Annotated in this window: 101 protein-coding genes, 1 tRNA gene, 1 other RNA gene and 1 riboswitch (1 of these 104 only partly in view); of the genes, 70 read left to right on the top strand and 33 right to left on the bottom strand. The window is 65.4% G+C overall.

Features of this window, described 5'->3' with window-relative positions:
- The 5 genes in view from AC56LG_RS01990 to AC56LG_RS01970 are tightly spaced (at most 19 nt apart) and all read left to right on the top strand, a layout consistent with a single transcriptional unit that may run on beyond the window.
- Positions 1 to 258, top strand: the 3' portion of a protein-coding gene (locus tag AC56LG_RS01990) for a hypothetical protein (protein ID WP_497164456.1). 204 nt of this gene lie to the left of the window's left edge; only the last 258 of its 462 coding nucleotides appear in the window; the start codon falls outside the window, past its left edge; its stop codon occupies positions 256 to 258.
- A 6-nt stretch (positions 259 to 264) separates the two neighbouring features.
- Positions 265 to 1,863, top strand: coding sequence for an ExeA family protein (locus AC56LG_RS01985; RefSeq protein WP_497164455.1), 1,599 nt, complete (start codon positions 265 to 267; stop codon positions 1,861 to 1,863).
- A complete protein-coding gene (locus AC56LG_RS01980) occupies positions 1,864 to 2,694 on the top strand; it encodes a general secretion pathway protein GspB (RefSeq protein WP_497164454.1) in 831 nt (276 codons plus the stop codon).
- Positions 2,695 to 2,698: 4 nt separating this feature from the next.
- Positions 2,699 to 3,250, top strand: coding sequence for a molybdopterin-guanine dinucleotide biosynthesis protein B (gene mobB, locus AC56LG_RS01975; RefSeq protein WP_497164453.1), 552 nt, complete (start codon positions 2,699 to 2,701; stop codon positions 3,248 to 3,250).
- Positions 3,251 to 3,269: 19 nt separating this feature from the next.
- Positions 3,270 to 3,470: a YjfB family protein gene (locus AC56LG_RS01970; RefSeq protein ID WP_192054423.1), complete on the top strand. Its 201-nt coding sequence runs from the start codon at positions 3,270 to 3,272 to the stop codon at positions 3,468 to 3,470.
- Positions 3,471 to 3,779: 309 nt separating this feature from the next.
- On the opposite strand, the gene AC56LG_RS01965 is transcribed toward AC56LG_RS01970, so the two are convergent.
- The 3 genes from AC56LG_RS01965 to fumC form a co-directional block, all read right to left on the bottom strand.
- The gene (locus tag AC56LG_RS01965; RefSeq protein WP_497164452.1) at positions 3,780 to 4,064 is read right to left on the bottom strand and encodes a DUF883 family protein; all 285 of its coding nucleotides are present in this window, start codon (positions 4,062 to 4,064) and stop codon (positions 3,780 to 3,782) included.
- Between the two features lie 106 nt (positions 4,065 to 4,170).
- A complete protein-coding gene (locus tag AC56LG_RS01960) occupies positions 4,171 to 4,383 on the bottom strand; it encodes an RNA-binding S4 domain-containing protein (RefSeq protein ID WP_192054427.1) in 213 nt (70 codons plus the stop codon).
- Positions 4,384 to 4,466: 83 nt separating this feature from the next.
- The gene (gene fumC / locus AC56LG_RS01955) at positions 4,467 to 5,861 is read right to left on the bottom strand and encodes a class II fumarate hydratase (RefSeq protein WP_497164451.1); all 1,395 of its coding nucleotides are present in this window, start codon (positions 5,859 to 5,861) and stop codon (positions 4,467 to 4,469) included.
- A 90-nt stretch (positions 5,862 to 5,951) separates the two neighbouring features.
- Between fumC and AC56LG_RS01950 the strand changes: the two genes are divergently transcribed.
- Positions 5,952 to 7,229: a FimV/HubP-related protein gene (locus AC56LG_RS01950; RefSeq protein WP_497164450.1), complete on the top strand. Its 1,278-nt coding sequence runs from the start codon at positions 5,952 to 5,954 to the stop codon at positions 7,227 to 7,229.
- Positions 7,230 to 7,539: 310 nt separating this feature from the next.
- Here AC56LG_RS01950 and AC56LG_RS01945 read toward each other — a convergent pair whose 3' ends face one another.
- Positions 7,540 to 8,544 (bottom strand): tetratricopeptide repeat protein, encoded by a 1,005-nt coding sequence (locus AC56LG_RS01945; protein ID WP_497164449.1) that lies wholly within the window; start codon positions 8,542 to 8,544, stop codon positions 7,540 to 7,542.
- A 254-nt stretch (positions 8,545 to 8,798) separates the two neighbouring features.
- A complete protein-coding gene (locus AC56LG_RS01940; RefSeq protein WP_497164448.1) occupies positions 8,799 to 9,080 on the bottom strand; it encodes a flagellar protein FliT in 282 nt (93 codons plus the stop codon).
- Positions 9,081 to 9,406: 326 nt separating this feature from the next.
- Here AC56LG_RS01940 and AC56LG_RS01935 point away from each other — a divergent pair, with 326 nt between their 5' ends.
- Genes AC56LG_RS01935 through AC56LG_RS01920 form a run of 4 tightly spaced genes read left to right on the top strand, consistent with a single transcriptional unit; the run spans position 9,407 to position 15,029 of the window.
- Positions 9,407 to 12,061: a M1 family metallopeptidase gene (locus AC56LG_RS01935; protein WP_497164447.1), complete on the top strand. Its 2,655-nt coding sequence runs from the start codon at positions 9,407 to 9,409 to the stop codon at positions 12,059 to 12,061.
- A 34-nt stretch (positions 12,062 to 12,095) separates the two neighbouring features.
- Positions 12,096 to 14,156, top strand: coding sequence for a M13 family metallopeptidase (locus AC56LG_RS01930; RefSeq protein ID WP_497164446.1), 2,061 nt, complete (start codon positions 12,096 to 12,098; stop codon positions 14,154 to 14,156).
- 4 nt (positions 14,157 to 14,160) lie between these two features.
- On the top strand, positions 14,161 to 14,859 hold the full coding sequence (locus AC56LG_RS01925) for a class I SAM-dependent methyltransferase (protein WP_497164445.1): 699 nt from the start codon (positions 14,161 to 14,163) through the stop codon (positions 14,857 to 14,859).
- On the top strand, positions 14,856 to 15,029 hold the full coding sequence (locus AC56LG_RS01920; protein WP_497164444.1) for a CsbD family protein: 174 nt from the start codon (positions 14,856 to 14,858) through the stop codon (positions 15,027 to 15,029). Before AC56LG_RS01925 ends, AC56LG_RS01920 begins: the two co-directional genes overlap by 4 nt.
- 167 nt (positions 15,030 to 15,196) lie before the next feature.
- Here AC56LG_RS01920 and AC56LG_RS01915 read toward each other — a convergent pair whose 3' ends face one another.
- A complete protein-coding gene (locus AC56LG_RS01915) occupies positions 15,197 to 16,315 on the bottom strand; it encodes an AI-2E family transporter (protein WP_497164443.1) in 1,119 nt (372 codons plus the stop codon).
- A 194-nt stretch (positions 16,316 to 16,509) separates the two neighbouring features.
- On the opposite strand from AC56LG_RS01915, the gene AC56LG_RS01910 reads away from it, so the two are divergent.
- Positions 16,510 to 16,689, top strand: coding sequence for a CsbD family protein (locus AC56LG_RS01910; protein ID WP_192054448.1), 180 nt, complete (start codon positions 16,510 to 16,512; stop codon positions 16,687 to 16,689).
- 91 nt (positions 16,690 to 16,780) lie between these two features.
- Here the strand turns inward: AC56LG_RS01910 and AC56LG_RS01905 are convergent, their stop codons facing one another.
- Positions 16,781 to 17,974 (bottom strand): right-handed parallel beta-helix repeat-containing protein, encoded by a 1,194-nt coding sequence (locus tag AC56LG_RS01905; protein ID WP_497164442.1) that lies wholly within the window; start codon positions 17,972 to 17,974, stop codon positions 16,781 to 16,783.
- Positions 17,975 to 18,318: 344 nt separating this feature from the next.
- A complete protein-coding gene (locus AC56LG_RS01900) occupies positions 18,319 to 20,538 on the bottom strand; it encodes a S9 family peptidase (RefSeq protein WP_497164441.1) in 2,220 nt (739 codons plus the stop codon).
- Positions 20,539 to 20,685: 147 nt separating this feature from the next.
- Here AC56LG_RS01900 and AC56LG_RS01895 point away from each other — a divergent pair, with 147 nt between their 5' ends.
- On the top strand, positions 20,686 to 21,231 hold the full coding sequence (locus AC56LG_RS01895) for a hypothetical protein (protein ID WP_497164440.1): 546 nt from the start codon (positions 20,686 to 20,688) through the stop codon (positions 21,229 to 21,231).
- On the opposite strand, the gene AC56LG_RS01890 is transcribed toward AC56LG_RS01895, so the two are convergent.
- Positions 21,215 to 22,630, bottom strand: a complete 1,416-nt coding sequence (locus AC56LG_RS01890) for an MATE family efflux transporter (RefSeq protein ID WP_497164439.1) — start codon at positions 22,628 to 22,630, stop codon at positions 21,215 to 21,217. The genes AC56LG_RS01895 and AC56LG_RS01890 overlap by 17 nt on opposite strands.
- Before the next feature lie 150 nt (positions 22,631 to 22,780).
- On the opposite strand from AC56LG_RS01890, the gene AC56LG_RS01885 reads away from it, so the two are divergent.
- The 3 genes from AC56LG_RS01885 to AC56LG_RS01875 all read left to right on the top strand — a co-directional run bounded on the left by AC56LG_RS01885 (position 22,781) and on the right by AC56LG_RS01875 (position 24,748).
- Positions 22,781 to 23,689: a DnaJ C-terminal domain-containing protein gene (locus AC56LG_RS01885; protein ID WP_497164438.1), complete on the top strand. Its 909-nt coding sequence runs from the start codon at positions 22,781 to 22,783 to the stop codon at positions 23,687 to 23,689.
- 10 nt (positions 23,690 to 23,699) lie between these two features.
- Positions 23,700 to 24,023 carry a MerR family transcriptional regulator gene (locus AC56LG_RS01880; protein ID WP_497164437.1) on the top strand — a complete coding sequence of 108 codons (324 nt, stop codon included), beginning with the start codon at positions 23,700 to 23,702 and terminating at the stop codon, positions 24,021 to 24,023.
- A gap of 98 nt (positions 24,024 to 24,121) precedes the next feature.
- Complete coding sequence (locus AC56LG_RS01875; RefSeq protein ID WP_497164436.1) at positions 24,122 to 24,748, top strand: type 1 glutamine amidotransferase domain-containing protein; 627 nt, start codon at positions 24,122 to 24,124, stop codon at positions 24,746 to 24,748.
- 200 nt (positions 24,749 to 24,948) lie between these two features.
- Here AC56LG_RS01875 and AC56LG_RS01870 read toward each other — a convergent pair whose 3' ends face one another.
- From AC56LG_RS01870 to ompA, 7 genes are all read right to left on the bottom strand, one after another.
- Entirely contained in the window at positions 24,949 to 25,296 is a 348-nt protein-coding gene (locus AC56LG_RS01870; protein ID WP_497164435.1) for an MmcQ/YjbR family DNA-binding protein, read from the bottom strand.
- 19 nt (positions 25,297 to 25,315) lie between these two features.
- Complete coding sequence (locus AC56LG_RS01865) at positions 25,316 to 25,669, bottom strand: hypothetical protein (RefSeq protein ID WP_497164434.1); 354 nt, start codon at positions 25,667 to 25,669, stop codon at positions 25,316 to 25,318.
- A 287-nt stretch (positions 25,670 to 25,956) separates the two neighbouring features.
- Positions 25,957 to 26,315: a transfer-messenger RNA gene (gene ssrA, locus AC56LG_RS01860) on the bottom strand.
- A gap of 218 nt (positions 26,316 to 26,533) precedes the next feature.
- The gene (locus AC56LG_RS01855) at positions 26,534 to 27,175 is read right to left on the bottom strand and encodes a glycine zipper 2TM domain-containing protein (protein ID WP_497164433.1); all 642 of its coding nucleotides are present in this window, start codon (positions 27,173 to 27,175) and stop codon (positions 26,534 to 26,536) included.
- Positions 27,176 to 27,277: 102 nt separating this feature from the next.
- Positions 27,278 to 27,979: an HAD family hydrolase gene (locus AC56LG_RS01850; RefSeq protein WP_497164432.1), complete on the bottom strand. Its 702-nt coding sequence runs from the start codon at positions 27,977 to 27,979 to the stop codon at positions 27,278 to 27,280.
- 27 nt (positions 27,980 to 28,006) lie between these two features.
- Positions 28,007 to 28,708, bottom strand: coding sequence for a bifunctional 2-polyprenyl-6-hydroxyphenol methylase/3-demethylubiquinol 3-O-methyltransferase UbiG (ubiG, locus tag AC56LG_RS01845; protein ID WP_497164431.1), 702 nt, complete (start codon positions 28,706 to 28,708; stop codon positions 28,007 to 28,009).
- Between the two features lie 96 nt (positions 28,709 to 28,804).
- Entirely contained in the window at positions 28,805 to 29,515 is a 711-nt protein-coding gene (gene ompA / locus AC56LG_RS01840; protein ID WP_497164430.1) for an outer membrane protein OmpA, read from the bottom strand.
- Between the two features lie 408 nt (positions 29,516 to 29,923).
- Between ompA and gyrA the strand changes: the two genes are divergently transcribed.
- The 16 genes from gyrA to cysM all read left to right on the top strand — a co-directional run bounded on the left by gyrA (position 29,924) and on the right by cysM (position 47,646).
- Positions 29,924 to 32,542, top strand: a complete 2,619-nt coding sequence (gene gyrA, locus AC56LG_RS01835; RefSeq protein ID WP_497164429.1) for a DNA gyrase subunit A — start codon at positions 29,924 to 29,926, stop codon at positions 32,540 to 32,542.
- A gap of 63 nt (positions 32,543 to 32,605) precedes the next feature.
- Positions 32,606 to 33,163, top strand: a complete 558-nt coding sequence (locus AC56LG_RS01830; protein ID WP_497164428.1) for a DUF2059 domain-containing protein — start codon at positions 32,606 to 32,608, stop codon at positions 33,161 to 33,163.
- Between the two features lie 15 nt (positions 33,164 to 33,178).
- Positions 33,179 to 34,267: a 3-phosphoserine/phosphohydroxythreonine transaminase gene (gene serC, locus AC56LG_RS01825; RefSeq protein WP_497164427.1), complete on the top strand. Its 1,089-nt coding sequence runs from the start codon at positions 33,179 to 33,181 to the stop codon at positions 34,265 to 34,267.
- A gap of 185 nt (positions 34,268 to 34,452) precedes the next feature.
- Entirely contained in the window at positions 34,453 to 35,523 is a 1,071-nt protein-coding gene (gene pheA, locus AC56LG_RS01820) for a prephenate dehydratase (RefSeq protein ID WP_497164426.1), read from the top strand.
- Positions 35,524 to 35,546: 23 nt separating this feature from the next.
- Entirely contained in the window at positions 35,547 to 36,662 is a 1,116-nt protein-coding gene (gene hisC / locus AC56LG_RS01815) for a histidinol-phosphate transaminase (protein WP_497164425.1), read from the top strand.
- A complete protein-coding gene (locus AC56LG_RS01810; RefSeq protein WP_497164424.1) occupies positions 36,663 to 37,568 on the top strand; it encodes a prephenate dehydrogenase in 906 nt (301 codons plus the stop codon). It begins immediately after the preceding gene.
- Positions 37,565 to 38,902 carry a 3-phosphoshikimate 1-carboxyvinyltransferase gene (gene aroA, locus AC56LG_RS01805; protein ID WP_497164423.1) on the top strand — a complete coding sequence of 446 codons (1,338 nt, stop codon included), beginning with the start codon at positions 37,565 to 37,567 and terminating at the stop codon, positions 38,900 to 38,902. The genes AC56LG_RS01810 and aroA overlap by 4 nt, the downstream gene beginning before the upstream one ends.
- A gap of 27 nt (positions 38,903 to 38,929) precedes the next feature.
- Positions 38,930 to 39,592 (top strand): (d)CMP kinase, encoded by a 663-nt coding sequence (gene cmk / locus AC56LG_RS01800; RefSeq protein WP_497164422.1) that lies wholly within the window; start codon positions 38,930 to 38,932, stop codon positions 39,590 to 39,592.
- Positions 39,593 to 39,710: 118 nt separating this feature from the next.
- Positions 39,711 to 41,420, top strand: a complete 1,710-nt coding sequence (rpsA, locus tag AC56LG_RS01795; protein ID WP_497164421.1) for a 30S ribosomal protein S1 — start codon at positions 39,711 to 39,713, stop codon at positions 41,418 to 41,420.
- 32 nt (positions 41,421 to 41,452) lie between these two features.
- Positions 41,453 to 41,758, top strand: coding sequence for an integration host factor subunit beta (locus tag AC56LG_RS01790; protein WP_056344442.1), 306 nt, complete (start codon positions 41,453 to 41,455; stop codon positions 41,756 to 41,758).
- Between the two features lie 192 nt (positions 41,759 to 41,950).
- Complete coding sequence (locus tag AC56LG_RS01785) at positions 41,951 to 42,268, top strand: LapA family protein (protein ID WP_497164420.1); 318 nt, start codon at positions 41,951 to 41,953, stop codon at positions 42,266 to 42,268.
- Between the two features lie 28 nt (positions 42,269 to 42,296).
- Entirely contained in the window at positions 42,297 to 43,472 is a 1,176-nt protein-coding gene (gene lapB / locus AC56LG_RS01780) for a lipopolysaccharide assembly protein LapB (protein ID WP_497164419.1), read from the top strand.
- A gap of 6 nt (positions 43,473 to 43,478) precedes the next feature.
- Positions 43,479 to 44,456: a D-glycero-beta-D-manno-heptose-7-phosphate kinase gene (gene rfaE1, locus AC56LG_RS01775; RefSeq protein ID WP_497164418.1), complete on the top strand. Its 978-nt coding sequence runs from the start codon at positions 43,479 to 43,481 to the stop codon at positions 44,454 to 44,456.
- A gap of 252 nt (positions 44,457 to 44,708) precedes the next feature.
- A complete protein-coding gene (locus AC56LG_RS01770) occupies positions 44,709 to 45,077 on the top strand; it encodes a ComEA family DNA-binding protein (RefSeq protein WP_497164417.1) in 369 nt (122 codons plus the stop codon).
- 102 nt (positions 45,078 to 45,179) lie between these two features.
- The gene (locus tag AC56LG_RS01765; protein WP_497164416.1) at positions 45,180 to 46,568 is read left to right on the top strand and encodes a M28 family peptidase; all 1,389 of its coding nucleotides are present in this window, start codon (positions 45,180 to 45,182) and stop codon (positions 46,566 to 46,568) included.
- A 175-nt stretch (positions 46,569 to 46,743) separates the two neighbouring features.
- Positions 46,744 to 47,646 (top strand): cysteine synthase CysM, encoded by a 903-nt coding sequence (gene cysM, locus AC56LG_RS01760; protein WP_497164415.1) that lies wholly within the window; start codon positions 46,744 to 46,746, stop codon positions 47,644 to 47,646.
- Between the two features lie 108 nt (positions 47,647 to 47,754).
- Here cysM and AC56LG_RS01755 read toward each other — a convergent pair whose 3' ends face one another.
- From AC56LG_RS01755 to AC56LG_RS01735, 5 genes are all read right to left on the bottom strand, one after another.
- The gene (locus AC56LG_RS01755; protein WP_136219512.1) at positions 47,755 to 48,099 is read right to left on the bottom strand and encodes a hypothetical protein; all 345 of its coding nucleotides are present in this window, start codon (positions 48,097 to 48,099) and stop codon (positions 47,755 to 47,757) included.
- A gap of 453 nt (positions 48,100 to 48,552) precedes the next feature.
- Entirely contained in the window at positions 48,553 to 49,764 is a 1,212-nt protein-coding gene (gene mltB, locus AC56LG_RS01750; protein WP_497164414.1) for a lytic murein transglycosylase B, read from the bottom strand.
- Positions 49,761 to 51,773 carry a transglutaminase TgpA family protein gene (locus tag AC56LG_RS01745; RefSeq protein WP_497164413.1) on the bottom strand — a complete coding sequence of 671 codons (2,013 nt, stop codon included), beginning with the start codon at positions 51,771 to 51,773 and terminating at the stop codon, positions 49,761 to 49,763. Before AC56LG_RS01745 ends, mltB begins: the two co-directional genes overlap by 4 nt.
- Positions 51,770 to 52,777, bottom strand: coding sequence for a DUF58 domain-containing protein (locus AC56LG_RS01740; protein ID WP_497164412.1), 1,008 nt, complete (start codon positions 52,775 to 52,777; stop codon positions 51,770 to 51,772). Before AC56LG_RS01740 ends, AC56LG_RS01745 begins: the two co-directional genes overlap by 4 nt.
- A 10-nt stretch (positions 52,778 to 52,787) precedes the next feature.
- Positions 52,788 to 53,708: an AAA family ATPase gene (locus AC56LG_RS01735; protein ID WP_497164411.1), complete on the bottom strand. Its 921-nt coding sequence runs from the start codon at positions 53,706 to 53,708 to the stop codon at positions 52,788 to 52,790.
- Between the two features lie 160 nt (positions 53,709 to 53,868).
- Between AC56LG_RS01735 and AC56LG_RS01730 the strand changes: the two genes are divergently transcribed.
- The 4 genes from AC56LG_RS01730 (at position 53,869) to AC56LG_RS01715 (ending at position 58,224) form a co-directional block, all read left to right on the top strand.
- Positions 53,869 to 54,801 (top strand): histone deacetylase family protein, encoded by a 933-nt coding sequence (locus tag AC56LG_RS01730; protein WP_497164410.1) that lies wholly within the window; start codon positions 53,869 to 53,871, stop codon positions 54,799 to 54,801.
- A gap of 249 nt (positions 54,802 to 55,050) precedes the next feature.
- Positions 55,051 to 55,890: a hypothetical protein gene (locus AC56LG_RS01725; protein ID WP_497164409.1), complete on the top strand. Its 840-nt coding sequence runs from the start codon at positions 55,051 to 55,053 to the stop codon at positions 55,888 to 55,890.
- The gene (locus AC56LG_RS01720) at positions 55,880 to 57,157 is read left to right on the top strand and encodes a choice-of-anchor X domain-containing protein (protein ID WP_497164408.1); all 1,278 of its coding nucleotides are present in this window, start codon (positions 55,880 to 55,882) and stop codon (positions 57,155 to 57,157) included. The genes AC56LG_RS01725 and AC56LG_RS01720 overlap by 11 nt, the downstream gene beginning before the upstream one ends.
- Positions 57,158 to 57,339: 182 nt before the next feature.
- A complete protein-coding gene (locus AC56LG_RS01715) occupies positions 57,340 to 58,224 on the top strand; it encodes a hypothetical protein (RefSeq protein ID WP_497164407.1) in 885 nt (294 codons plus the stop codon).
- A gap of 67 nt (positions 58,225 to 58,291) precedes the next feature.
- Here AC56LG_RS01715 and AC56LG_RS01710 read toward each other — a convergent pair whose 3' ends face one another.
- Positions 58,292 to 58,549 carry a hypothetical protein gene (locus tag AC56LG_RS01710; protein ID WP_497164406.1) on the bottom strand — a complete coding sequence of 86 codons (258 nt, stop codon included), beginning with the start codon at positions 58,547 to 58,549 and terminating at the stop codon, positions 58,292 to 58,294.
- A 229-nt stretch (positions 58,550 to 58,778) separates the two neighbouring features.
- Between AC56LG_RS01710 and ylqF the strand changes: the two genes are divergently transcribed.
- The 7 genes from ylqF to AC56LG_RS01675 all read left to right on the top strand — a co-directional run bounded on the left by ylqF (position 58,779) and on the right by AC56LG_RS01675 (position 66,011).
- Entirely contained in the window at positions 58,779 to 59,699 is a 921-nt protein-coding gene (gene ylqF, locus AC56LG_RS01705) for a ribosome biogenesis GTPase YlqF (RefSeq protein WP_497165008.1), read from the top strand.
- Positions 59,700 to 59,847: 148 nt separating this feature from the next.
- Positions 59,848 to 60,074: riboswitch (cobalamin riboswitch) on the top strand.
- A gap of 136 nt (positions 60,075 to 60,210) precedes the next feature.
- Entirely contained in the window at positions 60,211 to 62,169 is a 1,959-nt protein-coding gene (locus tag AC56LG_RS01700) for a TonB-dependent receptor (protein ID WP_497164405.1), read from the top strand.
- Between the two features lie 14 nt (positions 62,170 to 62,183).
- Positions 62,184 to 63,221, top strand: coding sequence for a FecCD family ABC transporter permease (locus AC56LG_RS01695; protein WP_497164404.1), 1,038 nt, complete (start codon positions 62,184 to 62,186; stop codon positions 63,219 to 63,221).
- The gene (locus AC56LG_RS01690) at positions 63,218 to 64,030 is read left to right on the top strand and encodes an ABC transporter ATP-binding protein (protein WP_497164403.1); all 813 of its coding nucleotides are present in this window, start codon (positions 63,218 to 63,220) and stop codon (positions 64,028 to 64,030) included. Before AC56LG_RS01695 ends, AC56LG_RS01690 begins: the two co-directional genes overlap by 4 nt.
- On the top strand, positions 64,027 to 64,899 hold the full coding sequence (locus tag AC56LG_RS01685) for a cobalamin-binding protein (protein ID WP_497164402.1): 873 nt from the start codon (positions 64,027 to 64,029) through the stop codon (positions 64,897 to 64,899). Before AC56LG_RS01690 ends, AC56LG_RS01685 begins: the two co-directional genes overlap by 4 nt.
- Positions 64,900 to 65,034: 135 nt before the next feature.
- A complete protein-coding gene (locus AC56LG_RS01680; protein WP_497164401.1) occupies positions 65,035 to 65,700 on the top strand; it encodes a thiol:disulfide interchange protein DsbA/DsbL in 666 nt (221 codons plus the stop codon).
- Positions 65,697 to 66,011: a hypothetical protein gene (locus tag AC56LG_RS01675; protein ID WP_497164400.1), complete on the top strand. Its 315-nt coding sequence runs from the start codon at positions 65,697 to 65,699 to the stop codon at positions 66,009 to 66,011. The genes AC56LG_RS01680 and AC56LG_RS01675 overlap by 4 nt, the downstream gene beginning before the upstream one ends.
- Before the next feature lie 214 nt (positions 66,012 to 66,225).
- On the opposite strand, the gene AC56LG_RS01670 is transcribed toward AC56LG_RS01675, so the two are convergent.
- On the bottom strand, positions 66,226 to 67,530 hold the full coding sequence (locus tag AC56LG_RS01670) for an ATP-binding protein (RefSeq protein ID WP_497164399.1): 1,305 nt from the start codon (positions 67,528 to 67,530) through the stop codon (positions 66,226 to 66,228).
- A 370-nt stretch (positions 67,531 to 67,900) separates the two neighbouring features.
- Between AC56LG_RS01670 and AC56LG_RS01665 the strand changes: the two genes are divergently transcribed.
- Both AC56LG_RS01665 and AC56LG_RS01660 read left to right on the top strand, forming a co-directional pair.
- Complete coding sequence (locus AC56LG_RS01665) at positions 67,901 to 68,755, top strand: MipA/OmpV family protein (protein WP_497164398.1); 855 nt, start codon at positions 67,901 to 67,903, stop codon at positions 68,753 to 68,755.
- A gap of 2 nt (positions 68,756 to 68,757) precedes the next feature.
- Complete coding sequence (locus AC56LG_RS01660) at positions 68,758 to 69,456, top strand: hypothetical protein (protein WP_497164397.1); 699 nt, start codon at positions 68,758 to 68,760, stop codon at positions 69,454 to 69,456.
- 7 nt (positions 69,457 to 69,463) lie between these two features.
- Here the strand turns inward: AC56LG_RS01660 and AC56LG_RS01655 are convergent, their stop codons facing one another.
- The 5 genes from AC56LG_RS01655 to xseA form a co-directional block, all read right to left on the bottom strand.
- Positions 69,464 to 70,162 carry a response regulator gene (locus AC56LG_RS01655; RefSeq protein WP_497164396.1) on the bottom strand — a complete coding sequence of 233 codons (699 nt, stop codon included), beginning with the start codon at positions 70,160 to 70,162 and terminating at the stop codon, positions 69,464 to 69,466.
- Positions 70,163 to 70,334: 172 nt separating this feature from the next.
- Positions 70,335 to 71,798: an aminotransferase class V-fold PLP-dependent enzyme gene (locus AC56LG_RS01650; protein WP_497164395.1), complete on the bottom strand. Its 1,464-nt coding sequence runs from the start codon at positions 71,796 to 71,798 to the stop codon at positions 70,335 to 70,337.
- A gap of 32 nt (positions 71,799 to 71,830) precedes the next feature.
- A complete protein-coding gene (locus AC56LG_RS01645) occupies positions 71,831 to 72,298 on the bottom strand; it encodes a Rid family detoxifying hydrolase (RefSeq protein ID WP_497164394.1) in 468 nt (155 codons plus the stop codon).
- Positions 72,299 to 72,575: 277 nt separating this feature from the next.
- On the bottom strand, positions 72,576 to 73,154 hold the full coding sequence (locus tag AC56LG_RS01640) for a superoxide dismutase (RefSeq protein ID WP_497164393.1): 579 nt from the start codon (positions 73,152 to 73,154) through the stop codon (positions 72,576 to 72,578).
- Positions 73,155 to 73,262: 108 nt separating this feature from the next.
- Entirely contained in the window at positions 73,263 to 74,624 is a 1,362-nt protein-coding gene (gene xseA, locus AC56LG_RS01635) for an exodeoxyribonuclease VII large subunit (RefSeq protein ID WP_497164392.1), read from the bottom strand.
- Between the two features lie 1,216 nt (positions 74,625 to 75,840).
- On the opposite strand from xseA, the gene AC56LG_RS01630 reads away from it, so the two are divergent.
- The 7 genes from AC56LG_RS01630 to AC56LG_RS01600 all read left to right on the top strand — a co-directional run bounded on the left by AC56LG_RS01630 (position 75,841) and on the right by AC56LG_RS01600 (position 82,172).
- The gene (locus tag AC56LG_RS01630) at positions 75,841 to 76,449 is read left to right on the top strand and encodes a MotA/TolQ/ExbB proton channel family protein (RefSeq protein WP_497164391.1); all 609 of its coding nucleotides are present in this window, start codon (positions 75,841 to 75,843) and stop codon (positions 76,447 to 76,449) included.
- Positions 76,449 to 76,889 carry an ExbD/TolR family protein gene (locus tag AC56LG_RS01625; RefSeq protein ID WP_497165007.1) on the top strand — a complete coding sequence of 147 codons (441 nt, stop codon included), beginning with the start codon at positions 76,449 to 76,451 and terminating at the stop codon, positions 76,887 to 76,889. The genes AC56LG_RS01630 and AC56LG_RS01625 overlap by 1 nt, the downstream gene beginning before the upstream one ends.
- A 44-nt stretch (positions 76,890 to 76,933) precedes the next feature.
- Entirely contained in the window at positions 76,934 to 77,968 is a 1,035-nt protein-coding gene (lpxK, locus tag AC56LG_RS01620) for a tetraacyldisaccharide 4'-kinase (RefSeq protein WP_497164390.1), read from the top strand.
- A complete protein-coding gene (locus AC56LG_RS01615; RefSeq protein ID WP_192055511.1) occupies positions 77,949 to 78,119 on the top strand; it encodes a Trm112 family protein in 171 nt (56 codons plus the stop codon). The genes lpxK and AC56LG_RS01615 overlap by 20 nt, the downstream gene beginning before the upstream one ends.
- A 10-nt stretch (positions 78,120 to 78,129) precedes the next feature.
- Complete coding sequence (kdsB, locus tag AC56LG_RS01610; RefSeq protein ID WP_497164389.1) at positions 78,130 to 78,894, top strand: 3-deoxy-manno-octulosonate cytidylyltransferase; 765 nt, start codon at positions 78,130 to 78,132, stop codon at positions 78,892 to 78,894.
- Positions 78,895 to 79,075: 181 nt separating this feature from the next.
- The gene (gene adk / locus AC56LG_RS01605) at positions 79,076 to 79,732 is read left to right on the top strand and encodes an adenylate kinase (RefSeq protein ID WP_192055507.1); all 657 of its coding nucleotides are present in this window, start codon (positions 79,076 to 79,078) and stop codon (positions 79,730 to 79,732) included.
- A 274-nt stretch (positions 79,733 to 80,006) separates the two neighbouring features.
- Entirely contained in the window at positions 80,007 to 82,172 is a 2,166-nt protein-coding gene (locus AC56LG_RS01600; RefSeq protein ID WP_497164388.1) for a sodium-translocating pyrophosphatase, read from the top strand.
- Positions 82,173 to 82,481: 309 nt separating this feature from the next.
- Here the strand turns inward: AC56LG_RS01600 and AC56LG_RS01595 are convergent, their stop codons facing one another.
- Positions 82,482 to 83,009 carry a DsbA family protein gene (locus AC56LG_RS01595; RefSeq protein WP_497164387.1) on the bottom strand — a complete coding sequence of 176 codons (528 nt, stop codon included), beginning with the start codon at positions 83,007 to 83,009 and terminating at the stop codon, positions 82,482 to 82,484.
- Positions 83,010 to 83,113: 104 nt separating this feature from the next.
- Complete coding sequence (locus AC56LG_RS01590; RefSeq protein WP_497164386.1) at positions 83,114 to 84,412, bottom strand: acetyl-CoA hydrolase/transferase family protein; 1,299 nt, start codon at positions 84,410 to 84,412, stop codon at positions 83,114 to 83,116.
- Between the two features lie 176 nt (positions 84,413 to 84,588).
- Between AC56LG_RS01590 and AC56LG_RS01585 the strand changes: the two genes are divergently transcribed.
- The 5 genes from AC56LG_RS01585 (at position 84,589) to AC56LG_RS01565 (ending at position 93,401) form a co-directional block, all read left to right on the top strand.
- Positions 84,589 to 85,191: a hypothetical protein gene (locus AC56LG_RS01585; protein WP_497164385.1), complete on the top strand. Its 603-nt coding sequence runs from the start codon at positions 84,589 to 84,591 to the stop codon at positions 85,189 to 85,191.
- Between the two features lie 376 nt (positions 85,192 to 85,567).
- Positions 85,568 to 86,326 carry a 3-hydroxyacyl-CoA dehydrogenase gene (locus tag AC56LG_RS01580; RefSeq protein ID WP_497164384.1) on the top strand — a complete coding sequence of 253 codons (759 nt, stop codon included), beginning with the start codon at positions 85,568 to 85,570 and terminating at the stop codon, positions 86,324 to 86,326.
- A 206-nt stretch (positions 86,327 to 86,532) separates the two neighbouring features.
- Positions 86,533 to 88,320, top strand: coding sequence for a gamma-glutamyltransferase (ggt, locus tag AC56LG_RS01575; protein ID WP_497164383.1), 1,788 nt, complete (start codon positions 86,533 to 86,535; stop codon positions 88,318 to 88,320).
- Between the two features lie 59 nt (positions 88,321 to 88,379).
- A complete protein-coding gene (locus AC56LG_RS01570) occupies positions 88,380 to 92,657 on the top strand; it encodes a hybrid sensor histidine kinase/response regulator (RefSeq protein ID WP_497164382.1) in 4,278 nt (1,425 codons plus the stop codon).
- Positions 92,658 to 92,711: 54 nt separating this feature from the next.
- The gene (locus AC56LG_RS01565) at positions 92,712 to 93,401 is read left to right on the top strand and encodes a response regulator (RefSeq protein ID WP_497164381.1); all 690 of its coding nucleotides are present in this window, start codon (positions 92,712 to 92,714) and stop codon (positions 93,399 to 93,401) included.
- Positions 93,402 to 93,411: 10 nt separating this feature from the next.
- Here the strand turns inward: AC56LG_RS01565 and AC56LG_RS01560 are convergent, their stop codons facing one another.
- From AC56LG_RS01560 to AC56LG_RS01550, 3 genes are all read right to left on the bottom strand, one after another.
- Positions 93,412 to 94,050 carry a DedA family protein gene (locus AC56LG_RS01560; RefSeq protein WP_497164380.1) on the bottom strand — a complete coding sequence of 213 codons (639 nt, stop codon included), beginning with the start codon at positions 94,048 to 94,050 and terminating at the stop codon, positions 93,412 to 93,414.
- Between the two features lie 95 nt (positions 94,051 to 94,145).
- Entirely contained in the window at positions 94,146 to 96,794 is a 2,649-nt protein-coding gene (locus tag AC56LG_RS01555; protein ID WP_497164379.1) for a PKD domain-containing protein, read from the bottom strand.
- A gap of 371 nt (positions 96,795 to 97,165) precedes the next feature.
- Positions 97,166 to 97,240: transfer RNA gene (locus AC56LG_RS01550), tRNA-Arg, on the bottom strand.
- A 234-nt stretch (positions 97,241 to 97,474) separates the two neighbouring features.
- Here AC56LG_RS01550 and AC56LG_RS01545 point away from each other — a divergent pair.
- The 14 genes from AC56LG_RS01545 (at position 97,475) to AC56LG_RS01480 (ending at position 114,515) form a co-directional block, all read left to right on the top strand.
- Positions 97,475 to 99,385, top strand: coding sequence for an ATP-binding cassette domain-containing protein (locus AC56LG_RS01545; protein ID WP_497164378.1), 1,911 nt, complete (start codon positions 97,475 to 97,477; stop codon positions 99,383 to 99,385).
- A 297-nt stretch (positions 99,386 to 99,682) separates the two neighbouring features.
- Positions 99,683 to 100,879, top strand: coding sequence for an XrtB/PEP-CTERM-associated polysaccharide biosynthesis outer membrane protein EpsL (epsL, locus tag AC56LG_RS01540; RefSeq protein WP_497164377.1), 1,197 nt, complete (start codon positions 99,683 to 99,685; stop codon positions 100,877 to 100,879).
- A 14-nt stretch (positions 100,880 to 100,893) separates the two neighbouring features.
- On the top strand, positions 100,894 to 102,276 hold the full coding sequence (locus AC56LG_RS01535) for an undecaprenyl-phosphate glucose phosphotransferase (protein ID WP_497164376.1): 1,383 nt from the start codon (positions 100,894 to 100,896) through the stop codon (positions 102,274 to 102,276).
- A gap of 248 nt (positions 102,277 to 102,524) precedes the next feature.
- Positions 102,525 to 103,499, top strand: coding sequence for a GDP-L-fucose synthase (gene fcl, locus AC56LG_RS01530; RefSeq protein WP_497164375.1), 975 nt, complete (start codon positions 102,525 to 102,527; stop codon positions 103,497 to 103,499).
- Positions 103,500 to 103,552: 53 nt separating this feature from the next.
- The gene (locus AC56LG_RS01525) at positions 103,553 to 104,605 is read left to right on the top strand and encodes an EpsD family peptidyl-prolyl cis-trans isomerase (RefSeq protein WP_497164374.1); all 1,053 of its coding nucleotides are present in this window, start codon (positions 103,553 to 103,555) and stop codon (positions 104,603 to 104,605) included.
- A gap of 32 nt (positions 104,606 to 104,637) precedes the next feature.
- Positions 104,638 to 105,426, top strand: coding sequence for a polysaccharide export protein EpsE (epsE, locus tag AC56LG_RS01520; protein ID WP_497164373.1), 789 nt, complete (start codon positions 104,638 to 104,640; stop codon positions 105,424 to 105,426).
- Positions 105,427 to 105,457: 31 nt separating this feature from the next.
- Positions 105,458 to 106,867 carry a chain length determinant protein EpsF gene (epsF, locus tag AC56LG_RS01515; RefSeq protein WP_497164372.1) on the top strand — a complete coding sequence of 470 codons (1,410 nt, stop codon included), beginning with the start codon at positions 105,458 to 105,460 and terminating at the stop codon, positions 106,865 to 106,867.
- 13 nt (positions 106,868 to 106,880) lie between these two features.
- Complete coding sequence (epsG, locus tag AC56LG_RS01510; RefSeq protein WP_497164371.1) at positions 106,881 to 107,774, top strand: chain length determinant protein tyrosine kinase EpsG; 894 nt, start codon at positions 106,881 to 106,883, stop codon at positions 107,772 to 107,774.
- Positions 107,774 to 108,790, top strand: coding sequence for an exosortase B (xrtB, locus tag AC56LG_RS01505; protein WP_497164370.1), 1,017 nt, complete (start codon positions 107,774 to 107,776; stop codon positions 108,788 to 108,790). Before epsG ends, xrtB begins: the two co-directional genes overlap by 1 nt.
- Positions 108,787 to 109,473: an exosortase-associated protein EpsI, B-type gene (gene epsI, locus AC56LG_RS01500; protein ID WP_497164369.1), complete on the top strand. Its 687-nt coding sequence runs from the start codon at positions 108,787 to 108,789 to the stop codon at positions 109,471 to 109,473. Before xrtB ends, epsI begins: the two co-directional genes overlap by 4 nt.
- A 17-nt stretch (positions 109,474 to 109,490) precedes the next feature.
- Complete coding sequence (locus AC56LG_RS01495; RefSeq protein ID WP_497164368.1) at positions 109,491 to 111,002, top strand: O-antigen ligase family protein; 1,512 nt, start codon at positions 109,491 to 109,493, stop codon at positions 111,000 to 111,002.
- Positions 111,003 to 111,035: 33 nt separating this feature from the next.
- The gene (locus AC56LG_RS01490) at positions 111,036 to 112,541 is read left to right on the top strand and encodes an oligosaccharide flippase family protein (RefSeq protein ID WP_497164367.1); all 1,506 of its coding nucleotides are present in this window, start codon (positions 111,036 to 111,038) and stop codon (positions 112,539 to 112,541) included.
- Between the two features lie 2 nt (positions 112,542 to 112,543).
- Positions 112,544 to 113,752, top strand: a complete 1,209-nt coding sequence (locus AC56LG_RS01485; RefSeq protein ID WP_497164366.1) for a glycosyltransferase family 4 protein — start codon at positions 112,544 to 112,546, stop codon at positions 113,750 to 113,752.
- The gene (locus AC56LG_RS01480; protein WP_497164365.1) at positions 113,742 to 114,515 is read left to right on the top strand and encodes a glycosyltransferase family 2 protein; all 774 of its coding nucleotides are present in this window, start codon (positions 113,742 to 113,744) and stop codon (positions 114,513 to 114,515) included. The genes AC56LG_RS01485 and AC56LG_RS01480 overlap by 11 nt, the downstream gene beginning before the upstream one ends.
- Positions 114,516 to 114,571 lie beyond the last annotated feature (56 nt).

Here is a 114,571-nt window from a genome sequence, read left to right as displayed (position 1 = left end):
ACCCTGTGGGGCAAGCAGGTACTTGAACTGATGGTCAGCGACGACACCGATCCGATGGTCTTCATCGCCGCCGTGATCGACAGCAAGCCGGACGAACTGGAAGCGGCGATCCATGCGGCGGTGGGTGTGCGCCACAAAGCAGTTGATGCGTCGCAGACGCCGTTGCGGGTGTCGAATCCGGGCAGCGTCATCGCTTATCACAACGATAAATCCAAAATATACTGCGCGAGGTACAAACCTCTTCCGCCAGGTCCTTAGCTCCGCATGTACACCAATTATTTCAACCTGAAGCAGGCGCCGTTCTCGATCGCCCCCGACCCGCGCTACCTGTTCATGAGCGAGCGCCACCGCGAGGCGCTGGCGCACCTGCTGTACGGCATCAACAGCGGCGGCGGCTTCGTGCTGCTGACCGGAGAAATCGGCGCCGGCAAGACCACGGTTTGCCGCTGCTTCATCGAACAGGTGCCCGACAATTGCCGCCTGGCGTATATCTTCAACCCCAAGCTGACCGTCGGCGAACTGCTGCAATCGGTGTGCGAAGAGTTCCGCATCGCAGCGCCCGGCGGGGAAGGGGGCGTCAAGGGCTATGTCGATGCGATCAACGCGTACTTGCTGGAATCGCATGCGCTGGGGCGTAACAACGTGCTCGTCATCGACGAAGCCCAGAACCTGGCGCCCGACGTGCTGGAGCAATTGCGCCTGCTGACCAACCTGGAAACGAGCGAGCGCAAGCTGCTGCAGATCATCCTGATCGGCCAGCCGGAACTGCGCACCATGCTGGCGCGCCCGGAACTGGAGCAACTGGCGCAGCGCGTGATCGCGCGCTACCACCTCGGGCCGCTGAGCACGCCCGAGACGGGCGCCTACATGGCGCACCGGATGGCGGTGGCGGGCAGCCAGGGCGCGCCGGTGTTTCCGGCCGCGATCGTGGCGCAGGTGCACCGCCTCACCGGCGGCGTGCCGCGCCGCATCAACCTGCTGTGCGACCGTGCGCTGCTGGGCGCCTATGTCGAGAACAGCCGCGAGGTGACGCGCACCATCCTGGCCAGGGCGGCCGAGGAAGTGTTTGCCGGAGAAGCGGCGGCGCCGGCGCGTCCGGCGCGCTGGCCGCTGGTGGCCGGGGCGCTGCTGGCCGGCGCCGCCCTCAGCGCGGCGGCTGCCTGGCAGGTGCTGCCGCATCGGGCCGCGCCTGTGGAAGCGCGCGCGGTCGCGGCAAAGGGAACGATCGCACCCGCCGCGGCGCCGGCTGCCGCCTTGCCGCGCGCGCACGCCGACGAAGCATCGGCCTTGCGCGCCCTGGGCACGCTCTGGGGCGCCGCCTTGCCGGCCGGCGAGCCGTGCCAGGTCGCGTTCCGGTTTGATCTGCGCTGCCATGCGGGCCGCGGCGGCATCTATGAATTGCGCCAGCTCGACCGTCCAGCCGTCATCACGCTGCGCGACGGGCGCACCACCAGTTATGCGGTGCTGGTCGGGATGGACGAGCGTAGCGTGACTTTGCTGGGTAGCGGGAAGGATGCAGGAAAACGCCAACGCGTCGATCTTGCAGCGCTGGCGCCGCGTTTCACCGGCGAATACACGACCTTCTGGAAAATGCCGCGCGCCTTCCGCGACCACCTGGCGCCGGGCGACCAGGGCGCGGACGTCGACTGGCTGGCCGCGCGCCTGGCCCAGCTCGGGGGCGCCGCCGCGCCGCCGGCGCAGCAACCGTTCAATGCGCGCACCCAGGACTTGCTGCGCGACTTCCAGGCGAAGCAGAACCTGAAGGCGGACGGCGTCGCCGGACCGCGCACCTACATGCGCCTCAACCAGCTGACCGGGGTCGCCGAGCCGCGCCTGCTCGCCGCCACCGGGACGGGACACTAAATGTCGTACATTCTCGAAGCACTCAAAAAGGCGCAAGCCGAACGCCAGCTGGGCAATGCACCCGATATCCATACGCCGGCCCCGGTGCACGTGCCGGCTGCGGCCACCACGGCGAACCGCAAACCGCTGCTGATCGGCCTCGGCGCGGGCGCCGTCGCCGCGGCCCTGGTGGCAGGGATCGCGTGGCGTTCGGCAGCGCCGGGAGGCGAGCCGGCCGTGCTGGCGCGGGCGGACACGCCGGCCGGCAACACGGCCGCACCGGGCGGGGCCTCCGCTGTTGCCGTGCCGCCGGCACCGGCGGTTGCCGTGGCGGATGTACCTCCGGTTGTCGACGCGCCGGTGGCACCGAGTGCGGCCCCGCGCGCCAGCCCGATGAACGTTGCCGCCGCGACGGCGCCTGCCGTGCCAGCGCCACCGCCACCGGCTGCGGCGCTACCTGCGGCACCGGTCCCATCAACGCCGGCGCCGCGCGTTGCTGCCGCACCCCCGGCGCCAGCCGCCACGCGCGACGCTGCACCCGAAGCGGTCTACCTGCCGGCACCGGCACGCACCCCTGAGCCACCGGCCGCACCGGTAAGCGCCCCTGATCCGGCCGCGGAAGAAACGCTGCGCACCCTGCAGCAACTGCCCGAGGCAATCCAGCGCGAGGTGCCGAAAGTGGCCGTCGGCGGCTACATCTACTCGCCCAATCCGGCCGACCGGCTGCTGCTGATCGACAAGACCCTGCGCCGTGAAGGCGAGGAGGTGGCGCCCGGCCTGGTGCTGGAACGGCTGATGCCGAAATATGCGGTGATGAATTATCGGGGTACCCGCTATCGTGTCGGTTACTGATTCCGTGTCCCCTCCTGCGCCCGCCGTGCTGGCCGTGGTCGGCTGGTCCGGCAGCGGCAAGACGACCCTGCTCGAGTTTCTCGTGTCAAACCTGGCGGCGCGCGGCCTGCGCGTCAACGTGGTCAAGCACAGCCACCACGACATCGAACTCGAACCGCCGCGCAAGGACAGCGCGCGCCTGCGCATGGCCGGTGCGGCCGAGGTGATGATTGCCTCGCCCTACCGCTACGCCATCCTGCGCGAGCTGCGCGGCGCGGCGGAACCGCCCCTGGCCGAGCAGTTGGCGCGGCTGGCGCCGGCCGACCTGACCTTGGTCGAGGGCTATAAATGGGAAGCGCTGCCCAAGCTCGAGGTCTATCGCCCGGCGCTGGGACGCGCGCCGCTGTACCCGGACGATCCGCTCGTGCTGGCGGTGGCCTCGGACGGCCCAGCTCCGCCAGGCGCAGCGCCGGCCTGGCTCGACCTGAATGCGCCGGAAGACGTCTTGCGCTGGCTCAGCGCGTGGTTAGTGACAAAGGCTAAAGTTTCCGGCGAAAAAACCGTTAATGGGGGATAACCCTCAACAGGAGACCGTCATGGACGTCACCAGCATCGCCAAGTTGTCCACCACTATTGCAGAGACCGGCCGGAAAGACGAAGTGGCGGTCACCATGCTGAAGAAGCAGCAGGACATGCAACAGGCGCACATGAGCCAGCTTCTCTCCGGCATCACCCCGCCCCAGCCAGCGCAAAACCTGCCGGCGCACCTGGGCAAGACGATCAATACCACTGCCTGATTCCTGACCTGCGTTTGACAAACCGCGTGCGCTCGAGAGCGCACCCTACGAACCGCAGCTTTTGTAGGGTGGAGTCCCGACTCCACGCGCTGGACCCTTTGATTTTTTCGTGACGCATACAAAATGGGACTGTAGGGTGCGCTCTCGAGCGCACGCCGTACATCCTCTGATGTGTCGATATGCCGGCGCCATACCGCGTGCGCTCAAGAGCGCACCCTACGAACCACAAAGAACCAGGCAAGGCCGTTCGCGGCACCGCACCGGGCGCCCGAAGGAAGAACGCGGCGCCAGGCCGGCGCCGCGGTGAACTCAATGGAAAGCGCGCAGGATGCGCTCTTCGCCGGTCATGCCGGCGCAATGCTCGGTGGCGAGGCGGGTCGCTTCCATCATGCGGCACAGTTGCGCGTCTTCGAAGCGTTCGAGCTCTTCGTTGGCGGCGTTCAGGGCCATGGCCAGCTTGGCGCGCGCGTTCTGGTAGAGGACGCTCGTGTACTGATCGGTGTTTTTCAGCAGCTCTTGCGCGTTCTCGATGACGAGGCGCAGGTCGCCGATCAGCCTTTCCTGCGTTTGCGGGTTTTCTTCCGGGGTTTCCATTGCCTTCACCCTTAAAAGACGGTTGGTCACGTCTTAAAATTAAAACAAGGACTACCGGTCGCGTTTGTCTGCGCGCAAACGTGCGCCGTAGAGGCTGGTAGTCCGCCTACTGCACGGAAATCCGCACGTCTCCCACGGTCACGGTCTGGCCGGTGCGGATCTTTGCGGTCTTGCGCAGTTCCTTCTTGCCATCGACCGACACCACACCGCTGGCCACCATGTTCTTGCCGGCGCCGCCACTGTCGACCAGGCCGACCAGTTTCAGCAGTTGGTTGAGTTCGACGAACTCGGATGTCAGTTCGAAAGTTGTCTTTTGCATACTATCCTCGGGAAAAATTGCACGTCGCACAATTGAGCTTGCCAAGGTGCCAAGGCAAGCTCATCGTGCGGCGCGGGGAGTGCTTACTCCGGATCGGGGCGCGTCATGTCCATCGGGACGATCCACTGGTCGAATTGTTCTTCGCTGACCAGCCCCGACTGCCGCGCCGCTTCGCGCAGGGTGATGCCCTCGTGCTGTGCATGCTTGGCAATCTGCGCGGCGGCATCATACCCGATGTGCGGGGCCAGTGCGGTCACCAGCATCAGCGAGCGCTCCATCAGTTCGCCGATGCGCACGCGGTTCGGCTCGATGCCGCGCGCGCAGTGCTCCTCGAAGGAACGCATGCCGTCGGCCAGCAGGCGCGCGCTCTGCAGGAAGTTATGCGCGATCATCGGCTTGAACACGTTCAATTCGAAATTGCCCTGCGAGGCGCCGACCGTCAACGCGACGTCGTTGCCGAAGACCTGGCAGCACAGCATGGTGAGCGCTTCGCACTGGGTCGGATTGACCTTGCCCGGCATGATCGAGCTGCCCGGTTCGTTTTCCGGGATCGTGATTTCGCCCAGGCCCGAGCGTGGACCGGACGCCATCCAGCGCACGTCGTTGGCGATTTTCATGAGCGCAGTGGCAAGCGTCTTGAAGGCGCCGTGGCTGGCGACCAGCGCGTCGTGCCCGGCCAGCGCCGCGAATTTGTTGGGCGCCGTCTTGAACGCCAGGCCAGTGCGCGAACCGAGTTCGGCGGCGATGCGCGCGGCGAAGTCGGGGTGCGCGTTCAGGCCGGTGCCGACCGCCGTGCCGCCGGCCGCCAGCGCCAGCAGGCCGGGCAGCGATGCGCGGATCGCGCCTTCGGCAAATTCGAGCTGGGCGACGTAGCCGGAAAACTCCTGGCCCAGCGTGAGTGGCGTGGCGTCCTGCAGGTGGGTGCGGCCGATCTTGACGATGTCGGCAAAGTCGCGCGCCTTGATTTGCAGGGTTCCGCGCAGGCGCGCCAGCGAGGGCAGCACGTCTTTCGAGACCGCCAGCGCCGCCGCCACGTGCATGGCGGTAGGGAAGATGTCGTTCGACGACTGGCCCATGTTGACGTGGTCGTTCGGATGCAGCAGGCGCGCCTGGCCCCGCTCGCCGCCGGCCAGTTCGGATGCGCGGTTGGCCAGCACCTCGTTCATGTTCATGTTGCTTTGCGTGCCGGAACCGGTTTGCCAGACGGCGAGCGGGAATTCGTCCGGATAGCGGCCATCGAGCACTTCGTCGGCGGCGGCGATGATGGCGTCGGCCTTGTCCTTCGGCAGCTTGCCGAGCGAACGGTTCACCGCCGCCGCGGCGCGCTTGACCTGGGCCAGCGCGGCGACCAGTTCCGGCGCCATGCGTTCGGTCGAAATGTGGAAATGGTGCAGCGAGCGTTGGGTCTGGGCACCCCAGAGGCGGTCGGCCGGGACGTCGATCGGGCCGAAACTGTCTTTTTCTATCCGGTTTTCCATGAACTTGTCCTGTTATTTATTTCGATGCGGGAGCTAAAGAGTGTATCCGAACACCCGTTAATTACGCTTAGGCTACAAATTCTTCCTTCCATGGCACTGCGTACTCCCCACATCCTGACGACACTGCTGCTTGCCGGCGCTACCGCCGCCGGCCATGCGGCCGAACTGGGCGAAGCCCGGGTAATGTCGCACATCGGGCAGGCGCTGGCGGCGGATGTCGAGCTGACCCTGGTCGAGGACCCGGGCACGCCGGTGGCGGTGCGCCTGGCCAACCCGGACGTGTACCGCGGCGCCAACATCGCCATGCCGCCGGTCCTGTCCAGCCTCGACATGCGTGTGACGCGGCGCGATGGCCGCCAGTTCCTGCATCTGACTTCCCTCAAGCCGGTCGAGAGCCGGCACCTGCACGTCTACCTCGAACTGGTCGACGCCGGCCAGCGCAGCGTGCGTCTGGTGACGCTGTGGCTGACGCCGGACCCGAACCCGGCGCCAGCGCCAGCGCCCGCGCCCGCGCCGGTAGCCGTATCCGCACCCGCTGCGCTCCCCGTACGCGAAGCCCAGGCCGACGCGCCAAAGGCCGCAGCGGCAGCGCGTCCTGTGCCGGCGCGCAAACCCGTACCTGCGCCGCGCCCGGCCGCCGCCCTGCAGGCAGGAGAGGAATACGTGGAAGAGGGCGCGCCTCCGGCAACGCCCGTCGTGCGCAAGAGCGCACCCAAGCCCAAGGCGGCGCCAAAGGCGGTCCACGAGACCAGGCCAGCCGCGCCCGCCGAAGCGCCGAGCTGCGCCCCGCAGGCGGCGAGCGCGCCCCTGAACGCCTGCGTGGCGCTGGGCGAAAAGAATGCAGCCTTGCACCACCAGTTGGGCCAGCTCGAGGAAAAAGTAAAGGTGCTGCAGGCAGGTGCGGGCGCCGCGCCATCGGCCGTGCCGGACGCCGCGGCGGCAGTAGCGCCGCCGGCCGCGGTCGAGGCAGTTGCGCCAGCTCCGATGGCGCAGGAAACCCCGAAGGATGCTGTAAAAGACACTCCCAAGGGTGCGCCGCGTATTCACCGCAAGCCGAAGAAGCCCGAGCCGCCGCAAGCGGAGACGCCGTGGCTGCTGATCGGCGCCGGCATCGCGGCCGTGGCCGCCATCGCCGGGCTGGTGCTGGCGCTGCTGCGCCGCCGCAAGCGTTCGCGCTTCGGCAAGATTCCACCCGAGCACAAGCCGGCCAAGCTGTCCACGGCGCCAGTTGACGGGGCAGCGAAACCGCAATTCATGGCGTCAGTCAAGGCGCGCCTGATGCCGGGACGCGCCAAGGCGGCGGCCGCGGCAGGGGCCTCTGTGCAAGCGCCGGCGCCGGCAGCCGAGGCGGTTTCGCAACCGGAATAACGTGCCCGACAGGGCGCGCACAATTGGTCTACACAAGCGCAAAAATTGCGCTATACTGAATTCGTTGGTTATCAAAACCACAAAACGAAACAGAGTCCGGCGCAGCCACCACCGATAGCGTGGCGCGGGTTCCGGATGTACGCTGCAAGGCGCCTGTTTTCGGAAGCGGTCAGGCTGCCAACAGCGGCAGAGGACGCCGGATGCAACCGGCAAAGAGGCGGCACCAGGTTTCCTGGTGTTGCTCTCCGAATTCATGTGGTCGATTGCATGGCAGTCGCACCGCAAAAAACGAAGGCGTCAATGGGCGCCTTTATTTTTGTCCGCTCACTGGCAACAAGCCGGCTGCTCTGGCGGCATTGGGCGGTTGCGGCTTCTCCCGGGGCGCCTGTTTGACGAACTGCGCCAGCGTCTCCAGCGGCTGCTTCGAGCGCAACATCGCGTCGGCAAGGCGCTGCGCCTGGTCCCGTTCCTTGCGCGTGAGGCGCGAACCCGGCTGGTCGCCAGCCGCCGCCTGGTTGGCCTCGTCTGCGCCGCGCCGCGCCAGCATGCGCAGCGCCGCGGCCGCCACCGTGTTGTGCGCTACACCCAGGCCGTCGCGGTACATCCGTGCAAGTTCGCCCCAGGCATGACGATAGCCCTGGCTCGCAGCCAGTTCGAACCAGTAGCGCGCCTGCCTGTCATCGCGGGCGGCGCCTGCGCCGTAAAGGCAGGCTAACCCGAGGTTGAACTGGGCGGTCGGATTTCCCCCCATGGCCGCACGCCTGATCCATTGGTTGCCGAGCGCGGCATTGCGCACGACGCCTTTGCCGCGCAAGTAGAGCATGCCCAGGTTATTCTGGGCATCGGCATTGCCGCGCTCGGCCGCCTTGCGGTACCAGACCAGCGCCCGGTCGACGTCGGGCGGGTCAAGTTGGGACGCGTAGATGCGCCCCAACAGAAACTGGGCATCGAGCACCCCTTTTTCGGCGAACGGCGTCGCCAGTGCGAGCGCGTGCGCCACGTCGCGCCGCGGCGACTGCGCGAGATACAGCTTCGCCAGGTCCAGCTTGACGTCGGCATGGCCCCCTTCGACGACACGCGACAGCCAATCGATTGCCGTGTCGTAGTCTTGCGGCACGCCAAGACCCTGGGCGTATGCCGTGCCCAGCTTGCGCTGGGCGAATACGCTGCCCTGGCTGGCGGCCCGGCTGAACCAGCGCACGGCCTGTTGCGCATCCGCCTTCACGCCTTGGCCGACCGCGTAGCACCAGCCCAGCAATTCCTGCGCCTTGATGTCGTCCTGCGCGGCCCGCGCGCTGAGGTCGGCAATACGCATGCCGTCGCAGGAGGCGCCGGCGCTTCCTGCGGCAACCGCTCTGCCGATGAGGCATATCCATAAAAAGAATACGCCTAGATAGTGCTTCATCAAATCTTCCCCCAAGCAATGTGATATGCGCCGGCGCCGCCATGAAGAAGTCAATGTAGCGGGCGCCTTGCTGGAGACGCTTGCGTGCCCGCAAAGTGTCCGCAAAGGATGAGGACGAAAAAAAAGCGCCCGCAGGCGCTTTTTTCGGAGAGGAGAAGAGCGGCTCAGTGCGTGCGCAGCGCGCGGTCCAGTTGGCCCATCCATGGTTCGGTCACGTCGCGCACGGCGCGGTCATTGGCCATGATCTGTTTCAGCAGGTCGATCTTGCGCAGGCGCTTGGCGCCATCCAGGGCCGGTACGCCGGTCGCCGCTGCGCCGGCCTGGGCCGCGCATTGCGCCTGCAAGCTGTCGAACCCGTTCCAGTCGCCCGATTGTGCCGCCGCCGCCATCTTGCCCGTCAGGCCGGCAATATTTTCATACATCGAGAGAACGTCGTTGGAGGTCATGTTGACACCGCTGCAATTTTTTTCGGCCGGATTCCCGGTTGTCTTCCTTTTACGGCAGAGCCCGGTCGAACTTTAGGGTTGTTTGCAAAAATAATTGAAAATTTTTCTCAACAGCTTGGCAACTGCACTGACAACTGCGTTGGCAACTGCGCGTGGCGGCAGGATTGTGCAGTCCAGCGCCTCTTTTTGCCGTCTGTCGCATTCCAGACCAGCCAGGCGAGCGCTTTCTGTACAGTGCGAACTGGGTCGCTGCGCCAGGCGCGGCGTATCGAGCACAGAAACACACCACATAGAAAACACATAAAAAGAAAGCGAGAGAGGGAACCATGAGACATCCACGCGCATCCCGCGCCACCCCCGCCCTGGCCCTGGCATTGACCCTGGCGTTCAGCACCACCACCGCTCCCGCCCAGGCCGAAGCCCCGTTTTCGTTCGCCGCCACGCCCGGCAAGCTGCCGAAAGACGTCATCCCGCTGCTGTACGACGCCCATCTGGTACCCGACATCAAGGCCGACACCTTCCGCGGCACCCAGCGTGTCGAGATCGAGGTGCTGCGGCCGACGGCGCGCATCGTCCTGAATGCCGCCAACCTGGGCATCGAGCGCGCGTCCCTGTCTGGCCGCGGGATGGCCGAACGCATGCTGGCGCCGATTCTCGACGACAAGCAGGAAACGCTCACTTTTGAACTCGGCGCGCCGCTGGCGCCTGGACGCTACGTGCTGGCGCTGGCATTCACCGGCCAGATCAACCGCGAAGGACGCGGCCTGTTCCAGGTGGGCTACAAAGCCGACGGCGCCGACAGGAAATTGATCGCCACCACGATGGAGCCGTCCGATGCCCGGCGCATGCTGCCGACCTGGGACGAGCCGGCATTCCGGGCAAAGTTCAAGCTCACCGTCGACGTCCCCGCCAGCTTCAAGGCCTATTCGAACACCCCGGTCGAGAAGCAGGAAAAGCTCGCCGGCGGCATGCAGCGCTTCGCCTTCGCGCCGACCCCGAAGATGCCGAGTTACCTGGTGGTGCTGGTGGCGGGCGAAATGGAGCGCGTGGCGGCGCGCCAGGACGGCGTCGAGATCGGCGTCGTCACCACCGCCGGCAAGCTCGGCTCGACCGCTTTCGCGCTGCAAGCCACCAAGGACCTGCTGCGCTACTACAACAATTACTTCGGCGTGCCGTATCCGCTGGCCAAGCTCGACCAGATCGCGATCCCCGGCGGCTTTAATGGTGCGATGGAAAACTGGGGCGGCATCGTCTACAACGAATCGACGCTCTTGTACGATCCGAAAAAGAGCCCGGAAAACGTCAAGAAACTCACCTTCGAAGTCAACGCCCACGAGGTGGCGCACCAGTGGTTCGGCAACCTGGTCACCATGGCCTGGTGGGACAACCTGTGGCTGAACGAAGGGTTTGCTTCCTGGATGGCGTCCAAGGCCACCGAACATTTTCATCCGGAATGGCGCCCCTACCTGGACGGCATCGCCGAGCGCGAGGGCGTACTGAATCTTGATGCGCGCAAGACCACGCACCCGATCCAGACCCGCATCGACAACGAAGAGCAGGCCGCCGGCGCCTTCGATTCCATCACTTATGTAAAAGGGCAGGGCTTCCTGCGCATGCTCGAAGCCTATGTCGGCGAGGACCCGTTCCGCAAGGGTATCCGTGCCTATATGGCGAAGCACCAGTATTCGAACACAACCACGGCAGATTTGTGGGCGGCGATCGAAAAGGCATCGGGCAAGCCGGTCAGTAAACTCGCCGGCGACTGGACCACCCAGCCGGGTTACCCCCTGATTTCGGTGAGCCAGGCCTGCGTCGACGGCAAGCGCCAGGTCACCTTGTCGCAGGAACAGTACCGCCTCGACGAGCCGGCGCCTGAAAACCGGTTATGGAGCGTGCCGCTGCAGGTCGGTACCGTCAATGGCAAGGCCTGGTACACGCTGCTGGCCAACCGCAGCACCACGATCACGCAGGGCGGTTGCGAAGGTACGCTGGTAGTCGACCCGCACAGCGTCGGCTTTTTCCGCATCCAGTACGACCGCGCCAGCTTCGACGCGCTGGCGGCAAACGCGGCGCGGCTACCGGACCCGACCCGCCTGAAACTCCTGACCGATACCTGGAGCCTGGTGGCCGCGGGGCGCATGCAGCTCGACGCCTACATGGCGCTGGTGGCCAAGTACGGCGACGAGCCGCGCCTGGCGGTATGGCAATCGATCCTGGGCAATCTCGGCACGCTCGACAATCTCGCGCGCGGCGAACCGGAGCAGGCGCCGATCCGGCGCTTCGTGATCGGCTTCGTGCGGCCGCGCTTTGCGCAGCTGGGCTGGGAGCCGAAGGCGGGCGAAGCGGCCGAAGAGCGTCAATTGCGCGCGCTGTTGGCGTTGAGCCTGGCGCGCGCCGGCGACGAAGGCGCGATTCAAGAGGCGCGCCAGCGCTTCGCGCGTTACCAGGCCGACCCGGCATCGGTCAGCCCGGAAATGCTCGACTTCGTCGTCAGCACGGTCGGCCGCTATGCCGACGGCGCCACTTATGCCGCCCTCGGCAAGCAGGTGGCCGCCGCCCGCACCGACGAGGAACGCAACCGTTTTGGCGGCGCGATGACGCTGGTGCAGGATCCGGCGCTGGCGGCCAGCGCGCTGAGCATGGCGGTATCGCCCGAGATCCCGGCCAACCTGTCGACCATGATCGTCTCGAGCATCGGCCGCGAGCATCCCGACCAGGCCTGGGAATTCGCGGTCGCCCATCGCGACGCCCTGCTCAAGAGTGCCGACGCCGTCGGCCGCAACCGCGCGCTCGCCTCGGTCGTGGCGGGATCGTCTGATGCGCGTCATGCGGATATGATGGAGCAGTATGTGGGCCAGAACTTCGGGCCGGACGCGCTGGTCGAAGCTCGTCGGGTCGGAAATGGCATTCGCGTGCGCGCGGCGCAAAAGGCGCGCCTGCTGCCGCAGGTGCGCGCCGCATTGCAGGCGCAGCAACAATAAAATAATAATCATCGAAAATAAACCAAGGAAAAGCATGAAGACTCGTTGGACCCCTGCCAAGACCGCCATCGTCCTCGCCCTGTGCGCGGGTAACTTTGCCACCTCCGGATTTGCCGCTGCCCAGACCGGCGTTGCGCCTGCTGAAAAGCCCGCCGCCACGAAAAGTCCCGCCATGACGGTGCTGCCGGGCGAAGACTTCTTCACCTATGCCAACGGCGACTGGCTCGCCAAGACCGAGATCCCGGCCGACCGCGGTTCCTGGAGCGCGATGGGCGCGCTGGCCGAAGACACGAATACCCGCATCGCCAAGATGATCGAGGACGTCGGCGCGGATAAAAATGCCAGCGCCGAGGCGCGCAAGGTGGCCGATTTCTACGCCTCCTACATGGACGAGGCCGGCATCGAAAAACGCGGCCTGGCGCCGATCAAGCCGATGCTGGCGAGCATCGCCGCCATCAAGGACAAAGCGGCGCTGGTGCGCGCGCTCGGCGGCTCGATCCGCGCCGACGTCGACCCGCTGAACTCGACCAATTTCTTCACCGAGAATTTGTTCGGCCTGTGGGTCGCGCAGGGGCTGACCGAGCCGTCGCGCAACCTGCCTTACCTGCTGCAGGGCGGCCTCGGTTTGCCGGACCGCGCCTACTACCTGGAAAACAATGCGCGCATGGCCGAGCTGCGCACCAAGTACCAGCAGCACATTGCCGCCATGCTCAAACTGGCCGGCATGGACAAGAGCGACGAACGCGCCGCGCGCGTGTTCGAACTCGAGCTGGCGCTGGCGCAGACCCATGCCACACGCGAGGATTCGGCCAACATCCAGAAGTCGAACAATGTCTGGACCGCCAAGGAATTCGCCACGAAAGCCCCCGGCGTCGACTGGAAGGAGTTCTTCAAGGCGGCGGGCCTCGACAAGCAGGAACGCTTCCAGGTCTATCACCCGACTGCCATCACCGGCGCAGCCCGGCTGCTGGCCGATGCCGACGTCGCCACCTGGCGCGACTACCTGGCCTTCCACAAGCTGAACCAGTATGCCAGCCTGCTGCCGAAGGCCATTTCCGACCAGCGCTTCGAGTTCACCGGCAAGACGCTGTCCGGCACGCCCCAGCAGTCGGCACGCTGGAAGCGCGCCCTGGGCGCCACCAACAATGCCATGGACGAAGCGGTCGGCAAGATCTATGTCGCCAAATACTTCCCCGCCGAGAACAAGGCACGCGTGCAGGCGATGGTGGCGAACATCATCGACGCCTTCAGCCGCCGCATCGAGAAGCTGGAATGGATGGCGCCGGCCACGCGCGCCCAGGCCCAGGCCAAGGTGAAGGGGATGTACGTCGGCATCGGTTATCCGGAGAAATGGAAATCGTACGAGGGCCTGAACATCGTCGCCGGCGATGCCTTCGGCAACACGGTGCGTGCCGAGGAGTTCCACTACAAGCAAGAGCTGGCCAAGCTGGGCCGCAAACCCGAGCGCACCGAGTGGGCCATGCCGCCGCAGCTGGTGAATGCCGTCAACCTGCCGCTGCAGAATGCGATGAACTTCCCGGCCGCGATCCTGCAGCCGCCGTTCTTCGACCCGAAAGGGTCGGACGCCGCCAACTATGGCGCGATCGGTTCCATCATCGGCCACGAGATCAGCCACAGCTTCGACGACCAGGGCGCCCAGTTCGACGCCCAGGGCCGCCTGCGCGACTGGTGGACGAAAGAAGACCTGGCGCACTTCAAGACAGCCTCGAACAAACTGGTCGAACAATACGGCGCCTATAAACCGTTCCCGGACCTGGCGGTGAATGGCCAGCTGACGCTGAGCGAAAACCTGGCCGACCTGGCCGGTGTGGCGGCGGCCTACGATGCCTTCAAGACGACACCGTCCGGCAAGACGCCTGAGGCAGACCGCCAGTTCTTCACCGGCTTCGCCCAGGGCTGGCGCAGCAAGGCGCGCGAAGCCTCGCTGCGCCGTGCCGTCATGACCGACGGTCACGCCCCATCCCAGTACCGTACCTATATCGTGCGCAACCTGGATGCCTGGTACACGGCCTTCGACGTCAAGCCGGGGCAGGCGCTGTACCTGGCGCCGCAGGACCGGGTGAAGATCTGGTAAATCGATGAGCGACGACCTCGACAGCATCTCGCGGCGCACCCTCGCGCATTACGAACGTAACGCGCAGGGTTTTTTTGCCGGCACCATCGACCATGACGTCAGCCAGAACGTGACGGCGCTGCTCGACGCGATCGAGGCGCCGGCGCCGTTCACGCTGCTCGACCTCGGCTGCGGCCCGGGGCGCGACCTGAAAACTTTTACCGGTCTCGGGCACCGCGCCATCGGCCTCGACGGCGCTGCCGAATTCGCGGCCATGGCACGCGCGTACAGCGGCTGCGAGGTCTGGCACCAGGATTTTTTGCACCTGGACTTGCCGCCGGCGTTGTTCGACGGCGTGTTCGCGAATGCCTCGCTCTTCCACGTGCCGTCGGCGGCGCTGCCAGGGGTGCTGGCGGCGTTGTACGGCACGCTGAAACACGGTGGCGTGCTGTTCAGCTCGAATCCGCGCGGCCACAACGAGGAGGGCTGGAACGGCGCGCGCTATGGCAGCTACCACGATTACCCGGCCTGGGAGCGTTACCTGGTGGCGGCGGGATTCGTTCCGCTGCACCATTACTACCGGCCACCGGGCGTGCCGCGCGAACAGCAGCCGTGGCTGGCCAGTCTTTGGCGCAAGCCTCGCAATGTTATTCAGCGAACAGAGTTGGGGGCGAATCCGGTCCAGGATGGGGCTTCGATTCCAACCGAAGAGGACTCATCATGAACGAGGACCAAATCAAGGGCAAGGCCAAGGACATTGGCGGCAAGATCCAGGAAAAGGTCGGCGAAGCCGTCGGCAGCCGCCAGCAGCAGTCCGAAGGGTTGTCGAACCAGGCTGAAGGCAAAGTGCAGGAGAAGGTGGGTGACGTGAAGGATATCGTCAAGGGAAGCTGATTCTTTCAGCCACAAATAACGAAGCCGCGACGTGTCGCGGCTTTTTGTTATCGGGTGGCGGTGCATTCAGGATTTGATCGAAGCCACCTTATCACCGCATGGACTCCCGAGTCCATGCGGTGGTACGCGATACTCGCGTACCGCTTAACGCGCCGGTAACCGCACACTTACTTCTCGGTTTCCTCCACCTTGTCGCCGAGCACATCCTCCACATACAGCATCTGCACCAGCACCTTCAAGGCGGCCGCCAGCGGGGTCGCCAGCGCCACCCCGGCAAAGCCGAACAGCGTCCCGAACACCAGCTGCATGACAATCGTCAGCGCCGGCGGCAGGTCGACCGCACGCGACTCGATCAGCGGTTGCAGCAGGTAACCCTCGACCAGTTGCACGCCCGCGAACAGCAGCACCGTGTACAGCGCCAGATCCGGGCTGATCGAGAACGCAATCAGCACCGCCGGCACGCCGGCCATGATCGGCCCCAGGTAGGGCACGAAATCGAGCAAACCGGCAATGATGCCGAGGATCAGCGCCAGCGGCACGCCCAATACCGACAAGCCGATCGAGGTCACGGTGCCGACGATCAGCATCGACACCGACTTGCCCAGCAGCCAGCTCGCCAGCGTATGACCGATCTTTTGCAGCACCTGGCGTGCCCGCCCGCGCTTCGATTGCGGCACCAGCTTGATCGCGCCGCTCGTGTACAGGTGCGGCGAGGCGGCGAAATAAATGCCGACGAACAGGATGATGACGACATTGCCGATCGCGCCCAGCACGCCGGTGAAGAACAGCCCGGCATTCGGCACCATCGACGACATCTGCTTGACGATCTGCTCCGGCGGCGGCAGGCCGGACAAGGCTTTTTTGAGCAGCGGGTGTTCGTTGACGGCGCTTTGCAGTTGCTGCAGCGACTTCGGCACCGCTTCGGCGAGTTTGGTCGACTGTTCGGAAATCTGCGGCGCCATCGCCCAGCCGCCCAGGCCGATCGCCGCGAACAGCAGCACGACCACCAGCGCCAGCGACCACTGCCGCTTGAGCTTGATCCGGTGGGCGAGCCGGTCCGACAGTTCGTACAGCAGCACCGCACACAGGATGCAGGCGAACACCAGCAGCAGGGCGTCGGCGGCGAACCAGATGGCGGCCAGGCCGAGGATGAAGAGCACGCTGATGCCGTCGACCAGGGCGGTGCGTTTCATCAGGCTGCGTTGCGGCGCTGAAGTGCCGGGCGCGTCCGCAGCAGTGTCGTCGGCGGGCCGGGCAGGGGAGTGGGCAGGGGAAGGCTCGCGCATAATCGGTTCCATTAACAAAACAATAATTAAACATTATCATTTGTTAAACCGAAACGGCGCATGGGTGGACGGATCCGACCCGCTGAACATATTGTCGAGCTATGTGAACGGCCGCACGGAACGCGGCGGCGAGCGGGCGTAATCTGTACCCATCGCGTCGTCATCCGACCACGCAATCACCGAAGGAGATCATCATGAACAAGGACCAAGTCGAAGGCAAACTGCAAGACATCGGCGGCAAGATTCAGGAAGAAGCCGGCAAGCTGGTCGGCAACACCGAGCAGGAAGCCAAGGGCCTGAAGAACCAGGTCGAAGGCAAGACCCAGGAAAAATTCGGCGACGTGAAAGAAAAGCTGAACGACGCCACCCGTTGATTCCCGCGCCGCCTGGCGCGTGAGCGATAAAAAAAGGCCCCGGCGTCGCAACACCGGGGCCTTTTCACATCCACGGCGAGGGCCGTGAAGCTTACTGGACTTCGTAGGCGCCGATATCGATCGCGCCGCGGGCGCTACGGGTGTTGCTCGAGGCCAGGTGCTTGTAGTGCGAAGTTGCCTTCAGCGACAGGCCGCCCGACGAGTTGCCCGGCGCCGAACCGGCGTTGATGATCAGCGCGTTGGCCAGCGGCGTCAGGTTGTAGCCGAGGCGGTCGACGAAACCGATGGCCAGCGACTGGAAGTTGGTCTTCTTGACTGCCGTCGTCTGGTTGGTCATCGCGCCGTAGCCGCTGAACAGGTTGTTGATCAGCTTGGCCGGGGTGGCGGCGTTCTTGACCACCACGAAGGTGCCGCGCGAGCTTTCGTCGTTGACGAAGGTGTTGTTCACCACGTACAGGTCGGTCTTGCGGTCACCCACGCCTTCTTCGCCATACGACACCAGGATCGGATTGTTCGACGAGGTCGGCTGCATGATCACGTTGCCGGTGATGTAGGTGGTGCCGCCGTTCGGCACGTTGATCTCGTAGCTCGGCCGGCCGGATGCGGTGCTGCCGGTTTCGCCCGTACGCAGGCTCGAAAAGCGGTTGTAGGCAATGGTGTTGTACAACGCGCGCGTCTTGAGGTTGTGGCCGACGTTGGCGTCGTGCGAGTAGTTGAAGCGGAAGGTCAGCTTGGCGACCTTGCCGATGTAGATGTTGTGGCTGTAGCCGTCGCCATGGCCGTTGTGGCCGAACTCGTTGTTTTCCAGGATCACGGTGCTGGCGGTGTTCTGGCCGCTCAGGATGCCGTTCTGGTTATCGTGCAGGAACGAATTGCGCAGCGTGAAGTTGGTGCCTTCGAGGCGCAGGGCGGCGCCGTTCTTGTCCGGCACGCGCGAGCCCAGCATTTCGACATTGTCGATCACGATATCGCTGCCGACCACGACCCAGGTGCCTTTGCCGAGCGCATTCCTGCCGGCGGCATCGATCACCGGACGGCCGTTGACGCCGCGGATGGTCAGCTTGCTCTTGTAGATGGCGCAGACGTCACCCGAATAGGTGCCGCCCTGGATTTCGATCACGTCACTCGCCTTGGAAGCGGCGAATGCCTGGCATGGGGTAGCGTAGGTCTTGCCCGGGCCAACCGTCAGGGTGGCGGCCGAGGCCGGTACAGCGATGGCAGCGCCGGCGATCAGAAGGGCGACTGCGGAGGTAACGCGCGTTGCGTTGATACGGGTAGCTAACATTTGAGAAATATCCTCTGGTTCGGGATTTGTCGAGTTTGTCTCGAGATCAGGAACATGAAGAATACCGTGAGGAATTAATTCTGTGGCGACACAATTTGTTACAAGAATTAGCTTTTTATAACTTCTTAAGACACAGTTCCCCTAGGAAAAACGATGCATTGGAGGGCAAATGTATCGCTAAAAAATATTTGTATAGCGTTGCGTAAACGCGACGTGCACTGTTGACTTTTTGTTGAGTTGTCAGAAATTTTGTGACATTCAGGGCAACTGATGAGCGAAACGACAATAAAAAAACCGGAACCTTCATATGGAAGTTCCGGTTTTTAAACAAGCAAGGTCAGTGCTTACTTCGCTGCTGTCCCGCCCAGGTTCTTCTTGAAGAAGCCTTCGATCAAGCCATACACGTGGCGCTGGCTGGCGCGGCCCGAGATGCCGTGCTTGGCGCCCGGGTAGGTCATCAGGTCGAACTGCACGTTGCGTTTGACCAGTTCGTCGATCAGGCGCGTGCTGTTGGTGAACAGCACGTTGTCGTCGGCCATGCCATGTACCAGCAGCAGCGGCGACTTCAACCCGTCCAGGTGCGCGAACACGCCGCTGCGCTCGTAGGCTGCCGGGTCCGACTTCGGCGTGGCGCCCACGAACTGCTCGGTGTAGTGGGTGTCGTACAGCGCCCAGTCGGTGACCGGCGCCACCGACACGCCCATCGCGATCTTGTCCGAGGCGGCCGCCAGCAGGCGCAGCGTCATGTAGCCGCCGTAGCTCCAGCCGAACACGCCGACGCGTTTCGCGTCGACAAAGCTCTGCTGCGCCAGCCAGTCGATACCGGTGACCTGGTCTTCGACTTCGTTCTTGCCAAGGTTGTTATAGATGACGTCGGTGAACGCGCGCTCACGGCGGCTCGAACCGCGGTTGTCCAGCGTGAACACCACGAAGCCCTGCTGCGCCATGTACTGGTTGAAGTAATTGCCCCAGGTACGGGTCACGCGCTGCGAGTGCGGGCCGCCGTAGGTGAACAGGAAGACCGGATATTTTTTCGCCGGGTCGAAATCGGCCGGCTTGATCATCGAGTAGTGCAGGGTCTGGCCATCCTTGGCGGCAATGGTGCCGTATTCGGTCGGCAGCAGGTCCGGCAGGTATTTGGCGAACGGGTGGTTCGCGTTCAGCTCGTTCTTTTCCAGCCATTGCACCATCGCGCCGTCGGCCTTGCGGATCGACACTTGCGGCGGCGTGCGTGGGCTCGAATAGGTGTCGACAAAGATCTTGCCATTGCCGGCGAATGCCGCTTCGTGCCAGCCGTCGCCGCTGGTGATGCGCGCCGGCTTGCCGGCGGTGCTGCCGTTCAGGGCCAGGGCGTAGGTCTGCTTGTCGATGACGGCGTCCTTGTTCGACGATACATAGACCTTGCCGGCGGCCTCATCCACGGCGAGGACGTTGTCGATGCCCCATTCCCCGCTCGAGATCGGGTTCAGCAGCTTGCCGTTCAGGTCGTACAGATACAGGTGGTTGCGGCCGCTGCGTTCCGACGCCCAGATAAATGCCTGGCGGTTTTTCAGGAAGCGCAGGTCATTGTGGATGCTGACCCAGGTCTTCGAAGTTTCCGTCAACAGGTTGCGCTGCGCCAGCGTGGCCACGTCGACCGCCACCAGGTCGAGGCGCTTCTGGTCGCGCGTCTGGCGCTGGTAGACCAGGGTCTTGCTGTCCGCGCTCCAGTCGGCACGGACCAGGTAGATGTCCTTTTCGGCGCCGAGGTCGACCTTGCGCGCGGCGCCCGTTTCCGGCGAGACGATGAACAGGTCCACCAGCACGTTCGGATCGCCCGCGGCAGGGTAGTGCTGGTCGATCACTTCGGTGCGGTCGGCAAAGATCTCGAAGCGGCGCACGACCGGCACCGGCGCTTCGTCGTAGCGTTTATAGGCAATGGCAGAGTCGTCCGGCGCCCAGTAGTAACCGGTGTGCTGGTCCATTTCTTCCTGGGCCACGAACTCGGCTTCGGCGTTGTGCACGGTGCCCTTGCCGTCCTGGGTCAACTGGCGCTCGGCGCCGGTCTTCAGGTCGATCACGACCAGGTTCTGGTTGCGCACGAAGGAGACGTAGCGCCCCTTCGGCGAAATCTTTGGATCGAGCACGTTACCCGACGCTACCTTGCGGGCGGCATCCGGCTTGGCGACGTCGACCAGGTACAGGTCGCCGGCGATCGGCACCAGCAATTGCTTGCCGTCCGGCGACCAGCTGTACGAAATGATGCCCGACAGGCTGGCCGTACGCGCGCGTTCGCGGCGCGCCTTTTCCTCGAGCGACAGGTTCTCGTTCGGCACCAGTTTCTTGGAGTCGACCAGGCGGCGCGTGGTCTTGTCCTTCATGTTGTATTCCCACAGGTCTTGCTGGAACTGGTTGTCGTCGCGGCCGCGCAGGAAGGTCACGCGTTCGCCGTCGGGCGACACACGCAGGGCTTTGACGCCAGGACCGGCGAGCGAGGTTTCGCCGTGAATGCGGTCGAGCGTGAGGCGTTCCGCGGAGGCGGGCGCGGCCGCAAGTGCGGCCAGGAGGCAGAGGAGAAGGCGCATTGATTGTCTCGATGAAAGTTAGCTTTATGCAACGGACGAGACGATACCAGAGTCCGGGGGTAAAAGCTGTATGTACCGTCGGTTCGACGCCACGCCAACGGCGAACTTGATAGTTATATAATTATTAATAAACTCACAAAGACAACCATGACCACATCTATCCTGCGTCTCCCCGGGGGCCTGCTTGCAGCGCTGTTCTTGAGCATGAACGCGGCGGCAACGCCCTTGAGCGCGATCGAAGGCGAATACGACCTGGTGTCGTCGACCACCGTCCCGGACGGCAACTGGAAGTTCACCAAGGGCCGCATCTCGATAACGAAATTCGACGAGCGCCATGTAACGATCCTGCACGCCTGCGAGTGGAAGAACAGTCCGAAGGAAGTGTGCAACGAGCGCTACGTGGCGCAGGGCCGGAACGGCAATATTTATCTGCAGGACATGAATACCTCGAACCAGCGCATGGCTTTCGACCCGGCGGCGCGGCGCCTGACGGTCGTCACGGAGGGCGTCAACGGCACGGTGCGGCGCGACGTCTACGCGGCCTCGAGTACGCCGCTCACCGACCGCGCGCTGGTGCGCCGCATGAAACGCGAGCGCGATGCCGTCGACGACCTGGTCGACCAGCCGCACTTCGGCCCTTACAGCAAGTGGGAGTTCGGCAAGAATCCGATCGAGGTCACGCGCCTGCAGTGAGTTGCGCCGCGTGTCGCACCTTCTGGCGCGACAGCTTTTCCATCGACCAGGTCAAGAGCACCGCGGCAATCGTCAAGCCCAGCACCAGCCCGATCCAGAAGCCGGTCGATTCCATCGGCGCACCTGGCGACCATGGGAACCAGCCCGGGGCAATGCCGAGGATATAACCCAGCGGCAAGCTAAAACCCCAGAAGGCGACCAGCTGGATGATCATCGGCGGACGCGTTACCTGGTAGCCGCGAATCGCCGAGGCGGTCGCTACCTGGGTCGCATCGGACAGCTGGAACAGCGCCGCGAACAACAGCAGGTGCACGCAGGTTTCCTGCACCGCCGGATCGGACGTGTAGGCGCGTGCGATTTCCCAGCGGAACAGGGCGATGAAGGCGGCCGACAACAGGCCGAAGGCGACCGACATGCTCACGCCCACGCGCGCCACGAATTGCGCGCGCACCGGATTGCCTTCGCCCATCGCCTGGCCGACCCGGGTCAGCAGGCCGATGCCGAAGCTGAGCGGCACCATGAATACCAGCGAAGAAAAATTCAGCGCGATCTGGTGCGCCGACACTTGCACCACGCCGAAGCGCGCCACCATCAGGCTGATCAGGCCAAAGGCGCTGACCTCGGCAAAATAGGTGACGCCGATTGGTAAGCCCAGGTGCAGCATGTGGCGGATTTCCTGCCAGTCCGGACCTTCCCAGCCGGTGAACGGATAGGTCATGCGGTAGACCGGCGAGATTTTTACCCAGATCACCATCGCAATCAGCATCAGCCACATGCCGGCCGCGGTCGACACCGCGCAGCCGACCGCCCCCATCCGCGGAAAGCCCCAGTTGCCGAACACCAGCAGCCAGTTGCTGGCCACCACGAACAGCAAGCCCATGATCGCGATGATCATGATCGGCTTGGTCTCGTTGATGCTGGTCGTGTAGCCGTACAGCGCGCGGTAGCAGGCGAAGGCCGGCATGCCGAGGCTGGTCACGTGCAGGAACAGCGCGGCGCGGTCGGCCACATGCTGGTCGAGGCCGATGTGGTCGAACAGCAGCGTGCACAGGTTGGTCGCCAGGCAGGCAATCAGGCCGATGCCCGCGCCTTTCCACAGCGCCTGGCGCACCGTGTGCGGGATCTTGTCGTAGCGCCCGCCGCCGATTTCGTGCGCGACCACGGTATTAATCGACATCATGATGCCCATCACCGTCACCAGCACGATCGACCAGACCGAGGCGCCCAGCGACACGGCGGCCAGCTCTTCCGCGCTCACGTGCCCCGTCATCGCGACGTCGGCCACGCCCATGCCCACGGTGGCCATCTGGCCGACCAGCATCGGCCAGGACAGTTTCCAGAGGGTGGCGATTTCCTGGCGGACGGGCGAGGGCGGAGCGGCGATGGTGGTCGAAGTCATGGGTGAAACCGGGTGCGGAAAGCCGTGATTTTACTGTCTTATTGCTAAGGCTGCGAATGCGCCGTGCGCACCTGCGGTGGCGTTGAAAACCGGGTGCGCAGCCATCACATACACACCAACTTCTTCATCCAACACTCCAGGAGCAAGCTCGTGGAATACAAGGACTATTACCAGACACTTGGCGTCGACAAGGGCGCCAGCGCGGACGACATCAAGAAGGCGTACCGGAAAATGGTGCGCAAATACCACCCCGATGTCAGCAAGCACGCGGACGCGGACGCGAAAACCAAGGAAATCAACGAAGCCTACGACGTGCTCGGCGACGCCGACAAGCGCGCCGCCTACGACGCGCTTGGGCGCGGCCATCGTGCCGGCGAGCAGTTCCATCCGCCGCCGGACTGGAGCGAGCATTTCGATTTCGGCGGCGCCGGTGCCGACGACTTCTTTGCCGACCTGTTCGCCCAGGCCGGCCGCTCGCGCCGCGGCGGCGGTTTCCAGATGCGCGGCGACGACATCCACGCCGCCATCACGATCGACCTGATTGATGCCTACCGCGGCGCCACCCGCACCGTCAGCCTGCGCGTGCCGAAAGCCGAGGGGCCTGGCCGCGCTACGATGCAGGAAAAGACATTGAGCGTGAACATCCCGCGCGGCGTGACGCCGGGCCAGCAGTTGCGCCTGGCGGGGCAGGGTCACGAGGGCCATGGCGGCGCCGGGGCCGGCGACCTGTATCTCGAAATCCAGTTCGCGCCGGACCCGCGCTACCGCATCGACGGCGCGCACGTCTACGAGAACGTGCCGGTCACGCCCTGGGAGGCGGCGCTGGGCGGCAGCGTGGCGGTGCCGACACCCTCCGGCACGGTCGAGGTGACGATCCCCGCCGGTTCGCAGAGCGGCCGCAAGCTGCGCCTGAAAGGCAAAGGCATCCCGGCTGCCACCCCGGGCGACCTGTACCTGATCCTGGACGTCGTGCTGCCGCCGGCCAACAGCGACAAGGCACGCGCGCTCTACCAGGCGATGGCGCGCGACCTCGCCTTCAATCCACGTACCCATGCTTGAGGAGGAACCGATGTTTGCGAACCAGACTATCACCGGCGTCCTGGTCGACGAGGCCGCCCTCGACATGATCGAACTGGCCCGCGCCTGCCGGGTCGAACCGGACTGGGTGGTGCGGCACGTGCAGGCCGGCGTGCTCGGCAGCGCAGCCCCGGCCCCGGCGCCGGCGGCGGCGCTGCGCTTTCGCAGCAGCGACCTGGCGCGGGCGCGGCGCCTGCTCGAACTCGAACGCCATTTCGATGCGGACGAGGAACTGGCCGCGCTCGTGATCGACCTTGCCGACGAGGTGCGCCGCCTGCGTGCCCGCCTGCATGCGCTCGGCATCAGGGATCGTTGAACCTGCCGCCGCGGCGCGCCCGAAGCGCGCGCCGTGCAGGCGGGCGTCCTCCTAGAATAGTGTCAGATGATTCACACACTTTCATATCAGGAGGTTACATGACCACAGATCAGGTAGAAGTACAGGAACCGGAACACGAAAAGGTGAACCGCCCGCCGCTGGAAGGCAAGCGCGTCGCCGTCGTCATGACCGATGGCGTCGAACAGGTCGAGTACACCGGCCCGCGCAGCTTCCTGGAGCAACAGGGCGCGCAGGTGATCCTGATTTCGCCGAAAGGCGTGGGCGCGGCGGTGCAGGGCATGAACCACGACGACAAGGGGGATATGTTCCCGGTCGAGATGAACATCCAGGACGCCCACCCGAACGATTTCGACGCCCTGCTGCTGCCGGGCGGCGAACAGAACCCGCTCGAACTGCGCAAGAGCCCGGAATCGATCGCCTTCATCCGCGAGTTCTACGCCGCCGACAAGCCGATCGCGGCCATCTGCCACGCGCCCTGGGTGCTGATCGACGCCGGCATCGCCGAGTCGAAAAATCTCACCAGCTGGCCCGATATCCAGGACGACATGAAGCAGGCCGGGGCCGAATGGATCGACCAGGAAGTGGTGATCGACGAAAAGCTGATCACCAGCCGCAAGCCGGACGATATTCCGGCGTTTAACGAAGCCTTGATGAAGGCCTTGATGGTGTCGGCGGACCTGTCGAATATGGGGGCGTCGTCGTAATTATGTGAATCATGCCGCGTGCCGAAGAGGCTATCTTCGGCCCGCGGCGGGTCTTGGTGATTTGGCCCGGATCGTCTCCTGATGATCTCGGCCTGGATCATGTCCCGTAGGGTGGGCACTCGTGCCCACGCGGATTCAACGCACCAATAGCTGTTCAGGCAACAGCCCCACATGCGCAATATTGCCGACCTCTGGCCGCGCTACGCCCCGCCAATCTCCCGCTGCACCTTCTTCGTCAACTTCCCAAACACCAACTCATACGACCTGCGCAACAACTGCGCCGCTTCCTCGTCGCGCAACGCCTGCGCATCTTCCACATACACCCACTTCGCCCGCGCCAGGTAGGGCGCTGGAATGATCCCTTTTCTATCCGTCAGTTCGAGGAAGCGCTCGTCCTCGACCTTGAAGCTGATGCCGGTGGCCTCGCCCAGGTTGGTGACGGCGAACATCTTGCCGCCGACGGAGAAGACCAGGTCGTTGCCCCACTTGGTGTCTTCAGTGACGCCAGGAAGGCTGCGGCAGACGGCGATCGCAGAGTCGAAATTCATGGGCGTACGCGGTGATGAATCAGCGCTGCGCGAAACTCGGGCCGCGGTCGAGGAAGATATCGATGTGGACCAGCAGGTGCCCGCCGACCGGCTGCCCAGCGATCTTGGCCGCGAGCTTGCCGGTACTGCCCAGTTTGAGTTCGAGCGCGGTGGCGAAACTGCCTTGTTTCAGTAACGGCAGCTTGATGGTGGCGATGCCGTCTTTCAGGACGGCTTGCATGGCGGTGTTGAGGTCCTGGGTTTCTTCGGGCGTGAAGGTGACGAAGCGCAGGGTGCCGCCGCCGAGTTCGGGGCCGGTGAGCAGGGCGTCTTCGGTTGGGGCGAGGAGGAAGGTAGTGGTGGAGGTGCGTTGTTTGCCGCTGATTTTTAGCATGGGTTTTCCAGGGTGAGGTTTGTGGAAATGCTAACACAGGACGAGCGAGCGGCTGAGCAGTGGAGGGCGGAAAATCGCTGCGCGATTTTCTATAGTCAGGCGAATCGGATAGCCGTTGCGCCCGGAGGCGCAACGTCGCTCGCAGGCTCGCCGCTGCGCGACTCGAAACCCCTGCTCGCCCCTCGTCCGTGCCGTCCGAGGATTCGATTCCCTCCGCCCAAACACCGACGAACAAAAAAACACACCCCCGCTGGCTTTCGCCAGCGGGGGTGTGTTTTTTTGTGCGGTGGTGGAGGCGGAGGGAATCGAACCCTCGTCCGCAAGCACTCTACAGACAGTTCTACATACTTAGCACTATCATTTAATTTAACCGGCACGACGGGGATGTGCACCCTGCGTACCAGCGAGTTACCTTAAATTTCGGAAGCAACCAAGTAACCCGGTTGAGTCCTAGCCTCTGTAAATGACTCTACTTGCCTTGCGGCCCACCCCAGAGGCGAGGTAGTGTAGAGCTAGCAGCAATTAAGCTGCGAGTGCGTACGAGTTATCGTTTGCAGTTATTGATTTCTGGATGTATTTACGAGGTAACCAGTCCTCGGTATGCCCTGCGCTGCTTTGCAACCCACGTCGAAACCAGGTCGCCCCCAACGAAATTACATTGTACTCCAATCGCGGGCGGTGTGCAGGTGTCTGCACAGGCCCGATCCAATCGTGCCCCGCGACGTTACAGACTGTTGCAAGTGGGTGTGCCCGGCATGCCACACAGTGTTCAAATTACAAAGGCTCGCGGGGATGGTCGGGTTTCTAAGGCACGTACGCGTGGGCTCGGAGAGCCCACCCTACGGTACGCGACTGTCTCAACTATTACTGGCCGTTGCGTTTGGCGACTTCGTTGCCGAGGTAGCCGCCGCCGATGATGCCGGCGAGGGTGGCGAGCTTCTTGCCGTTGCCGCCGCCGACCTGGTTGCCGATCAGGCCGCCGATGACGGCGCCGGTGCCGATGCCGACGTAGCTCGGCTGGGCAGGCGCAGGAGCGGGGGCCTGGCGGTAGGTTGGCTCTTCGTAGCGCACCGGCTGCGGGGCAGGGCGGTGCTCGACGACGCGGCGCTCGACCACGCGTTCGACGACGCGTGGCTTCGGTGCCGGTGCCTGCTTCACGACCGGGGCCGGTTCCTGCTTGACGATGACGACCGGGGCGGACGGGTTGTTGGCGGCTTGCACGTAGGTCGTCGTGCCCGGTGCGGCGCTCACGACCAGCGGGGCGGCCTGTGCGGTCTGGGCCGGCGCGGCGTACTGCGCCTGGGTCTGCATCGCGGCTTGCAGCTGGGTGGGGGCGAGCGGGGCGGCGGCGGTGGGCGCCAGCACGGCTTGCGGCTCGGGAGCGCTGCGCGACGATGGCAGCATGCCGGTGATGGCGGCGGCGCCGGTCAGGCTGACGATGATCACCGACACGGCTGCGGTGGCCATCAGGGGATGAATGCGGGTGGCGGTTGCGGTGGTGTTCATAATCTGCTCCATCTGTTGTTGCGTTGTCGATGGATGCAGATTACGGAAGTCGGCAGTTACACGGTAGACAGAAACCCGTTTCAGTCGTAATCAGTTGTAACGTCAGACGGCGGCAGCGACAGGCATGCGTGCAACGCTACGCAGCAGTTCCAGCAGGTCGAGCGGCGTGGCGCACAGGTAGTCGGCGCCCCAGGTCTGCGGTTCGATGGCGCCGCAATAGCCCCAGGCGCAGGCAACCGTCAGCATGCCTGCCGCGCGGCCGGCTTCGATGTCGCGCAGGTCGTCGCCGACGTACCAGCAGGCACTCGGCGCGATGTCGAGCCGGCGTGCGCCTTCCAGTAGCGGCGCCGGGTGCGGTTTCGCGAATGGCATGGTGTCGCCCGAGACGATGCAGCCGGCGTGCGCCAGGCCGATCTGCGGGATCAACGGATCGGTGAAGCGCGCCGGCTTGTTGGTGACCACGCCCCAGGCCATGCCGGCCTCCTCGATGCCCTGCAACAGTGCATCGACGCCCTCGAATAGCCCACTCTCTTCCGCCATGTGCGCCTGGTAGCGGTCGAACCATCGGATGCGCAATTCCTCGTAGCCGTCGTCGCCCGGCGCCAGGCCGAAGGCGGCGCCGATCATGCCGCGCGCGCCGGCCGAGGCGGTCGGGCGCAGTACGCTGTAGGGCGTGGGCGCCAGGCCGCGCTCGGTGCGCAGCCAGTTGACGGCGGCGGCGAGGTCGGGCGCGGTGTCGGCCAGCGTGCCGTCGAGATCGAACAGGACGGCGCGCGGCGCTGGAATGAAAGCAGGGGAGGTCATCGAATCGAAAGCGTCAGATTGGTTTGGTCAAACGGGCTTGGTACAGGCAACCATGTAATTCACATCGGTGTCGTTGTTGAGCGAGTAAATCCTGGTCAGCGGATTGTAGGTCAAGCCCTTCATGCCCTCGACCTGCAGGCCGGCGGCGCGCATGAATTGCGAGAGTTCGGCCGGCGTGAGGAACTTGCCGTAGTCGTGGGTACCGCGCGGCAGCATGCGCAGCACGTATTCGGCGCCGATCACGGCCAGCAGGTAGGCTTTCGGATTGCGGTTGATGGTCGAGAAGAACAGGTGTCCGCCCGGTTTTACCAGGGCGGCGGCGGCGCGCACGATCGAGGCCGGGTCCGGGACGTGTTCCAGCATTTCCATGCAGGTGACGATGTCGTACTGGCCCGGTTCCTCGGCGGCCATGTCTTCGGCGGCGATCAGCTTGTAGCGCACGTCGACCCCGGATTCGAGGCCGTGCAGGTCGGCGACCTTCAGCGCCTTTTTCGACAGGTCGATGCCGGTCACTTTCGCGCCCTTGCGCGCCATCGATTCGGACAGCACGCCGCCGCCGCAACCGATGTCGATCACGTTCTTGCCGGCCAGGGGCGCGCGCGCGTTGATCCATTCCAGGCGCAATGGGTTGATTTCATGCAGCGGACGGAATTCGGAAGTCGGGTCCCACCAGCGGTGGGCCAGCTCGCTGAATTTGTTGATTTCGAGAGGATCGGCGTTCGTAGTCATAGGTCGGAATAATAACGGGAAAGTTTGTCCTGCGACGGACAAAAAGAATCGGCGAAAAAAAACCCCGCCGCAGCGGGGTTTTTTAATGAAGCAAGATTACTGCGGACGGCTGCGGGTACCGACGACTTCGATCTCGACGCGGCGGTTCTTCGCGCGGCCAGCCGAGCTCTGGTTGTCTGCAACCGGCTGCTTCTCGCCCTTGCCTTCGGTGTAGACGCGGTTGGCGTCGATGCCTTTGCCCTGCAGGTAAGCCTTGACGGCTTCAGCGCGGCGGATCGACAGCTTCTGGTTGTAGGCATCGGTGCCGATCGAGTCGGTGTGGCCGACGGCGATGATGACTTCCAGGTTCATGTCGCCCAGCTTCGAGGTCAGCTCGTCGAGCGACGACTTGCCTTCAGGCTTGAGGACGGCCTTGTCGAAATCGAAGAAGGCGTCAGCCGAGTAGCTCACCTTTTCCGAGGTCGGCACAGGCGCCGGCGCCGGGGTTGGGGCTGGGGTTGGCGCAGGGGCTTCGACTGGTGGTGGCGGCGGGGCGACGCACTTGCCGTTCTCGAGCTTTTCTGGTGGGACGCACAGCGGCGCGTCGCAGCCTGGAACGGCATCGGCCGGGGTCCAGTAGCCGGTACGCCAGCACAGGCCGAAAGGATCGCGCGCGATCACGCCGCGGCTGTCCTGGACGTAGGCGCTGTACGGCTTGTTCGCCTGAATGTCGGTCGTCAGCGGAGCGTACGGTGGTGCGCTTTGTGCGAACGCACTGCCAGCCATCGCTGCCGAAGCTGCGAGCATGAGGGTTGCAATCTTCTTCATATTTTTTGATCCTTTCGGGTTTTATATCTCTTCGCTGCGAAACTTATACCATTCACGACAACGTAGGCAGAATACTAACACCTTTTGCAGTCGTGTTCGTTTCGCATTATGAAACATGCAATTAACTTCTGGGCCATTTTGCCACATTCACACCATCCGCACTGACTGCGCTTGCGCAATGATGGTGCATGATAAATCGACGTGTTGTTTCTTCGCAACAATCTTGTCAGTAGCGCCGCTAGCTTGACCGAGGTTTATGACGTGCATGTGTCAAATCAACAAGTGTGCCGATTAGTGCACACAATAGCGTGCAAGATGTCAGTTAGGCAAATCTCGCCCACTGTATAGGTGCATGGTAGAATCATCCGTTGGAACATAACCATTAGCTGAAAGCAGTCGACCCGCCCAATGGATCAATTCGCAAAAGAAACAGTCCCCATTTCCCTCGAAGAAGAGATGCGCAAGAGCTACCTCGATTACGCGATGAGCGTGATCGTGGGCCGTGCGCTGCCGGATGTGCGCGATGGCCTGAAGCCGGTGCACCGCCGCGTCCTGTTCTCGATGCACGAGAGTAATTACAACTACAACCGTCCGTACGTGAAGTGCGCGCGCGTGGTTGGCGACACCATGGGTAAGTACCACCCGCACGGCGACTCGTCGATCTACGACACGCTGGTGCGCATGGCCCAGGATTTCTCGCTGCGCTACACGCTGGTCGACGGCCAGGGCAACTTCGGCTCGATCGACGGCGACAGCGCCGCGGCAATGCGTTATACCGAGTGCCGGCTCGACAAGATCGCCAGCGAACTGCTGGCCGACATCGACAAGGACACGGTCGACTTCCAGCCGAACTATGATGGCAAGGAAAAAGAGCCGACGGTCCTGCCGACCAAGATCCCGAACCTCTTGATCAACGGCTCGTCCGGCATCGCGGTCGGCATGGCGACGAACATCCCGCCGCACAACCTGGCCGAAGTCATCAACGGCGCCCAGCATCTGCTGCGCAACCCGGAATGCACGATCGACGAACTGATCGAACTGATTCCGGCGCCGGACTTCCCGACCGCCGGCATCATCTATGGCGTTTCGGGCGTGCGCGACGGTTACCGCACCGGCCGCGGCCGCGTGGTGATGCGCGCCAAGACCCACTTCGAAGAATATGGCAAGGATGGCGGCCGCATCGCGATCATCATCGACGAGCTGCCGTACCAGGTGAATAAAAAGTCGCTGCTCGAGCGCATCGCCGAGAACGTGCGCGACAAGAAGCTGGAAGGCATCAGCGACATCCGCGACGAGTCCGACAAGTCGGGCATGCGCGTCGTCATCGAGCTGAAGCGCGGCGAAGTGCCGGAAGTGGTGCTGAACAACCTGTACAAGCAGACGCAGTTGCAGGACACCTTCGGCATGAACATGGTGGCGCTGGTCAACGGCCAGCCGAAGCTCCTGAACCTCAAGCAGATGCTCGAGTGCTTCCTGTCGCACCGCCGCGAAGTGGTCACGCGCCGCACCGTGTTCGAGCTGCGCAAGGCGCGCGAGCGCGGGCACATGCTCGAAGGCCTGGCGGTCGCGCTGGCGAACATCGACGACTTCATCGCCATCATCAAGGCGGCGCCGACGCCGCCGGTGGCGAAAGTCGAACTGATGGGCCGCGGCTGGGATTCGTCGCTGGTGCGCGAGATGCTGCTGCGTACCGCCGAAGGCAGCACCATCGGCGGTATCGACGCCTTCCGTCCCGAGCACCTGCCGAAGCACTACGGCATGCAGGCCGACGGCCTGTATAAACTGTCGGACGAGCAGGCCCAGGAAATCCTGCAGATGCGCCTGCAGCGCCTGACCGGCCTGGAGCAGGACAAGATCGTCAACGAGTACAAGGACGTGATGGCCCACATCGCCGACCTGCTCGACATCCTGTCGCGTCCGGAACGCGTGACCACCATCATCAGCGACGAGATGGTGCAGATCAAGAACGACTACACCGAGAACAACAAGGACGGCCGCCGCTCCGCCATCGAGCACAACGCCAGCGACCTCGATACCGAAGACCTGATCACGCCGCAGGACATGGTCGTGACCCTGTCGCACACCGGCTACATGAAGTCGCAGCCGATCGCCGAATACCGCGCCCAGAAGCGCGGCGGGCGCGGCAAGCAGGCGATGGCGACCAAGGAAGAGGACTGGATCGACCAGCTGTTCATCGCGAATACGCACGACTACATGCTGTGCTTCTCGAACCGCGGCCGCATGTACTGGCTGAAGGTGTGGGAAGTGCCGCAGGGCTCGCGCAATTCGCGCGGCAAGCCGATCGTCAACATGTTCCCGCTGCTGGACAACGAGAAGATCACGGTGATCCTGCCGCTGTCGGGCGAAAACCGGACCTTCCCGGAAGACCACTACGTGTTCATGGCGACCTCGCTCGGCACGGTCAAGAAGACGCCGCTGCGCGATTTCTCCAACGTGAGAAAGGCCGGCATCATCGCGGTCGATCTCGACCAGGGCGACTTCCTGATCGGCGCCGCGCTGACCGACGGCCAGCACGACGTGATGCTGTTCTCGGATGCCGGCAAGGCCGTGCGCTTCGACGAGAACGACGTGCGTCCGATGGGCCGTACCGCGCGCGGCGTGCGCGGCATGAACCTGGAAGAGGGCCAGAACGTGATCGCGCTGCTGGTGGCCGAGAACGAACAGCAGTCGGTGCTGACCGCGACCGAGAACGGCTTCGGCAAGCGTACCCCGATCACGGAGTACACCCGCCACGGCCGCGGCACCAAGGGCATGATCGCGATCCAGACCACCGAGCGTAATGGCCCGGTGGTGGCAGCGACCCTGGTCGACACCACTGACGAGATCATGCTGATCACGACCGGCGGCGTGCTGATTCGCACCCGCGTGTCCGAGATCCGCGAGATGGGCCGCGCGACGCAGGGCGTGACCCTGATCGCGGTCGAAGACGGCACCAAGCTGTCGGGCCTGCAGCGGATCGTGGAAACCGATCTCGAGGAAGTCGAGATCGAAGCCGCGCCGCAGTAAAAGCTGGAGAAAGGAGGGCGCTGCCCTCCTTTTGTTTTTTGATGCGGCAAACCTGGAGTAATGATGAAACGTCTCGTTGCAACGATGTGCGCGCTGGCCTTGTCGGCACCGGTATTGGCCCAAACCCAGGCGCCGTCTGCGCCCGCAACGGCGGCGAGTGCCGACCCTGCGCTGACCCAGAGCGTGCGCGAACTGCTGACCCTGATGAAGTACCGCGAGCAGTTGACGGCGCGCCTGCAGCAAACCGCCCAGGCCATGCCGAAGGCCGTGCTCCAGGCCCAGGCGGCCCGGATCAACGCCAATTCGAAGCTGACCGAAGAGCAGAAGAAGGCCGAGCTGGCCATCGTCTCGAACGACATCCCGAAGGGCATGGTGGCGGGCCAGCGCGTGCTGTCCGATCCGAAGCTGGTCGACGATATTTTCGAGCGCGTTGTTCCCATGTATGCGCGCCAGTTCACGCAGGCCGAGGTCAACGAGCTGCTGGCCTTTTACCGCAGCCCGGTCGCGGCGAAACTGCAGGGTGCGCTGCCGCAAATCATGCAGGAGACAAACCAGCTGACCCAGGACATGATCAAGGAGCGCCTGGCAACGGTGATTCCCCAGGCCCCACGGAGAAAATAAGGAGCAGGCAAGCCAGTGACCCAGGTATTCAATTTCTCGGCCGGCCCGGCCGTCCTCCCGCAGGCGGTGCTGCAGCAGGCCGCCAGCGAGATGCTCGACTGGCACGGCAGCGGCATGTCGGTGATGGAGATGAGCCACCGCGGCCCCGAATTCATCTCGATCTATCGACAGGCCGAAGCGGATTTGCGCGAGCTGCTGGCGGTCCCGGCCAACTATAAAATCCTGTTCATGCAGGGCGGGGGACTGGGCCAGAACGCCATCATCCCGCTCAATTTGCTGGGCCGTGTACGCGAGCCGGCGACCATCGACTTCGTCCACACCGGTTCCTGGTCGGGCAAGTCGATGAAGGAAGCGGCGCGCTACGCCAACGTCAACGTGGCGGCATCAAGCCAGGCCGACCGCTTTACCAATGTGCCGCCGCAGGAGTCGTGGAAGCTGACCGAGGGCGCCGCCTACCTGCACGTCTGCACCAACGAAACCATCGACGGCGTCGAGTACAACTTCGTGCCGCAGACGCCGGACGGCGTGCCGCTGGTGGCGGACATGTCCTCGCACATCCTGTCGCGCCGGATCGACGTCTCTCAGTACGGCGTCATCTTTGCCGGGGCGCAAAAGAACATCGGTCCGGCCGGCCTGACGCTGGTGATCGTGCGCGAGGATTTGCTGGAATACGCGCTGCCGATCTGCCCATCCGCCTTCCACTGGAAGAACGTGGCCGAGCACGACTCGATGTTCAATACGCCGCCGACCTATGCGATCTACATCGCCGGCCTGGTGTTTGCGCACCTGAAAGCGCAGGGTGGCGTGGCGGCGGCGGAAGCGCGTAATATCGAAAAAGCACGGCTGCTCTACGAAGCGCTGGACCGGGACGATTTCTACAGCAACCGTGTCGACCATGCATGTCGCTCACGCATGAATATCCCGTTCTATTTACGCGACGAGTGGTTGAATGAGCAATTCCTGGCCGGCGCGAAGGCGCGCGGGCTGCTGCAGCTGAAGGGCCACAAGTCTGTCGGGGGTATGCGGGCGTCCATTTACAATGCGATGCCGGTCGAAGGGGTGCAGGCCCTGGTCGATTATTTGAACGAGTTTGCGGGGCGGTAAACCAATATCGGTCGCATACGCTCGTACCGGTGGCGCACCGTAGGGTGGGCACTCGTGCCCACGCTTTCATGCGCGTGCATACCGCAACATATCGTCGGACGCCGCCGTTAATCATCCGATGAACGCGTGGGCTCAGGAGCCCACCCTACGTTACACAGCGGCCAACGAATAAGACCTTAGCTAACATGACAGACAAACTCACCCCCCTGCGCGAACAGATCGATGCGATCGACGCGCAAATCCTCGACCTCCTGAACCGGCGCGGCCGCATCGCCCAGGAAGTCGGCCACGTCAAGGCCGAGACCGACGCCCCCGTGTTCCGCCCCGAGCGCGAAGCGCAGGTGCTGCGCGGCGTGGCCGAGCGCAATCCCGGTCCGCTGAAGAACGGCGACGTGCAGACCATCTTCCGCGAAGTGATGTCCGCCTGCCGCGCGCTGGAAAAGCGCGTCACCGTCGCCTACCTGGGCCCGGCCGGCACCTTCAGCGAGCAGGCCGTGTACGCGCAGTTCGGCAGCGCCGTCGCCGGCTTGCCCTGCGCCTCGATCGACGAAGTCTTCCGCGCCACCGAAGCCGGCACCGCCGACTTCGGCGTGGTTCCGGTCGAAAACTCGTCGGAAGGCGCGATCAACCGCACGCTCGACCTGATGCTGGCCACCACCAGCATCATCAGCGGCGAAGTGTCGATTCCGGTCCACCACAGCCTGATGAGCAAGACCGGCAGCATGGACGGCGTCACTGTCGTCTGCGCCCATTCGCAGGCGCTGGCCCAGTGCCAGGTATGGCTGAACCTGCACCACCCGCACGTCGAGCGCCGCGCGGTCGCCTCGAACGCCGAAGCGGCCGTCATGGCGAGCAAGGACGCCAGCGTCGCCGCGATCGCCAGCGAGATGGCCGGAGAGCAGTACCAGCTCGGCGTGGTGCAGGCCCATATCCAGGACGACCCGCACAACCGCACCCGCTTCGTCGTCATCGGCAGCCTGCAAACCAATCCGTCGGGCGCCGACCGCACCTCGCTGGTGCTGGCCGTGCCGAACACCGCCGGCGCCGTCTATAAACTGCTGGCGCCGCTGGCCACGCATGGCGTGTCGATGACGCGCTTCGAGTCGCGCCCGGCGCGCATCGGCACCTGGGAGTATTACTTCTATGTCGACGTCGAAGGCCATCGCCAGGACCTACCTGTTGCGCGCGCGCTGAAGGAGTTGCAGGACAACGCCGCCTTTTTCAAGCTGCTGGGTTCCTACCCGGTCGGCCTTTAATTCCCCTTATTTGAGTCCACGTCATGTCGAAATTCGGTCCAGAATACGTCCGCGCCATCGCCCCTTACCAGGCCGGCAAACCCATCGCTGAAGTCGCCCGCGAATTCGGTCTCGACGAAGCCAGCATCGTCAAGCTCGCCTCCAACGAAAACCCGTTCGGCGTGCCCGAGTCGAGCAAGCAGGCGATGGCGCAAGCCGCCGCTGAACTCGGCCGCTACCCGGACGCCAACGGGTTCGAACTGAAGGCCGCGCTGGCCGCGCGCTACGACGTCCCGGCCGATTGGATCACGCTCGGCAACGGCAGCAACGACATCCTCGAGATCGCCGCCCACGCCTTCGTGCAAAAGGGCGAGTCGGTCGTCTTCGCGCAGTATTCGTTCGCCGTGTACGCACTCGCCACTCAGGGCGTGGGCGGGCGCGCGATCGTGGTGCCGGCCGTGAACTACGGCCACGACCTCAAAGCCATGGCCGCCGCCATCGAAGCGGACACGCGCCTGGTCTACGTCGCCAACCCGAACAACCCGACCGGCACGTTCATCGGCGCGGACGAGATCGAAGCCTTCCTGCAGCAGGTGCCAGGCAACGTGGTCGTCGTGCTCGACGAAGCCTATAACGAATACCTGGCGCCGCAATACCAGTTCGAGTCCGCCAACTGGGTGCGCAAGTACCCGAACCTGATCGTCTCGCGCACCTTCTCCAAAGCCTATGGCCTGGCCGGCCTGCGCGTCGGCTTCGCCATCGCCCAGCCGGAGGTGACCGACCTGATGAACCGCATCCGCCAGCCGTTCAACGTCAATTCGCTGGCCCAGGCGGCGGCGATCGCGGCGCTGAACGACAAGGAATTCCTGGAAAAGGGCGCGCAGAACAACGCCGAGGGCTATCAGCAGATGATCGCCGCCTTTGAAGAGCTCAAGCTCGAGTACGTGCCTTCGTTCGGCAACTTCGTGCTGGTGCGCGTGGGTGATGACGATCAGGCCGGCGCGCGCGTCAACCTGGCCTTGCTGAAGCAGGGCGTGATCGTGCGTCCGGTCGGCGCCTACGGCTTGCCGCAGTGGCTGCGCATCTCGATCGGCCTGCCGCAGGAAAACGCGACCTTCATCGAAGCGCTCAAACGCGCCCTGGCAAACGGGGACAACTAAATGCTGGGCAAGGTTGTCGTCATCGGCGTCGGGCTGATCGGCGGCTCGTTCGCGCTGGCCTTGAAACAGGCCGGCGCAGCGCGCCAGATCGTCGGCATGGGACGCTCGCCCGAAGCGCTGGCGCGTGCATTGGAGCTGGGCATCGTCGACAGCGTGACCGACTCGGCGCAAGAGGCAATGGCAGGGGCGGACCTGGTGCTGCTGGCCGCACCGGTCGCCCAGACCGGGCCGATCCTGGCGGCGCTGGCGCCGTACCTGGACCTGGGCACGGTCGTCACCGACGCCGGCAGCACCAAGTCGGACGTCGTCGCCGCCGCGCGCGCGGCGCTGGGTACAAAGGTAAAACAGTTCGTGCCGGCGCACCCGATCGCCGGGCGCGAATCGAACGGTCCGGATGCGGCGCTGGCCGCGCTCTACCAGGGCAAGAAGACCGTGATTACGCCGCTGCCGGAAAACGCCGACGGCGACGTCGGCCTGGTGGCGGCCGCCTGGCGCCTGTGTGGCGCGATCATCCACACGCTCACGCCGGCGCAGCACGACCGCGTGTTCGCCGCCGTCAGCCACCTGCCGCACCTGCTGGCCTATGCACTGGTCGACGACATCGCCAATAAACCGCATGCGGACCAGCTGTTCCAGTACGCCGCCAGCGGCTTTCGCGACTTCACCCGCATCGCCGGCTCCTCGCCCGAAATGTGGCGCGACATCAGCCTGGCCAACCGCGACGCACTGCTCACCGAGCTCGATGCATATCTGGCACAATTGACCGTATTGCGCGGACGGCTCGCCGCCAACGACGGGCCGGGCCTCGAAGTCATCTATACGAACGCGCAACGCGCCCGCCGCGCCTGGAGCGAGGCGATTGAAACCGCCGAGCCCGCGCCGCCACAGAGTCAGGAACCGGAATGACGCAGCAAACATCGAAACACTACCCGCAGCACATCGACCTCGAGCCCGTGATGCACGTCGAGGGCACGGTGCGCCTGCCGGGCTCGAAGAGCATCTCGAACCGCACCCTGCTGCTGGCCGCGCTGAGCCAGGGCACGACCACCATCCATGATTTGCTGGCCTCGGACGACACCATGGTCATGCTGGGCGCGCTGCGCTCGCTCGGCATCCGCTGGGATGAAGTCGACGAACGCACGGTGGTCGTCCATGGCAATGGCGGCGTGCTGCCGAACGGCGAGGCCGATCTCTTCATGGGCAATGCCGGCACCGCGATCCGTCCGCTGACCGCGGCGCTGGCGGTGATCGGCGGCGACTACACGCTGCACGGCGTCTCGCGCATGCACGAGCGGCCGATCGGCGACCTGGTCGACGCCTTGAACGACATCGGCGCCCAGGTCGAGTACACCGGGGAGCAGGGCTTCCCGCCGCTGCGCATTCGCCGTGGCCACATCCATGCAAATCGGTTATCGGTGCGCGGCAACGTGTCGAGCCAGTTCCTGACCGCGCTATTGATGAGCGCACCGCTGATGGCGCGCGGTCACGCGGTGACGATCGACGTCGTCGGCGAACTGATCTCCAAGCCGTATATCGAGATCACGCTGAACCTGATGCGCCGCTTTGGCGTTTCGGTAGACCAGAACGGCTGGGCTTCGTTCACGGTCCAGCCGGGCCAGCATTACGTGTCGCCCGGTGCGATCCACGTCGAGGGCGATGCGTCGTCGGCGTCGTACTTCCTGGCGGCCGGCGCGATCGGCGGCGGGCCGGTGCGGGTCGAGGGCGTGGGGCAGGACAGCATCCAGGGCGACGTGCGCTTTGCCGATGCGCTCGAGCGCATGGGCGTGACCATCACCCGCGGCGAGAACTGGATCGAGGCGCGCGGGAATGGCGTATTGAAAGCGATCGACGCCGACTTCAACCATATTCCGGACGCGGCGATGACGATCGCGGTGGCCGCGTTGTACGCCGACGGGCCGAGCACGCTGCGCAACATCGCCAGCTGGCGCGTGAAAGAGACCGACCGTCTGGCGGCGATGGCGATCGAGTTGCGCAAGGTCGGCGCTGAAGTGGAGGAGGGGCCGGATTACATCCGCATCACGCCGCCCGAGGAGTTGCTGCCGGCCGTGATCGATACCTATGACGACCACCGCATGGCGATGTGCTTCTCGCTGGCCGCGCTGGACGGTAAGGCGCGCCGCGGCAACGCCATGCGCATCAACGATCCGAAATGCGTGGCCAAGACGTTCCCCGACTATTTCGAAGCGTTCGCGGGGATCGCCCGCAACGAGTTGTTCTAAATTCGTGTTTTAAACAAGAGGTAACTAATGCCCAACTCCCACATCCCCGTCATCACGATCGATGGCCCGACCGCATCCGGCAAGGGCACGGTCGCGGCGCGCGTCGCCGACCGCGTCGGCTACCACCTGCTCGACTCGGGCGCGCTGTATCGCCTGACGGCCCTGTCCGCCATGCGCGCGGGTGTTGCGCTGGACGATGACCGCGCCGTGGCGCAGCTGGCGGAGACCCTGCCGGCGACATTCTCGAACGGCGGCATTTTCCTGGCCGGGGAAGAAGTCGGGGAAGTCATCCGCGCTGAGGAAGTGGGCAACAACGCGTCGAAAATCGCCGCCTTTCCGAGCGTGCGCCAGGCCCTCTACGCCCTGCAACTGGGCTTTCGCAAGGCGCCCGGCCTGGTGGCCGACGGGCGCGACATGGGCACGGTGATTTTCCCCAACGCGCGCCTGAAAGTGTTTCTGACGGCAAGTGTGGAAGCGCGGGCTCAGCGGCGATATAAGCAATTGATTGACAAAGGATTTTCTGCTAATATGGACGATCTGCTTGCCGATTTGCAGGCGCGCGACGACCGCGATACCCATCGCACCGTCGCCCCGCTGGTGCCGGCAGAAGGCGCGTACATCCTCGATACGTCGGATATGACGGTTGATGAAGCAGTGGAGCAAGTGCTCCATTGGCACACGCTGTTGTAATCGCTGTTGTAACCGTTTGGTGCCTGCGACGGCATTTCGCCCTGCAGGTGTTGTTTTAACCTGACCCAGTTCAGAACCGCACCCTTGCCGGTCCTGCTGGCTAACATGTAAATCACCTATGTCTACTACCACCCAAGATACCGGTATGGAAAGCTTTGCCGCCCTGTTCGAAGAGTCGCTGTCGCGTCAAGACATGCGCTCGGGCGAAGTCATCTCGGCTGAAGTCGTGCGCCTGGATCACAACTTTGTGATCGTCAACGCCGGCCTGAAGTCGGAAGCTTTCATTCCGGTCGAAGAATTCAAGAATGACCAGGGCGAACTGGAAGTCCAGATTGGCGACTTCGTTTCCGTGGCCATCGAATCGCTGGAAAACGGTTTCGGCGATACCATCCTGTCGCGCGACAAGGCCAAGCGCCTGGCATCGTGGCTGGCTCTGGAAAAGGCAATGGAGTCGGGCGAGATCGTCACCGGCACCGTCAACGGCAAGGTCAAGGGCGGCCTGACCGTCCTGACCAACGGCATCCGCGCATTCCTGCCGGGTTCGCTGGTCGACACCCGTCCGGTCAAGGACACCACCCCGTTCGAAGGCAAGACCCTCGAATTCAAGGTCATCAAGCTGGACCGCAAGCGTAACAACGTCGTGCTGTCGCGTCGCGCCGTCATCGAAGCTTCGATGGGCGAAGAGCGCCAGAAGCTGATGGAAACGCTGAAGGAAGGCACGGTCGTGACCGGCGTCGTCAAGAACATCACCGACTACGGCGCGTTCGTGGACCTGGGTGGCATCGACGGCCTGCTGCACATCACCGACCTGGCATGGCGTCGCGTGCGTCACCCGTCGGAAGTGCTGTCGGTTGGCCAGGAAATCACCGCCAAGGTCCTCAAGTACGATCAGGAAAAGAACCGCGTCTCGCTGGGCGTCAAGCAGCTGGGCGACGATCCATGGACCGGCCTGTCGCGTCGTTACCCGCAAGGCACCCGCCTGTTCGGTAAAGTCACGAACCTCACCGACTACGGCGCGTTCGTCGAAGTCGAGCAGGGCATCGAAGGCCTGGTGCACGTGTCGGAGATGGACTGGACCAACAAGAACGTGGCCCCGAACAAAGTCGTGCAGCTGGGCGACGAAGTCGAAGTCATGGTCCTGGAAATCGACGAAGAGCGTCGCCGTATCTCGCTGGGCATGAAGCAGTGCAAGGCGAACCCATGGGACGACTTCGGCATGACCCACAAGAAGGGCGACAAAGTCCGCGGTTCGATCAAGTCGATCACCGACTTCGGCGTGTTCATCGGCCTGCCAGGCAACATCGATGGTCTGGTGCACCTGTCGGATCTGTCGTGGACCGAAGCCGGCGAAGAAGCAGTCCGTCGCTTCAAGAAGGGCGACGAGCTGGAAGCCGTCGTGCTGGCCATCGACGTCGAGCGCGAGCGTGTTTCGCTGGGCGTCAAGCAGCTCGAAGGCGACCCGTTCAACAACTTCGCTGCACTGAACGACAAGGGTTCCCTGGTCACCGGTACGGTCAAGTCGGTTGAGCCGAAAGGCGCCGTCATCGCCCTGAACGAAGAAGTCGAAGGCTACCTGCGCGCTTCGGAAATCTCGCGTGACCGCGTGGAAGACGCCGGCACCCACCTGAAAGTGGGCGACAAGGTCGAAGCACTGGTCATCAACATCGATCGCAAGGCTCGCAGCATCCAGCTGTCGATCAAGGCGAAAGACAGCGCTGACACCCAGGAAGCGATGAGCAAGCTGTCGTCGTCGTCGGACAGCAATGCCGCATCGGGCACCACCAGCCTGGGCGCACTGCTGAAGGCAAAGTTCGATAATAAGAACTAAGCAAGAACTAATTGGCTCACTGAGGCGAACAGATGACCAAGTCCGAGCTGATTGCACGACTGGCTGAGCGTTATTCTCAGCTGGTCGCGAAAGATGCGGAGTACGCAGTCAAGACCATCCTCGATGCGATGACCAACGCCCTGGCGACCGGGCAGCGCATCGAGATCCGTGGTTTCGGCAGCTTTGCGCTCAACAGCCGCCCGCCCCGCATCGGCCGCAACCCGAAGTCCGGCGACAAGGTGATGGTGCCCGAAAAACGGGTGCCCCACTTCAAGCCGGGCAAGCAGTTGCGCGAGCGGGTCGACGCGATGGTCGGGCAACCGATCATCGAAGACTGAGTCGTCTGCCAGCGTGCAGGCAACAGAGAACGGCGTCCTTCGGGCGCCGTTTTTTTTTCGTCGAACAGACCCGTAGGGTGGGTGGGTCTCCCACCCACCCTACGTCCCTCCGGCAAGCGTGCCTCATCTTTGAAAATAACCCCCAGATATGCGACACTGCGCCTTTGCCCCACCCACCGCCAGGCCCACCCGATGAAATTCGTTTCCACCATCGCCGGATTTATCCTGTTCGTCCTGTTTTTCGGCTTCGCGCTGAAGAACACGCAGGAAGTCGACCTGCACTTTTTCCTCGGTTACGAACTGCGCGGTCCGCTGGTGCTGATGCTGCTCGCCTTTTTCATCGCCGGCGCGGCGCTCGGCATCCTGGCCATGTCGCCGACCGTCTTCCGCCACCGCCGCGAAGCCTCGCAGCACAAGAACACGGTGCAGGCGCTGCAGAGCGCCGCCGGTACCGGCACTGCCCAGCCGGCGGCGGATTCGGTGGCCGTCGTGGCCGCGCCGCCGCGCTAATCAATCAAGCAATCAAGAACAACAAGCTATGGAATTTGAAACCTGGTGGCTGCTCGCCGTCCCCGTCTTCTTTGGCCTCGGCTGGATCGCCGCCCGGGTCGACATCAAACAGATCCTGTCCGAATCGCGCACCTTGCCGCGGGCTTATTTCAAGGGCCTGAACCTGCTGCTGAACGACCAGCCCGACAAAGCCATCGATGCCTTTATCGAGATCGTCACGCTCGACCCGGAAACGGCCGACATGCACTTCGCGCTCGGTAACCTGTTCCGCCGCCGCGGCGAGATCGAACGAGCGATCCGCGTCCACCAGAACCTGCTGGCGCGGCCCGACCTGCCGCTCGAACAGCGCACCCAGGCCCAGTACGAACTCGGCATGGATTACCTGAAGGCGGGCCTGCTGGACCGCGCCGAAGAAACCTTCAACGGCCTGGTCGACGGTAGCTACAGCGTGCAGGCCCAGCGCGCGCTGCTGGAAATCTACCAGCGCGAAAAGGAATGGAGCCGCGCCATCGACGCCGCCGCCGGCCTGCAGTCCTCGGGCGCCGGCGCGCGCCAGAAGGAAATCGCGCAGTTCTACTGCGAGCTGGCCCAGGATGCGCTGGTGCGCACCGACCTGGCGGACGCGATGGCCCTGCTCGACAAGGCCCTGCACGCCGACCGCAACAGCGTACGCGCCACCATGCTGCTGGGCGACGCCCTGCTGGCCCAGGGCGAAGTCGAAAGCGCGATCTCGACCTGGAAGCGCGTCGAGCAGCAAAGCGTGCCGCACGTGGCGCTCGTCGCCGGCCGCCTGATGGATGGCTACCGCCGCGTCGGCCGCCCGCAAGAGGGCGTCAACCTGCTGCGCTCCTACCTGGCCGAAGCCTCGTCGATCGACCTGATCGACGTCGTCTTCAAGGCCGTGATCGAACTCGACGGCGTGGAAGCCGCCAAACAGCTGGTGATCGACGAGCTGCGCCGCAACCCGACCCTGCTCGGCCTCGACAAGCTGCTCGAGGCGCGCCTGATGGATGCGCCGGCGCACATCTGGGAAGAGCTGTCGATGGTGAAGAACCTGATCCACGGCTACACGGCGAAGCTGGCGCGCTACCAGTGCGGCCATTGCGGCTTCAAGGCGCGCCAGTACTACTGGCAATGCCCGGGTTGCAGCCGCTGGGAGACCTACCCGCCGCGCCGCACCGAAGAATTGAACGTGATGAATTAAATACCGATGACGACCGCTACCCCAAGCCGCCTGCTCGACGGCGCAGACTACCTTCACACCGCCGCCCCGCGCCTGGACAACGTGCGCATGCTCGTCGTCGGCGACGTCATGCTCGACCGCTACTGGTTCGGCGACGTCGCGCGCATTTCGCCGGAAGCGCCGGTGCCGGTGGTGCGCATCGAGCGCCGCGAAGAACGCCTTGGCGGCGCCGCCAACGTCGCCCGCAACGCGGCCGCGCTGGGCGCCCACAGCGGCTTGCTGGGCGTGGTCGGCGCCGACGAAGCCGGCACCTCGGTGGAGACGCTGCTGCGCGACTCCAGCATCCACAGCTACCTGAAACGCGACGCGGCGATCAGCACCATCATCAAGCTGCGCGTCATCGGCCGCCAGCAGCAGATGGTGCGCATCGACTTCGAGGACGCCCCCACCGAAGACGTCCTGCGCGACAAGCTGACCCAGTTCAAGGCGCTGCTGCCGCACTACGACGTGCTGATCTTTTCCGACTACAACAAGGGCAGCCTGGTGAACGTCGCCGAAATGATCGGCGCCGCGCGGGCGGCCGGCAAGGTGGTGATGGTCGACCCGAAAGGCGACGACTTCTCGGCCTATGCCGGCGCCACCATGCTCACGCCGAACAAGTCGGAACTGAAGCGCATCGTCGGCAGCTGGAAAGATGAAGAACAACTCACCGCCAAGGCGCAGGCCCTGCGCGTCGACCTCGGCCTCGACTCGCTGCTGCTGACGCGTTCGGAAGAGGGCATGAGCCTGTACACCGAACACGAGGTGCTGCACGTGCACGCCGACGCGCGCGAAGTGTTCGACGTCTCCGGCGCCGGCGACACCGTGATTGCCACCATGGCCGCCATGCTCGGCGCCGGCGCCCCGCTCGACGTCGCGCTGGCCACCGCCAACCGCGCCGGCGGCATCGTGGTCGGCAAGCTGGGTACGGCGACGGTCACGCGCGACGAGCTGTTCCCGGGTTGAGCGAAACGGTTCGGCCGCGGAACGTAAGCCGCTAACCGTCGTGCACCGTAGGGTGGGCTCCCGAGCCCACGCGTTACGCACGGCTCCTCGGTCGAAATGCGGTACGTATCCAGGACGCTTTGCACCGCGTGGACGGAGTCCACCCTACGCTTTGATGCCGCTCAAGCCCGCCACGTCAACAAGCTTCATTCCGCCGCGTTAAGCGCGGGTGGACGGCACCCGCCGTCCGTATTCCCCAATGGAGACTTTTTGATGATCAAGAAACTGATGCTTGCCATTGCCGCGCTGGTCGCTTCGACCGGCTTCGCGTTCGCCCAGGTCGACGTCAACAAGGCCGATGCCGCCGCCCTCGATGGCGTCAAGGGCGTGGGTCCGAGCATGTCGAAAGCGATCCTGGACGAGCGCAGCAAGGGCGAGTTCAAGGACTGGGCCGACTTCCAGAAGCGCGTCAAGGGCGTCGGTGACAAGAAGGCGGCCAAGCTGTCCGAAGCCGGCCTGCAGGTGAATGGCCAGGCCAAGGAAGGCGCAGCGGCGGCGGCCAAGCCGGAGAAGACCGCCAAGGCGGCCCCGGCAAAAGAGGCGAAGGCCAAGCCGGCCGAGGCCCCCAAGGCCAGCATGTAAGCCGGTCCTGCAGCGCCGGAATTTTTGCATGTAAAGACGGTAACAGGCGGGGCGGGGCATGAGAAGATAGAGAATCGAAAAGCAACGATTCCAAGGACCTTCATGCCTCGCCTCCGTAGTGATGTTCGTGTTACCGCCGCCCTCGTCGCCGGCTTGTTCGCCTCCAGCACCTCCTTTGCCGCACCTGCCGCACCGTCCGCTCCCGACGTCTCCCGCCACCAGCCGCAAATCGACAAGATCGTCGCCGAGATTTCCCCCAAGCGCATCGAGAACTACGTGCGCAAACTGGTGAGCTTCGAAACCCGCCACACCATGTCCGACACCACCTCGGACACCGTCGGCATCGGCGCCGCGCGGCGCTGGATCCGGTCGGAGCTCGAACGCTGCGGTGCCGGCACGGGCCTGCAAGTGTCCTTCGACAGCCACATCGCCCCGGTGTCGGCGCGCATCTCGCGTCCGACCGAAATCGTCAACGTAGTCGCCACGCTGCCGGGCACTCAGGATGCGTCCAAGGAACGCCTGTACGTCGTCAGCGGCCACTATGATTCCCGTAACACCGACGTGATGGACGCCTCCGGCAAGGCGCCGGGCGCCAACGACGATGCCTCGGGCACGGCGGCCGTGATGGAAATGGCCTGCGTGATGGCCAAGTACAAGTTCGATGCGACCCTGGTGTTCCTGGCGGTGGCCGCCGAAGAGCAGGGCTTGCTGGGCGCCGGCCACTGGGCGAAGCAGGCGCGCGCCAGCAACCTGAACGTCGCCGGCATGTTCACCAACGACATCATCGGCAGCTCGCGCGCCGACGACGGCAAGATCGACAACAAGCAGGTGCGCCTGTTCGCGCAAAGCATTCCGGCGACGAAGGAGATGAGCGAGGCCGTGCGCCAGCTGGTGGCCACCGGCGGCGAGAACGATTCGATCTCGCGCCAGCTCGCGCGCCACACCAAGGAGCAGGGCGAGCGCTACGTGAAGGGCTTCAAGGTCAGCGTGATCCAGCGCCACGACCGCTACCTGCGCGGCGGCGACCACATGCCGTTCCTGGAGCAGGGCTACGCCGCCTTGCGCTTCACCGAGCCGAACGAAGACTTCTCGCACCAGCACCAGAACCTGCGCACCGAAAACGGTAAAGTCTATGGCGACCTAATCGAGTTCGTCGACTTCGACTACACGGCCACAGTGGCCAAGGTGAACGCGGCCACGCTGGCCTCGCTGGCGCTGGCCCCGGCCGCCCCGCAAGGCGTCAAGGTGCGCACCGACAAGCTGGTGAACGATTCGACGCTGGTGTGGCAGGCCAATCCGGAACCGGACGTCGCCGGCTACCGCATCGTCTGGCGCGAGACCACGGCCGCAGGATGGCAGGGATCGAAGTTCGTCGGCAACGTGACCGAGGCCACCGTGAACCTGTCGAAGGATAACTATTTCTTTGGCGTGCAGGCGGTCGACAAGGACGGCAACGTCAGCGTGGCGACGTATCCGGCGCCGCTGCGCTGATCTTGTAGGGTGGGCACTTGTGCCCACGCGGACGCACCTTTGATGGTCGAAACATGATTTCGACTCGTATCCGCCGCACCGCGTGGGCGGGGCCCACCCTACAACCCCGACGTCCTCATACGCACTCTTGCGTCCCGGTTTAGAATGGTGTTTTGAAGAACCGCAAGAGAGCAACATGGCCTATAAAACCATCGAAGATACGATCGGCAACACCCCGCTGGTGCAGCTGGTGCGCCTGGGCGGCGCGGATGCCGCGGCGCGCAACAACATCATCCTGGGCAAGCTCGAGGGCAACAACCCGGCCGGCTCGGTGAAGGACCGAGCGGCGATGTCGATGCTGAAGAATGCCGAGGAACGTGGCCAGATCAAGCCGGGCGACACCATCATCGAGGCGACCTCGGGCAATACCGGCATCGCGCTGGCGATGGCAGCCGCCATCCGCGGCTACAAGATGATCCTCCTGATGCCGGACAACCTGTCGATCGAGCGGCGCCAGAGCATGGCCGCCTACGGCGCGCAGATCGTGCTGACCCCGAAGACGGGCGGCATGGAATACGCGCGCGACATGGCCGACCAGATGCAAAAGGATGGCAAGGGCATCATCCTCGACCAGTTCGCCAACCAGGACAACCCGCTGGCCCACTACGAGACGACCGGGCCGGAAATCTGGCGCGATACCGATGGGCGCGTCACCCATTTCGTCAGCGCCATGGGCACCACCGGCACCATCATGGGCGTGTCGCGCTACCTGAAGGAACAGAACGAGGCGGTGCGCATCATCGGCGCCCAGCCTGAAGAAGGCTCGTCGATCCCGGGTATCCGCAAATGGCCACAAGCCTACCTGCCGAAGATCTTCGACAAGTCGCGCGTCGACCAGGTGGAAAACGTCAGCCAGGCCGCAGCCGAGCAGATGGCGCGCCGGTTGGCGGCGGAAGAGGGGATCTTCTGCGGCATCTCGGCCGCCGGCGCCTGCGAAGTGGCGCTGCGCATTTCGCAGACCGTCGAGAATGCGACGATCGTGTTCATCGTCTGCGACCGCGGCGACCGTTATCTTTCTACCGGGGTATTCCCTGCCTGAGCAAGCAGGCACGGCATGACAAAAGGGGCGACCGTATCGCCCCTTTTTTACGTCCATCCTTCCCATGCAGGCCACTTCGCAAGCGGCCGCGTGAGAATCAAGAGAACATTACTCGCCGCTCGACGCCGATGGTGCCGCGCCTTCTTTTGGCTTGAACTGCTTGTCGCTGATGCGGAACTTGTTGCGGCGGTCGCCCATCAGGTAGCGCAGGTCGCGGATCGACAGGTCGCTCACTTCGTGCATGCGGATCAGGAGCGATGCGCCGACCGGCAGGCGGTGGTGGCGGATCTTCGAGATCACCGGCGGCGCCACTTCCAGCGCGCGCGACAGGGCTGCGTCGTTCTTCAGGCGCAGGTTCTCGATCAGGGTATCCAGCAGGCGGTTCGGGTTGTATTGCAACAGTTCATCCGACTCCGCATCGCTGCTCATATCAATGCCGACTTGGTTTGTCATGATTTCAAATATTCCTATTGTGGGTTTACGGAAAGTCGCTTGCAGCGTTTCGATTCCGGAAGTCTTTCGAAAAAATCTACTCAATTGTACAACTAATTCAGGCTCTAGTACTTATGAGCAATAGAATTCGGTGTGAAGCCTCGGCCCTGTTGTCTAATCGCAACAATAGCCGCAATGCAATTCTCTCACAAACTCACGTAGAAAATAATTGTTTTTTAATTAAATACGAGTGTAGAGGAAACAGAAGTTGCGTGCCACACGTTTCAGAATGATATGTAGGAATGCTAACAAAAGCGGGAGTATGCAGTACCCATGAATGTTTCCATAGAGTACAGAGAGTAGGCGGGAAAGGATACCCCAGGGGAGTACCCTATGCAGGGAACGCCGCTGGGGCGAAAAGCGGCGACTTCGCTGTTACACGTTGTTACAAATTAATGAAATGTATAGACGGCTCTATAACGTCTGGCCAGCCCGTGCCGTGCGCACGGCTCGTCCCAGGTCGATCACCGACATGGCATAGAAATAACTGCGGTTATATTTGGTGATGGCAAAGAAGTTATCGTTGGCCGCCCAGTATTCCGTCGCCTCGGCGCCGTTTTGCAGGTCGATCAGGCCGTACAGCCGATCCGCCGGCAGGGCTGTCGCCGGCACGACGCCGGCGGCGGCCAGTTCGTCGGTCCGCAGGGTAGCGGCCAGGCCGCGTTCGAGCAACGGTTCCCAGGCGCGGTGGGCGGCGACGTCGACCCGGATCGCGTGCGGGCCGGCGTCGCGCGGATTCCAGCCGTGCTCGATCAGGAAATTGGCAACGCTGCCGATCGCGTCCGCGGTCGAGCCGCGCAGGTCGATGTGGCCGTCGCCGTCGAAGTCGACGCCGTATTTCAGGATGTTCCCCGGCATGAACTGCGGCATGCCGACCGCGCCGGCGAAGGAGCCCAGCAGGGTGAACGGATCGATGTTTTCGTGGCGCGCCAGCAGGAAGGCGTTTTCCAGTTCGCCGCGGAAGAAGATGCTGCGCGCCGCCTTGTTCGGCGCTTCCGGATAGGCAAAGGCGAGCGTGGTCAGCGTATCGAGCACGCGGAAGCGCCCGGTGTCGCGGCCATAAATCGTTTCGACGCCGATGATGCCGACGATGATCTCGGCCGGCACGCCATAGGTCGCTTCGGCGCGCGCCAGCGCGGCGGCGTTCTCGTTCCAGAAGCGCAGCCCGGCGTTGATGCGGATCGGCTCGATGAAGCGGCTGCTGTAGGCTTGCCAGTTCTTGGGTTTGCCGGGCGGCGCCGGTTTCACCAGCTGCACCGCCGACTCCACGAAGCGCACCTGGCGCAGCTGCGCTTCCAGCACTGCGCGATCGAAATCGTGCTTGATCACCATCTCGCTGATGAACTCGCGCACGGCTTGCCATTCGGCGAAATTGACCTGTTCGCCGTCGTAATCGATCGACGACGCGGCAGCGACGGTGGCCACGGCAGCCGCCGCAGCGATTGCCTTGCGTGCCTTGGGTGTTTTCGGCGGGGTGGATTTGCCGGGCTTGCCCTTGCTGGCCTTGGCCGCCTTGGCCTTGACGATCTTCGCCTTCGATGGCGGATGCCTGGCGGCGGCGCTGGCGTCGAGCTGGGGAGCTGCTGCGAAAACGAATGCGGTGATAAGTGATACGAACTGTTTCATCTGACTTGCGAAAGTAGGCGCTTCAGGGTCACGGCCAGGTGCGGATCGTCGCGGCGCGGCGCGTAGCGCCAGGCGCTGTAACGGCCGAGGAACTCGGCGGCCGCCGCCTGCGCGGGCGCTGCCAGGGTTCCCGCCGCAACGATGCGCGCGCCGTAGGCGCTCGGGCCTTCATCTGCCGAACGCGCCAGGCCCAGCCGGGACAGGCGCGTACACAGGGCCGAGTATAGCGCATCGATCGGATCGGTCTCCCTGCGCCGCAGGAAGAATCGGACCAGCAGCAACACAGTTATCAGGCCGGCCACACCGACCGGCATGCGCCAGTCGAAGAACGAGGACTGCACGTCGTCGACCAGGCTGGCCTGGCGCTGCGGCGTATAGTTGAGCACCCACTGGTTCCAGCCATTGTTGATGGCGCCGGCCGCGTGGCGCATCTGGGCGATCCACGGGCTGCTGTCGCCGCCGATGCGCATGAAGCGTCCCAGGCCTTCGATGCCGAAGGGCGCGCGCGGCGGGATTGCCCCGTTCAGGCCGCGCTGCACGCGTTCCGGCGCAACCGCCGCGGTCGGGTCGATGCGCACCCAGCCGCGTCGCGCCAGCCAGACCTCGGCCCAGGCGTGGGCGTCGGACTGGCGCACGGTGACGTAGCCGTCGAGCGGATTGAATTCGCCGCCCTGGTAGCCGGTGACCACGCGCGCCGGCACGCCGGCAGCGCGCATCAGGAAGACAAAGGCGCCCGCGAAATGTTCGCAAAAGCCGGCGCGGCTGCCGTACAGGAAGTCGTCGACGGCATCGCGTCCGAGCAGTGGCGGATTCAGGGTATAGACGTAGTTGTCGCGCCGGAAGCGCTGCAGTACGGTGTCGATGCGTTTGACCGGATCGGGCTCGGCGCGCAGATCGAGGCCGGCCAGCAGCGCGCGCGGGTTGCTGTTGCCGGGCAGTTGCAGCCAGTGATCGGCGCCGGGTGGCAAGCCGTGCTGCTGCAGGCGGTAGTCCAGGTGCGAGCTGACCCGGTAGCGCAGGCGCATCTCGACCGGAAAGCTCGTCGTCAGTTCGAATTCGCCAGAGACGTTGGCGATGTTCCCGTCCAGTTCCGGCAGGCGCCGCGGCATTTCGAGGGCGAACAGCCAGCGCGACTGCGACGGCTCGAGCGTGACTTCGTAGTCGAGCGGCGGACCGGCGACCGACAGCGCCAGCGGTTGGCGAGCCGAGCCTGCCGCCAAACGCGGATCGAGCCGGGTCCAGGTGCGTCCGTCGTAGGCGCCCAGCACCGGACCGCGCCAGTACATCTGTTCCTGCGAAGGCGCGCGGCCCTCGAAACGCACGCGGAAGGCGGGCTCGCCCGACTGCGCCAGGTTCGCCATCGTCCCCGGCGCCATCGACTCGGACAGGCCCGAACGGGCGCTGCTGGCGTCGCCCGGCACGCCCCACAGCGGCCCCTCGATGCGCGGGAACAGGAAAAACAGGGCGAAAGCGAGTGGCGTCGCCAGGCCCAGCACCTTGGCGCTCATCAGGAAACGCTGGCGCAGCGGCGGCGGCGTGCCGGTGAACTGGAAACTCAGCTGGGCCGTGAGCAGCGCCAGCACCGATACGGCCATCAGGAGCGCGGTGCCGATGCCCTGCTCGTAGAAGAAGTTGGTCAGCACCAGGAAGAAGCACAGGAACACGACCACGAACAGGTCGCGCCGCGCATGCATTTCCAGCATCTTGAAAGTCACCAGCAGCACCAGCATGGCGACCCCGGCATCGCGCCCGAGCAGGCTCTGGTAGCTGTGGGCGACGCCGAACATGGCGGCGCCGGCCAACGGCAGCAGCAACAGGCTGGGCGGCATGCGCTTGCCCTGCAGCGTGATCACGCCGCGCCATAGCAAGGTCAGCGCGCACAGCAGCGACACCCAGGCCGGCAGGTGGGCGGTATGCGGCGCCAGCACCAGCAGCGCGGCGAACAGCAGCAGCAGGGTGTCGGCCTTGTCGCGCGGCAGGGCGGCGAAGCGTGCGATCACGGCCTTCATCGTGTGCCTCCCAGACCGTGCAGCGCCAGCGCGCGCAGGCAGGCCGCCTGGTGGGCGACACCGTTGGCCGCCTCGAACTGCTCGGCGCCGAGGCGGAAGGCATAGGGCAGGGCGCGGCTTTCCGCTTCCAGCACCCAGCGCGTCATGCGCGACAGGCGCAGCTCGAGGTCGAGCCGGGGCGACAGCGCGGCCAGGTCGAGCACCAGTTCGGTGCGCGCGCCGCCTTCGAAATGCTTGGTGGCGAGCTGGCCGCCGTCGCGCGGGTCGAGGCGCGCGATCTGGCGCCAGGCCAGGCGCCGCAGCGGGTCGCCGGCCTGGTAGGGGCGCACGCCGGCAAAGTCGTCTTCACCGGCGTGGCCGGCGCCCTCGCTGTGGCTGCTGGACTCGGCCGGCAGCGGCGGCGCGCCTTCTTCGGGAAAAGGATAGACCAGGGCGCGCGCGTCGGGACGCCAGTAGCTCCAGGCGCGGAACAGCCCGAGCGGGAAACGGGTGCTGAGCGTCAGGCGCGGCGCGTCCAGCCAGCCGCGCGTGTCGCTGGGCAGCGCCAGGCGCACCGTCGCGCTGCCGTTGGCGGGGATGTCGACCGCATGGCGCGGCTCGCCCGGTTTGGTGCTATCGGCGGCGGCGATATCGACCGCGATCGCATAGCGCGCGCGCCGGCTGGTGTCGCGCAGCTGCAGTTCGAAGGTCGCTTCCTGGCCGGCGAACACGTTCGGCGCGCGCACCGGATTCAGGCGCAGGTAAGCCAGGTTGCGCCAGGTGAGCAGCATGTCGACCACGGCGCAGGACAGGGCGAGGAAGGTCAGCGCATAGCCGAGGCCGAGGTTGTAGTTGATCGAGCCGATCAGGAGCACCAGCAGCAGGGCGCCGAAGCCCAGGCCGGGGCCGGTCGGCAGGATGAAGATGCGGCGCTGGCCGAGCAGCAGCTCGCCCTTGTCGACGGCGGCGGCTTTGCGCGTACGCAGGGGCAGACCCAGGCGCCGGGTCAGGCTGGAGCGCGCCATCGTCGGGTCCTCAGACCGGCACCGATTTTTGCAGCTGCAGCACCAGGTCGCGGCTGGCCAGCGCCAGGCCCTGCGCCGATTTCACCGGCCGCAGGCGGTGCGCACAGACCGGCACCAGCACCGCCTGGATGTCTTCGGGCAGCACGTGGTCGCGGCCCTCGAGTGCAGCCCAGGCGCGCCCGGCCTGCAGCAGCGCGATCGCCGCGCGCGGCGACAAGCCTTCGGCGAACAGCGTGCCCGAACGCGAAGCCTGGGCCAGCGCCTGCACGTAGTCGATCAGCGAACTCGACGCATGGATCGAGCGCAGCGCGCCTTGGGCATCGATCAGCTCCGCCGGGTTCATGGCTGCTTCCAGCGTGCGCAGCATGGCGCGCCGGTCTTCGCCCATCAGCAGCGCGCGTTCGGCGGCGGCGTCCGGATAGCCCAGGGACAGGCACATCAGGAAGCGGTCGAGCTGCGACTCGGGTAATGGAAAGGTGCCGACCTGGTGCGCCGGATTCTGGGTGGCGATGACAAAAAAGGGCTCGGGCAGCGGCCGCGTCATGCCGTCGGTACTGACCTGGCGTTCTTCCATCGCTTCCAGCAAACCGGACTGGGTTTTCGGCGTGGCGCGGTTGATCTCGTCGGCCAGCAGCACTTGCGTGAAAATCGGGCCGGGGTGGAAGGCGAAACCGTTCTTCTCGCGCTCGTAGACCGAAATGCCGGCCACGTCGGCCGGCAGCAGGTCGCTGGTGAACTGGACGCGGTTGAATTTCAGGCCGAGCGAGAGGGCCAGCGCATGCGCCAGCGTGGTCTTGCCGACGCCGGGCACGTCCTCGATCAGCAGGTGCCCGCCAGCCAGCAGGCAGGTAAAGGCGAGGCGGACTTGCTGGTCCTTGCCGACCACGATCTGGCCGACCTGGCGTGCGGCGGCGTGCAATTTGTTGAACATGCTGTTTGATCCCAATGGTCGTATGCTGCGGGGCTGCAGGCGGCATGGTAGATTAGCGTCATTGGCAACTATTCTTTCCGGCAGCGCAGCATCCCGACGATTCTAAGCGAGAACCGCCGATCCCGGTGTATGGCTGAGCAGAAGCTGGAAGCGCGCGATCATGAGCACAGCAATCTACAGCCATCCCGACTGCCTGAAGCACGACATGGGCGGCTGGCATCCCGAGTCCCCGAGCCGCCTGCAGGCGATCGAGGACCAGCTGATCCTGGCCCGGCTCGACGGCTTGCTCGAGCGCCGCCTGGCGCCGCTGGCCGAGATCCCCGCCGTGCTGCGCAACCATACCGAAGGCGCGCTGGCGCTGGTGCGCGACCATATCCCGGCCACGCCCGGCGACACCTATCCGCTCGATGGCGACACCCTGCTGTGCCACGCCAGCTACGACGCCGCCCTGCGCGCGGCCGGGGCGGCGCTGGCCGCGACCGATGCCGTCATCGCCGGCGACATCGCCAATGCTTTTTGCTCGATCCGGCCGCCCGGCCACCACGCCACGCCGCGCGAGCCGATGGGCTTTTGCCTCTTCAACAACGTGGCGATCGCCGCGCGCCATGCACTGGAAGCGCACGGACTGGAGCGCGTCGCCATCGTCGACTTCGACGTCCACCACGGCAACGGCACCGCCGAGTCCTTCCGCGACGATCCGCGCGTGCTGATGGCCAGCTTCTTCCAGCATCCGTTCTATCCGTATTCGGAACCGGAACCGATCACAGACACCAACGTCAACGTACCGGTACCGGCGAAGAGTGGCGGCGACGTCGTGCGCCAGGTGGTGCAGGAATACTGGCTGCCGGCCCTGCATGCATTCAAGCCGCAGATGATCTTCATCTCCGCCGGCTTCGACGCCCACCGCGACGACGACATGGGCGGCATGGCCCTGGTCGAGGCCGACTACGCCTGGATCACGCAGCAGGTGATGGCGGTGGCGCGCGCCTACGCGGGCGGGCGCATCGTCAGCTGCCTCGAAGGCGGCTATGAATTGTCGGCGCTGGCGCGCAGCGTCGTCGCACACCTGAAAGTATTGGCGGAACTTGATTAGCATCAAATAATATTTGCATTTTCTGTAATGCAACAAACTATTCTCTTCTTTCATCCGTTCAATTGACTCTCTTCTAGCTCGGGCATACAGTCGGCTGAGGCTATCCCGGTCGACCGGGGTAGGCTCTACGCCGCAAGACGCGGCTGCGCCTGGCTTTGGCGGCAGTGAAGGCGACCGAGACAGGCGTCCACTCAAAAAGAGGAGATATTTGTGAAGAAAGCATTACGAATGGTAATCGCGGTCTGTCTCATGGCCGCATCGAGCTTCGCAGCGGCAGCCAACTACACGCTGTGGGTCAACGGGCGTACCGGCGGCGGCGTGGTCGGCAACTACGACAGCTGGACCTACTGGGGGCCCGGCACCACGGCGGCTGGCGTCAACAAGAAATCGGTCAACTGGGATGGGCGCAGCAGTATCGCTTCGCAAAGCGGCAAGGTCCGCGATGCCCTCGACTGCTTCTGCACCGGTAATAACTGGTGCTACGTCGTCACCCACAGCGCCGGCGACCTGATGATGGGCTACACGCTGGCGAATTACGGCGGGTCGGCACGGGTCAAGAAGAATGCCGTCGCCAATTCCTCGGGCGTGTGCGGCAACAGTGACGGTGCCTCGCAAACCGGCTGGAACATCAAATGGGTGCGCGCCGCCTCGGGCGCCGGCGGCGGCTCCGAGCTGTCCGACGTCGGCTCCTGGGCCGTCTCCGAACCGCTGGTGCAAGACCTGAAAACGACCACCGCGCGCGCCATGTACAACCACAACACCACGCGTAACGTCTGGTTCTACATGTATGCCGGCGCCAAGGGCACCGCCTATTCCGGCATCCTGCCGGGGCAGGACGACGAAGCCGTCGCTTACCACAGCACCGGTGGCGTGGCCGGCAGCGGCGGCGGCTCCTACTGCAATCCGAGCGACTGGTTGTGCAACGACCTGACGCTGGGGACGGCCGCCAACGAGGGCGGCAGCGCCAAGTGGAGTTATCACTCGGTCAGCTTCCGCGACGATAGCGAAGCCTATAACCACTACGCGAACGGCAACTGGGGCGGCATCGTCGGGGTCGTGCGCAGCGCCGTGGTGAACAGTGCCCTCTGATCGCCAACCGGGCCGCCCTGGCGGCCCACGTTCCTGGCTGCCGCTGGTGCTGCTGCTTGCAGTGTTGGCGGCGGTCCTGTGGCTGGCCCTGCGCGACGATGAGCCGGCGGTGGCCGCCGCGGCGGTCGCCGTCAACAATGGCCAGCCGCGCGGACCGCAGTTCTTCGGCCAGGTCGACGGCCAGCCGGCGCCACAATTGCCGCCGGCCGAACGCGCGCGCCAGCGCCAGCAACTGGTCGACAACTACGCGCTGGCCGACCACACCTATTGCAGCTACCGCGAGGGCAGCACGTATCCGGCGCACTCGCGGCCGATGTCGCAGAATCCCGACCAGGCCTATCCGAACCGGCCGGTACTGGAAACCAATCCGATGCGCGGCGACGACCGCCGCGGTGTCGACCGCCGCAGCAACCCGGACATCCTGATCCAGACTTCGCAATCGCGCGTCTTCCTCGCCGCCGGCGAGACGGTGGCGTTCTCATTGCGTGCGGTCGAGCCGCAAGGCGCCATCGTGCCGATGGTGATTACGCGCGCGATTGCCGCCGGCCTCGTCACGACCGGCGGGCGCGCCACCACCCAGGTGCCGCTCGCCTTTGCCGACGATGGCACGGGCGCCGATCCGGTCGCGGGCGATGGCGCCTTCGGCGCCGTACTCACGCCCGGCCAGACTGGCCTCGCCGGCTTTCACGGCACCATCCGCACCGAAGTGCGCTACACGGCGGGCGGCAGGAATGGCGTGGTGATCTTCGACGTCATCTATTCGCCGAAAGTGCCGGCGGTCTGGGCCGGCGCGCCGCGCGAAGTGCTGGAAGACGGTTCGCTCGCCTTTGTGCTGCGCGCCGAGGTGCGCCAGCCGGGGCGCTACATCGTCACCGGCCGCATCGACGACGCCAGGGGACGCCCGTTCGCGCTGGCTACCTTCAACGAGGTGCTGGGACCGGGGGCGAACGACATCAAGCTGGTCGTGTTCGGCAAGCTGATGCATGACGGTGCGCCGGCGCTGCCCTTGACCCTGCGCGACGTCGACGGCTACCTGCTCAAGGAGAATACCGATCCCGACCGCGAGCTGATGCCGCGCCTCGAAGGCCCGGTGCTGACCAGCCGCGCGCAGTCCCTGAAAGGCGTGTCGGATGCCGAGTGGAGCAGCGAGGAGCGCGACCGCTACCTGACCGAATTCGCACGCGACCGCAAAGGGGCGGCGGCGGAACTGGCGAAGTTCGATCCGTCGCAGCCGCTGCCACCGAGCGCGTGCGGGCCGGTGAAATAGGCCTTGCCGGCGCCGCCGCTGCCAGTGGCGCCGGCGCCTGTCCACTGTTCGGTATCGTTGTTCCAACGCCGCTTCGATGCCAAACCGTGCGCGGTTGACCTGCGGCCCGCCGCGTCACCAGAATGGTTCTCCGCGGTCGGCCGTCGACACGTCCCACTGCAACCACAACAATGGAGGATGACATGGGACGATCCGCGCGCCTTGCCCTTTCGCTGTGCCTGCCCGGCCTGCTCGCCGCCGGGATGGCCGGCGCCACCAACTACAGCTTGTGGGTCAACGGCCGCACCGGCGGCGGGGCGATCGGCAACTACAACGACTTCACCTATTTCGGCCCGAACGCCACGCCGGCGGGCGTCAACAAGAAATCGGTCAACTGGGACGGCAGGAGCGCAGTCTCCGCACAAAGCGGCATCCTGCGTTCGGCGCTCGACTGCTTCTGCACCGGCCAGAACTGGTGCTATGTCGCCGTCCACAGCGCCGGCGAACTGCTGGTCGGCTATACGCTGGCCAATTACGGCGGCAGCGCGCGGCCGGTCACCAACGCCCAGCCGAATGCGGCCGGCGTGTGCACGGGCGGCACCGGCGGCTCGCAAACCGGGTGGAATATCCGCTGGGTACGGACTTCGGCGGGCTCCGCCGGCGGCAGCGAACTGGCCGACATCGGCGCCTGGACCACGAGCGAGCCGCTGGCCCAGCAGCAAAAGGTGGCCACTTCGCGCGCGCTGTACAACCACAACGACACGCGCGGCATCTGGTTCTATCGCTACGCCGGCGCGGCCGGCACGCTGTACTCGTTCGCGCTGCCGGGCCAGGACGACGAGGTGGTGGCCTACCATAGTTCCGGCGGCGCCTCGGGCAGCGGCGGCAGTTCGCTGTGCAATCCGGGCGACTGGTTCTGCAACGACCTGACGCTGGGTTCCGGCCCCAACCAGGGCGGGCGCGCGAAATGGGCCTTCCACTCGGTGGTGTTTCGCGACGATGGGGAAGATGTCGGGCACTACACGGAGCGCAACTGGAGCGGCGTGACTTCGCTGGTGCGGCGGGATATGGAAGCGTTTGCGCGTTAGGGAGGAGGCGGGGCGGGATAACAGTCTCCCGGACTGTTCTCCCGGTCCGTCCATCGACTATCCAACATCACCCCGCGCCGGCACCCGCGCCGGCCCGCGCCATCCGCTTCTTCTCGGCTGCGCTCGGCCGCTTGCCTACGACGTACACCACGTACATCGGCTCGGCCGTGCCTGCCTGCGGCTGCGCCAGCTCGGTTTCCGGCGCCACGCCCGCGCGGCTGGCCGGCTCGACCTTGCCTTCCAGGCAGGCCGCCAGCACCAATGCCCCGAACGCGCCAAAAATCCACACCTCGACGTTGCGCGCAAATCCGCCGGCCCTTTTCATCGCGTTTTCCATACCGTTCCCCTCGTCCATGAGCACGGCCAGGAGCGGCCGTCCTGTCATCGTGCCCGTGCCGGATGACTCGATATTGCAACGAATCAAGCCTAAATCATTCCTATTGGAAACAGAACGACACTGCGGCGGGACGCTGGCCTCGAGGGCAGCGTAAAATACCGCCTCGTTCGCAGAAATTTGAAAGCACAGCATGTCGATACAATGGTTCCCGGGCCACATGAACTCCGCCAAGAAGCAGGCGGAAGAACAGATGGAATTCATCGATCTCGTGGTCGAGGTCCTCGACGCGCGCCTGCCCGAAGCGAGCTGCAACCCGCTGGTCGACCGCATGCGCCAGTTCCGCCAGCGTCCCGTGCTGAAGATCCTCAACAAGATCGACCTGGCCGACCCCGCCGCGACCGCCGCCTGGAAGGCGTACTACGACGCCAAGCCCGGCGTAACGGCGTATCCGATGACGACCAAGAAACCGGCCGACGTCGCGCGCATCCCCGCATTGGCGCTGTCGCTGGCGCCGCACCGCGGCGTGCCGACCAAGCCGCTGCGCATCATGATCATGGGTATTCCAAACGTCGGCAAATCGACGCTGATGAATGCGCTCCTGAAAAAACGCGTGGCCAAGGTCGGCGACGAACCGGCCGTCACCAAGACCCAGCAAAAACTGTATCTCGACAAGCACACGGTGCTGGTCGACACCCCGGGCCTGATGTGGCCGAAGATCGACATGCCGAGCGACGGCCTGATGCTGGCGGCCAGCCACGCAATCGGTACCAATGCGCTGATCGAGGAAGAAGTCGCCTTCTTCCTGGGCGACGTCCTGCTCGAGCGCTACCCGCAACTGCTCACCGCCCGCTACGGCTTCAAGACCGAGGGCCTGGACGGCATCGGCGTGGTCGAGCAGGTGGCCGCGCGCCGCGGTTTCCGCGTGCGCGGCGGAGAGTACGACGTCGAAAAGGCAGCCCACGTGCTGCTGCACGACTACCGCAGCGGCGCCATCGGCCGCATCAGCCTGGAGACCCCGGACACCCGCGCCGCGCGCCTCGAAGCGCACCGCATCGAGAAGGAAGAGAAAGAGCGCATCGCGGCCGAGAAGGCGGCGGCCAAGGCGGAAGAGGCCGCACGCGGCAAGCGCGGGACGTAAGCAGGGCTTCGTGCGCGATGCCGGCTGTTCACCACATCGGCTGTTCGCCACGTCGTTAACCGCCAAATATCGCGATCCGTAGCGTGGACTCCTGAGTCCACGCGTTCACCACATGCATCCCCGCACCTCCAATATCCCTTGTCAGGTATATAATCCACCCCGTTCTGGTGCCCGCGTGCGCAATCTGCGCGCGCAGTTAAACGGGAAACACGAAGCCACGGCGCCCCCGGCGCCAGGCCAACGTGTGCTGCCCCCGCAACGGTAAACAAGCGTCGCCCCGGCGACCGGCCGCCTCCAACACCACTGTGCCGCGCATAGGAAGGTGAGGCGGTCAGACTTGCGAGCCCGGATACCGGCCAGGACAGGTGGACCAGCTGAGAGCGCCTGACAAAACCTCATGGCGGCGTTGCATGGCCTTGCCCTGGGGCTTTGTCAGACGCTCTCTTTGATGTCCGTTGAATCCGGCTTGCGGGGACGCAGGGCGGATGACCCCTATTCGAAGAATCACAACATGACTTTTGCTGCTGTTTCGCGCAGCGCGCCGGCCGTCAAGCCGCTCGCGCTGGCCTGCGCTTTCTCCCTTTCCCTGTTCGCCGGCGCCGCCCATGCCGACGAGGCCGACATCTCCACCGTCCACGTGACGGGGCCACGCTTCCCGAGCGACGCCGCCTTGCCGGCCGTCGGCGCCACCGTGATTACCGCCGCCGAGATCCGCAGCGCGGGCGTCAACGACGTCAACGCCGCGATCCGCAAGATCGGCGGCGTCTTCGGCCGCCAGAGCCTGGACGGCTCGCCCGACTTCGGCCTCGACCTGCGCGGCTTCGGCACCAACAGCGGCCAGAACCTGGTGATCCTGGTCGACGGCGTGCGCATGAACGAGAACGAGCTGGCCGGCGCCGTCCTCTCCAGCATTCCGGTCGATACCGTCGAGCGCATCGAGATCGTGCGCGGCGGCAGCAGCGTGCTGTATGGCGAAGGCGCCACCGGGGGCGTGATCAATGTCATTACCAAGCGCGGCAGCGAGCCTGGTTACCACGGTTCGCTGGTGCTCGAAGGCGGCCAGTTCGACCAGCACGATGCGCGCGCCACGCTGCGCCATGGCGAAGGCCCGCTGTCGTTCGACATCGCCGCCGCCCACCAGGCCACCGACAACGACCGCCGCAACGCCGAATTCCGCCAGAAGACCGTCAGCGGCGGCGTGCAATGGGCGCAGGATGCGACCCGCCTCGGCGTGCGCGTCGAGAGCGCGCGCCAGGACCAGCGCTTGCCGGGTTCGCTGACGCTGGCCCAGTTCAACGCCAATCCACAGCAAACCACTACCCCGAACGACTTCGGTACGCTCGCCAGCGACCGCGTGCTGGCCTTTGCCGAACACCGCATCGGCAGCGTCGAACTGGCGGCCGAGCTGTCGCACCGCGAACGCGAAGTGGGGTCGGCCTATGATTTCGGCGGCTTCCTCTCCGAGTCGACCTACAACAGCCGCCAGACGCAGTTCTCACCGCGCCTGCGCCAGCTGTCGCAATGGAATGGCATGCTCAACGAATTCGTCGCCGGCGTCGACCTGATCGATTGGGAACGCCGCACCACCCTTGGCTCGAACGCCAGCCAGGATTCGCGCGCGCTCTACCTGCGCAACGAGATGCGCTTCGGCGGCGAGCGCAATGCGCGCCTGGCGCTGGGCGCGCGCCACGAGAAGTTCAAGAAGGAAGAAGCCAACGCCAGCCTCGGCGTGCCGAACGGCGAACAATCGCAGAACGGCTGGAGCGTGGAAGGCAGCATCGACCCGGTCGCCGGCGTGACCGTGCATGCCAAGGCAGGGCAGAGCTACCGCCTGCCGAACGCCGACGAAAACGGCTTCCGTTCGACCAGCGGCCTGCTCGACGTGCAGACTTCGCGCGACCTGGAACTGGGCGTGACCGTGGGCGACAAGGCGCGCCAGGTATCGGCGCGCGTGTTCCGCCACCGCCTGGAAAACGAGATTTTCTATGACCCGACGGTGCCGCCGTTCGGCGCCAACACCAACCTCGATCCGACGCGCCGCCAGGGCATCGAGCTCGACGCCCAGGCCGACCTCGGCATGGACCTGCGCCTGTCCGGCCACTTCCAGCACGTGCAAGCGGAATTCACGGATGGCCCGAACGCCGGCCGCGAGATGGTGCTGGTGCCGAAGAACGTGCTGACTGCGCGCCTGGCCTGGACGCCGGCCAACGGCCACAGTGCCGACATCGGCGCGCAATACGTGTCGAAGCAGCGCTACGGCAGCGACTTCGGCAACGATTGCAGCACGCGCATCCCGTCGTACACGACCTTCGACGCGCGCTATGCAGTGAAAGTGGGCGCCTGGGAACTGGCCATCAATGGCTTGAACCTGGCCGACCGCCAGTACTTCAGCCAGGCTTTCGGCTGCCGCAGCGGCATCTACCCGAGCGACGGCCGCCAGCTGAAGCTCTCGGCGCGCTACGACTTCTGATGTAGCCCGCGGCCATGGACGCCTTCCTCGTCGTCTCGCCCACGCGCCGGCGCGCCACCCTGGCGCTGCTGGCCGCGGGGGCGCTGCTGGCGCTGGCCGGGGCCGGGCTGGCGGGTTCGGTGCCGCTGTCGCCCGACGAGCTGCCGCAGGCGTTGGCCAGCCTGCTGGGCGGCGCGCCCGACGGCATGGCCGCGACCCTGCTCGACCTGCGCCTGGGCCGCGCCAGCAGCGCCTTCGTCACCGGCGCCGCGCTGGCGCTGGCCGGCGTCATGATGCAGGCGCTGGTGCGCAACCCGCTGGCCGACCCCTACGTGCTGGGCGTGTCGGCCGGCGCCGCGGTGGGCGCGCTGGCCGCCTTGCTGTTCGGCGCGGCGCTGTGGGTGGTGGACGTGGGCGCGCTGGCGGGAGCGGTGGGCATCTCGCTGCTGCTGTACCTGCTGGCGCGGCGCGACCTGGGTGGTGGCCGCGGCAGCGTGCGCACCGGAGAATCGGGCGTATTGCTGCTGACCGGCGTGGTGCTGGCCTCGGCCTGCATGGCGCTCGTCACCCTGATGCTGTCGGTGGCGCCCGAGTCGCGCCTGCGCGGCATGGTGTTCTGGATGATCGGCGACCTGGCCGGCAGCTCCTGGCGCCTGCTGCCGTGGATCGTGCTGGCCGGCGCGCTGCTGCTGGCGCTGCGGCGCGCGCGTGCGCTCAACGTCATGGCGCTGCATGCCGATGCCGCCGTCACGCTGGGCGTGCACGTGGCCGGGCTGCGCCGCTTCCTGTTTCTCTGTTCCGGCCTGCTGACGGCGTGCGCTGTGACCACCGGCGGCAGCATCGGCTTCGTCGGCCTGGTGGTGCCGCACGCCTGCCGCCATGCCTTCGGGCCGGACCACCGCATCCTGCTGCCCGCCGCCGCCCTGGCCGGCGGCGGCTTCCTGGTGCTGGCCGACACGCTGGCGCGCACCGTGCTGGCGCCGCAGCAGCTGCCGGTAGGCGTGCTGACCTCGCTGATCGGCGTACCCGTTTTCCTGTTCCAGCTGCACCAGCTGCATTTGCGCGCACGATGATCGAAACCCAAGAACTTATACTGCATACCGATGTGCGTGCCAATGCGCGCCTGCTGGTCGAACGGCTCGACTGGCGCGTCGCGGCCGGCGAGAGCTGGTGCGTGATCGGCCCCAACGGCGCCGGCAAGAGCACGCTGCTGCGCACGCTCGCCGGCCTGCGCCAGCCCGACGCCGGCCAGGTCATATTGGCCGGCAAGCCACTGGGCGCATGGCCACTGCCGGCACTGGCGCGCGAACGCGCCTACCTGGCGCAATCGCGCGGCGACGCCTTTGCCTACCGCGTCATCGAGACCGTGCTGATGGCGCGCCATCCCTACCACGCCGACCGCTACTGGGAAGGCAGCGACGACCATGCCGCCGCCGAACAGGCGCTGCGCACCCTGGACGTGCTGCACCTGGCCCAGCGCGACGTGCGCACGCTCTCCGGCGGCGAGCGCCAGCGCGTCGCCATTGCTGCGTTATTGGCCCAGGATACGCCGCTGCTGCTGCTCGACGAGCCGGCCAACGCGCTCGACCTGGCGCACCAGGTGGCGATGACCAACCTGCTGGCCGGCCTGTGCCGCAACGAGGGCAGGGCGGTGGTCAGCGTCGGCCACGACCTCAACCTGGCCTGGAGCGGCGCCACCCATGCGCTGCTGCTGCACGGCGACGGGCAATGGCGCGCCGGCCCGGTGCACCAGGTGATGCGCGCCGACCTGCTCGGCGCCTGCCTCGGCCACCCGATCGCCGTCATCGAACATGGCGGGCGCACCATCTTCCTGCCCGAGGCCCCGCCGGCCGCGGACGGCATCGTCCGGAGAGTCCAATGAAAATTGTGTTGTCACTGTTGCTGGCGCTGTGTACCGCTTCCAGCCAGGCTGCCGTCGCCGTGGTCGACGACAGCGGCAAGCAGGTCGTGCTGGCGCGCCCGGCGCAGCGCGTAATCTCGATGGCGCCGCACGTGACCGAACTGCTGTTCGCCGCCGGCGGCGGCGCGCGCATCGTCGGCGCCATGAACTACAGCGACTACCCCCTCGAGGCGCGCAAGATTCCATTGATCGGCTCGAACAGCCAGATCGACCTCGAGCGCGTGATCGCCATGAAGCCGGACCTGCTCGTCGTCTGGCAAAGCGGGAATACCGCGCGCCAGATCGCCCAGCTGCAAAGCCTGGGCATCCCGGTCTTCCACAGCGAACCGCGCAACCTGGAAACGGTGGCCACCAGCCTGGAGCGCTTCGGGCGCCTGCTCGGCAGCGACAAGGCCGCCAATGACGCCGCCACCCGGTTCCGCGCCCGCGTACAAAGCCTGCGCACGCGCTACGCCGGACGGCCGCCGGTCGCGGTGTTCTACCAGGTCTGGGACAATCCGATCTACACTTTGAATGGCGACCAGATCGCCAGCGATGTGATCCGCCTCTGCGGCGGCAAGAATATTTTCGCGGACCTGAAAACGGTCGCGCCCCAGGTCGGCATCGAGGCGGTGCTGCAGCGCGATCCGGAAGCGATCTTCGGCGGCAAGCGCTACACGCCGCAAGACCGCGGCTTGAGCATCTGGGAACCCTACCGCGGCATGACGGCGGTACGGCGCAAGAACCTGTTCGAACTCGACGGCGAATCGCTGACCCGGCCCGGTCCGCGCGTGGCCGACGGCGCCGCGCTGCTGTGCGCGCGGCTGGAAGAAGCGCGTGCCCGCCGCTAACGAGCGGTGAAGTGCGCGGTAAGCGTGCGTTACAGCCGTAAGCAAATGCAAAAAATCGCGCCGGCGCCGGAGGGGTGGCCGAAAAAGTGGTAATCTCGCGATCGTTTTCTTCAATTACCGAACAGAGGATCTTTCATGCGCCGTTCCCTGCGTCTTGCCATCATTGCCGCCAGCCTGGTCGCCAGCACCGCATTTGCTTCGCCCACCAATCCGCAAAGCGGCGTCGAGTACACGACGCTGGCCACGCCGCAGCCGGTGCAAACCGTCGGCAAGAAAGTCGAAGTCGTCGAATTCTTCGCTTACCACTGCCCGGCATGCTATGCATTGGAACCTGGCCTCAAGGAATGGGTCAAAAAGCAGGGTGACAAGATCGTGCTGCGCCGCATCCACCTGCCGTTCCAGGGCGCGGCCGATCCGGAAGCGCACCTGCACCTGACGCTGCAGGCGATGGGCAAGGAAGAAGAGTTTCACAGCAAGATCTTCAACGCGGTGCACGTGGGACGTGTGCGCCTGATGAAGGATGAACAGATCATCGACTGGGTCAGCAAGAACGGGATCGACAAGGCGAAATTCATGGAAACCTGGAATTCCTTCGGCGTCATGACCAAGCTGCGCCGCCAGGGCCAGCTGACCACCAACTACCAGGTCAGCGGTACGCCGACGATCATCGTCGACGGCAAGTACCAGACTTCGCCGGGCCAGGTCGCCGACAAGCTGAAAATCCAGGGCACCCCGCAACTCATGCAGGCGCACTTCCAGGTCCTGGACGCGCTGGTCGCAAAGGCAGCCGCCACGAAATGAGCGAAGGTGAACGCAAAGTCCTCGAACTGTACGAGGGCGCCCGCCCCCGGGACGAGAATTTGTTCGAGACCAGCAACGTGAATCACTGGGCCTGGTCGCTGGCCATCATCCTGTTCGGCCTCGTGATCTGGCTCTGCATTGCCCTCATCAATGCGGAAAACCAGCGCTACGCCCTGATGACGAACCGGTGCCCCGACCCGGTCTTCAAGACCGGCGTCGACAAGGCCTGCCTCTACACCGTGCGTTCGCGCGACCACTGGTGGGAACACCTGTGGTACGGCTTCACGCACGTCAAGCCGGATCCGAAATAAGCTGGAAGAGGGCGGTTGTGCCTGGCGCTGCCGTCCGGCTGCCCTGGGAACGGTACCGGACATGTTGCGGTATGCATGGGCACGAACGCGCGGGCATGCCCGCCCTACGGTACACCCGGCCCGACCATATGCACCGAGATAATTGTAGGGTGGACTCCCGAGTCCACGCGTAACGCCGGCACATCGAAACGCAACGCCCGGCCACCGCAACCAATCACCCCTGCGGCACCACCACCACGAACCGCGCTCCACCCAATACCGATTCCGTCACCTGCACCGTCCCCCCGTGCAGCCCCACCGCCTTGCGCGCAATCGACAACCCGAGCCCAAACCCTCCGGTGGCCCGGTCGCGGCTGCGGTCGAGCCGGTAAAACGGTTCGAACACATGCTCGCGCTCCTCGAGCGGAATCCCCGGCCCGTCATCCTCGACCGCGATCGTCACCCGCGCCCCATCGCGCCGCGCCGTCACCCGGATCGTCGACGCCGCATACTTCTGCGCATTCCTGACCAGGTTCGACAAGGCCCGCCCCAGCAGCCGCGCATCGGCCCGCATCTCCCCGACCTCCGCCGCGCAATCGATGTGCAAGGCCGGTTGCGCCGGCGGCAGGCTCGCCTCGACCGTGCGCAGCAGTTCCGCCACGTCGAGTGTTTCCAGCAGCAATGCCTGGCCGCTGTCGAGGCGCGCCATGCCGAGCAATTCGTTGACCAGGCTGTTCAGTTCCGACAAATCGCCTTCCATCGCCGCGATGCGCTTCTTGAGAACCGGGTCGTCGGTGCGCGCGTCGAGCAGCTCAAAGGCGAATTCGAGGCGCGCGATCGGCGTGCGTAGCTCGTGCGAGACCGAATGCAGCAGGTTCTTTTGCGACACCAGCAATTCCTCGATGCGGTCGGCCATGTGGTCGATGCGCTCGGCTAGCGGGTAGATGCTGGCCGAAGGGCGCATGCGCGCCCGCGCCGACAGCTTGCCGGCACCGAATTCGTCGGCCACGCGCGACAGCGATTGCAAGCCCTGCCAGTGCGAGCGCGACCACAAGGCGATCGGCAGCAGCAGGGCCAGCGCCACGATCACGTAGCGCACGGCTTCCATCTGCAGCGCCAGGCTGACGTCGATCGGCAGGTCGCGCGCGTGGATCACCTCGTCCTCGCTGCCGATGTAGCGTTCGCCGCGCAGGTCGACGCGCCGGTAAAAGGATTTGCCGCCGACGTCGAGCACGACGTCGCCACGGTCGAGCGCGCCCAGGCTGGCGGCGGGCAGGAACGTGCGCGCGGTGGTGATCGGAATCAGGTCGTAGCGCGTGTCGGACACTTCGCGCACCCGGTTCAGGCGCGCCAGCCACTCGTCGGCGGGCGCGGCATCGACGTACTGCTCGATCAGGAAGATCTGCGCCGAGGCCTGGCGCCGCGCGATGTCTTCCAGCGGATCGCCGAACAGGCGACTCATGGCGAAATAGATGACGAAGGTTGCGGCCGTAATCGACAGCATGACCAGCATGAAGAAACGAAAAAAGATCCGGTTCACCCGAATCCTCGCGCATCGTTTTCGCCTTGCCGTTTCACCGCCATTCGTTTTCTCCCATCGACATTGTATAGGAGCAAACATTTCAGCGCAGGCTTACAAATTCACGACAATTCGTCGACATCTGATGTGAAAATTGAAACAGGCAAGCGGTTAGGATGATTCCTATCAGGTTTTCCGTTTGCCCACTCGGCATGCGAGTGTCAGTGGGTTTTTTTATTCCGGTCGCCGCCGCGCGTGCGACCACCCGAGCGCCGCCCTGCCATGCGGGGCGGGCTCTTCCAGTTATTTGCACACGGGAAAACAAGACACTTGGGAGCCAGGCTTGCCTCAACGTAAAATACTGGCATCCAGGCTTTCGATTCTTTCACCCATGACCAAGCTTTCCGCCATGGCCGCCCTGGCGTTTTCCGCTGCCGCGGGGGGCGCCGCTGCGCAGATGCCGGCGACCAATCCGATGCCCGACGGCAGCCGCGACATGTATGTCGGGCTGGGCCTGGTGTCGGCGCCGCGCTACCAGGGCGCGCAGGGCAGCGAGCGCGCGGCCTTGCCGGTGCTGCAGGTCCAGTGGAGCAATGGCGCCTTCGTGTCCGGCATGCGCGCCGGCATTCACCTGTCGCGCACGCCGCAAGTCGAGTTCGGTCCCTTGCTGGAATTGCAGCCACGGCGCGACCGTGAAGGCACCGGCGGCGAGTTCGACGGCGTCGGCACAATGCGGCTGAACCTGGTCGCCATGCCGCTGGCCGCCAGCGGCGGCGACCGGCTGGCCGGCATGCCGGTCATGCGCCGGCGAGTGCAGGGCGGGGGCTTTCTCAACTATTACCTGACGCCCGACTGGCGTTTCACCGGCAGCCTGCTGTACGGCGCTGGCAATGCACGCAACGGCAGCAAGCTCGAGCTGGGCGTGCAGCGCCTGGCGATCGCCGTCGCCCCGCACCACCGGCTGGCGTTCGACGCCGGCGTGACCGTGGCCGACCGCCGCTACAACATGGCCTTCTTCGGCGTCAGCGAATTCGACTCGTTTACCAGCGGTAATCCCGTCTTCGCCGCCGGCGGCGGGCTCAAGGATGCGCGCCTGGGCGTGCGCTGGCACTGGGCCTGGTCGCCCGCCTGGATGCTGACCTCGCAGGTGCAGGCCACGCGCCTGCTGGGCAGTGCCCGCCAGAGCCCGCTTGTCGAGCGGCCGACCAACCTGACGGTTTCGACCGCCATCGCGTACCGCTTCTGACGATGCCACTGGCCAGCCACCTCACTGCCTGCTGCACCCTGGCGCTCGTTGCCCTGTCGGCCTGCATGCAGGCGCGCGCCGCCGACTGGGTCAGCTATCGCGACGCCTACCGCGCCATGGTCGTCTTCGAAAAATACGGCGGCCAGAAGAACTTCCTGCTCAGCCAGTTGCAAGTGGCGCCGCAGGAGCGCGGCGCCTCGCTCGACGGCGTGCAGCTGACGCTGGCCGGCAAGACGAACCAGGTCAAGCTGCCGCTCGATCCGCTCGGCCGCACGCCGTTTCCGCTGCTCAAGGGCGCCTACGACGAGAACGTCGCCCTGCTGCTGAGCCGCCGGATCGGCAACTTCAACCTGCGTCCGCGCGTGTCGATCGCGTTGCAGCCCGACGGCGTCTACGAGGAAGGCGAACTGCGCGCCGCCTGCGAACAGGCGCTCGGCTTCGCCCGCTACCGCGACGGCTCGCTGCGCACGCGCCAGTGCGGCGGCGTGCGCTTCGTGTTCGCCAAGCGGGCAGGGGAGGTAAATGTGCGCCTGCACCGTGCCGATGGCGGCGACGTCACGCTGGCCGTGGCCCCGGGCGTGGCTTTTCCGGGCGACAGCGACGACGGCTTCCCGACCGTGCTGTACCGCTTCGGCGGCAACGAGCGGGTGCAGCTGGTGACGGCCGATCCGCCGCTGGCGATCGTGCCGTTGTTTGAGTAGGCATAGACTAGCCCCAGGCCGACGGGGAGAAAAGATAACCTTCTCCCCACACCGTCTTGATCTTCTCCGACTTCGCATCGTCGAACTTGCGCCGCAATTTCGAGATGCAATTGTCGATACTGCGGTCCAGTCCGTCGAACTCGATGCCGCGCATCTTCTTCAACAGCTCGTCGCGCGACAGCACGCGGCCGGCGGCCTCGGCCAGGACCAGCAGCAGCTTGTATTCGGTATTGCTGAGCACGCAGAGCTGGTCGCGCCAGTACACGGTGCGGTCGGCGCCGACGATGCGCAGCGCGCCAAAGACGAGTTCGCCGCTGTCCTGTGCCGACCTGGGCGCGGTTTTCGGCTGGGTGCGGCGCAGCAGGGCGCGCAGGCGCGCCAGCAGCACGCGCGGCTGGACCGGCTTGTTGACGAAATCGTCGGCGCCTTGCTCCAGGCCCGAGACTTCGTCGTAGGAATCCTCGCGCGCGGTCAGGATCAGGATCGGCACCTCGGATTGTTCGCGGATCTGGCGGCACACGACCATGCCGTCCAGGCCGGGCAGCATCAGGTCGAGCACGACGATGTCCGGCGCAAACGCCTGGAAGCGCGCCAGCGCCTCGTCGCCGCGCGTGACCAGCTCCACCGCGAATTCGTAGCCGGACAGATATTCGGTGACGAGTTCGGCCAGGCGCGCGTCGTCTTCCACCAGTAATACTCGGTACATACAGGTCTCCTCTCCCGATATTGTATAGAAGCAATCGCGTTGGCGCAGGATTACTACATTCTGGCGACAGTTCGATACATTTTCGGTACAAATCGACGAGATCGCCACTCGCATACGGGATTCGAAAACGAAAAGAGCCGCACATGGCGGCTCCTGGAAGGTAGAGGAAAAATCAAGCCATCTTTGCGCTCAGGTCCCGCATCGCGTCGACCAGCTTGTCGACGTCATGCACGCTGGTCCACAGGTGCGTGGAAATTCGCATCGCGTAATGGTCGCTCGGCGCGCCAACCACCGGCACGTTCACGTTGCGGATCACGAAGCCCGGGCTGTAGTCGCTCAGCAGGCGCGCGACGAACTGGCCCGACTTGGCGCTGTCGAGGATGTCGCTGGGGTTGCGGAAGGGATTGAACGAGGTCAGCGCCGACACCAGTTTCGGATCGTCCTTCGGCGAATACAGGCTGCCCACGCCCCAGAATTCGGCAATGCGTTCCTTCAGGTAAGCCGACAGGGTGAGGTCGTAGGTCTCGACCTTCTTGCGGCTGAGCTGGTCCCACACGCCGCAGGCCGAGACCAGCGCATGGTGCATCGGCGTGTGCAGGCTGCCGCACGCGGTGATCACCGACGCGATATCGTAGGTCGCGGTGCCGTTGGTGGTGCGGGGGCGCGGCGTCCAGCTGCTGGTGTGGATCGGATACCAGTTCGGCAGGGGCAGGGGATTCGAGGCGCGGATCTTGTTGCGCACCACCAGGATGCCGGTCGAGCCGGGGCCGCACTGCCACTTGTGGCCGGCGCCCGACATGAAATCCATGCCGAAGTCCGCATAGTTATACGCCATCATCCCCGGCAGGTGGGCGCCGTCGACAATGCTGATCAGCTCGTTGCGCTTGGCCACTTCCATCAGTTCGGCGATCGGCAGCATGGTGCCGGTTTTATACGTCGGCGACGACCACATCATGGCGCGCACCCGCTTGCCCTGCGTGCGCAGTGCGCGGATCTGGTTGTCGAACAGCGTGACATAGTCTTGCGCGGTCTGGTTGTTGCCGACCGGGAGCGACACGCGCGAGATCTCGATGCCGTAGCGCGCGGCTGCAATCGCCAGCGGCACGTCGCCGCCCGGATGCTCGTGGTTGGTGGTGACGACCACGTCGCCCGGATTCCATTGCAGGCCGAGGATCGCATGGCACATGCCGGACGAGGTGTTGGCCGAGAACGCCAGCTCGTCCGGATCGACGCCGAAGCCGGGCGCCACCTGGGTCCGTTCGGCCAGCAGGTTGGTGTAGCCGCTCAGGCACTCGGCCGCCTTGGCGCGGTTTTCCTGGTCGAACAGGTCGAGCGACACGATCGGCATCGAGCCGGCGGTACCGACGTTCATGAAGCGCTTGGCCGGATTCAACGGGAACATCGCGTTCACCGTGGCCCAGAAGCGCTCGTCGGCCAGCAACTGGTTGCGCAGGTCGTCGGCGCGGCTGCCGGCATGGCCGCTGCTGCAACCGGTCAGCGGGGCGAGGGTGGCGGCCAGCGCGCCGGACCCGAGGATGCGCAGGAAGTCGCGCCGGTTGCGGCTCCAGTGTTCGGGGACGGTGGCGAGGTCTGTCGGGGAACCGGTGTTGTCGTGTTTTACCGTAAGGTCTTGCATCCTGGTCTCCTGTTGAGTTATCGATGCCGCATTCAGCGGCGTGCCGCGACGATGGCGATTTCGATGGCGGCGTCACGCGGCAGGCGTGCCACCTGGATCGTTGCCCGCGCCGGTGGATCCTTCTTGAAGTACTGCCCGTAAATCGCGTTCATGGCCGCGAAATCGTTCAGGTCGCGCAGGTAGACCGTGCTCGAGACGACATCCTCGAAGCCCAGCCCCTGCGAAGCCAGCCCATGGCCGATGTAGTCGAGAACCAGCCTGGTCTGCTCCTCGGTGGTCGCGCCCTCGATGGCGGTGCCGGCCTTGTTCAGGGCGATGATCCCGGAGAAATAGATCAGCTTGCCGTGGCCGATCATTTGCGAGTACGGCCCAATGGCCGGGTAGATCTTGTCGGTCGACAGGACGACCTTGCCGCCGCCGGCGCCGGGGATGGCGCAGCCGCTGAGGGCGAGCGCTGCAGCGATGGCACAGGCCGAGACGATGCGTTTTTGAATGTCCACGCTTTCTCCTTGATCAATGGTCTTGAATAAATTGCTAAGAATCAGCAAATGTGCCGGACCATTAGACGCTCGATTGCGCACTGGAACAGTGCGTCGGTGTCAGCCCTTGTGATGGATCAATCTGTTGCTGGGAAAGCGTTGTGGGAACGCAGCGTCGTATGCGGGCGGCATGCCAGGACACGGTATGAGAGAGGCGTGGCACAAAAGAAAACGGCCCGCTCGATGAGCGGGCCGTTCATGGCTCGTTCCGGCCGTAGCCGGACAAACGCTGCTGGTATTACGCCAGGTTCTTGTTGACGAATTCCCAGTTGACCAGGTTCCACCACGATTCCACGAACTTGGCGCGGGCGTTGCGGTAGTCGATGTAGTAGGCATGTTCCCAGACGTCGCAGGTCAGCAGGGCCTTGTCGTCCGACGCCAGCGGGGTGTGGGCGTTCGAGGTGTTGACGATGTCGACGCCGCCGTCGGCCTTTTGCACCAGCCAGGTCCAGCCCGAACCGAAATTGCCGACTGCCGACTTCGAGAACTCTTCCTTGAACTTGTCGAACGAACCCCACTTGGCGTTGATCGCATCGGCGACCGGGCCGGTTGGCGCGCCGCCGCCGTTTGGCGTCATGCAGTTCCAGAAGAAGGTGTGGTTCCAGACCTGGGCCGAATTGTTGAAGATGCCGCCGGACGACTTCTTGACGATTTCTTCCAGCGACATGTTTTCGAACTCGGTACCCTTGATCAGGTTGTTCAGGTTCGTGACATAGGTCGCGTGGTGCTTGCCGTAGTGGTATTCCAGGGTCTCGGCGGAGATGTGTGGCTGGAGGGCGTCTTTTGCGTACGGCAGCGGTGGCAGAGTATGTTCCATGTCTTATTCCTTTATTGGTTAGCAACGAATTAATTCTTCGGAAACGGCGCATATTCTAAACCGGATGGGCGGACGCTGCTTGTTTGCTGGCGAAAGCACAAGTCTCCCTTACTCCAGCCGGTTCTGGACGCTCGATACTTTCACTTCGGCACTGCCTTCAGCCAGGCGCACCGTCAGCACCTGGCGCGCCTTGATCTCGCCCGGTTTGCGCAGCGCGTGCCCTTCGGCATTGCTGACGATCGCATAGCCGCGCTCGAGCGTGCGCTGGGGATTGAGCAGTTCCAGCTGGGCAGCCAGGGCATCGAGTGCGTCGCGCCGCTGTTTGACCGCGCTGCACAGGCTTGCGTTCAGGTGGCGGCCTTCGGAGATGATCTGGGCGCGCAGCGAGCGCACGTCCGGGCGGTGGCGCGCCCAGCGCTGCTGCAGCTGGGCCAGCAGCAGGCCGCCGCGGTTGAGCGGCGCGCGTACGGCATGACTCGAGCTCGCGGCCATGGCGCGCAGTTTCAGGCGCTGGTGCGCGATCTGGGCGGTTGGACTGAGCAGGCGGCGACTGAGGTTATCCAGCCCCTGGTTCGCTTCGGACAGCTGGCGCCGCATGGCGCGGCGCAGGTCGGTGGCGTCCGCCGCGAGCGAACTCATCCAGTCGTCGCGCGGGGTGGCGGCCAGTTCCGCCGCCGCGGTCGGGGTGGCGGCGCGCATGTCGGCGGCGAAGTCGGCAATGGTGACGTCGGTTTCGTGGCCGACGCCGGCAATCACGGGAATGCTGCAGGACGCGATCGCGCGCGCCACCACTTCTTCGTTGAAACTCCACAGGTCTTCGATCGAGCCGCCGCCGCGGCAGACCAGCAGCACGTCGACCTCGGCGCGGCGCGACGCCGTCATGATCGCCTCCGCAATCCTGTCGGCCGCGAACTGGCCCTGCACCGGCGCCGGGTACAGCACGATATGCACGTGCGGCGCGCGCCGCTTGAGCGCGGTGAGAATGTCGCGCAGGGCCGCGGCTTGCGGACTGGTGACGATGCCGATGCTGCGCGTAAACAGCGGCAGCGGGCGCTTGCGGTCCTGGTCGAACAGGCCCTGGCTGGCGAGCTTTTCCTTCAGGCGCAGGAAGGCCTCATATAGCTGGCCGACGCCGGCGCGGCGGATCGCCTCGACATTGATCTGGTAGTCGCCGCGCGCGCCGTACAGGGTCACCAGCGCGCGCACCTCGACCTTGTCGCCTTCGCGCGGCACGAAGCCGGCGTACTGGGCGCGGCTGCGGAACATCACTGCGCGCACCTGGGCGGCGTCGTCTTTCAGGGTGAAATACCAGTGGCCGGAACTGGCGCGCGTGAAATTCGAGATCTCTCCGCCGATCCAGGTCAGGGGAAACGAACGCTCGAGCAGGCGCGCCACTTGCGCATTCAGGGCAGTGACGGTGAGGACGGGCGGGGCGGCGTAGGTGGCGTCGGAATCTGGATTGTTCAGCATGGTCTATTGGCGGACAGTGGAGCGGAAAGCTTATGGCACAAGCGGCGCCGGGCGACAAGGGCTTTTTGTGCGAAATCGCCAGGCTATGGGTACGCCTTATTTGCTGGCAGCAAAGGTTGATTTGTTTAAAATCAATCACTTAAGAGGGGCGCCGTGCACTTGGACACAATCTTATCCACAGAAAATGTGGGGAACTCGGCAGTGCTGCTTGTCCACTGCCGTAAAAGCGTGCAGGCAGTGCTTTGTTATTTGTAATCAGCCACTTATCGATGCCGTGCTGATCTTGCGCACATTGTTTTCCACAATTTGTGTGCATAGACGTACAGGCTGGGTTAATACACGCCTTGGCCCGAGCATTTGATGCCGGGAATGCCGGTATGGCAGAGAATGTTTGCAAGATATGGGCTTGTGCAAAACATTTGAGCAGTGCAAATTTTTCCTTTGAAATCAAGGCGCTTGTATTAGCTCGAGGTGTTTCCTCACAATTTTGTCCACAGAAAATGTGCAGAAAGCTGGATGGGGTCCTTCATCACGGCAGGCGACTGGACTTCGGACACTATCGCCGGGTTTGCCACAAAAACAAGCAGGCTGTTTAATGCTAATCGAATCAAGCACTTACCTTGGCCGAACTGGGCTTGCGCACATTCATATCCACAGAAAGTGTGCAAAGCCGGTTGGCCGGCGGGCCAGGCATCGATCTCATGTGGACAAGAGCCGTTGCCTCATTTCGCGCCATAGGGTGTTTTTTGTTTTAAATCAATTACTTATCTTAGTGGCGAGGGTGTTGCACACAATTTTGTCCACAAAAAATGTGGGAAACAATCTGCATACACGGCTGTTTTGAACGTGCATCTGACATGCTGCATTTTTAATCGCGAAAATAATGCTGAGAAAAATCAAGTACTTAAGGCAGATGAAGCACCATTGCGCACAATTTTATCCACAGAAAATGTTTGCAAGTGACTGTCGGCAAGACGGAGGTGGTAATAGCCAAGCAGGCACACAAGACTGAAGTTTCTCTACATGCTGCATTATTGCGCAATGGATAAATTCCCTTAAAAATCAACATGTTTTGATGCAGCAGGGGTCCTTGCGCACAATTTTATCCACAGAACTTGTGCAGAACTGTACTTGCCGCATTGCTGCCAACTTGCTACATTGCCGGATTCGTTCTCATCCTTGGTTTCACTCTCTTCTTCATTCTTCAGGAGTTCACTTGTTCGCCATTCTTCAAGCCGCAGGCTGGCCCATCTGGCCATTGTTGATCGCCTCCATCGTCGCCCTGGCCTTGATCATCGAACGCCTGATTTACCTGCGCCGTGAAAAGATCTTGCCGAAGCAATTGCTTGGCGAAGTCATCCAGGTCTACCGCAACAAGAAGGCTACCCCCGACGTCATCAATACCCTCGAGCAGAATTCGCCGCTCGGGACCGTGCTCGCTGCCGCGCTGCGCAATGTCGACGCCCCGCGCGAAGTGATGAAGGAATCGATCGAGGAAGCCGGACGCGGCGTCTCGCACGGGCTCGAACGTTTCTTGACCACCCTCGGCACGATCGCTTCGCTGGCGCCGCTGATGGGCCTGTTCGGCACCGTGGTCGGCATGATCGAAATCTTCGGTTCGCAAAACGCCGCCGGCGGCGCCAACCCGGCCCAGCTTGCCCACGGCATCTCGATCGCGCTGTACAACACCGGCTTCGGCCTGGCCGTCGCCATGCCGGCCCTGGTGGCCTACCGCCACTTCCGCGCCCTGGTCGACAGCTTCATCGTCGACATGGAACTGCAGGCCGTGAAATTCGTCGACGTCGTGCACGGGGCGCGCAAATGATGGATTTCCGCCGCGGCCGCAAGCGCGAGGATCCGGAGATCAACCTGATCCCGTTCATCGACGTCCTGCTGGTCGTCCTCATCTTCCTGATGGTCTCGACCACCTACAGCAAGTTCACCGAGCTGCAGATCACGCTGCCCACGGCCGACGCCGAGAAGGTGGCCGACAAGCCGTTCGAGATCAACGTCACGGTCGACGCCAAGGGTAACTACACGGTGAACAACACGCCGGTCTCCTTCAGCAGCGTGGCCGGCCTCGCCGACGACCTCAAGGCGGCCGCCCGTTCCGGCCCCAACGGCCAGCCGGTGGCCGACCCGGTCATCATCGTCAATGCCGACCAGTTCGCCATGCACCAGATGGTGATCAACGTGCTGGAAGCGGCGCGCGTGGCGGGCTACGACAAGCTCACCTTCGCCGCCCAGACCGGCGGCAAGAAGTAAGCTGTACGCGAGCGGCGCCGGCTGGTGCTGCCCGCGTTTCTTTTATGTCTACAAACAGTTCCCTCGAATCGATCATGACGCGCGCCTGGCTGCGCCGCGGGCCGCTTGCCTGCGCGCTGTGGCCGGTTTCCCTGCTGTTCCGGCTGCTGTCGGGCCTGCGCGCCGCGCTGTACCGCCTCGGCGTCAACAAGGCGGGGCGCTTGCCGGTGCCGGTGATTGTGGTCGGCAATATCTTTATTGGCGGTACCGGCAAGACGCCGCTGACGATCTGGCTGGCGCAAGCGCTGCTCGACGCGGGCTTGCGGCCGGGCGTGATCTCGCGCGGCCATGGCGCCGAGGGAGAAGCGCCGCGCGCGGTGACGTTCCAGTCGAGCACGCTCGACGTGGGCGACGAACCGCTGCTGATCGCACGGCGCACCGGGGTGCCGGTGGTCGTCGCGCGCAAGCGTGTCGAAGCGGGCAGGGCGCTGCTGGCCGCGCATCCCGAGGTCGACGTCCTGATCACCGACGATGGCTTGCAGCATTACGCGCTGGCGCGCGACATCGAGGTCGTGCTGTTCGACGGCCGCGGTGTGGGCAATGGCTGGCTGCTGCCGGCCGGTCCCCTGCGCGAGCCGCCGTCGCGCCGGCGCGACTTTACGGTCGTCAATGCGCCGGAGATCACGCCCGCGCTGGCTGCCAGCGTGGGCGGTGCGCCGTATCAGATGCAATTGATCGGCGACACGGCCGAACAGTTGAACAACCTGTCCGAACGCCGGCCCCTGTCCGCTTTTGCCGGCCGGCGCGTGCTGGCGGCGGCCGGGATCGGCAACCCGGGCCGCTTCTTCGCCATGCTGCGCGGCGCCGGCTTGAGCTTTGCCGAACTGCCCTTGCCCGACCATTACGATTTCCGCGAGAACCCGTTTGCGGACGTCGACGCGGATGTCATCCTGATCACGGAGAAGGATGCAGTAAAATGTGGGCAACTTGAAAACCTGAAGGACGATCCACGCTTGTGGACCGTCCCGGTCACGGCGCGCATCGATGCCGCGCTGGCCGAACATATTGTGGAGAAATGTCGTGGACGCTCGCCTGCTTGATATCCTGGTCTGCCCGTTGTGCAAGGGACCGCTCGAATACGATAAGAAGGCCCAGGAACTGACGTGCCGCCCCGACCGCCTGGCCTACCCGATCCGCGACGGCATTCCGATCATGTGGGCCGACCAGGCGCGCAAGGTCGAGCCTGTCTAAGCGGGGCGCGATGAGCTTTACCGTCATCATCCCGGCGCGGCTGGCCTCGACACGGCTGCCGAACAAGCCGCTCGCCGATCTCGGCGGCAAGCCGATGGTGGTGCGCGTGGCCGAACGCGCCCGCGCCTCGGGCGCCGCGCGCATCGTCGTTGCCACCGACCATCCGGACATCCTGGCCGCCTGCGCCGCGCATGGCGTCGAGGCGCGCATGACGCGCAGCGACCATCCGTCCGGCACCGACCGCATCGCCGAAGTAGCGCGCGAACTCGGCCTGGGTATGGACGAGGTCGTGGTCAACCTGCAGGGCGACGAGCCGCTGATCGACCCGGCCCTGCTGGCCGCGTGCGCCGGCCGCATCGGAGAGGGGGTGCCGATGGCCACCTGCGCCCACCCGCTGCACGCCGCGGCCGACGTCTTCAACCCGAACGTCGTCAAGGTCGTGCTCGACAAGGCGGGCAAGGCGCTGTATTTCTCGCGTGCCAGCATTCCCTGGCACCGCGACGCCTTTGCCGCTACCCGCGACCGGCTGCCGCTCGACTATGCGCCGCTGCGCCATATCGGCTTGTACGCTTACAGCAACGCCTTCCTGCAAGCCTATCCGGGACTCGAACCGGCGCCGCTGGAACAGGTCGAAGCACTCGAACAGTTGCGCGTGCTCTGGCATGGCTATCCGATCGCGGTCCACGTCACCGACAGCGCGCCCGAGGGCGGCGTCGACACGCCGGAAGACCTGGCGCGGGTGCGTGCGCACTACCGGTCTGACTACTCATCTTGATCTGTGTGGCAATTGATTGTTGGACTGACTGCGGCATATCAATAAACCGATAATCAGCCGCTGTGATTGGCTTTGGGGCTTACTTTTGTGGTAAGTTTCGTTCCAAGGTAGTCAGATATGCATCAATTCGCATTTGTTGCCAACACAATTACAAATTTCAACATTGTTTTAGGAATTATTCATGCGTCTCATTCTGTTAGGAGCGCCTGGCGCCGGCAAAGGCACCCAGGCTAACTTCATCAAGGAAAAATACAATATCCCGCAAATCTCGACCGGCGACATGCTGCGCGCGGCGATCAAGGCCGGCACCGAGCTCGGCCTGGCGGCGAAAAAAGTAATGGACGCAGGCGGACTCGTGTCCGACGATATCATGATCGGGCTGGTCAAGGACCGCCTGCAGGAAGCCGATTGCGCCAACGGCTACCTGTTCGACGGCTTCCCGCGCACCATCGCCCAGGCCGACGCCATGAAGGACAACGGCATCAATGTCGACTACGTGCTGGAAATCGACGTGCCCGACGAACTGATCGTCGAGCGCATGAGCGGCCGCCGCTCGCACGCCGCCTCGGGCCGCGTGTACCACACCAAGTTCAACCCGCCGAAAGTGGCCGACGTCGACGACGTCACCGGCGAGCCGCTGGTCCAGCGCGACGACGACAAGGAAGAGACCGTCAAGAAGCGCCTGTCGGTCTACCATAACCAGACCGAAGTGCTGCTCGGCTATTACAACAAATGGGCGCAGTCGGGCCTGCCTGGCGCGCCGAAGTACCGCAAGATCACCGGCGTGGGACCCGTCGAACAAGTACGCGACGCGGCATTCGCCGCGCTGTCGGAGTAATACCCAGGCGGACAGCGATGTCCGCTTTTTTTTTCGTTCCCGGATGCACTCCGGGCGCCTGAGATCGGCTTCAGGGCAAGGCGCATGCGTCGAAGACAGTACGAGAGTACGGCGAGACGCATGCAATGCCGCCATGGAGCCGGTATCAGGTGCCCGGCGCACCATAGGTTTGTATCAAAGGTTTGCAGTACGCAGTGAGTCAGACTGCTTCGCCGAAGAGGTGGGCATCTTTCGTTGTGTTGTTGTGACTTGATCTGAAAACTAAGGGGACGATATGGCTGCAAACTATCTCGCGTTTGCCGTGGCATGCGGCGTCATCGCGGTACTCTACGGGCTCTGGGCCCGCGCCTGGATTCTCAAGCAGGACCCCGGCAATGCGCGCATGCAGGAAATCGCGCAAGCCATCCAGGAAGGCGCCTCGGCCTACCTCGGGCGCCAGTACCGCACCATCGGCATCGTCGGGCTGGTCTTGCTGGTTGCCATCTACGCACTGCTGGGCGGCCGGACCGCGCTCGGCTTCTTCGCCGGCGCCGTGCTCTCGGGCTGCTGCGGCTTCATCGGCATGAACGTCTCGGTGCGCGCCAACGTGCGCACCGCCCAGGCCGCCGCAACCGGCCTGAACCAGGCGCTGGGCGTCGCCTTCAAGGGCGGGGCGATCACCGGCATGCTGGTGGTCGGCCTGGGCCTCCTGGGCGTGACCCTGTTCTACTGGTACCTCACCGCGACCGGCGATGGCGCCCGGACGCGCCACGCCGTGATCGAGCCCTTGATCGGCCTCGCCTTTGGCGCTTCGCTCATTTCGATCTTCGCGCGCCTGGGCGGCGGCATCTTCACCAAGGGCGCCGACGTCGGCGCCGACCTGGTCGGTAAAGTCGAGGCCGGCATTCCCGAAGACGACCCGCGCAACCCGGCCGTGATCGCCGATAACGTCGGCGACAACGTCGGCGACTGCGCCGGCATGGCGGCCGACCTGTTCGAAACCTATGTCGTCACCCTGATCGCCACCATGCTGCTCGGCGCGCTGCTGGTCGGCGGCGAGAACGGCGCGGCGGTCGTCTACCCGCTGCTGCTGGGCGCGGTCTCGATCATCGGCTCGATCGTCGGCTGCTCGATGGTGCGTGCCCGCCCGGGGCGCAAGATCATGTCGGCCCTGTACACGGGCCTGTGGTGGGCCGCCGGGCTGTCGCTGGTCGGCTTCATCGTCGTCACCTGGCTGGTCTGGGACGACAGCGTCATGCGCGGCAGCATGCTGGGCTGCGCCATCGTCGGCATCGTGCTGACCGGGCTGATGGTCTACATCACCGAGTACTACACCGGCACCGACTTCAAGCCGGTGCGCCACATCGCCGAAGCCTCGACCACCGGCCACGGCACCAACATCATCGCCGGCCTGGGCGTGTCGATGAAATCGACGGCGTATCCGGTGCTGGTGGTCTGCATCGCCATCCTGGTGGCCTACCAGCTCGGCCAGCTGTACGGGATCGCGATCGCGGCGACGTCCATGCTCTCCATGGCCGGCATCATCGTCGCCCTCGACGCCTACGGCCCGATCACCGACAACGCCGGTGGCATCGCCGAGATGAGCGGCATGCCCGACTCGGTGCGCGCCATCACCGATCCGCTCGATGCGGTGGGCAACACCACCAAGGCCGTCACCAAGGGCTATGCGATCGGCTCGGCGGGCCTGGCCGCGCTGGTGCTGTTTGCCGACTACAGCCATGCGCTCGATACGGCCGGGATGTCGATGTCCTTCGAATTGTCGAACCCGATGGTGATTGTCGGCCTGTTCATCGGCGGCCTGATTCCCTACCTGTTCGGGGCGATGGCGATGGAGGCGGTGGGGCGCGCGGCCGGTGCGGTGGTGGTCGAGGTGCGGCGCCAGTTCCGCGACATCAAGGGCATCATGGCCGGCACCGGCAAGCCCGAATACCACAAGGCGGTCGACATGCTGACGGCCTCGGCCATCCGCGAGATGATCATCCCCTCGCTGCTGCCGGTGGTGGTGCCGGTGGCGGTCGGCATGCTGCTCGGTCCAGCGGCGCTCGGTGGCCTGTTGATGGGCACCATCATCACCGGCCTGTTCGTGGCCATCTCGATGACGACCGGCGGCGGCGCCTGGGACAACGCCAAGAAATACATCGAGGACGGCAACTTCGGCGGCAAGGGCTCGGACACGCACAAGGCGGCGGTCACCGGCGATACCGTCGGCGACCCCTACAAGGACACCGCCGGCCCCGCCGTCAACCCGCTCATCAAGATCATCAACATCGTCGCGCTGCTGATGGTGCCGCTGCTGCCGGCCGCCGGCTGGGTGGCCGTCTCGGAACCGGACGTCGCGCAACTGAAGTGGTCGCCCAAGCCGGGCGCCCAAAACGGCATGCAGCCGGCCAGCGCCGCGGCGCGCACGACAGTGGCGCAGGAGCCGCGTGAGCGGCATTGAAGGCTGTTCGATGCACACCAGCGGCTGCTGCCATTGCTGATAGCCGCTGTGCACCGTAGGGTGGGCTCCCCGAGCCCACGCGTACACCGCTCGAACATCGGCTCATTCATTATCGGCAACGTTGTTCGAAGGTCGCAGACGCGTTGGCTCGGGAGCCCAGACCGGGTAGGGTGGGCACTCGTGCCCACGCAGTCTCACCGCTCGTGCGCCAGCGCCTTCATTGTGGAACGTGGCCTGCATCACCGGCAACGATGTTCACATGGCGCAGACTGCGGCGCCCAGCCGTCAGTGAACAACATCAAGGCAGCCTCAAGCACCTCCCAGCGCTTCCTTGAGCGCCGCCGCCAGCGACGCATGATCCGAATCCCCGTGATAACGCTCGCCATTGATGAAGAAGGTCGGCGTGCCATGCGCTCCCAGCGCGCGGCCGCCTTCGGCATCCGCCTCGACCCGGCCGGCGTGCTTGCCTTCGTCGAGCTCGCGCGCAAAACGCTGCGCATCCAGGCCCAGGCTCGACGCTACCGCCGGCAAGGCATCTTCGTCGAACATGCCCTGGTTCTCGAACAGCGCGTCGTGCATTTCCCAGAACTTGCCCTGGGCGCCGGCCGCCTCGGCCGCTTCTGCCGCGGCGAAGGCGAACGGGTGCAGGTCGACCAGCGGCAGGTGGCGATAGACCAGGGCCACGCGTCCGCCATGCTGGCGCATCAGTTCGGTGAGCGCGGCATGCGCGCGGGCGCAATAAGGGCACTGGAAATCGCCGTATTCGACGAGGACGACCTCGGCATCGCGCTTGCCGCGCAGATGGTCATGTTCTTCGATCTTGATGCTGTTGCTCATCTTTCCTCCTGTATTCAAGCCTGCTGAGGAGGTCATCATGGCATGCAACACCGGCGCCTGCCGCGCGTTTCCGAACATCACCAATTGCCCGCTGGCGCAGGCGATCAGAACACGCACATCCGGTTCGCCTCGGCCCGCAATTCGGCGCGAAAATCCGGATGGGCGATGGCGATCAGTGCCTGGGCCCGCTCCTTGGCCGATTTGCCGCGCAGCTGGGCCACGCCGTATTCGGTGACGACGTAGTTGACGTCGTTCTTGCTGGTGGTGGCGTGGGTGCCGGGCGTGAGCGTCGGCACGATGCGCGAAATCGTGCCTTCCTTGGCGGTCGAGGGCAGCACGATGAAGGACTTGCCGCCACGCGAACGGTTGGCCGCGCGCACGAAATCGACCTGGCCGCCGGTGCCGGAATAGGGCAGATGGGCGATGCTTTCGCTGCCGCATTGCCCGAGCAGGTCGACCTGCAGGCTGGCGTTGATCGAGACGAGCTTGTCGTTTTGTCCGGCGATATACGGGTCATTCGTAAAATTCGACGGGTGCATTTCGAGCATCGGATTGTGGTGCATGAAGTCGTACAGGCGGCGCGAGCCGAGCGCGAAGGTCGCCACCATCTTCCCCGGCAGCAGGGTCTTGCGCCGGTTCGTCACCGCCCCGCATTCGACCAGCGTCAGGATGCCGTCGCCGATCATTTCGGTGTGTACGCCGAGGTCGTGTTTATGGGTCAGCTGCATCACCACCGCATCCGGAATGCCGCCGTAGCCGATCTGCAGGGTCGACCCGTCTTCGATCATGTCGGCCACGTATTTGCCGATCGCTTCCTGCACCGGACCGATAGTCGGGAGCCCCACTTCGAGGATCGGCTCCCTGCTCTCGACCAGGTGCGTGACCTGCGAAATGTGGACGTGGCAGTTGCCGTGGGCGAAGGGCACATTCGGATTGACCTCCAGCACCACCGCGCGCGCCTTGGCCAGCGCCGCCATGGTGTAGTCGGCGCCCAGGCTCAGTGCAAAATAACCTTGCGCGTTCATGCTGGAGGCCATCGCGAAGACCACGTCGGCCGGCATCAGTCCGCGCTCGATCAGGGTAGGGATCTCGGAAAAATAGTTCGGGATGAAATCGCACCAGCCGCCCTGGCCGCTGGCGCGCGAAGCGCCGCCGAAGAAGAGGGCGGCGTGGCGCACGTGCTGCGCCGTGTCCTGCTCAAAATAGCCGTACTTGCGCATCGCCAGGATCTGCGCCACGCGCACGTTGCGCCAGCGCGTGCGCTCGTTCGACAGCGCCGTGAGCAGGGTGGGCGGTTCGCCGACGCCGGTCGGCACGATGATCATGTCGTCGTCGCGCAGGTGTGCCAGCGCATCGAGGGCGCTGCCGCGCCTGGCTTCGTAGAGTTCCTGGACCGTCTGCATTGCCGTCTCCAATGTTGTTTTACGCCTCGGCGGGCGTATCGAATACCTAGGCTAACCCGGAAAGCTGACGCAAACATGACACGGCAACGATGGCTGCCAGCGGACGAAAGCGCGCGCCATGCGCGGCCGCGGCGGCAGATAATGGTTGCATGAATCAGCCGCCAATGGAGGCGAACATGAAGCACGCAAAACATTCGAAGCCGCTACGCGCCGTCCAGATCGCCCTGGCCCTGCTGGTGGCACTGGCGGCCAGCACGGCGGCAGGGCAGTCCCAGACGCAGGCGCCCCAGACCACGCCAGTCCCGGCGCCCACGGGACCCAGCTATGGCCCGGTGCTGCCTCCGCAGCCGCTGAAATCCGAGCCGGGCGCCCAGCCGGAACGGACCCCGCAGGCGCAGGAAGAAAAAGCCGGCGCCGCGCCAACCGGCCGCGCGCTCGAGGTCGACCCTTCGGCCCGTCCGGCGCCGCAGCCGGCAGCTCCGGCCAGGGCCGACAAAGCCAAGGAGCAGAAGCGAGCAACCAACCGCAGCGCCCGCCGCTCGGCGCCGCAACGGGTCGACGTCGTGCCCGCGGTCGTGCCGGGCGCGCCACCGCTGGCGGCACGGCCGCCCGCCCAGCCGACCGCGATCGTGCCCGGTCCGGCGCAGATCAACGGCTGCCTGGGCGGGACCTGCACCGATACGACGGGGACGACGTATAACACCGGCGCCGGCAACGCGGCCGTCAGCAGCCAGGGGCGGCTGTGCACGCGCAGCGGCAATACGATGCAGTGCTTTTGAGCCGGATGCCCGTCAGTTAAACCAAGTTTCCCGGGAAAGAATGATCAGACCCGTAAGGTGGGCGGCTAAACGCGAATGTGTGCAAGTTCGCTGCGTGGATGCCGCCCACGCGTTCAACCACACCTTGAAACTTCGCGACCGATCGCCCGCTGGCTGAACGCGTGGGCAGCGCATATGCCGCTGGTCCGCAAACTGACGAGTAGAGCCGCCCACCTTACGCGTTTGCGCATCGTTCTCGACATGACATGTAACTTGACCGGCACGGCTCTACGCTTTTACGACAAACGTGGTTTTTCCATCCAAAAATTCGCTACAATCTCCAGGTTGACGTTAACGTAAACGTCAAAACGACCGGACAAAGCGAAAAGGGAAAACCATGCAAATTCAGAACAATGTGTTCATCATCACCGGCGGCGCGTCGGGCCTGGGAGCGGCAACTGCGCGCATGATTACGGAAGCGGGCGGCAAGGTCGTCATCGCCGACGTGCAGGTCGAGGCCGGCACCGCGCTGGCAACGGAACTGGGCGGCCAGTTCGTCAAGTGCGACGTGACGTCCGAGGCCGACGGCCAGGCGGTCGTGGCCGCCGCCGTGGCCATGGGCACGCTGCGCGGCCTGGTCAATTGCGCCGGCGTCGCGCCGGCCGTGAAAACCGTCGGCAAGGACGGTCCGCATCCGCTGGACGTGTTCCAGCGCGCCGTCAACATCAACCTGGTCGGCACCTTCAACATGTCGCGCCTGGCGGCCGAAGCGATGGGCAATACCGAGGGAGCCGAGTACGGCGAGCGTGGCATCATTATCAATACCGCCTCGGTGGCCGCCTTCGACGGCCAGATCGGCCAGGCGGCCTACGGTTCCTCGAAAGCAGCCGTGGCCGGCATGACGCTGCCGATGGCGCGCGACCTGGCGCGCAGCGGCATCCGCGTGATGACCATCGCCCCGGGCATCTTCGAGACGCCGATGCTGATGGGCATGCCGCAGGAAGTGCGCGATTCGCTCGGTAAGATGGTCCCGTTCCCGCCGCGCCTCGGCATGCCGAAGGAATACGCCCACCTGGCCAAGGCGATCATCGAAAACGTGATGCTCAACGGCGAAACGATCCGCCTGGATGGCGCGATCCGCATGCAGCCAAAATAACGGGAACCGCGCAAAACCGTAGCGAGCGGCAGGCATGGTGGCCGAGAAGCGGAGCCGTATGGAAGTACGGTGAGCATCGCAGGCCGCCAGGCCAACGCGCAGTAGGTTTTCCGCGGTTCCAGAGCCATCTGACAATTTGATGTAGGATGCCAACGGTATCGGGCATGCGACCTGGGTCGCATGCCCGTTTTGCTTTTGGAGAAACGATGATCAAGTTGAAGACGTTCGCCTGCGCCGCAGCCCTGCTGGTGTGCGCTGTCCAGCCGGCACTGGCCCAGAAGGTCGGCCAGGATACCGCCCAGCGCGCCCCTGAGATCGCCACCGGCTATACCGAAAAAGCCGGCTGGGCCGCACGCAAGTACATGGTGGCCGCCGCCAATCCGCTGGCGGTCGAAGCAGGCTACGAGATGCTGAAACAGGGCGGTACGGCGATCGACGCCGCCATCGCCACCCAGCTGGTACTGACCCTGGTCGAGCCGCAAAGTTCGGGCATCGGCGGCGGCGCCTTCCTGGTGCATTACGACGGCAAGAAGGTGCAAGCCTTCGATGGCCGCGAGACGGCGCCGAAGGCGGCAAACGAACACCTGTTCCAGAACCCGGACGGCACCGCGGTGTCGCGCACGACCGGCGTGGTCGGCGGCCGTTCGGTCGGCGCCCCGGGCGTGCTGCGCATGCTCGAACTGGCCCACAAGCAGCACGGCAAGCTGCCATGGAAAACCCTGTTCGCGCCGGCGATCCGGCTGTCCGAGCGCGGCTTCGCGGTCAGCCCGCGCCTGAACGGCTTGCTGACCTGGGACGCGCACATCCGCAAGGACCCGGCGGCCCTGGCCTATTTCTACGATGCCAAAGGCCAGCCATGGCCGGTCGGGCACATGCTGAAGAACCCGGCCTTGGCCAAAACCCTGCGCGAGATCGCCGCCGGCGGCGCCGACGCCTTTTATAAAGGCCATATCGCGCGCGACATCGCCGCCAAGGTCAAGGCGCACCCGACCAATCCGGGCCTGTTGACGGCGAAGGACATCGCCGACTACCGCCCCAAGGTGCGCGAGCCGGTCTGCAGCGACTACCGCGTCTACACCGTGTGCGGCATGCCGCCGCCGTCCTCGGGCGGCATCGCCGTGGCCCAGATGCTGGGCATGTTCGAAACGCGCGACATGGCGAAACTGGCGCCAACCGATGGCGTGCCTGGACCGGATGCCGTGCACCTGTTCTCGGAAGTAGGGCGCCTGGCCTATGCCGACCGCAACCGCTACGCCGCCGACACCGATTTCGTCCCGCTGCCGGGGCGCGGCTTGCCGGCGCTGATCGACAAGGCCTATCTGGCCAAACGCGCGGCCCTGGTCGGCGAGCGCTCGATGGGCGAAGCGCCGGCCGGCAATCCGCTCGGACTCGACGTGGCCTGGGGCACGGATAACGCCATCGAAACGCCATCGACCTCGCACCTGGTGGTGGTCGACAGCCACGGCGCCGGCCTGTCGATGACGACGACGGTCGAAGACGCCTTCGGCTCGCGCCAGATGGTCGACGGCTTCATCCTGAACAACCAGTTGACCGATTTCTCCTTCGATTCGAAGGATGCCAACGGCCCGATCGCGAACCGCGTCGAGCCGGGCAAGCGTCCGCGCAGCGCCATGTCGCCCACGGTCGTGTTCGACAAGAAGAGCGGGCAACTGGTGCTGGCGGTCGGCTCGCCCGGCGGGCCGGCGATCATCAACTACGTCGCCAAGGTGCTGGTCGGAACGCTCGACTGGGGCTTGAACGTGCAGCAGGCGATCGCCTTGCCCAACTTCGGCAGCCGTAACGGTCCGACCGAACTGGAAGCGGGGCGCTTCCCGCAATCGACCGTCGACGCGCTGAAAGCGAAGGGCCATGCCGTGCGCCAGAGCGAACAGAATTCCGGCCTGCACGGCATCATGCGCCTGCCGATCCACGGCGAGCCCTACTGGTTCGGTGGTGCGGATCCGCGACGCGAAGGGGTGGCGAAAGGCGATTAAGCCTGGCCAGAAGGGCAATAATTGCCTTGAGGCTTTGTTTTGTTTGATAAGCTGCCGGGGTGGATCTACAAACGACACCCCCTTCCTTCGTTGCCCGCTTCCTGAGGACGCTACTGGCGCTGCTGCTGGCCGTCTGCTGCGGCGTGCCCGCCTGGGCCGCGCCGGCGCCGACCCTGCGCTTCGAGCACCTCAGCGTCGAGGATGGCCTGGCCCAGGAATCGGTGCTGGCGATGGCGCAGGACCGCGACGGCTTCATGTGGTTCGGCACCCAGTACGGCCTGTCGCGTTTCGACGGCTACCGCTTCGTCAATTTCCGCAACGCCGTCGGCGACCCGGCCACGATCGGCAATAACTGGGTGCGCGTGCTGCATGTGGACAAAAAGGGGCGGCTGTGGATCGGCACCGACGGCGGCCTCGACCTGTACGACGCCACCGCCCAGGCCTTCCGCCATTACCTGCCGGACGAGCCGGCCCGGCGCGGCAACGGCAACCGCCACGTGCGCGCCATCGTCGAGGACGGCAAGGATGGCCTGTGGCTGGCCACCGCCGACGGCCTGCAGCATTTCGACATCGCCAGCGGGCATTTCACGACCTGGCACCATGCCGCGGGCGATCCGGACAGCCTGTCCAGCGACGACGTCAATGCACTGGCCCTGGACCGGCGCGGCCGCCTCTGGATCGGCACCAGCGCCGGCGTCGACAGTTTCGACCCCGCCGAACGCCGCTTCGAACACCACTCGCTGGCCACCCGTGGGCGCCAGGCGGTGCAGGCGCTGCTGGCGGACGCGGCCGACAACCTCTGGATCGGCCTGCTGGGCGGGCTCGAGCGCATGCCGCTGGCGGCGGGCGCGCCGTCAAAACGCTATGGCGCCACCGACGGCATCCCGCAAGTCTGGATCTCGGTCCTGTATGACGACGGCAAGGGCGGGCTCTGGGCCGGTGGCCACGACGACGGCCTGTACCGCTGGGACGCGGCGCACGACCGCTTCGAGGCCAAGCGCCACGTCGTCACCGACAGGCACAGCCTGGCGGACGACCACATCTCTTCGCTGTTTCGCGACCGCGTCGGTACCTTCTGGGTCGGCACCTGGTATGGCGGCGTCTCGCACGTCGACCTCGGCAGCGGCGGCTTCGCCCGCATCCTGCGCGAACACGACGGCCCCGGCATCCCCGCGGACAACCGCGTGCGCGGCCTCGACAACGACGGCGGCGGGCGGCTCTGGCTGGCCAGCGCCAGCACCCTGCAACTGTACGATCCGGCCAAAGCCGGTCCCGAGGCCTACCGCGCCTGGCGCCACCAGCCCGGCAACCCGAACAGCCTGATCGACTCGTCCGTGAACGCCGTCGTGCGCGACCACGACGGCATCGTCTGGATCGGCGGGCGTACCGGCATCACCCGTTTCGACGTCGAGAAAAATCGCTTCACGCGGCGGGTGCTGGTGCCGGGCGACGTCAACGCCAACAACGTGCGCGCACTGACGCTCGGGCGCGACGGCGCGGTCTGGATTTCCACACGCGGCGGCCTGCACCGGATGGAGCCGCGCAGCGGTGCGCTCGAATCCTGGCGCCACGATCCGAACCGCCAGGCCAGCCTGTCGGACAACAGCGTGCGCCCGGTGCTGGAAGACCGGCGCGGCCGGCTCTGGGTCGGCAGCTTCAACGGCCTCGACCTGCTCGACCGCGCCAATAAACGCTTCCGCCACTTCCGCCACGATCCCTATAATGCCGCCAGCATCAGCCACGACGAAGTCCACGCGCTGCTGGAAGACCGCCACGGCAACATCTGGGTCGGCACCGCGGTCGGCCTGAACAAGATGGTGACCGCCGCCGACGGCTCGGTCAGCTTCGTGCGCTACACCACGCGCGAGGGCCTGGTCGACGATCCGGTGGCGGCGATCCTGGAAGACCGCGACGGCATCATCTGGATCAGCACCAACAATGGGTTGTCGCGCTTCGACCCGGCCGCCAACGTCTGGCGCAGCTATACCGCCGCCGACGGCACCATCGACGGCGCCTATTTCGACAGCGCGGCCGTGCGCGCGCCCGACGGCACCCTGTACTTCGGCGGCTTCAACGGGATCACCGCCTTCGATCCGAAGGGACTGCGCCACAACGTCAGCGCGCCGCGTGCGGTGATCACCGGCATCCAGGTCTTCAACCGGCCGGTGCAGCAGGCCTATCCGGGCCTGTTGAACGGACCCGTGGAAAGTGCGCGTGCGATCACGCTGTCCGCGAGCCATTCGGTGTTCTCGCTCGAGTTCTCGGCCCTGCACTACGCCGCGCCGAAGCGCAACCGCTTCGCCTATAAACTCGACGGCTTCGACCAGGGCTGGGTCAACGCCGACGCCGACAAGCGTTTCGCCACCTACACCAACCTCGATCCGGGCCAGTACGTGTTCCGGGTGCGCGCCGCCAACAAGGACGGCGTCTGGAGCGAGACGCCGGCCACGCTGGCCATCACCATCGAGCCGCCGGTGTGGGGCACCTGGTGGTTCCGCGGCGGCGCGGTGTGCCTGTTCCTGGGCGCCTGCTATGCCGGCTATGCGCTGCGCGTGCGTGGCCTGTCGCGCCAGAAGCTGCGCCTGGAGCGCCAGGTCGATGCGCGCACCGAGGAGATCGCCCTGCAGAACCGCCTGCTCGAGCGCCAGACCGAAGAACTGCGCCAGAGCGAACGGGCGGTGCGCCGCAACACCGACGAGCTGGCTGCGGCCAACCGCGCCCTGTACGACAACGAGCAGCGCCTGCAACTGGCCAAGCAGCGCGCCGAGGATGCGGCGCGCCAGAAATCCGAATTCCTGGCCAACATGAGCCACGAAATGCGTACGCCGCTGGCCGGCGTGATCGGCATGCTCGGCTTCGCGCTGCGCGACGGCGGCGTGCGCGAGAGCACGCGCGAACAGATCGCGCGCGGCCAGGCCAACGCCCAGTCGCTGCTGGCGATCATCAACGACCTGCTCGATTTTTCCAAGATCGAGGCCGGCAAGCTCACCATCGAAAACATCGACTTCGCGCTCGACGCCGCGATCAATAACGTGGTCGGCCTGTTCGGCGAGCAGGCCGCCGCGCACAGCGTCGGCTTCGCGATCGACCTGGCCGACGACTTGCCGCGCTTCGTGGTGGGCGACCCGACGCGCCTGCGCCAGGTGCTGATCAACCTGCTCGGGAATGCCTTTAAATTTACCCCAAGCGGGCAGGTCACGCTGCGCGTCGAGCGCCGGCCCGAAGACCAGACGCTTGATGCCCAGAACATGATACGTTTTTCGGTGCAAGATACCGGAATCGGTATCACGTCCAGTGCCTTGCCGCGCCTGTTCCAGAAATTCGAACAGGCCGACACCACCACCACGCGCCGCTATGGCGGCACCGGCCTCGGGCTGGCGATCTGCCGCCAGCTGGTCGAGCTGATGGGCGGGCACATCGGCGTCACCAGCACGGAGGGCGAGGGCAGCACCTTCAGCTTCGTGCTGCCGCTGCCCGACGGGATCGAGCCGCCGACGGTAGCGCATGCGCCGTGCACGCCGCACACCCACCGCCTGCGCGTGCTGTGCGCCGAGGACTTCGCCACCAACCAGATCATCGCGCGCATGATGGTCGAGGAGATGGGCCACCGGATCGAGGTGGTCGAGAACGGCGCGCTGGCGGTGGCCGCCTGCGCGCGCACCCGTTTCGACATCGTGCTGATGGACGGGCGCATGCCCGAGATCGACGGCGCCACCGCCACGCGCCTGATCCGCGCCGGCGGCACGCTCGACGCGCCGGTGCTCGACCAGCACGTGATGATCGTCGCGCTCACCGCCAACGCCAGCGACGAGGACCGCGACCGCTACCTCGCCTGCGGCATGGACGGCTTCCTGGCCAAGCCGATCGACGAAGCGGCGCTGCACCATCAACTGGGCCGCGCGATCGAGCGCCAGCTGCAGCGTGGCATTGTGCTGCCGCCGATGCAGTTGTCGCTGCCTGTCGCAGGGTCCACTGCTGTACCGACCACGGCTGAACTGGATGTTATGTTCGGCGTGGCGGACGCGGACAGCGCGCCCGTGCCGGCGGCTCCGGCTCCGGCTTTGGGCCTGCAGGCGCGCATGCGCGCGGCCTTTGCCGCCGACCTGCCGCGGCGCCGCGCCGAACTGCGCGCGGCCCTGGACGCGGGCGACAGCGAAGCCTGCGCGCGCGTGCTGCACGGACTGCGCGGTAGCGCCGCGCACCTGGGTGCGTCTGAACTGGCCGACTTGTGCGCGGGCCTCGAGGCGGCGCTCGACCGCGGCCGGCTGGCGGAACTGGCCGCCGCGCTGCCGCGCCTGGATACCACCCTCGACACGTTTGAACGGCTTGCGGCCTGATCCGGGCAAGCGTCCTATAATATTCTTCAGGGCAACGACTTACCGAAGATGACAATGGCGGCGATGAAAGTGCTGGTGGTGGACGATGACGTGGTGTCGCGCATGATGTTGATGCATCTGGTCGACAACTGCGGCAACTACGACATCCTGGAAGCCGAGGATGGCGCCGACGCCTGGCGCCAGCTGCAGGCGGGAGTGCATCCTGCGATCGTCTTTTGCGACCTGCGCATGCCCGGCCTGTCGGGTGCCGAGCTGCTGGCGCGGGTGCGCGCCGCGCCCGGGCTGGCCGGCCTGCCGTTCGTGCTGGTGTCGGCGGCCAATGACCCTGAGACCATCGGCGCGGCCGCGGCGCTGGGCGCCACCGGCTACGTCACGAAACCGTTTCGGATCGAAGGCTTGCGCCCGCACCTGATGGCGCTCGACGACGACGACACGCCGGCGGCCAGCCTGCGCCGCCTCGGCATCGACGCGGCGCGCCTGGCGCTCTACCTGGGCGGGCTGGAGCGGCAACTGCTGGAGGCGGGCACAGCCATCGACGCCGCCCTGGCGGCAGGCGATACGGGCGCGGCGCTGGAACGGCTGCGCCGGTTGCGCGAAGGATGCGTCATGCTCGGCCTGCGCCGCGCGGCGACCGGGCTGGCACGGACCGAAGCGGTCCTTGATGCGGCAACGGTGGCGCAAGCCTTGCACGCGGCGCGCGCGGCGGTTGCTGCCCAGGCGGCTGCCCTGAAACGCGGCAGCTGAGGGCCGGCCTTCAGTTCGTCTCGGCTTCCTTCTTGCGCTTGTCGGCCTGGGCCGGTTTGCGCCAGGTGATCACGCGGTACAGGTACCAGGCCAGCATGGCGCCGAGGACGGCTTTCGACACCGGGTCGACATAGGTCGCCACTTCCTTGTAATTATTCTCGAGCAGGAAACCGGCCGCCGTCAGCAAGCCGGTCCAGGCCAGCGAGCCGATGCTCGAGTACAGCAAAAACTGCTCCAGCGACATCTTGCCCAGGCCCGCCGGGACCGAAATCAGCGTGCGCACGGCGGGAATCAGGCGCCCGAACAGCACCGCCTTGCGTCCGTGCTTGCGGAACGATTCCAGGGCCTGGTCGATATCCTCGGACGTGACTGTCAGCCAGCGCGCGTGGCTGCCGCCGGCGATGCGCTTCAGGCGCTCGCAGCCATACACCTTGGCCGCGTAATACCAGGGCAGCGCGCCCGCGACCGAACCGGCGGTGCCGGCCAGCAGCACGCCCACCAGGTTCAGGTCGCCGCGCGCGACGACGAAGCCGGCAAAGGGCATGATCATTTCGGATGGAATCGGCGGAAAGATATTCTCCAGCGCCATCAGCGCGAACACGCCCAGGTAGCCGCTCTTTTCCAGGAACTCGGTAATGAACTCGAACATCGCGTACTCCAGACAGGCTCGGGAATGGCGATGATAGCGTGGATGAAAAAAAGCCCGCGCACCCGGGCGCGTGGCCCGGGCGGCGGAGCAACGGGTCAGCGCGTGACCACGTAATACTTCAGACCGGCTGTATTCGACTTCGCGCCACCCGTTTGCACGACGGCGACGTGGTTGTCGTTGGCGCTGTGGAAAATCGCCGTACCGTAACTCTGGCTGCCGCCGATGACAGGCAGGGCGATCCTGGTATCCGCGAACAGCAACGGTCCGGTGAAGCGGTGGTAGCTCGACTCATAGGTATGGACACGCAGGTAGGGATAGCTTACCGAAAAGTCGTATTCCCAGTTCGAAGCAACCGCGATTGCTTCGTCGGCGCCGGCCGAGTGGCTCAGCGCGACGATGCCCGTCAGGTTCAGCTTGCCGACATAGCGCAGGTTATCGGTGCGGAAATACGTGCCGGCGCTGGTGAACAGCAGCTCTTCGTCGGCGCTCAGGAACAGCGGCGCGGGCATGGAATAGTCGCCGTGGTAGGGCGATTCGCCGACCTCGGTCACCGCACCGTTGGCATCGAGCGAGAAATAATCGATGTCGACCGGCGACAAGCCGTCCGACACGACGAAAGCGCGGCGCTTGATCCCGGAATAAGTGCCCTGCATGGTGCCGTAGAAGCTCCATCCCTGGGGACGGCCAAGCGTGTCGGTCAGGTCGGCGCCGGTCTTGCCGTTGATTACGCTCACCGTCTTGCTGGTCCACTGGCCGCCGGTCTGGCCCGCCAGGTAGATCAGCGCGTTGTTGGTCACGAAGGCTTCGGTCTGCGAATCGCCGGTCGCGCTCGAGCGCACCAGGGTCGCGCTGTCGACGTCGACCAGGCTGACCACGCCTTCGTGCAGTACCGCCGCCAGCTTGCCGTCGGGACTCAGCTGCATGGACTTGACGGTGGCGGGCAACGGCACCTGGCGCAGCGTACCGCTGAACGGATCGACAATGCTCAGCAGGTTGGGTGCGGCCGACACCAGCACCAGGCGGTCGAGGCCGCGGCTGTAGCGCGTGATCAGCGGTGCGAACGGCAGGCTGGTCGTCGTCGTGGTCGCCGATAGCGCCTTGATCGTGACGTAGGCAATGCCGCTGGCCTTGCCGTCGCTGACGGTGACCGAAGCAACATAGGTGCCGGCGATATCGGGCGTGAAGGAGAGTTGCGCGCCCGACGAACTGATCGTCGCCGTCGATGCGGCCGGTTTGGCGTCGAGCGCCCAGCTGTAGCTGAGGGTGTCGCCATCGTCGTCGTAGCTGAAGCCCGCGCTGGCGCTGCTCGGCGCCCCCGCCAGTACCGACATGCGGCTCTTGTCGACCACCGCCACCGGCGCGGCATTCCCGCTGGCCACGGTCAGGATCTGCTCGGAATAGGCGCCGGTCGTATCGGTCACGCGCAGGAGCACCACGTAGGAGCCGCTCTGATCGGTGGTCAGCTGGACGGTCGGCAGGTTCGAAGCCGACAGGCTGGCGCCGCTGCCCGTCGGCTTCGACTGCAGGGTCCAGGCATAGGTGAGGGCGTCGCCGTCGGCGTCGGTGCTGCCGGTACCGCGCAGGGTCACGACCGTATTCGCGGGCAGGCGCAGGGTCGGCCCGCTCGGCAGGGCGATCGGAACGGCATTCGTGGCGATCGCCGCCACCGGACGGCGGTTCTTGACCGAGACCGTGGTGGTATAGCTGCTGGCAATGCCGGACGGCGCCGTTGCGACCAGGCGCACGACGTAGTCGCCCAGCGCGTCGGGAGTGAGCTGCGAGAAGGCACCGGTGGTGCTGTCGAGCGCGGCGGTACTGGCGAGCGGCTTCGACACCAGCGTCCAGGCATAGGTCAGCGCCACGCCGTCCGGATTGCTGCTGCCGGCGCCGCTGAGCGAAATCCTGTAGCCAATCGTGCCGTCGATCGTGCTGCTGCCGCCGTTGAGCGGACCATTGTCGATCGAAGCCACCGCCACCACGGTCGGGGTGGTGCCGACGGCCTGGAAGGGATACACGGCTTCGCTATAGGCGCCATGCGGATCGGTCGCACGCGCACGTACCTTGTAGACGCCGGCCAGATCGGTACTCAGGCGCGCCATCCTGCCGTCGATGACCAGGGCAGCGCGGCTGCCGGCCGGACTTTCGATGATGTCCCAGGACGTGGCGACGGCGTCGCCGTCGGCATCGCGGCTGTTGCTGCCGTCGAGCAGAATGGTAGCGCCGACCGTCACATTGGTGGTCGCCGCAACGCTCGGCGTGTCCGTATAGTGCGCGCTGACGGCAACCGAGCCGACCGGCGCGGCATTCGCGGACACGACGATCGATGCCTGTTTGTCGGCCGTGGCGCCCTTGCCGTCGCTGATGCGCACGCTGACGACATAGGTGCCGGCGACATCGGGTTTGATGACCAGTTCCGCGCTTGTGTTCTGGACCGTCACGCTGCTGCCGCCGGGCTTGGAGACCAGGGTCCAGTTGAACGACAGCTTGTCGCCGTCCGGATCGGTGCTGCTGCTGGCATCGAATTTCACATCCGAACCCGTGAAGGTGCCGGCGTCGGCTACGCCCGCTGCCGATACCAAAACTCCGGACAGTGCCAGCCCACCGGCAGGTGCACGGTTTCCGGAAATCGGGGCCGCCGAACCGCCACTATCGCCACCGCCACCGCCGCCACAGCCGGCAAGCAGCAAGGCAGTCGCCAGCGCCCACGCGCCCAACGGAGCGCGCAGGGCGCTCCCGATCATCATTTTCATTTTTGTAAGAAGTAATAAGAAATGCCGGCAAGTATATATTCATATTTGCAACATTTTCTCGAAATATGATGAACGACGGGCACCCGTCACGGAAGTTTCGTGGTGGATATGGAACAGTGTGAGAATGTGTGATCCTGTACGGCCTTGCGCCAGGAAGCGCGGCGCGGCTTTTGGTGAATTTGTAGCGCTTGCGCCAAACCGCTGTGTCAGCAGTGCCGCCAGAAAGTAAAGCTCGCGGCTATCGCTCTGGAGAAGCATTGCGCGGGCAACGGTGGAACGTGTCGGCTGTGCTAAGAACGTGGTGACCGACGTGCGGAAACGTGGAAGGGAATTGCTGGTAATTACACGACCTGTACGAAATCGGGTGGTCCCCCCGACTGGAATCGAACCAGTATCCCACGCTTAGGAGGCATGTGCACTATCCATTGTGCTACGGGGAGGACGCTGGTGCCGCCGCTGGCGGCACCCTGCGGTTCGGCGAGCGGGCCCTGCATGGCAGGCCGGTATCGTGAACCGAGTGCAATTATAGCCGACGAAAGCAGCTAATTTGGAAGACTATTGGAAGTGTCGCCGCCGCAATCGGTACAATGGCGGCTTCTTTCACCTTCTTCCGCCGTGCCGCGTCCTCTCAACGACCTTCGTGAGACCACCGCGGGTGGCTTTCTCACAAGATTATGGCTGTCATTTCCCTCTCGTCCGCGCAACTCGCGTTCGGTCACGTCGCGCTGCTCGATCACGCGGACTTTTCCCTCGAAACCGGCGAACGCGTCGGCCTGATCGGGCGTAACGGCACCGGCAAGTCGTCACTGCTGAAAACGATCGCCGGGCGCTTCAAGCTCGACGACGGCTTGCTGGTCATGCAGCAGGGCCTCAAAATCGCCTATGTTGAACAGGAACCGACCTTCGATCCGGAATCGACCGTGTTCGACGCCGTCGCCGCCGGCATGGGCGAACTGCAAGGCATGCTGGCCGAATACGAAGCCCTGACCGGCCAGTTCGGCCAGGGCGACGACGATGCGCTGATGGAGCGCATGCACGTCATCCAGGTCAAGCTCGACGCCACCGATGGCTGGAACCTGAGCAACAAGGTCGATACCACGCTCGACCGCCTCGGCCTGAAGGCCGATGCGAAGATGGGCACGCTGTCCGGCGGTATGCAAAAGCGCGTCGCGCTGGCCGTGGCGCTGGTGTCGGCGCCGGACGTGCTGCTGCTCGACGAACCGACCAACCATCTCGATTTCAAATCGATCATGTGGCTCGAAGGCTTGCTGCGCGACTTCCGCGGTTCGGTCCTGTTCATTACCCACGACCGCAGCTTCCTCGACAACGTCGCCACCCGCATCATCGAACTCGACCGCGGCAAGCTGCTGTCCTTCCCCGGCAATTTCTCGACCTACCAGGAACGCAAGCGCGAACTGCTGGCCAACGAAGAAGTCGAGAACGCCAAGTTCGACAAGTTCCTGGCCCAGGAAGAAGTCTGGATCCGCAAGGGCGTGCAGGCGCGCCGCACGCGCGACGAAGGCCGCGTGCGCCGCCTGGAAGCGCTGCGCCTGCAACGCGCGGCACGGCGCGACACGCAGGGCCAGATCAAGCTCGACGTCGGCATGGGCGAGCGTTCCGGCAAGATCGTTGCCGAACTCGAAAACGTCTCGAAGGCTTACGGCGAAAAAGTCATCGTGTCGAACTTCACCGGCACGATCCTGCGTGGCGACAAGGTCGGCCTGATCGGCCCGAACGGCGCCGGCAAGACCACGCTGCTGAAAATGATCCTCGGCGAAGAAACGGCCGACAGCGGCACCACGCGCCTGGGCACCAAGCTTAACGTGGCGTACTTCGACCAGATGCGCACCCAGCTCAACGAAGAGGCGAGCCTGGCCGACACTATCGCCCCGGGCAGCGACTGGGTCGAAGTCAACGGCCAGCGCAAGCACGTGATGACGTACCTGAACGACTTTCTGTTCGCACCGGAACGGGCCCGTTCGCCGGTCAAGTCGCTCTCGGGTGGCGAGCGCAACCGCCTGCTGCTGGCGCGCCTGTTCGCCAAGCCGGCCAACTGCCTGGTGCTCGACGAACCGACCAACGACCTCGACATCGATACCCTGGAACTGCTCGAAGAACTGCTCGAAGACTACACCGGCACCGTCTTCCTCGTCAGCCACGACCGCACCTTCCTCGACAACGTCGTGACCCAGGTGATCGTCGCCGAAGGCCAGGGCCAGTGGCGCGAATACGTGGGCGGCTACAGCGACTGGGAACGCGTCAAGGCACAAGCGCCCCAGCCGTCGGCCCCGGCCGCCAAACAGGCGCCGGCCAAGGCTGCCGAAGCGCCCGCCGACACGGGCGCCAAAAAGGTCAAGCTCAGCTACAAGGAGCAGCGCGAACTGGACGAACTGCCGAAACTGATCGCCTCGCTCGAGGACGAGCAGTCGGCCATCACCGCCCAGCTCAACGCGCCCGACTTCTACAAGACCAACCCGGCCGACGCGCGCCGCATCAACGCCCGCTACGCCGAGATCGACGACCTGCTGCTCGACGCACTCGAGCGCTGGGAAAAGATCGAAGCGCGCTCGCGCGGCGAGGGCTGACGTCTCACTGAGCCTCACACTGCTATAAAACCCGGGTCTTCAGGTCCGGGGCAAGTCTCGACGGCGGACGCGCCTTGCGTCCCGCCATCGGCTGCATGCCACAGTGCAGCCAACACCTCTTCCCAGCAGCCGTTCGCGGCCGCCATCACCCGACAAACATTAGCCCGCGCAGCGCTGCGCTTATCCCTTTGCGTCAAACGCGTGGGCGGAACTCATGCGTGTGGGCGGCGGTCAGAAATGTAACTGTCGCGCTGTACAGCCATCCGCTGGTCCAGCAATGCCTTTCGAAAGAACGACATGTCGAGAATTCGTCTGCATCCGCTCGCTTTCCTGGCCGGCGTCCTGATTGTGACGCCGGCCGCGGCCATTCCCGGCACCCCGCTCGACCTGTACGGGCGCATCGGCTGGGCGCACGACGACAACCTGCTGCGCATCCCCGACGGCGCACCGGCCTTCGACGGCCGCCGCTCCGATTCCTGGACCACCTTCGAATTCGGCGCGGTGCTCGACAAGAGCATCCGCCGCCAGCGCCTGCTCGCGGTCGCCAAGCTGTCGAAAGTAAAATTCGACCATTTCCGCCAGCTCGACTACGACGGCCGCGACCTGCAGGCGACCTGGTACTGGGAACTCGGCAACCGCTTCTTGGGCAAGCTCGGCGCCACCCATGCGCAGACGCTGGCGCCGTACACCGATTTCCCCAGCGACGAACGCAACCTGCGCAAGGAGCGGCGCAGCTTTTTCGAGGGCGCCTGGAAGCTCCATCCGCGCTGGGAGGCACGCACTGCGCTGTCGCGCGCCCGTTTCGACTACGAACTGGCCGCCCAATCCTTCAACGACCGCACCGAGGAGGTCGTCGAACTCGAAGGGCGCTACCTGGCGCGCAGCGGCAGTAGCGTCGGCCTGGTGCTGCGCCGCATCGACGGCAGCTATCCGAACCGGCGGCCGTTTGCGGCAGGCGTGCTCAGCGACGACTTCAGGCAGGAAGAACTCAAGGCGCGGGTCGACTGGAAGGCGGGCGGCTCGACCACGCTGCAGGGCCTGGCCGGCTATGCGCGGCGCACCCAGCCCTCGTTCGGCCCCGGGCGCACGAGCGGCGCCAACGGCCGCGTCACGCTGCTGTACGACTCGGGCCGCAAACTCAGCGGGCGCGCGTCGGTATGGCGCGATTTCGCCCCGCTGGAAAGCCCCGTGGTCAGCTACACGCTGAACAAGGGCATCAGCCTGGGCGCTACCTGGAACGCCACCGGCAAGATCCGGGTCGAGGCCGACGCCGTCCACGAGCGGCGCGACTACAACCCGCGCAACGGTTTCGCCGGCAGCGGCAGCCTGGACGACACGCTGCGCTCCGCCAGCCTCAAGGCAAGCTGGACAGTACGGCGCAAGCTGACGCTGTCCGCGGCCTGGGTGCACCAATCGCGCAGCGGCTCGCCGGTGCTCGGCATCGGCGACTTCAAGGCCAATACGCTCGCGATCAACGCCAGCGCCCAATTCTGAGCCGGTCACATGCGATGACGGTCAACGACATCCCGCTCATCTCGTTCTTCCAGCGCGTGCTCGACCCCCTGATCATCATGGGTTCGCTGTACGTGTCCTCGCTCGTCTGGCGCGAACCGTTTTCGGGCTATTCGCTGGTGCTGATGGTGCTCGCCTTTTTCATCTCGTCGGCGGTCTATCAGCATATCGATCCCTACCGTACCTGGCGCAGCGGGCGCATGCTGGCCTATGCGCGCGACACCGTGTTCGGCTGGTGCGTGACGATCGGCGTGCTGTACTTCCTCGGCTCGGCCAGCGGCCTCAAATATTATTACGACGAACGCGTGCTGCTGGCCTGGGCGCTTGCCACCCCGGCCGCCTTGCTGGCCAGTCACCTGCTGGTGCGGCGCGTGGTGGGGCGGCCCATGCGCGGCAGCGAGGTGCGTTCGGTCATCGTGGTCGGCGCCAACGAGGTCGGCGCCAAGTTCGCCGCCATCTGCGAGCACCATCCCAACCTGTTCATGGGGATGCACGGCTTCTTCGACGACCGCGCCAGGGTGCGCCATCCGCCGGGCCTGCGCCATTCGGTGCTGGGCGGGGTCGGCGACGTGATCGGCTACGTGCGCAGCAATAACATCAAGCTGGTCTTCATCAGCCAGCCGATCTCGGCCCAGCCGCGCATCCGTCACCTCATCGACGAATTGCAGGACACCACGGTCTCGGTGTATTTCCTGCCCGACGTCTACGTGTTCGACCTGATGCAGGCGCGCTTCGACAACGTCGGCGGCATGCCCGTGATCGCCATCCGCGAGACGCCGTTCATGGGACTGAACAGCATGGTCAAGCGCGCCAGCGACATCGTCTTCGGCAGCATCATCCTGGTCCTGCTCGCGCCGCTGATGCTGACGATCGCCGTGGCCGTGAAGTGCACCTCGCCGGGGCCGGTCATCTTCCGCCAACGGCGCTACGGCCTGTACGGCGAAGAGATCATGGTCTGGAAATTCCGCTCGATGTGGGCGCTCGACGACGGCAATCAGGTCGTGCAGGCGCGCCGCGGCGACGAGCGGGTGACGCCGGTCGGCCGCTTCCTGCGCCGCACCTCGCTCGACGAATTGCCGCAGTTCGTCAACGTCCTGCAGGGAAGCATGAGCATCGTCGGTCCACGGCCCCATGCCGTCGCCCACAACGAGCAGTACAGGAAACTGATCAAGGGCTACATGCTGCGCCACAAGGTGAAACCGGGCATCACCGGCTGGGCTCAGGTAAACGGTTTACGCGGCGAGACCGCCACGCTCGACCGCATGGAAGCGCGCATCCAGTACGACCTCGACTACCTGCGCAACTGGTCGGTGTGGCTCGACCTGTGGATCATTTTAAAGACAGTGCGCGTGATTTTGACGCGTGAGAACGCGTTTTAGAGCAAAGCGCTTAACTGCGGCTTAAACGGGCCGCGCCAAGCGGATCGCCGCTTCGGCCGTACCCGAGGACGGTGCAGGATGATCGTTCGCGCGCGCCGCACTTCAGACGTCATCCGACAGCGTTTTTGGTTCCCTGAAAAACGGCGATGCCCGTCAAGAGATGTGCGTCACACGACAGGTAGGCTTGCACAGCAATGCATTCGATGATGGGCATGGCAACCGATATCACAACCGGGTCGGAGGTAACCTTGAATCATCCAGAACCCCGTATCTACGTGGCCGGTCATCGCGGCCTGGTCGGCTCGGCCATCGTGCGCGCCCTGCGTGCCCGCGGCCACGCCCACATCGTCACGCGTAGCCATGCCGAACTCGAACTGACCGACCAGCCGGCGGTACGCGCTTTTTTTCTCGCCGAGCGCATCGACCAGGTCTACCTGGCCGCGGCCAGGGTAGGCGGCATCCATGCCAACAACACCTATCCGGCGCAATTCATCTACGACAACCTGATGGTGCAGGCGAATGTCGTGCATGAAGCCTGGCGCGCGGGCGTGGCGCGCCTGCTGTTCCTGGGCTCTTCTTGCATCTACCCGCGCCTGGCGCAGCAGCCGATCCGCGAGGATTACCTGATGGAGGGCGCACTTGAGCCCACCAACGAACCCTACGCCGTCGCCAAGATCGCGGGCATCAAGCTGTGCGAGAGCTACAACCGCCAGTACGGTACCGATTTCCGCAGCGTCATGCCCACCAACCTGTACGGCCCGGGCGACAACTACCACCCGCAGAACAGCCATGTGATCCCGGCCCTGGTGCGGCGCTTCCACGACGCCAAAGTAAACGGAGCGGACGAAGTTGTCATCTGGGGCAGCGGCAAGCCGATGCGCGAATTCATGTACGTTGACGACATGGCCGCCGCCAGTGTCCACGTGATGGGCCTGGCGCACGGCACCTATGCGGCCAGCACCGAGCCGATGCATTCGCACATCAACGTCGGCACCGGCGTCGACATCAGCATCCACGACCTGGCGCACATGGTGGGCGAGATCGTCGGCTTCGAGGGACGAATCGTGTTCGATGCCGGCAAGCCGGACGGAACGCCGCGCAAGCTGCTCGACGTATCGAAGCTGCGCGCGCTCGGGTGGAGCGCCAGCACGCCGCTGCGCGACGGCTTGCGCCATGCGTATGCGGCTTTTCTTGCGGCGCAGGTTACCGATGTGGCGGCCTGACGGCGCAGCCAGATGCGGGATCAGGCCGTGCTTTTCATCATTGTCGAGGACCTATGTTGACTATCGCGCGCAAGGCAGGATCGGGAAACAGGCCAGGCCGCCGCGCCGCCGCGGTGGCCGTGCTGCTGGCGGCGCTGGCGGGATGCGGCGACAAGGCGCCGCCGGCCCGGCCGGGCCAGGCGCTGGCGAACGTGAATGGCGAAGAAATCACGGTGCTGCAACTGAACGAGGAAATGCAGCGCGCCAACGTACCGGCCGCGCGCCAGCAGCAGGCCAGCAAACAATTGCTGCAGGCGCTGATCGACCGCGAACTGCTCGAGCATGCCGCCGTCGGCGAAAAACTCGACCGCGACCCGAAAGTCATGGGCGCAATCGAGCGGGCCCGTTCGCTGATCGTGGCCCAGGCCTACATGCAAAAACGGCTCGCCAAGGTGGCGCCGCCGACGCCGGGCGAGGTCGAGGCCTATTACAAGGCGCATCCCGACTACTTCGACAAGCGCAAGCAGTTCCGCATGGAGCAGCTCACGCTTGCCGCGCGCGACCTGACGCCCGAGGTGCGCGCCGCGGCCGACGGCGCCCGTTCGCTCGAGGAAGTGGCGGTCTGGCTCGATGCCCACGGCATCCGGTACGGGCGTTCCCAGGTCACGCGCAGCACCGCAGACCTCAACGCCGGGCTGGCGAAGAAACTGCTGGAGATGCCGAAAGGCCAGCTGTTCAGTGTGCGCGAAGGCGAGCGCGCCATGTTGCTGGCGCTGGCCGAAGTGCGCGACGCGCCGCTGCCGCTGGCGGTCGCCGCGCCGCAGATCGCGCAATTTCTCGTCACCCGCAAGCACAAGGAACTGGCGGCGGCCGAGGTCGAACGCTTGCGCCAGGGCGCGAAGATCGAATACCTGAACAAGGATCTGGCGCTCGATGCCCACAGCCCGCCGGCGGCGCGGCCGGAGGGCGCGGCAGGTGCGCCGGGGGGCGCCGGCCAGCAGCCATCCGCAGTGCCGGTGGCAGCACCGGCAGCGCCGGCGGCAGGGAACGGCGCACCCGCAGCCGCCAAGCCCCAGCCCGTGCCCGACAACGCCGCCCTCGACCGCGGCGTTGCCGGCCTGAAGTGAATTCGGACATGGACCCACCGACAGGAGCGATCATGACTTCACTACGACACTGGATTGCCGCCGCCGTGCTGGTGCTCGGGGCAGGGTTTGCGACGGCGGCCGAAGTACTGCTCGGTCCGGGCGACGTGGTGCGCCTGTCCGTGTATGGCAGCCCCGACCTGTCGGTCGAGACGCGCGTGAGCGAAGGCGGCACGATCACCTTCCCGCTGCTGGGACAGGTCGCCGTGGGCGGGTTGTCGGTGGCGGCGGCCGAGAAAAAGATCGGCAATTTGCTGGAAAAGGGCGGCTACCTGAAACAGGCCCAGGTCAACATGCTGATCACGACCCTGGCGAGCCAGCAGGTGTCGGTGCTGGGCCAGGTCAACCGGCCGGGGCGCTATCCGGTCGAGGGGCGGCGCAAGGTGCTCGACCTGCTGGCGATGGCGGGCGGCGTCAGCGCCGAAGGGGGCGACCTCATCAGCCTGGTACGCACGCGCTACGGCAAGACCGAACGCGAAACGATCGACATCGTCGACATGGTGCGCAAGGGCGAGCTCGACAAGGATGTCGAGGTGGCCGGCGGCGACATCATTTTCGTTGAACGCGCACCGCGCGCCTACGTCACCGGCGAAGTGCAGCGGCCCGGCGCGTTTCGCATCGAGCGCGGCATGACGGTGCAGCAGGCGATCTCGGCCGGTGGCGGACTGACCCCGCGCGGCAGCGACAGCGGCATGCGCATCACCCGGCGCGAGTCCGACGGCCGCGCCGTCACGCTCGAAGCGCGCGCCAGCGATCCGGTGCAGGTCGACGACGTGATCACCGTGCGCGAGAGCTGGTTCTGAGCCGCATCGGAGCCCGCATATTGGAGCCGTCATGAACCTGCGCCAATTTCTCTCCTTGCTACGCGCGCGGCGGCGCCTGATCCTCGCGACCCTGTGCGCGACCATCCTGCTGGCGCTCGGCTGGAGCCTGATCCAGAGCAAGACCTATACGGCGACCGCCTCGGTGCTGCTGAACTACAAGGGCGTCGATCCGTTGACCGGCCTGACCATGCCCGGCCAACTGCTGCCCGGCTACATGGCGACCCAGATCGACATCATCAGCAGCAAGAACGTCGCCCTGCGCGTGGTCGACCGGCTGCGCCTGGCGAGCAGTCCCGCCGTCATCGCCCAGTTCCAGGAAGCGACCGAGGGCAAGGGTACGGTGCGCGACTGGCTGGCCGACCTGCTGCTCAGGCGGCTCGACATCAAGCCGGCGCGCGAGTCGAGCGTGGTCGAGATCAGCTTCAAGGGCGCCGACCCGGCGTTTTCTGCGGCGGTGGCGAACGCCTTTGCCGAGGAATACCAGAACGCCAGCGTGCTGTTGAAAACCGAGCCGATGAAAAAGGCCGCCTCGTATTTCAACGAACAGACGAAACAGTTGCGCGACAACGTCGAAAGCGCCCAGGCGCGCCTGTCGAAGTACCAGCAGGAAAAGGGCATCGTCAGCCTCGACAACAACCGCGTCGATGTCGAACTGTCGCGCCTGAACGACCTGTCGAGCCAGCTGGTGGCGGCGCAGGCGGCCGCGCTCGAAGCAACCTCGCGCGAGCGCATGGCGGGCGAGGGCGCCGCCAATTCGCCCGACGTGGCCAACAATCCGCTGATCCAGAACCTGCGCGTGGGACTGGCCGCGGCCGAGGCCAGGCTGGCCGAGGGAGCGGCGCGCTACGGCGCCAGGCACCCGCACTACCTGGCCGCGCGCGCCGAGGTCGAGAAGATGCGCGCCGACCTGAATGCGGCGCTCGGGATGGTGTCGAAAAGCGTCGGCGGCAACGCGCAAGTCCTGCGCCAGCGCGAAGACCAGTTGCGCGAAGCGCTGGCCGCGCAAAAGACCCGCGTGCTCGAACTGAACCGCACGCGCGACGAACTCGGCGTCCTGCTGAAAGACCTCGACAGCGCCCAGCGTGCCTTCGACGCCGCCAGCGGGCGCTTCTCGCAGACCCGGATCGAAGCGCAGGCGGAACAATCCGACATCGCCGTCCTGAATCCGGCGGTGGCGCCGGCCGAACCGTCCGGGCCGCGCGTGCTGCTCAATACGCTCGTGGCGATCCTGCTCGGCACGGTGCTGGGGCTGGGGCTGGCCCTGCTGCTGGAACTGTTGCAGCGTCCGCTGCGCTCGGCCGGCGACGTGCAGGAGCTGCTCGGCATTCCCGTGCTGGGGACCATCGAATGGCACGCGCAGCCGCGCCGCGGCGGCTTGCCGGCGCTGTTCAAGCCGCGCCGGCCCTTGCGCCTGCACTGAAAGGATTGTTGCGATGAATTCACCGATCCTGTCGCCGTTGCCGCCCGAGGCGTCCGATATGACGGACGCCGTGGACGTGACCGACTCCCGCATGGGCGTGCTGCTGCTGGAGGCGGGCAAGCTGACGCGCGAAGATGCCGAGCGCGTGCTGCGCATGCACCGCGACCTCGGCATCCGCTATGGCGAAGCGGCGCTGCGCCTGGGGCTGGTCGGCGAGGACGACATCCGCCAGGCGCTGGCGCGCCAGTTCGCCTATCCCTACGTACTGCCCGGGCAGGCCGGCTATTCGGCGCGCCTGGTCGCGGCCTACGAACCGTTTTCGCCCCAGGTCGAGGCGCTGCGCGCGATCCGCAGCCAGCTGATGCTGCGCTGGTTCGCCCGTGGACGGCGCGCGCTGGCGATCGTCGGCGCCGACCCGGACGATGGCGCGGCCCTGGTCGCCGCCAACCTTGCGGTGGTCCTGTCGCAGCTCGGCGAGCAGACGCTGCTGGTGGACGCCAACCTGCGCGGCCCGCGCCAGCACGACATCTTCGGCTTCAAGCCGCGCCAGGGCCTGTCCGACCTGCTGGCCGGACGCACCGGCCTCGACGTCGTCCACCGGGTGCCCGATTTCGTCGACCTGTCGGTGCTGCCCGCTGGAACCCTGCCACCCAATCCCCAGGAACTGCTCAGCCGCGATACCTTCCGCCGCCTGCACACGCTGCTGGAACGCCGCTACGACATCCTGCTCTACGACCTGGCGCCGTTCGGCGCCGGCGTCGACGCGCTGGCCGCGGCCAGGCAGGCCGGCGGTGTGCTGCTGGCCGCGCGCAAGGACCATACGCGCGTGGCCGACGTCGCGCACATGGCCGAACAACTGGTCGAGGCCGGCGCCGAAGTCGTCGGCGCCGTCGTGATGGAGTTCTAGTGAGCGCGGACGCACGCTCCGGCCTCGCCGTTACCGGTGTCGAAACGGGTGTCGAAACGGGTGTCGACGCCGGCATTGGCACGGGCGCCGGGTCCCCGCGCCCGGCCACGGCCGACGGCTGCGCGCGGCCCCGCGCCATGCTGGACACGCTGGGGGCGGCGCTGGCCGCAGCCGGCCCCGAATGGTGGCCGGTCTGGCTCGGCCTGGCCGTGCTGTTCCTGCCTACTTTTGTGAGCCTGTTCAGCGGTGCCTGGATCGGCGAGGAGCAGGGACACGGGCCGATGATCTTCGGCCTGGCCCTGTGGCTGATCTACCGCAAGTGGCCCGAGGTGCGCGCCCTGGGGCCGGCGGCGGCGTCGGCCGCCGGCTGGCCGGTGCTGGCCTGCGGCCTGCTGCTGCACCTGCTGGGACGCACCCAGCACATCCTGATGTTCGAGATCGGCGCCATCGTCCTGACCCTGGCCGCCGTCGTGCTGGTCAAGCGCGGCGCGGCGGCATTGCGCGTACTGTGGTTTCCCTTCTTCTTCATGCTGTTCATGGTGCCGCTGCCGAGCGAATTCGTCGCCGCCGTGACGATGCCGATGAAGATGGCGGTGTCCTGGGCCACCGAACAGCTGCTGTTTGCCGCCGGCTATCCGGTGGCCCGCTCGGGCGTGATCCTGCAGATCGGCCAGTACCAGTTGCTGGTGGCCGATGCCTGCGCCGGCCTGCAGACCCTGCTCACGCTCGAGGCGTTGGGGCTGTTCTACCTGAACCTGATGCGCCACCCGTCGGCCTTTCGCAATGTCGGGCTGGCGCTGCTGATCGTCCCGATCTCGTTCTCGGCCAACGTGATCCGCGTGATCGTGCTGACGCTGGTCACCTATTACCTGGGCGACGCCGCCGGGCAGGGCTTCCTGCACGGCTTTGCCGGCATGGTGCTGTTCCTGACCGCGCTGGCCCTGATCCTGGCGGTCGACTCCGGCCTGCAATGGATGGCGCGCCGGCGCGGCAGCGTGCGAGGGCGGGGATCATGAGCCGGCGCTTCCTCTCCAGTCTGCTGCTTGGCGTGGCGATGGCCGTCGCCTCGGCCTTGAGTATCGCGCTGACACCGTCGCCGAAAGCGGTGCCGGCGCAGCCGGCGTTCAGCCTGGAAACGATGATCCCGGCGCGCTTCGCGACGTGGCGCATCGATCCGCACATCATCCCGCTCACGCCGAATCCCGAGCAGCAGGGCGTGCTGGAAAAGATCTACGACCAGACCCTGTCGCGCACCTATGTCGACGCGGCGGGGCGGCGCGTGATGCTGTCGATCGCGTATGGCGGCGACCAGAGCAAGGCGCTGCAGTTGCACCTGCCCGAGGTCTGCTACGTGGCGCAAGGTTTCGAGCTGGTGCGCGACGGCAGCGATCGCCTTGCTACGCGCTATGGCGTGCTGCCGGTGCAGCGGCTGGTTGCGCGCCAGCAGGAGCGCAACGAACCGATCACCTACTGGATCACGATCGGCGAACACGCCACCCGTTCCGGCATCGAACAAAAGCTGCGCCGCCTGGCATATGGCCTGTCGGGCGAAATCCCGGACGGCATGCTGGTGCGGGTATCGAGCATTTCGAACGACGAGCCCGCCGCCTGGCGCGTGCAGGACCGCTTCATCGCCGAACTGCTGGCCGCGCTCGGCGCTCCCGATCGCACCCGCCTCATCGGCAGCGGCCCCGGCTGACGCCGCAAGCGACCGCCATGGCCGACGCCTTCCTCCAGTATGTCTTCACCTCGCTGCCGTTTGCCGTCGTGGTGCTGCTGGCGCTGGCCGGCGTGCTGGCCGCCGGGCTCGGTCTGGTATGGCCGCGCCTGCTGGTCTACCCGTATCTGTGCGCCTTTTTCTGGATGTCCTCGACCACCTACGGCAGCCTGGGCGTATTCGTCACGCCCGGCCTCTACAGCCGAGGTTCGGGCCTGTTGCTGTTCCCGGTCGTGCTGTGGACCATGCTCGGAGTGTGGTGCTGCGCGCGTGTCGCGGCCGGGTTCCGGCGCGGCGCGGCCCCCGAATGTAACCTGCGGCCCTGGTTCTGGGGCTGGGCGGCGCTGCTGTGCGCCCACGTCGGCGCGGCGGTGCTGGCCGGCGTGCCGCCCAGGGAAGCGCTGGCGCCCTCGGGCTTTTCCAACATCGTCTGGATGGGGCCGCTCGTGGCGCTACTGCTGCTGGCATTTCGCACCCGCGAAGAGGCGATCGAGCTGGCGCGCTTCGTCATGCTGGCCGGCCTGGTGCGCGCGCTGTACGGCCTGGGACGCTGGGCGGCCTTTGGCGGCGACCCGAATAATGTGTACGCGAACATGAACGCGATCCGCATCCGCCTGACCTTCTTCGACATCAACGACAGCCTGCTGTGCATGATGGCTTGCGCGATCGCCGCCGTCGGCTTGTTCGGGCCGCGTCCGGCTGCCCCCGCGCCTGTGGCCGCACATGCGTCCAGGGCGGCGAGCCCGCGGACCGGACCCGGTCCGGTCTGGCGTGCCCTCGAATGGCTGACCCTGCTGGCGACGGCGGCCTGCATCGTGCTGTCCTACCGGCGCAGCGCCTGGATCGGTTTCGTGTGCGGCTGCGCGGTGGTGCTGCTGCGTTTTCCGCCGCTGCGGCGCATCCAGCTGGCGCTGGCGGCGCTGCCGCTGGTGGGCGGCGCGCTCGGCTATGCCGCCCTGAGCCGGCTGGGCCAGGCCAAGGGCAGCAGCGGCGGGCTGGCCAGCCTGCTCTACGACATGCAGTCGCGCCGCTTCGGTCCCGAAAGCGAGCGCGTGCTGGAACTCAAGCTGGTGCTGGCCGACATCCTGGCGCGGCCGTTCACCGGCATCGGCGCCTGGGGCCGCTACACCGGCTACCAGCAGATTTCCTGGCAAGCCAATCCGGACGGCGGCCTGTTCGTGCACAGCGGCATCCTGCACGTGGCGCTGAAGGCAGGCTTGCCCGGCCTCGCGCTGCTGGCGGGTACGGTGTGGGCCTTTGTGCTGGCTGCGCGCCGCAGCTTGCGCATCCTGCCGCCCGAATTGCTGGGCCTGGGCACGGCCGGCGTCGCCGCCGTCGCCTTCATGATCCCCGACGTCCTGATCGGCACGCCGTTTCCCCAGGTGCGCACGACGCAAATGCTGGCCGTTGCGCTGGCCCTGCCGTATGTGGCGCTCGCGGCGGCGGCCGTTCCGGCTCCGGCCAAACGCGGCACGCGCCTGCGCCTGCGTCCCGACGTGGCGCCCGCATGAGGCACACAGCATGCATGCCGCCAACTATTCGCCATGAACCTGCGCCTGCTCCGCAATGCCTGGTCGAACCTGCTCGGCGCCGCCGTGCCGGCACTGGCGGCGCTGGCGACCGTGCCCCTGGTCGTGGCCGGGCTGGGCGAGGCCGGCTACGGACTGTACGCGCTGGTGACGGCGATCGTCGGCTATTTCGCGATCATCGACATCAACGTCACCGCCGGCTCGGTCAAGTTCATGGCTGGCCAGCATGCGCGCGGCGAGCATGGGCAGGTGGCCGCGACCTTTTGCTTCGGCCTGGTCGTCTACCTGTCGATCGGCGTGGCGGGCGCGCTGGGGATTGTTGCCGGTGCCGAGATGCTGGTGACGCGCGTGTTCGCGGTGCCGCCGGCGTTGATCGTCGAGGCAGTGGACTGCTTGCGGCTGGCCGCGCTCGGCTTCCTGTGCGGCCAGCTGCAGGGCTACCTCAACAGCGTGCCGCAAGGCCTGATGCGCTTCGACGTGTCGGGACGGATCGAGATGGTGTTCGGCACCCTGGTGCCGCTGCTGACGGTGGCGGTGTTGTCGATGGGATTTGGCCTGTTCGAAATAATCGCGCTGCGCGTGCTGGCGAGCAGCGTGCATTGCCTGGTCCTGTGGCGCGGCATCCGCCGCTTGCTGCCGGAACTGCGCTGGCGCTGGCCGAACCGCGGCCTGCGCGCGAGCATCCTCGGCTTTTCGGCCTGGTCCTTCTTGTCGCGCTTCGCGGCCCTGTCGTATGCGCACGCGGACAAGCTGATCATCGGCGCCCTGGTCGGCGTCACCGGCCTGGCGTATTTCACGGTGGCCTCGACCCTGGCCAACCGCGTGCTGGGGCTGACCTTTCGCCTGTCGGGTATCTTTTTTCCGGCAGCCAGCGCCCTGGCGGCGGGGGGCGAACTGGCGCGCCTGGACCGCGCCTACGTCAAGGCGACGCGCTACGTGGTCTACCTGAACGCCGCGATGCTGGTGCTGCTGGCCGTGTTTGCCTATCCCTTGCTGGTCCTGTGGATGGGCCCGGGTTTTGCCCGCAACGGCGCGACCGTGCTGGCGCTGATCGCCCTGGCGCAATTCATCGATTCGCTGACCAGCCTGCCGTCGCTGGTGAACGACGGCATGGGTCATCCGCGCCTGTCCGGCCTGTTCGCGGTGGCGCGGGCGCTGGCCGGGCTCGGCATCGTCTACCTGGGCGTGACCGGCTGGGGCATCGTCGGCGCGGCCTGGGGCCACCTGGCGGCGTCGGTCGTGTTCACGCTGGCCTTCGTCGTCGTGGTGCACGGACGCACCGTGCCGACCGGCCTTGTGCGCCTGTGCACACATGCCTACCTGCCGGGGATGGGCGCGGCGGCGGCGGTGGCGCTGGTGGCCGCCCTGGCCGAACATCTGTTCGACCGCGGCGTGGTGGACTTCGTGCTGATCCTGGCCACTACGGCGGGCCTGCTGGCGCTGCTCGGGATGGCGTTCATCGCCGAAGCTGGCGACCGGCGCTGGGCCTGGGCGCGCGTCAAGGCGCTGGCGGGAGGGTGATCGTGCGCATCCTGCTCGTTTCGGAAGATTTGCCCGGCGCCCAGGTCGGCGGCCTCGGCAAGCACGTGGTCACGCTCGGCAATGCGCTGCTGGCGCGCGGCCACGTCGCCTGCATCCTCGGGCGCAGCGATTGTGGTCCCGACGGCGCCGGACAGATCGGCTTCGCCGGCCGCTTCGAACCCGGCTTCGGGTACGGCCACCAGGGCTGGAAGGAAAAGCAGCTGGGCGTGTTCAATCCGCTGAAGCGGCCGTTTTTCGCACGCCGGATCGCCGCCGCCATCGAGCGCCATGCCGCCGCCTTCGACGCCGTGCATTACCACGGTCACTTGCCGGCGGTCGGCCTGTACGTCGATCCGCAGGTCAATTTCGTGCAGACCCGCCACGACCAGGGCAGCGAATGCCTGGTGCACCTGCGCTTTCGCGCCGGCGCGGTGTGCACCACGCGCAATCCGCGCGACTGTGCGGCCTGCATCCGGCGCGATGCCGGCGCACTGCGCCGTGCGGTCACGGGCCTGGCCGTGGACGGCTACCGCCATGCCAGCGCGCGCGCCTTTGCCGCGCGCAAGACCGTGTTCGTGTCGGATTTCCTGCGCCGCCAGTTCCTGCGCGCGGTGCCGGGCGCCGACTTGCGGCGCTGCCGCGTGATTCCGAACTTCGTCGATTACGCCATGCTGCGCCGGGTCGCTGCCGCCGCGCCTCTGCCGCGGGCAGGGGAGGTGGCGCTGGTCGGGCGGATCGACTCCGGCAAGGGTTTTGGCGAATTCCTGGCCGCCGCCAGTGGACGCCTGCCGGCCCATGCCCGTATCAGCATCGCCGGCGACGGCCCCGAATGCGCGCCGCTGGAAGCACGTTTTGCGGCGCCCGCGGTGCGCTTTCTCGGCTGGCAACCGTATTCGGCGGCGCTCGCGCTGGCGGCGCGCAGCCACGCCTGCGTGGTGCCCTCGACCTGCGAGGAGGCGTGCAGTACCACCGTGCTCGAAGCGCTGGCGCTGGGCAAGCCGGTGCTGGCGCTGGCACGCGGCGGCACGCCGGAACTGGCCAGCTACCAGCAATACCCCGGACAGCTGCGCCTGGCCGACAGCATGCCGGAGCTGGTCGCGCGCCTGTGCACGACGCTGGAGACGCCGCCGCAACCGCCGCCGCCCGGCAATACCTTCGGCGCCGACGCCGCCCACATCCTCGACCGCCTGGTGGACCTGTATGAAGAATGAACCGCGATTTTCAATCGTCACCTGCACCTGGAACAGCGCCGCCACTCTGGGCGACACGCTGGCTTCGCTGCAGGCCCAGACCTGGCGCGACTTCGAGCATATCTTCGTCGACGGCGGCTCGCGCGACGGCACCCTCGACATGCTCGCCGCCTATGACGCCGACAAGCGCATCCTGCACGACGTCGGCGGCGGCATCAGCCGCGCCATGAACCGCGGCATCGAAGCCGCGCGCGGCGACATTGTCGCCCACCTGCATGCGGACGACTATTACGCCGGTCCCGAGGTGCTGGCGCAGGTGGCGCACGCCTTCGAAGCCAGCGGCGCGGCCTGGGTAGTCGGCAAGATCCAGGTGTTGAAGGAAGGACGCCTGCTGCCGCCATACCCGCTGCATCCCTTCAGCTACGCAGCCTACGCGGCAGGGCAGGCGACGATTCCCCATCCGGCCACGTTCGTGCGGCGCGAATGGTTCGGGCGCGTCGGCGGCTTCGACCCGGGTCTGCGCTATGCGATGGACATCGACCTCTGGCTGCGCTTGGCCGCCGCCGCACCGCCGGTCCAGCTGGACGCGACCCTGGCTGTGTTTCGCGAGCATGCCGGCAGCATCTCGACGCGCAACAAGGTGTGCGCCCGCGCCGAGGAATTCCGGGTGCGCAAGCGCCATGCGCACCGGGCGCCGCTGGCGTTCGCGGTGTATTGCATGCGTTACCTGAAACGCATGCACCGCGTGCGCAGGGTTTTTAGCAGTGAGCAAGAACTTAGTTGAAATATGCGCAGTCTTACGCATTGTGAGCAACATTGTACCCATCGGTACGGCCGCAA

This window comes from Telluria sp. ZB2R32, from assembly GCF_059685715.1.
This window is presented reverse-complemented; position numbering and strand designations above follow the sequence as displayed.

Bases quoted from the DNA above. Each gene is read 5' to 3' on its own strand.
- AC56LG_RS01770 (WP_497164417.1), top strand. From the start codon at position 44,709: ATGATCAAGAAACTGATGCTTGCCATTGCCGCGCTGGTCGCTTCGACC.
- AC56LG_RS01655 (WP_497164396.1), bottom strand. From the start codon at position 70,162: ATGTACCGAGTATTACTGGTGGAAGACGACGCGCGCCTGGCCGAACTC.
- AC56LG_RS01980 (WP_497164454.1), top strand. From the start codon at position 1,864: ATGTCGTACATTCTCGAAGCACTCAAAAAGGCGCAAGCCGAACGCCAG.
- AC56LG_RS01480 (WP_497164365.1), top strand. From the start codon at position 113,742: ATGAAGAATGAACCGCGATTTTCAATCGTCACCTGCACCTGGAACAGC.
- AC56LG_RS01875 (WP_497164436.1), top strand. From the start codon at position 24,122: ATGACCACAGATCAGGTAGAAGTACAGGAACCGGAACACGAAAAGGTG.
- AC56LG_RS01685 (WP_497164402.1), top strand. From the start codon at position 64,027: ATGAAAATTGTGTTGTCACTGTTGCTGGCGCTGTGTACCGCTTCCAGC.
- cysM (WP_497164415.1), top strand. From the start codon at position 46,744: ATGGCCTATAAAACCATCGAAGATACGATCGGCAACACCCCGCTGGTG.
- kdsB (WP_497164389.1), top strand. From the start codon at position 78,130: ATGAGCTTTACCGTCATCATCCCGGCGCGGCTGGCCTCGACACGGCTG.
- xseA (WP_497164392.1), bottom strand. From the start codon at position 74,624: ATGCTGAACAATCCAGATTCCGACGCCACCTACGCCGCCCCGCCCGTC.
- AC56LG_RS01850 (WP_497164432.1), bottom strand. From the start codon at position 27,979: ATGACCTCCCCTGCTTTCATTCCAGCGCCGCGCGCCGTCCTGTTCGAT.
- AC56LG_RS01585 (WP_497164385.1), top strand. From the start codon at position 84,589: ATGAAGCACGCAAAACATTCGAAGCCGCTACGCGCCGTCCAGATCGCC.
- ubiG (WP_497164431.1), bottom strand. From the start codon at position 28,708: ATGACTACGAACGCCGATCCTCTCGAAATCAACAAATTCAGCGAGCTG.
- lpxK (WP_497164390.1), top strand. From the start codon at position 76,934: ATGTCTACAAACAGTTCCCTCGAATCGATCATGACGCGCGCCTGGCTG.
- ompA (WP_497164430.1), bottom strand. From the start codon at position 29,515: ATGAAGAAGATTGCAACCCTCATGCTCGCAGCTTCGGCAGCGATGGCT.
- AC56LG_RS01755 (WP_136219512.1), bottom strand. From the start codon at position 48,099: ATGACAAACCAAGTCGGCATTGATATGAGCAGCGATGCGGAGTCGGAT.
- AC56LG_RS01915 (WP_497164443.1), bottom strand. From the start codon at position 16,315: ATGCGCGAGCCTTCCCCTGCCCACTCCCCTGCCCGGCCCGCCGACGAC.
- AC56LG_RS01830 (WP_497164428.1), top strand. From the start codon at position 32,606: ATGAAACGTCTCGTTGCAACGATGTGCGCGCTGGCCTTGTCGGCACCG.
- AC56LG_RS01730 (WP_497164410.1), top strand. From the start codon at position 53,869: ATGAGCACAGCAATCTACAGCCATCCCGACTGCCTGAAGCACGACATG.
- epsI (WP_497164369.1), top strand. From the start codon at position 108,787: ATGAGCCGGCGCTTCCTCTCCAGTCTGCTGCTTGGCGTGGCGATGGCC.
- AC56LG_RS01545 (WP_497164378.1), top strand. From the start codon at position 97,475: ATGGCTGTCATTTCCCTCTCGTCCGCGCAACTCGCGTTCGGTCACGTC.
- lapB (WP_497164419.1), top strand. From the start codon at position 42,297: ATGGAATTTGAAACCTGGTGGCTGCTCGCCGTCCCCGTCTTCTTTGGC.
- AC56LG_RS01950 (WP_497164450.1), top strand. From the start codon at position 5,952: ATGGCACTGCGTACTCCCCACATCCTGACGACACTGCTGCTTGCCGGC.
- epsG (WP_497164371.1), top strand. From the start codon at position 106,881: ATGAATTCACCGATCCTGTCGCCGTTGCCGCCCGAGGCGTCCGATATG.
- AC56LG_RS01700 (WP_497164405.1), top strand. From the start codon at position 60,211: ATGACTTTTGCTGCTGTTTCGCGCAGCGCGCCGGCCGTCAAGCCGCTC.
- AC56LG_RS01710 (WP_497164406.1), bottom strand. From the start codon at position 58,549: ATGAAAAGGGCCGGCGGATTTGCGCGCAACGTCGAGGTGTGGATTTTT.
- AC56LG_RS01650 (WP_497164395.1), bottom strand. From the start codon at position 71,798: ATGCAAGACCTTACGGTAAAACACGACAACACCGGTTCCCCGACAGAC.
- AC56LG_RS01740 (WP_497164412.1), bottom strand. From the start codon at position 52,777: ATGGCGCGCTCCAGCCTGACCCGGCGCCTGGGTCTGCCCCTGCGTACG.
- AC56LG_RS01865 (WP_497164434.1), bottom strand. From the start codon at position 25,669: ATGCTAAAAATCAGCGGCAAACAACGCACCTCCACCACTACCTTCCTC.
- AC56LG_RS01945 (WP_497164449.1), bottom strand. From the start codon at position 8,544: ATGCGTATTGCCGACCTCAGCGCGCGGGCCGCGCAGGACGACATCAAG.
- AC56LG_RS01495 (WP_497164368.1), top strand. From the start codon at position 109,491: ATGGCCGACGCCTTCCTCCAGTATGTCTTCACCTCGCTGCCGTTTGCC.
- AC56LG_RS01965 (WP_497164452.1), bottom strand. From the start codon at position 4,064: ATGGAAACCCCGGAAGAAAACCCGCAAACGCAGGAAAGGCTGATCGGC.
- epsE (WP_497164373.1), top strand. From the start codon at position 104,638: ATGACTTCACTACGACACTGGATTGCCGCCGCCGTGCTGGTGCTCGGG.
- AC56LG_RS01535 (WP_497164376.1), top strand. From the start codon at position 100,894: ATGACGGTCAACGACATCCCGCTCATCTCGTTCTTCCAGCGCGTGCTC.
- AC56LG_RS01970 (WP_192054423.1), top strand. From the start codon at position 3,270: ATGGACGTCACCAGCATCGCCAAGTTGTCCACCACTATTGCAGAGACC.
- AC56LG_RS01590 (WP_497164386.1), bottom strand. From the start codon at position 84,412: ATGCAGACGGTCCAGGAACTCTACGAAGCCAGGCGCGGCAGCGCCCTC.
- AC56LG_RS01560 (WP_497164380.1), bottom strand. From the start codon at position 94,050: ATGTTCGAGTTCATTACCGAGTTCCTGGAAAAGAGCGGCTACCTGGGC.
- rfaE1 (WP_497164418.1), top strand. From the start codon at position 43,479: ATGACGACCGCTACCCCAAGCCGCCTGCTCGACGGCGCAGACTACCTT.
- AC56LG_RS01960 (WP_192054427.1), bottom strand. From the start codon at position 4,383: ATGCAAAAGACAACTTTCGAACTGACATCCGAGTTCGTCGAACTCAAC.
- rpsA (WP_497164421.1), top strand. From the start codon at position 39,711: ATGTCTACTACCACCCAAGATACCGGTATGGAAAGCTTTGCCGCCCTG.
- mltB (WP_497164414.1), bottom strand. From the start codon at position 49,764: ATGAAACAGTTCGTATCACTTATCACCGCATTCGTTTTCGCAGCAGCT.
- AC56LG_RS01940 (WP_497164448.1), bottom strand. From the start codon at position 9,080: ATGACCTCCAACGACGTTCTCTCGATGTATGAAAATATTGCCGGCCTG.
- AC56LG_RS01565 (WP_497164381.1), top strand. From the start codon at position 92,712: ATGGCGGCGATGAAAGTGCTGGTGGTGGACGATGACGTGGTGTCGCGC.
- ggt (WP_497164383.1), top strand. From the start codon at position 86,533: ATGATCAAGTTGAAGACGTTCGCCTGCGCCGCAGCCCTGCTGGTGTGC.
- pheA (WP_497164426.1), top strand. From the start codon at position 34,453: ATGACAGACAAACTCACCCCCCTGCGCGAACAGATCGATGCGATCGAC.
- AC56LG_RS01910 (WP_192054448.1), top strand. From the start codon at position 16,510: ATGAACAAGGACCAAGTCGAAGGCAAACTGCAAGACATCGGCGGCAAG.
- AC56LG_RS01890 (WP_497164439.1), bottom strand. From the start codon at position 22,630: ATGACTTCGACCACCATCGCCGCTCCGCCCTCGCCCGTCCGCCAGGAA.
- epsL (WP_497164377.1), top strand. From the start codon at position 99,683: ATGTCGAGAATTCGTCTGCATCCGCTCGCTTTCCTGGCCGGCGTCCTG.
- AC56LG_RS01790 (WP_056344442.1), top strand. From the start codon at position 41,453: ATGACCAAGTCCGAGCTGATTGCACGACTGGCTGAGCGTTATTCTCAG.
- AC56LG_RS01900 (WP_497164441.1), bottom strand. From the start codon at position 20,538: ATGCGCCTTCTCCTCTGCCTCCTGGCCGCACTTGCGGCCGCGCCCGCC.
- AC56LG_RS01935 (WP_497164447.1), top strand. From the start codon at position 9,407: ATGAGACATCCACGCGCATCCCGCGCCACCCCCGCCCTGGCCCTGGCA.
- AC56LG_RS01675 (WP_497164400.1), top strand. From the start codon at position 65,697: ATGAGCGAAGGTGAACGCAAAGTCCTCGAACTGTACGAGGGCGCCCGC.
- AC56LG_RS01695 (WP_497164404.1), top strand. From the start codon at position 62,184: ATGGACGCCTTCCTCGTCGTCTCGCCCACGCGCCGGCGCGCCACCCTG.
- AC56LG_RS01555 (WP_497164379.1), bottom strand. From the start codon at position 96,794: ATGATGATCGGGAGCGCCCTGCGCGCTCCGTTGGGCGCGTGGGCGCTG.
- AC56LG_RS01640 (WP_497164393.1), bottom strand. From the start codon at position 73,154: ATGGAACATACTCTGCCACCGCTGCCGTACGCAAAAGACGCCCTCCAG.
- fumC (WP_497164451.1), bottom strand. From the start codon at position 5,861: ATGGAAAACCGGATAGAAAAAGACAGTTTCGGCCCGATCGACGTCCCG.
- AC56LG_RS01925 (WP_497164445.1), top strand. From the start codon at position 14,161: ATGAGCGACGACCTCGACAGCATCTCGCGGCGCACCCTCGCGCATTAC.
- AC56LG_RS01580 (WP_497164384.1), top strand. From the start codon at position 85,568: ATGCAAATTCAGAACAATGTGTTCATCATCACCGGCGGCGCGTCGGGC.
- adk (WP_192055507.1), top strand. From the start codon at position 79,076: ATGCGTCTCATTCTGTTAGGAGCGCCTGGCGCCGGCAAAGGCACCCAG.
- AC56LG_RS01905 (WP_497164442.1), bottom strand. From the start codon at position 17,974: ATGTTAGCTACCCGTATCAACGCAACGCGCGTTACCTCCGCAGTCGCC.
- gyrA (WP_497164429.1), top strand. From the start codon at position 29,924: ATGGATCAATTCGCAAAAGAAACAGTCCCCATTTCCCTCGAAGAAGAG.
- AC56LG_RS01625 (WP_497165007.1), top strand. From the start codon at position 76,449: ATGGATTTCCGCCGCGGCCGCAAGCGCGAGGATCCGGAGATCAACCTG.
- epsF (WP_497164372.1), top strand. From the start codon at position 105,458: ATGAACCTGCGCCAATTTCTCTCCTTGCTACGCGCGCGGCGGCGCCTG.
- AC56LG_RS01855 (WP_497164433.1), bottom strand. From the start codon at position 27,175: ATGAACACCACCGCAACCGCCACCCGCATTCATCCCCTGATGGCCACC.
- AC56LG_RS01715 (WP_497164407.1), top strand. From the start codon at position 57,340: ATGGGACGATCCGCGCGCCTTGCCCTTTCGCTGTGCCTGCCCGGCCTG.
- AC56LG_RS01595 (WP_497164387.1), bottom strand. From the start codon at position 83,009: ATGAGCAACAGCATCAAGATCGAAGAACATGACCATCTGCGCGGCAAG.
- AC56LG_RS01525 (WP_497164374.1), top strand. From the start codon at position 103,553: ATGTTGACTATCGCGCGCAAGGCAGGATCGGGAAACAGGCCAGGCCGC.
- AC56LG_RS01765 (WP_497164416.1), top strand. From the start codon at position 45,180: ATGCCTCGCCTCCGTAGTGATGTTCGTGTTACCGCCGCCCTCGTCGCC.
- AC56LG_RS01785 (WP_497164420.1), top strand. From the start codon at position 41,951: ATGAAATTCGTTTCCACCATCGCCGGATTTATCCTGTTCGTCCTGTTT.
- AC56LG_RS01920 (WP_497164444.1), top strand. From the start codon at position 14,856: ATGAACGAGGACCAAATCAAGGGCAAGGCCAAGGACATTGGCGGCAAG.
- ylqF (WP_497165008.1), top strand. From the start codon at position 58,779: ATGAACTCCGCCAAGAAGCAGGCGGAAGAACAGATGGAATTCATCGAT.
- AC56LG_RS01680 (WP_497164401.1), top strand. From the start codon at position 65,035: ATGCGCCGTTCCCTGCGTCTTGCCATCATTGCCGCCAGCCTGGTCGCC.
- AC56LG_RS01870 (WP_497164435.1), bottom strand. From the start codon at position 25,296: ATGAATTTCGACTCTGCGATCGCCGTCTGCCGCAGCCTTCCTGGCGTC.
- AC56LG_RS01665 (WP_497164398.1), top strand. From the start codon at position 67,901: ATGACCAAGCTTTCCGCCATGGCCGCCCTGGCGTTTTCCGCTGCCGCG.
- AC56LG_RS01745 (WP_497164413.1), bottom strand. From the start codon at position 51,773: ATGAAGGCCGTGATCGCACGCTTCGCCGCCCTGCCGCGCGACAAGGCC.
- cmk (WP_497164422.1), top strand. From the start codon at position 38,930: ATGCCCAACTCCCACATCCCCGTCATCACGATCGATGGCCCGACCGCA.
- AC56LG_RS01810 (WP_497164424.1), top strand. From the start codon at position 36,663: ATGCTGGGCAAGGTTGTCGTCATCGGCGTCGGGCTGATCGGCGGCTCG.
- AC56LG_RS01690 (WP_497164403.1), top strand. From the start codon at position 63,218: ATGATCGAAACCCAAGAACTTATACTGCATACCGATGTGCGTGCCAAT.
- AC56LG_RS01490 (WP_497164367.1), top strand. From the start codon at position 111,036: ATGAACCTGCGCCTGCTCCGCAATGCCTGGTCGAACCTGCTCGGCGCC.
- AC56LG_RS01895 (WP_497164440.1), top strand. From the start codon at position 20,686: ATGACCACATCTATCCTGCGTCTCCCCGGGGGCCTGCTTGCAGCGCTG.
- AC56LG_RS01880 (WP_497164437.1), top strand. From the start codon at position 23,700: ATGTTTGCGAACCAGACTATCACCGGCGTCCTGGTCGACGAGGCCGCC.
- AC56LG_RS01600 (WP_497164388.1), top strand. From the start codon at position 80,007: ATGGCTGCAAACTATCTCGCGTTTGCCGTGGCATGCGGCGTCATCGCG.
- aroA (WP_497164423.1), top strand. From the start codon at position 37,565: ATGACGCAGCAAACATCGAAACACTACCCGCAGCACATCGACCTCGAG.
- AC56LG_RS01725 (WP_497164409.1), top strand. From the start codon at position 55,051: ATGGCCGCATCGAGCTTCGCAGCGGCAGCCAACTACACGCTGTGGGTC.
- hisC (WP_497164425.1), top strand. From the start codon at position 35,547: ATGTCGAAATTCGGTCCAGAATACGTCCGCGCCATCGCCCCTTACCAG.
- AC56LG_RS01660 (WP_497164397.1), top strand. From the start codon at position 68,758: ATGCCACTGGCCAGCCACCTCACTGCCTGCTGCACCCTGGCGCTCGTT.
- AC56LG_RS01985 (WP_497164455.1), top strand. From the start codon at position 265: ATGTACACCAATTATTTCAACCTGAAGCAGGCGCCGTTCTCGATCGCC.
- AC56LG_RS01735 (WP_497164411.1), bottom strand. From the start codon at position 53,708: ATGTTCAACAAATTGCACGCCGCCGCACGCCAGGTCGGCCAGATCGTG.
- AC56LG_RS01930 (WP_497164446.1), top strand. From the start codon at position 12,096: ATGAAGACTCGTTGGACCCCTGCCAAGACCGCCATCGTCCTCGCCCTG.